Genomic DNA, 115,343 nt, shown 5'->3' on the forward strand with positions numbered 1-115,343 from the left:
ATTACAAATGCTTCTTTATCAATAATACCCAACGCATTCATATCATTAAGTTTTTTATAGTACTGCTTTGCATAGTCTTTATCCGCAAAGATTTCTGCTACGTTATCCTTAACTACTACTCCGCCATCATTAGGATGACCGATCAGATGCTGAGGAGCGTTAAACAATCCCCAGTTTCTCCAGTCTTTGTTATGAATCTCAAACCCAATTGTTGGTTGACCATCAATGGTTGGATTTTTCTCTTTATATTTCACGATAAGATCAAAATACTCGTCCAAAGTTTTAACCGTTGGATAACCGGCATCTTTAAGTACAGCTTTCTGAATCCAGAAAGCTGGGCCAGAGTAATAGGTTGTATTCATCTCACCATTGTACGCACCATAGTTTGGAAGTGTATAAATGTGTCCATCATTGGGATCCTTCATCATGTTCCAGTAAGCTGCGTAATGCGCTTTCAAATTCGGAGCGTGTTCTTCAATTAAGTCCTCGAGAGGAATAAATGCACCTGCTGCAGTCAGTTGGGTATTGGAACTCATCAGATCTGGATAATCCGAACCGGCAATCATAACGCCAAGCTTCTGTTTAAGGTCTCCAGCCAAGAATTCAAAATTGAATGATGCGCCTGTTTTTTCTTTGATCATCTTGTAAATTTTGTTATCTGGTGTGGGTTGCTGACCTGCTTCTCCAAGAAAGATACTAACTTCAAAAGGCTCTACCTTCTTGTCATCGGTTCCAGCTGCAGTTGCAGCTGTTGTTTCTGCCGGTTTGTTTTCCCCCTTAGCAGTATTACCGCTGTTATTTCCACCGCACCCTGCTAGAGCAAAACTTAGGGATAACACAGCAATCAGACTAAGTTTGAACTTTGATATTGACTTGCCCCCCATAAAGCACCTCCATATTTTGTTGGTGTAACCATATTGTAAGCCCTTACAAGTTAAATTATAGAGGTGATGATGCCATTGATAATACACCAGAACTAAAGGTGTACCCCCAAAAAGTTTAGGTATTCGTATGTTTAAATTCATTAGGGCTCATCTTCATCTTCTTTTCAAATTGTTTGAGAAACTGACTATAATTGGAATACCCTACTTTCTCGGCGATCTCACAGTTTTTCAGCTTATTGTGTTGAAGTAAACGCGCAGATTCCTTAATCCGGAGGTCATGCAGCTGCTCATTAAAATGAATGCCATTCTTCTTGATCAATAATTGTCCCAGATATACTGGATGCAGGAAGAATACCTCCGACAGCTTTTTAATTGTAAGATTTTCGTGATAATGCGCTTCAATATAGTTGTTGATTTCCTGTACAATCCCCTGTGATTTTTGGCTTTGTTCTTTTAGAAGAATATCAATACTCGCCTCACCACATGATAAAAGATTACGCATTAAATCGTTCAATTTCATCATCGAGTCCCGCATTTCGGGGATTGTTATTTGGGTTAACAAGGAGGATACCTGAACTTCACTAGCTTTCGAAGTAAACTCAACGATCTTATACATAATATGAATAACGATCTTCTTCACAACCTCTGGAGCGATGCGCATCTCACGAAAACTGCGAGAGGCCAAGCCCACAGCTTGTTTAAAGCCTTTTATGTCCAGTGTGTTAATGGGTCTCATTAAGTCATCCATCAGTTGAATTTGATCATAGTGATAGCTGAATTGACTATCTTTGGTTCCCTGATAGGTCAAGAATCCTGAATGATCCGAATTATAAAAATAATACATTAGCGCTTCTTTCGCCGTTCGGTAGCTATTCGCAATTTGAAGCAAAGAGCCCTCGCTATCCCCTACTGCAATATACATGGCTTGCTTAGGGTGTTCATTCAGCAAGGGAGCTACTGCATGATATATTACAGCACCCTCATCAGACTCCGAAGGATAGCCGTATACGATTCCAAAGCAATAAGCCTCCAGATCGATCAGAAACATCGATTCCGTATTCGTTAGGAGAGCTACTGCTTTCTCTCTGATTTCCGTATACATCGTCGGGTCTGTCTGCAGTAAACAAATATTCCAAAGGCTTTTGCCTTCCGATAGACGTGTAAGTACTGTAAAGTCTGACTTATCTTCTGCCTTCTCATTCAGAATGCTCTTAAGAAGAGAGACAACCTCCTCTGAGTTTGCCATTTGATTTAAGCTTCGCTTCTGAGTTTCCTGTTCTAATTCCCGATATATCTCCTTCAATTCTTCTGACGCCTCTTCTTCGAAAAGTGGTTTCATCAGATAATGGTTAATGCCATAACGTATAGCTGTCTTAGCATATTCAAACTCACTATAACCGCTTAGTATGGCAAACTTAATCGGTTTAGTCTCCTCTTGCTGCCAGGCGGAAACCATTTCCAGACCATTCATTAGCGGCATATTTACATCTGTAATGACAAGATCCGGCAGTAGCTGCTTTATTAACTGTAAGCCCTCTTTGCCATTACTGGAGGTTCCACATACTTCAAAGCCAAGCGCCTGCCAGTCTATCCATAGCTGCATCCCCTCAAGAGCACTAGGCTCATCATCGATCAACAATACTTTGTATTTCATAGGCTCCCTCACCTTCTAGCTATTTTTTCGTTCCAGGAGCTTTAGCGGAATGCCAAACGTGACAACAGTCCCTTCATTCGGGACACTGCTGATTTCAAAGCGAACCTGATCTTCATAATATAGCTCCAGTCTGCGATACACGTTGCGGATTCCGATATTCGTTCCTGAGGAGGCTTCTTCATTTTGAACATTAAATAAAATTTCTTTAAGCTGGCTTGGTTCGATCCCTTTACCGTTATCTGAAATTGTAACTTGCAAACGACTATCCTCGATTTCCGTCTTTACTTTAATGATACCGAGTCCTTCTATGGCCTGCAGACCATGCTTACAGGAGTTTTCTACTAAAGGCTGCATGCTTAGCTTTGGAATTTTATATTGCAGCGACTGCTCATCGATCTCAAATTGATAATCAAATTTATCTCTGAACCGGAATTTTTCTATTTTCAGATACATCTCAATGAACGTCATTTCTTCTTCCAATGTAACGAGATCTTCTTTCCAGCTAAGTAGTCTTCTGAGCAACTTGGATAAACTCTTAATGATGTCTGTAACGTCTGAATAATTATTTTTGGTACAGACCACTAAAATGGCATTTAAAGTATTGAAGAGAAAATGGGGATTCATCTGACTTTGCAAAAAATTCAGTTCAGCCCTTACTCTTTCCATCTCCAGATTATTCTTTTGAATCTCTAGTTTGTATACATCGTTAATTAGAGAATTAATTTTAGTGGTCATTCTATTAAAGTTATGAATCAAGTCACCAATCTCATCTTGTCCTTCATCGATTTGAATAAGATCGAATTTCTCATTCGTTACTTTCTGCATATGCCTAGACAAACGTTTCACCCGATAATTGTAGGATCTTAACATCACATATAGAAAGGCGGTTGTGAGCAAGGTGACAATGGACGCCAAAATACCCGCATAAATTCGAATCTCCAGAATGGCCTGAGCAATACGCTCCCCCTGCGTAACCCCTATAATTCGCCAGCTTTTTATATAACTAGCCCCGCCAACGGGTACAATATGTATGTCTTCCTTGCGCTCATCATCCTGAAGCTCGAATACAGGATAAGGATCCTTCGTACCTCTCTGATACCCGCTCTGAGCAGACATAATGATTTCATCCTGTCCGTTAACCAGGTAAAGACTCAAATAATCCTTTTCTCTAATTATAATGTCATATATTTTACTGATATCCAGGTCAATTCTAAGCAGCTTCTCATAGGTATTCAGTGAGCTGTATACATCCATTCGTTCAATTACACTTAAATACGGGGCATTAGAAGCCACATTAGGCGCTGAGCTCATTTGATAAGCAGCAAGAAACATATGTTTATTCGCAGCACTGAACTGCTTATACCACTCACTCTCCCTTACCTTGTCCGTGATGACCTGATAGTTACTCCCGGAAACAATAGAGTCATTATTCGTAAATACAGTAATTCGTTCAAGCTGATTGTTAACTGGCATATAACTGTTCATCCGATCTCGAAGCTGTTCGTCGAAGGTGTCATAAAATTCAATCATGTTCCCATACCTCCGCTCTAGCAATTCATACAGATTCTTATCGGAGGACAGCGTATAGCTAACTGCTACTCCACCCTCAATGAAATCCTGAATATCCTTTCTGGCCCTCTCTAAAGAGATTTCTAAGTTTTGCTGTTCTCTGGATTTGATCAAATCGGAAATCCGATCCAAAAAAACAAGGTTGATAATAATGATAGGGAGAAGCACACCAATAATATAAATGAGGGAAAATTTATAGTTCAGTGGAATGTCATTGACTACTTTTCGAAATCTGAATTTTTTTCTCTCCATACGAAACACCTTGCTTCCCCTAGAGCTATTGGTTTTTATTTTCATTTTTATAGACGGATGGGACTACCCCTACAATCAGCTTGAACTTGTCTATAAAATAGTCTGTATTTGAAAATCCCACCTGCACCGCAATATCCGATATTTTCAGCTGCGTTCGCTTAAGCAGACTTTTGGCTTCCTCAATCCTTTTGGCATTTAAATATTCACTAAAGCCCTGACCCGTTTGTTTCCTGAAAAGCTGTCCCAAATAGGTAGAATTGATATGAAATTGCCGCGCTAAATCCTGAAGCTTCAATTTATTCCGAAATTCACGATCCACATACTGAATCACCTTGTAAATCGTATTTTGTTCATTCTGCTGCTCTAATTCAGATAAATAGGCCGTCGCCAGCATACATAGACTTTGAACATAGCGGCTTAATGCAAAATAATCATTTAACTCCCCTAAATTTCCATATTCTTGCTGAATCTTTATCATCATCGTATCTGGAGTACCATTCATTTGGGCTATAAGTGTACAAATTGTAAGCTCCAAATGAGCCACTTGGGCTTGCACGATTTCAATCGTCAATAGATTCTCTACGAAAAAAGCAAACGTTTCTTTTACACATGGCTGTATCTGTTCTATATCGTTTGCCAGAACCTTATCCAGCAGCAGTTTGAAGTGATCCTCATGGTGTTCATTCTTCTTTAGAGCCCTAAGCTCACAATAATGAAAAACCCCCTTCTTCTGCTGATGTGTCTTGCGTTTCCATACATCAAGCGCCTGCATATAGATTTCTCGAATCGAACACACGCCTACCCCCCTAGTACTAATCGCCAGGAGTACCGGCTCATGTGATTGTTCAGCGAAATCCGAACGAATCTGGTTGACGATAGCGTCCAGACTCTCATTCCCAATAGAAGCAGACTCAAGAATGATCCCTGTTCTTCCCGATCGATCTTGAAAGAAATGTATACTTTCCTGAGGAAAGTAATCGACGGTTCGTGGAAGAAATGGATTCAAAGATGTGGCTGGTTCGAGAAGAATACACATTAATTCTGCATTCGCTTGAAGCTTCAACGTGCTCTGGGTTAGAAGCTCTAAATTTTCGTTGCACTCACCTTGAATTAGACGGTTGATAATATTGTTTACGATAAAAAATTGCTTCTTATCAAGCTCCTCGTTGGAAGCGATTTCATTTTGAATCATAGGCGTAATCCTGCTTAATAAGGACTCTATTTCATCATCATCAATAGGTTTTAATAAATAGTCATTCACTCGTTGCTGCAATGCCGTACGTGCATATTTAAAGTCATCATACCCAGTCAATACCACAAATTTCGGAGGCTTTGTCATCACTTCATTCAATTTTGCGATAAGCTCGAGACCGTTAATAACCGGCATATTAATGTCCGTTAGGACCAATTCCGGTTTATATTCTTGTATAAGTCTCAATGCTTCTGAGCCATTATGGGCTTCCGCGCACACTTCAAAGCCATATTTTTCCCAGTTAATCATCGTTCTCAGCCCTTCAAGCACCCAGGGCTCATCATCCACGATCAGAACCTTCAGCATGATGTTCACTCCAATCTCCTAAGATAAGGCTCGCTTTCTTATGAAAATATATATTATGCTAACACAATTGGATATTGTTGTGAATTCATAATTTTTCCTTCTTTTGCTTAAAACAGTACTTTTAAATCTGGCAAAAGCATAAAAAAACGACGTATCCAGACTTTCAGACACATCGAGTTCAGTATGTTTTTAGTTAATAAGCTACCTTCGAACTAAGGCTGTTCTCGTGATTGATTAACCATTCTTTTCTTGCAATGCCGCCGCCATAGCCCCCTAATTCACCATTACTATTGAACACGCGATGACACGGAACCAAGATCGATAATTGATTCGCTCCATTAGCTCTGGCTACAGCTCGACAAGCCGAAGGTTCGTTTATGTTCTCTGCAAGCTCCTTGTAAGAGACCGTCTGGCCTACAGGAATTCTTCGAAGTTCATTCCATACCTTTTGCTGAAAATCAGAACCTAAATAACGAATCGGTGATTTAAACACCGTAAGTTCCCCTTCGAAATAAAGAGTTAATTCCTCTTCAATTTGCTCTAGCACCGGTACTTTTTCAGGCAAAATAGTTGCATTCAAGCGAGTACGTAATTTCTTAATTTCGTTCTCAAGTCCCTTTCGATCCACAAATTCCAGCAGTAAAAGGCACTCTTCCTCTGCGATCGCAAGCATAGACCCTAATATCGTTTCTATCCAGGTACAGTAGAGCACTTTAATCTGCTTAGAGTGATTCGGGACCGTTCCCATCGTTCTTGAAAAAGCATCCCTAAACCCATTACTCGAATCATACCCGCTGTCCAGTTGTACGTTTATGATAGAATCCCCATTCCTGATGTGCTTGAATGCCAGCCCTAAACGTCTAGAACGTGCATATTCAATAAAGGTCATTCCGAATTGCTTCTTAAATTGTCTGCGTGCAGTATTTGCACTAATCGACAGCTCATCAAAATCTTTATCTGTCCATTTCCTTTCCGGATTACGCTCTATAGCTTCAACAAGAAGCTTTACTTCTGAGGACATTTTCGTGGGATTGGACAAAGGCTGGCATCTTTTACACGGTCGATATGAAGCTAACAAGGCTTCTTTGGCTGTTGCGAAAAACTCACAGTTTTCTTTATATGGCTTTTTAGCCGGACAAGTTGGCCTGCACAAGATGCCTGTTGTTTTTACGCCGACAAAAAATACACCTTCATAATTGGAGTTTTTTTCGACTAACATCTCATAATATTTATCGATTTGCTGTTTATTCGTGATCATAGTGTCGTTAGCTCATTTCTAAATAATGTGCGGGTGGCTGCAGAATGGACCGGGTATCGTCTTGAAGATGATGCAGTGCTTGAAAGTAACTATATGGACCATAGCTAATTCTTTTTACGCCAAGCTCCTGCAATTCAGCATTTGAAATCATACCATCCATCACCATAGCATTTACAGGCAGTGGCGACTGCTGCACAAAATATTCAATCAAGTTTCGATCGGTGAGTCCTGGTATAAAAATTCCATCCGCTCCAGCAGCAGCGTAAGCACAGGTACGCTCAATTGCTTCATTCACTAAATCCAAAGAATGCTTCCCATTTTTGAAAAAGAGATCGGTTCTGGCGTTAATAAACACCTTCTTCTGAAGTTTGGCTGCCACTTGCTGTATAGTTCGAATACGATGAATTTGTTCCTCGATTGCCCATAATTCATCGTCCGGATGATTCACCTTTTGATCCTCAAAATTAATCCCACAGATGTCTAGCTGGAATAATTGTTCTATGTTATTGGCTAAGGACTCTTCATTTACAGCATACCCACCTTCAATATCTACCGTCAATGGCACAGATACATGTTCTGCTATTCTCGTAACAGCCCACAGTAGCTGCTCAAATGAGAGCTGTTCACCATCCGAATACCCCCATGAATCCGCCATAGCGAAGCTGCTTGTGGCTATAGCCTTTGAACCGGCTTTTTCTATCGCTTTAGCCGAAGCTACATCCCAGCAGTTATATAGCATTAGCGGATCTTTTTGATCGTGCAAAGACTTAAAATAGTCATAGTCATTTCTGTTCATCAGTGGTCATCTCCATTAAATAGAATAGCACCACTATATAATAGACAATGATTCGCCATACCAGAAAAATTAACACCAATCTTTTTTCGCAAAAAAAACACCGATTGATGATCTCTTCCTATAAGGACCTGATCATACCATCGATGTTAGTATACAGTTTAAAGTTCTACCTTACGGAGTGATGGTTTGGAGGAAGGTTTAGGTGACTTTTTCCCTGTTCGCATCGGTATGATTTGTGGTGCAGCAATTCCGATCAGAACAACGAAAATTCCAACCCAGCGAAGTAGGGATACTTCTTCTTGCAGGACTAACACGGAGGCTACAACAGCTGCCGGCAACTCCGCCGCACCAAGAATCGTTCCCAGACCTGATCCCAGTTTCGGAACACCAATAGAAAAGAAAAGCACAGGAATAACTATACCAAGCAACCCTAAAGGAAGACCATACTTCCAAAGTCCATCTGTAAGTGCTCCGTCATAAATAAAGGAAGGGGAAAAAACAACCATAATAATAATCATTGCACTTGTAGTCATATACAAGCTTTTATTCACAGCAGGTACCTGAGTAGCTACTCTTCCACTAACAAAAATATAAAAGGCAAACGACACCGCAGACATCAAACCGAAAACAATACCACTCGTAGTCATTTCGCCTACACTAGGTTCTAGAATCCCCCCAGCTAATATGGTTCCTATCAGAAGGATAACCATTGAAATTATTTTCTCTCGACTAGGCCATTTTCTATCTACAACAGCCTCCAGAATCACACCAATCCAAGTAAATTGGAATAAGAGAACGATCGCAATCGAAGCAGGTAATTGTTCAACGGCAAACCCATAGAAAATACCTGTCATACTAATGGTAATCCCCGCGCCTAATAACGAAGCACCTACCTTTAATCCGAGTTTTTTTCGGGAAAATAAAACAACTAACAAGAGCAGCATGCACCATCCAAAAAAGTATTGCGACCCGACCAGTTGCTGCATTCTAAATCCATCGTTCATTCCAAGCTTGACGATCGTAGACAGCGATCCATAACTACATGCTCCTATAAATACTAGTAAAGCATATTTGAGTAACTTCATATTCATCGTAATCTTCTTTCCTTTCTGTTGAACCGTCCTATTGAACCGTCCAAATCACATAATAAAGCCCCTTGTCATCGAAATGACAAGGGGCGACTGAAACCAAAGAATACATCTTTGACAAAATTCCGCCACTCCATCCACTGGATAGAGTTTGGTTTATTAACTTATAACAATACGAATTATAATATGATAAATCACACAGGGTGTCAACTTGAAATGTTTACAATAACTTTATTTCGGTTATATTTCAAACTCTTCTGTTGAATTTGAAAGACCACCATTCTGTACACCACTATTATTGGCTACAGCAAGAACATACACCTTATATTTGACACCTTTAACAATTGAATCTCCGTTTACATCCCTTGTCGCAGTGAATATTGAAGGATTCGTCCCGTTAGGGGTTACAGACGTATAATACGAAGATCTCACCTCAATAGCATCCGCAGAACCAAACCCTTGTTTGGAAGGAACCACCAATACTCGATATTCTGAAATATTGGACTCATTGGCTGATTTTACGAAACTAATCAGGATTCTCCCATTCTCCTCTTTATACGTTACATTGGTTACAGAGCTCACTGGGCTCTTAGTCGTAGACAACGTAATAACCGATGACTCCCAGGACAAAGCATTTGGACCGGCATAATTCCCACTACCGACAGATAACACATACACTTTATAGCTGGTTCCATCCTTTATCAAATTGCCTCGTACGTCTCTGGCTGAGGATTCTAATACTTGACTGGTACTGTTACCTGATGTACTTACCGAAGTGTAGTTAGAACTGGATACATTATTCGCTTCGGATAGGCTAAAGCTGCTGTAATAGGACGTAGGCACCACCATAATCCGGTATTGGCTAATGTACGTTTCATCTGTGGCATGGCTAAACGACACCTTTAAATCCCGTCCATCACCATAGTCATTTACATCGCTGACACTCAAGTTTGTAACGGCTTTTACGCTAGAATCATTCAACAAAGTAATGACCGATGAAGCGGAGGAGAGCACATTCGAATCCCAATAAATCCCGCTTCCGATGGATAACACATATACTCTATAGCTAGTTCCATTCTTTATCGAAGCTCCGAGAACGTCTCTAGTTGACGAATTCAATACTTGACTGGTAGAAGATCCAGATGTACTCACCGATGTATAGTTGCTACTTGATACATTATTCGCTTCAGCTAAACTAAAGCTGCTGTAATAGGATGTGGGTACTACCATAATCCGATACTGGCTAATATAGGTTTCGTCCGTCGGATGAGTGAAGGACACTCTCAAATCTCGGCCATCACCATAGTCGTTAACGTCACTGACACTCAAGTTTGAGACGATACTCACACTAGAATCATTCAACAACGTAATGACCGATGAAGATGACGAAAGCACATTGCCAGTATTACTGCTTCCAATAGATAAAATATATACTTTATAGTTGACTCCATTCTTTATCAAAGCTCCACGTACATCTCTGGTTGATGAAGTCAATACTTGATTGGTTGTAGTACCTGTTGTACTCACTGCTGTATAGTAGGCACTGGATATATTATTGGCTTCAGCTAAACTAAAGCTACTGTAATATGACGTCGGAACTACCAGGATACGATACTGGCTAATATAGGTTTCGTCCGTCGCATGAGTAAATGATACCCTCAAATCTCGGCCATCATTATAGTTGTTAACGTCGCTAACACTTAAGTTAGAAACCCCTATGTTGGACAGCGTAATTGCAGATGAAACAGAAGACAACACATTATTTGCTGCATTACTGCTATCAATTGCCATGACAAACACTCTGTAGCTCACGCCAGTTTTAACAAGAGCTCCGTCCACATCTCTGGCTCCTGAAGATAAAATTTGCGTGATATTATTACCGGTCTTGCTGACTAACGTGTAATTAGCACTGGTCACATTATTTGCTGTAGCTAAATTAAAATTCGAATAATTAGTAGCTTTGACAACAAATATCCGATAAGAACTTACCTTCGACTCATCTGACAGCTTATTGAAGCTTACCGATAAATCTCTTCCATCCCCATAATCGCTTATATCATTTACTTGTACATTATTTATTGCCGCTACAGTCTTATTCACTAGAGTCATAGTGGAGGATCCACTAGAAAGTGCACTGGCATTACTTCCTTTGCCAACCGTCAAGACATAAGCCACATACGCTTGATTACTCTTAATTGAATCACCATCAACAGTCCTCGAAGCAGAAGTCAATTGAATCGAAGGATTAGTACCTGTTGGTAATACCGTAGAATAATTGTAAGAGGTTATCGTTTGTGCGGACGACAAGTTGAGAATATTCCCTGATTTCACAATCAAAACACGGTAATGATCCACTAGTGACTCATTTGCCGCTCGAGTGAAACTAACCTGAAGATCACGACCATCACCGAAATCACTCACATCCTGCGCTACTACGTTGGATACTGGGCCTGCATTTCCAACGTTAGAGGCTGAAGTTGTTATAGTTACAACTTGCGTCTTGGGGTTCCATCCTACTTCATGGCCCAGTGCTTCACTGACGAACCTTGTTGGGACCATCGTTCTCCCCTTCAGATTCAAACCAGGCACGTCTAGAGTTACAGCCTTATTGTTAATGGTGGCGGTCTTTGAGCCAATCTTTAACATAATCGTTGTATCATCTTTAGTTGCAGTTACAGTTTGTGCTTTTTGATTCCACTTGATGGTGGCATTAAAGGCTTCAAAAATAGCCCGCAGCGGCACCATCGTCCGTCCATTCACCATCACCGGTGCTTGATCTGTAGACAATCGAACCCCATCAATAATAATACTGATCGGAGTAGCAGCCTTTACAGAGGATTGAAACATCATCGGAAAGACTACTAAAACTACTAAAATTGAAATCCATAACTTCTTCACAGATCCACCCTCCTGGAATGACGAATACATTTTTTACCTACTCATCTGACGCTTCTAAGTATATAAAAGTTTCATGATTTATAGGTTACAAAAAAATAATCTAAACTTCAATCAAACCTTGATAAAAGAAGAGCTAAGCACCCGGAGAAAAAAAAGGAGAAAGAGTGGTATTACCACTCTCTCTCCTTACGTTTATCGAATCATCATATTCTGTAGCGTCCCAAGGGTATTACACTTTTCTAGCCTGAGATCGGTACATCAAGAACAAGAAATACGGAGCTCCGATCAACATAATAATAAGGCCTGATGGGATTTCTTTCGGTGCCATTATGGTTCTTCCCAGCGTATCCGCAATCACGAGCATCAATCCGCCAAGTAATCCTGACAGAACAATAGATCGTCTCGTGTGATGCCCAATCATCATCCGTACCGCATGCGGCGCCATAAGTCCGAGAAACCCAATGGTTCCTACACTTGCAACGGCTCCTGCTGCAAGCATCACACCGATAATCATCGCCCAAAGCCGAGTTCCGCGAACGGGTAAGCCCAGACCTGTTGAACTCTCATCGCCAAATGCTAGTAAATCGAATCTACGTCCCAAATAATAAGCAAAAGGAACGAGTACTATCAGGAAGATAAACAAGCTATTAAATTGATTCCAGCTTCGCCCGTAAGTCGAACCCGTTAACCAAATTAAGGAGCTGCTGCTCCATAAACTGCCCTTGACGATCATGACCTGTATTCCCGCAGAGGCAATTGCTGATACTGCAATTCCAAGCAGGATAAGGACAGATGGATTCAAGGCTCTACGCCATGCCATAACAAACACAAAGGCTGCAGCCAAAGCACCACCCGCAATTGCTGCAATAGGGACTGCTAATACCGTCAATGCCGGAAAAGCGACCATTACGGTTAACGCCCCCAATCCAGCACCCGAGGTCACACCAATAATGGAGGCGTCAGCCAGCGGATTTCGGACAGCGCTTTGAATCAAGACACCGCTAATGGCAAGCGCGATACCGCCTCCAGCCGCAACGAGTGTACGCGGAAGCCGTAAATTCAGCAGGACGGAATAAGATCCATCTCCGCTGTGGATAAGACTGCTCAGTAGCTCGCTAATCGGTATTCTCGTTCCCCCAAGTGACAAACTCACAAGGATAACCGCAACGAGCAGTACGGTCATGGTTATCACCGCCGGAACAAAGCGCATCCGAAGCGCAGTTCCACCTATATTCATAGATGACTGACCTGAGCCTGAACCCGATATATTTTTCATCTTGGTGAGCACCAGCCATATGAGCCAAGGCGCTCCAATAATCGCCATAACCGCCCCAACTGGCATCTCCCCTACACTGCTACGAACCATACGCGCAAGCGTATCCGCTGCCGTAATGAGCAGTGCTCCCCACAGCGCACTTGCAGGAATGAGCAGGTGATGCTTTCGAATACCGCTAAGCCGAACCAGATGAGGAGCCACCAGACCGACAAATCCGATCGGACCGACCACGCTGACCACGACCGCAGCCAACAATACAGATAAACCTAGACCTAACCCCCGTGCCAATCCAACACGTTGCCCGAGTGAACGAGCAGTGGACTCATCAAGCTCCAACGCGTCAAACTGCCTACCTGCGAGCATAGCTGCTATTAGCAATGGAATAACAAAAGGCCAGGCATACTTAACACCGTCCCAATCTAGCTGAATCAGTGAGCCGGAGCCCCATAAAAATAGGTTTTGCGTTTCGTTCTTGTTAAAAATATGTAGGGCCGATGTAAACGCGCCGAGAACCATAGACACGATCATACCTGACAAAGCTAATCGGACAGGTGTGGCCCCCTTACCACCACTCAACAAATAGGCAGCCAGTGCAGCAAACAGCCCCCCTGCTACTGCAAGCAAAAATGGGAATTCATGCTGCAAAGCTGGAAAAGTAACCATACCTAGGACAACCATAAAATAAGCTCCAGCATTAATCCCCAATGTATCTGAGGAAGCAAGCGGATTCTTCGTTATCGTTTGCAATAATGCTCCAGCCGCAGCTAGAGCGGCCCCAGCCAGTAGGCCAATCACCGTACGCGGCATCCGGATATCCCATAGCAGATTATGTTCCATCACATCCTGGCGATTTAGCAATCCCTTCAATACCGTAGCTGCAGGAATTTTGGCTTCCCCGAAGCCTAGGCTTAGAATGGACAGAACAAAGAGGACGGCAAGGCCGCCCCCAAATATTCCAATGATTCGCCAAGTCATTCCGCTTGAGGCTTCTTTGCTGCTCTTCCCGTTCATAAAAGCACTCATTTCGTTAATGTATTTATAACTTCATCCACGATAACTTTAGAGGATATCGGACCGCCGAACACCCAAGTAGTACTGCTCAATCCGAAGGTACGATTTTCTTTCACAAAGTTAAGGCCATTCCACACGGAATTATCCTTCAGCTCTTTCGTGAAAATATTATCATCCTTCTGGACGATATACATCAGGTTAGTATCCTGAACAGCCGGCAATGCTTCAACCGTTGATGTAGTGAATCCGTAAGCTTCGAATTTTTCGGGTTTCCAGTCGTTCTTCAAACCAATCCGTTCCAATGTTTGTACAGCAAGTGAGTTATCTGTAAAAAGACGCAATGTTGCCGCATTCTGATAGCTGTAAGCTTGCGTCAGCACGTAATTCAAGCCTTCTTTACCTGCTTCAGCCAGCTTTGCCTTCGCTTCCGCATAATGTGCATCCAGGTCAGCAAGAACCTTATCGCCTTCCGCGGTTTTACCTACAGCCGCTGCAATTGTTTTGAAAGTATCTTCCATCAACGTATACTGATTGCCTTGTCCTTCTTCCGGATACAGACCGAAAATCAGTGTTGGAGCGATGCCTTTTAATTGATCATAAATTCCTTCGTGTCCGCCCGTATTCGCAATAATCAAATCTGGCTTTAATGAAGCAATGGTCTCTAGATCTGGCTCGTCACGTGAACCAACATCCGTTACGCTTGCATCGAGTGGCACTTCAGAAGTTACATATAACTTGTAGTTTTCGTTATCGGCATTCCCCACCGGCTGCATTCCGAGCGCAATAATATCTTCCGTAAATGTCCACTCCAGAACTACAACCTTTTGCGCAGGCTTATCCAGCTTAACCTCGCCTTTAGAATCTTTTAATACGATCGGACCGCTTGTAGATTCACTACTTGCGTTTTCAGAAGCTGGTTTGTCATTTGCTCCCGTGTTTGATGTTGAATTATTCTTTTGGTTAGTACCACAGCCCGATACTACCAATATGATAGCAATAACCATAAATAAACTAATTAACCTTTTGTGCATTCTCTTTATCCCCCTGTATATAACGCTCGAAGTTATATTCTATGATAATTGTTATCATTCTATTGATAATGATTATCATAGATAACATAATAGTTATCTTATACGTGATTCCACCGAAAGTCAAAGTTAAAATTTAATATAGCTGGACTTTTTTCTAAAAAAAATCCTAATAAATCAAGGGCTTCCTTGATCATTAGGATGTTTGCTACTCCATTTTTTGGTTTGTAATTCTTTCAATGTGTATGGTGAGATACAGCATTTCATCATTTGTTAATTCACGATTGTATGTTTTATCAATATAGATTTTTATTTTTTCAACGCTGGCGAAAGCTTCTTTGTATTGCTCCTTCACTAAATTAAATAAGCCATTCTCATTATCCGGCGGTGGAGTGCCGTTGATGAGACGTTGGGCAAAAAATTTCAAGTGAGTGATAAACCGATAATAAGCGAGGGACTCCTCATCATACTCTAGTCTAAAATGATGCTTCACTATATTTAAGATGTCATTCATAATCTTCGTAATATTGACCATATTCGGCATCTCTTCATTCAGTTCAGCATTCACCAGATGGAGAGCAATATGTCCAGCCTCATCCTCGGGAAGCATAATGCCAAACTTTGAATGAATAATTTGAAGTGCAGCTTTCCCAACCTCATATTCTTCCTTATAGAACTTTTTGATCTCCCATAGCATGGCGTTTTTAATCTTCATCCCTTTTGAGAATCGCTCTAACGCAAAGCTGATATGATCGGTCAGACTGATGTAGATACTATCATCCAGCATTTTACCTAGTTGCAGCTTGGCGAAATTGATGATCTCTTCTGAAAGCTCCATATGCTCTATTGGAATCTCAGAAAGCAGTGTTTTTAGCTTATCTGAAAGCTTTTGATTGCTTAAAGTGAAGATCTTTTCAATTTTGTCTTCTTCTAGATAGTCCCCTTGTTTTTTCTTAAAGGCAAGTCCTCTTCCCATGACTACCAGTTCAAAATTAAGATCATCTATGACAGTAACAACATTGTTGTTTAACACTTTTTCGATCCGCATATGGCAACCCCTTGCACCAAAAATTAAAAAAGGCAAAACCAAAAGTAACCATTAAAAAATGGCTAAACTTCGGGTTTTGCCTGCACGACCAGTAACAATCCACAATTATTAATTAATAAAAATCATACCATGGACTTATTTAATCGACAAGCATCTAGCAATCCTTTCCATTATGCGCAGCTAGCTATATTTTTATTATGTTTTTCATAAAAAATCGACCTCTCAGCATCCATACTAAGAGATCGATTTCGTTTTAATTCTTATGACCTACCACTAAATCAAACTACTACCGTCAACAAATCTTCGCCCGGTGTGATCGCTGCTTTTTTAGTGCCAATGACGTCACTATAGTTAGCTGTATTGGTGATAATGATCGGCGTTGTGCTTTGATAGCCTTCATTTTTTATTTGTTCGAGATCAAATTCAATCAGTAGGTCACCCTGCTTAACCGTTGCTCCTTCTTCCACTTTCACATCAAAGTATTTCCCTTTTAACTTCACAGTTTCTATACCGATATGGATTAGAACTTCAACGCCATCATCCGATACGACTGCAATACAATGACCTGTTCTAAAAATGGTGGATACAACCCCGCTTACTGGGGAGTACAGCTTACCTTCTGAAGGTTCAATTGCCATCCCCTTACCCATTGCTTCAGAAGCAAATGCAGCATCATCTACGGAGGACAAAGGGATTACGTTACCGGCAAGAGGGCTTACAACAGTTGTACTTTTCACAGCGTGTGGGAGAATATTCTCGCTCTTTTCAGTATTCATATTCGTCTTTTCTTCTACACCATTCGATGTTTCTTCCACAGCATTCGCTTTCTTTTTGTCTTCAAAACCAAAGAACATCGTAATCACCGTAGCCAATATAATCGTCCCAAGAGCTATGATCGCTTGAATAGCCAAAGGTGAGAATGCAGGAAGACTTAATACGCTCACAAATGCGAATACTTCCATTTTTACACCAGCAAGACCTGACATCGCTCCACCTAGACCACCGGCAATAGATACATAAATAAAAGTCCGTTTGTAACGTGTCAACAATCCGTAAATAATAGGTTCAGTTACGCCTGAGAGCGCGCCAGGTAAAAAGGTACTTCCGGCCAATGTTTTCAACTTTTTGTCTTTTGTTTTCAAGAAAATCCCTAAGGCTACACCAAGTTGGGCGAAAATAGCCATACCTGCCATTGCATAGATCGGATCTCCACCCTTAGCAATGTTTTCAAGAATAATCGGAACGAGTCCCCAGTGCAAACCGAGCACGGTCAGGTACGTCCAGGAAATCCCCACAATTGCACCCGTAATAATACCACTCTTACTACTGAGGAACACAATAGCGTCTCCGATTAAGTTCCCTACATTTACTCCAAACGGTCCGAAAACCAAAATGGTCAAAGGAACAATCAACATCAAACATAACATAGGTACCAGGAACAATTGTAAATCCTTGTGTATAAACTTTCTTAGTTGCTTATCTAATAAAGCATATATACAGATGGCGATGAAAATCGGAAAAACGCTCGATGAATAATCCGACATTACTAAAGGAATACCTAGAAAATGTGGAGATTCAACACTGGCTAATCCCGTAATATTAGGTTCGAGTAAAGCCGCACCGATAGCGCCCCCTACATAAGCATTTACACCAAGTCTAATCGATAACGTAATGCCTAGGAAAATTGGCAGAAAGTAAAACACAGCATTACTAGCGCCGGCTAATACTTTGTAAGTCTCTCCATCTGCCGCTAAAACATTTAACGAAGTCAGTACAGTTAATAGCGCTTTCAACATACCCGCACCCGCTAAGGCACCAATTAAAGGCGAGAAGCTTCTAGAAATCACATCAAAAATCAAGGTTCCTATAGGTTTCTTAACCGTATTATCGCCAGAATTACTATTAGGAGATATGGATTTGCTTATCTCTTTATAAACATCAGCAACATGGGTACCCACAATGACTTGGAATTGTCCCCCTTTGCTAACTGCACCAATAATCCCTTCCATTTTATCCAGCTTTTCTTTATCAACTTTCTGTTCATCATTAAGCGTGAATCTTAGTCGAGTAGCACAGTGAATTACGTTGTTAATATTTTTCTCTCCACCGACAGATTGAATGATGTCTTTACCCAGCTGTTCATAACTCATTATCCTACACCCCTTTGGTAACAGATATATTAATCAATCGAGAAGGAATGAACGCAAAAAAACCTAAATCACATTCATGCACGAGAGAGAAATCTCCCGTAAACATAAATGAAACTTAGGTTTTGCCTGCTATGCAGTAGCAATCCTGATATCCGATTAATTGTTACTTACAAATTAACATGTTCAATTCATGATGTCAACCGGCATACTAGAACAGGTTCTGCCCGTTGGATTCAATCACTTCTTTGTACCAGTGGAAGGACTTTTTCCGGAATCTCTCAAGAGTGCCCGAGCCATCGTCATGACGGTCCACATAAATGAAGCCATAACGTTTCTTTAGTTCGGCGCTCGTTGCGCTAACCAAGTCGATGCAGCCCCAGCTTGTATAGCCCATGACTTCCACTCCATCGGCAATAGCCTCCGCGACCTGAACCAGATGATCTCGTAAATAATTGATCCGATAGTCGTCGTTTATTACCTTTTCGCCGTTCCCATCTAATACCAGCTGATCGACAGCGCCAAGACCATTTTCCACGATAAACAGCGGTTTCTGATATCGGTCGTAGAACATATTCATAACATAACGCAAGCCTTGCGGGTCGATCTGCCAGCCCCATTCGCTCGCTTCCAGATACGGATTAGGCACCCCACCCAGCAGGTTCCCTTCTCCTCTGATCTGTTTCTCTGGATCAGCCGTTTCACAAGTGCTCATATAGTAACTGAACGATATGAAATCCACCGTATGCTTCAGAATCTCTTCGTCCCCTGGCTCAAAATGAATGTGAATCCCATTTTCTTTGAAGAACCGCTTCATATAGCCGGGGTAATACCCTCTAGCATGAACATCCGCAAAGAACATATTTTTGTGATCACTTTGCATCGCCTTGATCAAATCGTCCGGATGCGGAGTGAGCGGATAAATCGGCATGCTAAGCACCATACACCCGATTTGGAAGTCTGGATTAATCTCATGTCCGATCTTCACAGCCAGAGCACTTGCTACGAACTCATGATGAATAGCTTGATACAGATCCTGCTTACTCAATTTCTCTAACGGCGTATTGATCCCGCCACTCATAAATGGGAACTCAAGAATGGAGTTAATCTCGTTAAAGGTCAGCCAATATTTAACCTTGTTCTTGTAACGATTATATATCGTTCTCACATAGCGCTCATAAAAATCCACCATCTTACGGTTAACCCATCCATCATATTCTCTTGCCAAATGCAGCGGAGTTTCATAATGGGAGATAGTCACCAGTGGCTCGATGCCGTATTTATGACACTCATCGAATAGGTCGTCGTAAAACTGCAGACCTTTTTCATTGGGCTCCAGCTCGTCCCCTTTCGGAAAAATCCGGGACCAGGCAATAGACGTCCGAAACACTTTAAAGCCCATTTCCGCGAACAGCTTAATATCTTCTTTATATCGGTGATAGAAATCGATTCCCACCAGCTTCATATTATCGTCGGTAGGAACCTCTGTAGGCGCAGACTTAATCCCCTTCGGCATAACATCTTGGGTGGACCATCCTTTACCATCCTCCTGATACGCCCCTTCAAGCTGATTGGCTGCTACAGCACCGCCCCATAAGAATCCTTTTGGAAATTGCAATTCCATATTTTTTCCCGCCTTTGCTATTGTGATAGTATAGGATTACTGCTCTAATTCGAATCCTAAACCTTGGAACGCGTTACATGTCAAGTACTAATCATGTGAAGGAGAACAAACCGATGTCCACTCTTGACGAAATCGCTAAGCTGTCGGGCTTTTCCAAAGCCACGGTGTCCCGCGTCCTAAACGAATCGCCCCATGTTAGTAAAGAGACTCGTGAGAAAATTCTCGCCATCATGAAGGAGACGGACTATGTCCCTAACCGCAATGCCATTTCTTTATCCAAAGGTCAAACGCAGCAAATCGGCATGATCACCATGGACCTAAACGAGCTTATTCTGAGCTTTATGAACAGCTTCGTCGAAATCTCCGATCATTATGGTTATCAGACGATTATTTATACTACCGGCGGGGATAAGCAGAAGGAGCTTCAGGCCTTTGAGGATCTCAAAATGAAACGAGTCGACGCCCTGCTCATCCTGACCTCCGTCAACGCACAGAATGTTATCTCTTCCTACTGCAAATACGGGCCAATCGTATCCTGGCAGCGTATGGACCATCCTGAAATACCGTCCGTTGCCATGAACCAGTATGATGGATATGCACTTGCTCTGGAGCATCTGATAGAGCGAGGTTATAAGCGCATCGCTAATGCTTTCGGCCGTCCTAGCAGCATCAATACCCACAGCAGACGCCTGGCCTATGAGCAAATCATGACCAAATATAATCTGCCCGTTATGGAGAAATGGTATTACTCTACGATTTACAGTATCCACGACGGAGAGCAGTTGCTGCGCTCCCTTATGGATGAAACAGACCGGCCAGATGCGATTCTGTGCTCCAATGATTTGGTGGCAGCGGGTATTCTCAACGAAGCACGCAGGCACAAATTGGACGTACCCGGGGATCTCGCCATCGTTGGTTTTGATAATTCAGAGCTGTCGCGAACTCTTGGAATCACGACCATTCTGAATCCGATTGCGGGACAAGCGGAGAATGCTTTTCTTCTGTTGGCTCCAGCGCTGCTTGGTAGGGACATGGAGCTGCAGCCGCTGTCGTTTCAACTAATTCAACGGGAGACAACTAGTTTGCCCAACCGCTAAGGATTTTGTCTTTAGCACTTTTATCAATTAGAATTATGGGAACAAGCGGTCAAAACCAGAACCTATTGGAGTGAAACCATGATTAAGATCCTCGTTGTGGAAGACGATAAGCATGTCAGAAAGTTGATGAACGCTGTCCTGAAACGGGAAGGTTATGAAGTGTTAACAGCCGAGAATGGAATCCAGGCACTGGAAGTTCTTGAAATCCAGCATATTGATCTAATTATTCTCGATATCATGATGCCGGGGATGGATGGTTATGAATTTGCCGAGGAGCTAAGGAATGCGAACAATATGATCCCGATCCTCATGGCCACGGCCAAACAGCTTCCAGAAGATAAGAAAAAAGGCTTTCGCCTCGGAACCGACGATTATATGACCAAACCTGTAGATACAGAAGAAATGCTGTTGAGAATACAAGCCCTTCTGCGCCGCTCGCAGATTGTAAGCGCCCGTAAGCTTGTAGTCGGTAAAATTATTCTTGATTTCGATACGTTAACAGTAACTCGAGACAATGAAAAACAGACACTTCCCCAGAAGGAATTCCATCTCCTTTATAAGCTTTTATCCTATCCGGAGCGCATTTTCACTCGAATCCAGCTGATGGACGAAATCTGGGGGATGGACAGCGAGACTACGGACACTACGGTTAATGTACATATCAACCGCTTGCGGAAACGGTTTGAAAACTATCCGGAATTCGAACTTGTGTCCGTCCGCGGTCTCGGATACAAGGCGGTGAGAAAATGATCAAAAAGCTAAGCAGCAAAATCAGTCTGCCAATCTACTTCTCGCTTGCTGTATTCATTATTTTCCTCATTACAGTGTTAATCACCGGAATTCTGACCTACTTGTCCTTGGCCTTCGGCCTACTTGATGAGCGGATTCTTCAGGACAAAAAAATTCTCACCTTGATTATATTGATTGCCTGCATTATTATCGGCACCGTCACATCAGTAATTACCAGTCGCAGAATGCTGAAATCAATCCGCACATTTATTGATGCTATTGACCAACTGGCCGGAGGCGATTTCTCCATGCGGCTGCAGCTCAAGCACCCTCCGGAGTTCAAGATTCTTTCCGAGAATATTAACCGGATGGCCGAGGAACTGGGTGGCATTGAAATTCTGCGAACAGACTTTGTAAACAATTTCTCCCATGAATTCCGTACTCCGATTGTGTCGATTAAAGGGTTCGCTGAAATCCTGAAGGATGACGAGCTGAGTAAGGATGAACGGAATGAATATCTGGATATTGTTATCGAGGAATCTACCCGTCTGGCTACACTGGCCTCCAATGTATTGAACCTCTCCAAAGTGGAAGCACAGGCCATATTAACCGACCGGCAGCCCTTCAATGTCGGAGAACAAATTCGCCAATGTGTCCTGCTACTTCATACTAAACTTACGAAAAAGCATATTTCCTTCAAAGCAAACGTACAGGACTATATGGTACCTGGGAATAAAGAGATGCTGAACCAGGTCTGGCTGAATTTATTGGACAATGCGATTAAATTCACTCCCGAGCACGGCGAAATCGAAGTTACTATGAGGCAGTTGAAAGATCAGGTTGAAATTACGTTCCGTGATAATGGAGCAGGCATCAGTCCAAGTGCACTTCCCAAGGTCTTCGACAAGTTCTATCAGCAAGATACCTCTCACTCTACTGCCGGTAATGGCCTGGGGCTTACGATTGTCCGAAAAATCATTGAGCTGCACGGCGGAACCGTCACCTGCGACAGTGCTCCAATGCAAGGAACCACTTTTACCGTGCTGCTCCCCGATTTTAAAAAGGTAAATAAAGAATTGGGGGTTACCAGTAAATGAGTGTACAATTCAAAAAACTGAGCGGCTTTAACCGGGGAATTCTCCTTGAATTATTGACAGATGCGTATTCATTTGATCGCAGATATGAACAAAGCTCTATTTCTGATTGGCAGGATTTTGACAACTTTTTCTTTGACCATTTACAAATTGCAGATAAATATGCTTTTATCACAACTGTAAATGATGAACCCATCGGATTTGTGGTGTGGGACCCGAGAAACATGCCTGAGTATGCAGAAATTGGGCATAATTGCATTGCTTCAAAACATAAAGGCAATGGCTATGGTAAAATCCAGCTTCAAGAGGCAATTAATAGAATCGCCCAGAATGATGTAACAAAAATTATTGTAACCACGAATGACGATTTAACCCCTGCTCAACGGATGTATGAAAGTGTTGGATTCACAATGTATCAAAAAAGGAAAAGTGAAACTGGCGCAGACTTTATTAAAGAATTCATAGATTATGTGTATTTTTTATAAAATGCTAATGTGTTCACGTATATCTGCTCAAACAGAAGAGACCACCCCAAGCAGTCATTCTATGGCTTAAGGGACGGTCTCTTCTTTCTTTTCATAGCAAAAGTTAACTTTCAGTTTATCATTCTCCGTTAAGATCATAGCAACGATAATGCAAAGGAGTCATTCTTATGTTGAAATTACTCAAGAATCTGGAACCCAAAGAATGGTTCTTATTCTGTATCAGTCTCATGTTCATTATCGCTCAAGTCTGGCTGGATTTAGAACTGCCTGACTACATGAGTGATATTACCCGGCTGATCCAGACACCAGGGAGCGAAATGAATGAAATCCTTGTCGCAGGCGGTTGGATGCTGCTCTGTGCTCTTGGCAGTCTGGCGACCTCGGTTGTTGTAGCGGGCATTGCTGCAAGAATAGCAGCCGATTTGTCTGCAAGATTGCGTTCCAAATTGTTCGATAAGGTACAATCCTTTTCGATGGAGGAGATCAGTAACTTCTCAACAGCCAGTCTAATTACCCGTTCCACGAATGACATCACGCAAGTACAAATGCTGATTGTGATCGGCTTACAGCTACTTGTGAAAGCACCCATCCTCGCAGTGTGGGCGATACTCAAGATTTCGGGTAAAAGCTGGGAGTGGACTCTTACGACAGGTGCCGCGGTGGCATTGCTAGTGGTTATTGTCGCAGTCTGTATCGTGCTCGTCCTGCCTAAATTTAAAAAGCTGCAGCTGCTTACAGATAATCTGAATCGTGTATCCAGAGAGAATCTTAACGGTCTTCGTGTCATCCGGGCATATAATGCCGAGGAATATCAAGAACAGAAGTTCGCTGTAGCTAACAACGAGCTTACCAGCACCAACCTATTTGCCAACAATGTAATGACCCTATTGATGCCGAGTATTACTTTGATTATGAGTGGACTCAGTCTCTCCATCTATTGGGTGGGTGCAGTGCTCATTCAAGCAGCCGAGGGTACTGCCAAGATGGGCTTGTTCTCAGATATGATCGTATTCTCATCTTATGCCATGCAAGTGGTTATGGCCTTTATGATGCTGATTATGATCTTTATTCTACTGCCCCGTGCTCAAGTATCGGCTAAGCGTATCAATGAAGTGCTAGAAACAGTACCTAGCTTGAAGAATGGATCAGTAACTCAATTCCCTGTGAAGCGAGAAGATGAAATTGAATTCAGGGGGGTTAGCTTCAAATATCCAGATGCAGAGGAATATGTGTTGGAGAACATCAGCTTCACGGCGAAGCAGGGGGAGACGGTTGCTTTTATCGGATCTACAGGCTGCGGGAAAAGTACACTTGTTAACCTCATTCCCCGTTTCTATGATGCTACAGAAGGCGAAGTGCTGGTAAATGGTATCAATGTCAGAGAATACGACCAGAAAGCGCTGCGGAATAAAATGGGCTATGTCTCTCAGAAGGCTGTTCTATTTGGTGGAACAGTGTCCTCCAATATTGCATTTGGTGAGAACGGATCCGGTCAGGTCCTCAGTTCAGATATTGTAGATGCGGTGTACACTTCCCAATCCTCTGAATTTGTAGAAAAGCTAGAGGGGAACTATGATGCCCATATCGCCCAAGGCGGTACGAATCTGTCTGGCGGGCAAAAACAGCGGCTGTCGATTGCCAGAGCGATTGCCCGGCGTCCAGAAATATTAATCTTTGACGATTCTTTCTCCGCGCTTGACTATAAGACTGACCGCAAACTGCGCAGTGAGCTTAAGAAAGACGCGCATGATTCAACGATGCTGATCGTTGCACAGCGTATTGGTACGATTAAAGATGCCGACAAGATCATTGTGCTGGAAGCCGGACGAATCGCAGGTATGGGAACCCATGACGAACTAATGCAGTCCTGCGACGTCTATCAGGAAATTGCTTATTCTCAGCTTACGAAGGAGGAGCTTGCATAATGAAAACCAAAAATAAAGGCCAGAATACATGGAGCAAGCTGCTCCGCTACTGCCGTAAATATGTTCCGGTTATTGTGATTGCGCTAATCTGCGCGGCAGCTGGAACGGTGCTCACGTTATTCGGCCCGGACAAACTCTCCGAGATCACCGACAAAATTACAGCTGGTCTTGCCGGCAGCATCGATATGGACGGCATTACTACCATTGGCATTACCCTCGTCATAATTTACGGCGTCGGTGCGTTGTTGTCACTCTCGCAAGGCTTGATCATGTCGATTATTACCCAGAAGGTCTCGAAGAAATTAAGAACTGATCTGGCTCATAAAATGAACAAACTTCCAATCTCCTACTATAATAAATCGGCCACAGGTGATATTTTATCCCGGGTAACGAATGATGTAGATACCATCGGGCAATCGATGAATCAGAGTATTGGTAATGTCGTAACCGCCTTAGCTATGTTCGTCGGTTCGGTCGTCATGATGCTGAAGACCAATGTAATTATGACCCTTACCGCTATCGTGGCAACGATCATCGGCTTTGGCCTTATGGTGGTCATTATGAAGAAATCGCAGAAATATTTTGCTAGCCAGCAGGAGTATTTAGGTAAAATCAACGGTCATGTCGAAGAAGTGTACACAGGACATAATGTAGTTAAAGCGTATAATGGCGAAGCGCAGATGCGCACTACCTTCCAGGAATTAAATCAGGGACTGAAGAACAGCGCCTTCAAAGCACAATTCCTCTCTGGGCTGATGCCACCCCTGATGGGCTTTATTGGTAATCTTGGATTCGTTGCCGTCTGTATCGTTGGAGGTGTACTCGCCATGAACGGTACGATTTCATTTGGGGTTATCGTCGCCTTCATTATGTATGTACGTTACTTTACCCAGCCGTTGTCTCAGATTGCCCAGGCCGCGCAGAGCCTGCAAGCTGCATCTGCAGCTGGCGGACGCGTGTTCGAATTTCTGGAGGCTGAGGAAATGGAAGACGAGAGTCACAAAGAGAACACACTGCCAACTGCTAAAGGTAAAGTGAAATTTGACCAAGTACAATTTGCGTATGAGACTTCAGAAAAACTGATTATCAATAACTTCTCGACAGATGTAAAACCTGGGCAAAAAGTGGCGATCGTTGGTCCTACCGGCGCAGGCAAAACTACGTTGGTCAATCTGCTCATCCGGTTCAACGAATTAACGGGTGGAGAAATCTACATCGATGATATGCCGATCAGCAGCCTTACGAGAGAGAACATTCATGATCTGTTCTGTATGGTCCTGCAGGATACCTGGCTGTTTGAGGGTACCATCAAAGAGAACCTGATTTACAATCAGCAGAACATTACAGACGAGAAGCTTATAGAGGCTTGCAAGTCCGTTGGCCTGCACCGCTTCATTAAATCCTTAAGTGACGGATACAACACCGTACTGAACGATAAAGTTAATCTGTCCGCCGGACAAAAGCAGCAGCTGACCATCGCTCGCGCGATGCTGAAAGATGCGCCGATGCTCATTCTTGATGAAGCTACAAGCTCAGTGGATACCCGTACAGAGCTGCTGATTCAGCAGGCAATGGATAAGCTTATGGAAGGCAGAACCTCTTTCGTTATCGCACACCGGCTCTCAACGATTAAGAATGCTGATGTGATTCTGGTCCTGAAGGACGGCGATATCCTGGAAAGCGGCAGCCACGCAGAATTGCTGGCTCAGAACGGATTCTATGCAGAGCTCTACAATAGCCAGTTTGAGCAGGCTTCTTAAAAACGACAAAAAAACTGCAACTCAATCATGAGCTTGCAGTTTTTTTATCGTCTGTTCCTTTTTTATAAGCAGCTTATGCCTCTCGCTGTCTCATTCCCTCAAACAGCAAAATCGTCGCCGCCATCGCCGCATTTAGTGATTCAGCGCGGCCTGCCATCGGGATGATGATACTCTTGTCCACGAGTCGCGCAGTTTCCGGCGAAATGCCTTTGCCCTCACTGCCAATCAGCAACCACTGACTGCCGTGAAAATCATGCTGATAGCACGATTCTTCTCCCTGCAGCGAAGTACTTACCAGCAACGCCCCGCGTTCCCGGGCCTGTGGCAAAATCTCACTTAAATCTCCCTCCACCACCGGGAGATGAAACATCGAGCCCATCGTGGAACGAATGGTCTTCGGATTGTAGAGGTCGGCACAGCCTTGGCCGAGGATCACTCCGTCTGCTCCCGCTGCATCCGCGCTGCGGATGATGGTGCCGACATTACCGGGGTCCTGGACACCGTCCAGGACAACTACCAGGCTGTCCTTCTTCGCTAGGATAGCCTCTACCGCCTGCTGTTCCTTCCGCACGATGGCGAACACCGGCTGCGGTGTATTAGTGCTGCTGCATTTCGAGATGATCGCCGCTGTTACGCCGATCACATCCATGCCCTGAACGGACTGAAGAAGCCCCTTCAGTTCAGCGGGCATTCCCTTGTCCAGGTCATAAGCAAGGCATTCCACATCTGCTTCAGCCAGCAGCGCTTCCTGTACCAGATGAACGCCTTCTACGATATATTTACGAGCCTTGTCACGGTGCTTTTTTTCTTGCAGCCCGGCCCACTCTTTAACCCGCGTATTTTGCGGAGACATGATTTCCATAAAGTCTTCCTTTCTTATGCCTTGCCAGTTATTCTTGCTCTTATCTCTTTGCTCTTTATCTTTATTCTTCTTCACTTCTCCCCCCTATAAACCTGATGATTACGTTATGGAGAGGAAATTTGGAACTGTAGGAGCGTAGCGCTCGCCTTTGTCTCGGGATTTTATCCGCAGCAAGCGGTTCAAATCAAAAAATCTGGAGACAACAGCGACCGGAAGTCCAACTTTCCTCGGAATAACGTACTCTATCAGGACACTCACCTACTGATACGCGATCTCCAGCTTCGTCAGGTTATCTTTATGCCCAACGATTACAAGGATATCCCCATCGATCAAGCGATCCTCTGCGCGAGGGGAGATGTTCATCTCTTCACCTTGGCGAATAGCCATTACGTTACATCCATATTTTGCACGGATATCGAGCTCTTGTAGATTTTTCCCGATCATCGATCCGGATACCTTCATGTCCAAAATACTATAGTCAGGCGACAGCTCGATATAATCTAATATATTAGGCGAAGCCAAATGATGCGCAACCCGCATTCCCATATCCCGTTCAGGATAAATCACCTTGTCTGCACCGATTTTCCCTAATACTTTGCCGTGCAGCTCACTTTTTGCTTTTGCGATAATTGCTGGTACACCAAGGTCCTTCAGGATTAAAGTTGTAAGAATGCTTGCTTGGATGTCCTCTCCAATAGCCACAACCACCACATCAAAATTGCGAATACCAAGTGCGCGCAGCGCTTCTTCATCCGTTGAATCTGCAGATACGGCGTGTGTTACTATATTTGAAATCTCCTGTGTCCGCTGCTCGTCCGCATCAATCGCAAGTACGTCAAACCCCATACCGCTGAGTGCTCTCGCAACACTGGATCCGAAACGCCCCATGCCAATGATGGCATATTGTTTTTTGGCCATGTCTTATGTACCTCCCGTAGCATTTCTATATCTAAAACAGTATAGCATACACAAACAAAAACTTGAATTTCCAGCACCTATACAGGGTACATTAAAACGAAGTGAATATCACTATATTTCAAAAAGGAGGTACTTTATGTCGGTTACTATTGACTTACGCCAGGCGATTATTCATAAAGTGCATGGTCAATCTGAAGAAGATTTGCGGCATATGATCGAAGGCTCGGTAGACGGACCGGAAGCAGCACTCCCGGGACTTGGCGCCGTGTTTGAAATGATATGGAAGGACTTAGACACCGCTAAGCAAGACAATTTGGTTTCTATGCTGCATGATCACCTGGAGACGATTACTCCCGGGAATATCACGTCATAGGTAGCCGCAACTAGTCAAAAACCTCCGCTTTCCCATTGTGCAGTTGCACGCTGAAGGCGGAGGTTTTTATTAACAATCAGAAAGTTGTAGCTTCCTTACTATAGCAATGCTTTTGGAGCCATCTCTAGGAACGTAGCTGTCGGGTTCTTATCCATCGCTGTCCGCATAGCATATTCATTCTCGAACAATACGACAAAATTGCCCTTCTTATCTGTAACGAGCGTAGAGTTAATACGGAACTTACTCGCATCCGGTTTAGCCTCATCTACGATCCAACGCGCGAACTGGTATGGCATACGCTGCAACTGAACATCCACACCATATTCACCCTTCATGCGGTACTCGAACACTTCAAACTGCAGTTGTCCAACTACACCGAGCAGAATATCGTCAAAGTTAACCGTACGGAATACTTGAATCATACCCTCTTCAGTCAGCTGATCGACACCCTTTTGGAACTGCTTCGATTTCAAAGCATTTTTAATACTCACTTTAGCAAAAATCTCTGGTGAGAATGTTGGCAGCTCATCGAATTCCAAATCTCCGGCCTGACTCAGTGTATCTCCAATTCTAAAAATACCTGGATCAAACAACCCGATAATATCTCCCGGATAAGCTTCCTCTACGATATCACGGTCTTGCGCTAAGAATTGTTGCGGCTGGGCCAGCTTAATGTCCTTACCCGCACGTACATGCTTCACGCTCATACCTCGTTCGAACTTCCCGGACACAATACGTAGAAAAGCAATCCGGTCACGGTGAGCCGGGTTCATATTGGCTTGGATTTTGAACACATAGCCAGTAAACTTCTCGTTCATTGGTTCTACCAAACCTGTAGTACTACGGCGTGGTTCAGGCTTCGGTGCCAGATCCAAGAAATTATCGAGGAAAGTCTGTACGCCGAAATTGTTGATTGCACTACCAAAGAACACAGGTGTGAGTTCACCACTTAGTACTTTTTCATAGTCAAAAGCATCGCCTGCTACATCCAGCAGCTCTAGATCCTGACACAGTTGATCATGCAGATATTCCCCAGCCATTTCACGAATGATTGGATCACGATATCCGTCAACCTTTTGCACCTTGATTACGGAGTGATCGTCACCTTGGAACAGCTCCACCTGATTCTTCATCCGGTCATATACGCCGCATAGCTCACGTCCACTACCAATCGGCCAGTTCATAGGCACAGAGCGAATACCCAGTACCTGCTCCAGCTCTTCCATTAGATCAAACGGACTGCGTCCTTCACGGTCCAGCTTATTGATAAAAGTAAAAATCGGAATCCCACGTTTAGCACATACCTGAAACAGCTTGGTCGTTTGGGTTTCCACACCTTTTGCCACGTCGATAAGCATGACCGCACTATCCGCTGCTGTTAGTGTACGGTAGGTGTCCTCACTAAAGTCTTGGTGACCCGGTGTATCCAAAATATTCACGCGGTGATTCAAATAATCAAACTGCATCACAGAGGAAGTAACAGAAATCCCCCGTTGCTTTTCAATTTCCATCCAGTCACTCGTTGCATGCTTGTTCGCCTTACGGGCCTTAACCGTTCCCGCCAGACGGATAGCACCACCGAATAACAGTAGTTTTTCCGTTAAAGTTGTTTTACCCGCATCCGGGTGGGAAATGATCGCAAAGGTTCTGCGTCTGTCCACTTCCTTTTGCAGCTTCTGATCTATTGCTTTGTTCATTACACATATCCCTTCATATATAAAATTCCTGCTTCTGCTTCAATTACACTGGGGTTATCTTCAAATCGGTGCTCTGCTCATCGTTCATACCCCTTCATTTCTGAATGAATAGCTATCTTAGGTCTAGCTCCAGTCCGCTTCAAGTGAAAGCATCCTCTAAAGTATATCAAAATCCGGCAGACATTATCTACTAAAAAGCTTTTGCAGCAAAATATCTCCCAAATCAAGTCTATATTATGTTCACCAGTTCCCATAGTTCAAGAAGAAAAACGCCTGACTGCGTCCTTATTGCACTTATTCCCTAATAACAAGCCCATTCACGGGTGATTCAGGGCAGATAACAGCGCTAGCTCGTTTACGTTACCGGAGGCACACTATATTCGGTTTTTCGCATACATTTGGCTCGTTTACGTTACTGGCGGCACATTGTATTCGGTTTTTCGCATACATTTGGCTCGATTACGTTACTGGCGGCACATTGTATTCGGTTTTTCGCATACAATCGGCTCGTTTACGTTACCGGCGGCACATTATATTCGGTTTTTCGCATACAATCGGCTCGTTTACGTTACCGGCGGCACATTATATTCGGTTTTTCGCATACATTCGGCTCGTTTACGTTACTGGCGGCACATTGTATTAGGTTTTTCGCATACAATCGGCTCGTTTACGTTACTGGCGGCACATTGTATTCGGTTTTTCGCATACATTTGGCTCGTTTACGTTACTGGCGGCACATTATATTCGGTTTTCCGCATACATTCGGCTCGTTTACGTTACTGACGGCATATTGTATTAGATTTTTCGCATACATTCGGCTCGTTTACGTTACTGGCGGCACATTGTATTCGGTTTTTCGCATACATTTGTCCGTAAGCTCGACTAAAACATGTATTTCGGAGGATAAGGTCCGTTCGGTCGTCCCAAAGAGGTGTGTGTTAATTGAAGACAGGGCTCCCCATGGCCCCCCGTTGAATATAGGCCCCTCCCTTGATTTCGTTTCACATTTCTCCGCAGTCTCTTATAGTAAAATAGTTGTATTTCCTACACTTATAAGAAGTATTAGCATTTCCAATCGCCTTTAGTTGTATTTGATGCAATTAAAAATTCAATGTGCTAGCTATTCGGCCTTATGCGGAGAAAATAGTTGCAGAGAATACACTTAAAAGACTAATTTCCACCCAATATGTGATTTTAATTGTACAAAGTGCAGTTATTTAAAAATGCTCCTGTCGCCCGAGCGGCATTTGGAGCCAGAGTGGCCTTGGGGGCTGAGTGTTCTCTAATCTCAGCATTACAAAAAATCTCCCTGCATCCTCTGCAGGGAGATAGCATTAACGCAAAGTTTAGTTATTCTTCAGCCATACTACATTATCTTCTTCCTGACCATTAACCGGCCACCAATGGAAGCCATCCTGAGCAAGCAATTGATCCGCTTCAACCGGACCCCAAGTGCCAGCAGGATAAGCAGATAGATCACTCGACTCTTCTTTCCAAGCCTTCGCAATACGATCCACGAACGACCATGCCGACGATACCTCATCCCAACGAGTGAAATAAGTGGAATCTCCACGTGCCGCGTCATGCAGCAAGCGCTCGTAAGCTTCCGGGGAATTGATTCCAACCAAGCAGCTCTGACAGAAGTCCATAGCTAGTGGTTGAATTTCAGACTCGGAACCCGGCTTCTTGGCATTAATCTTTACATAAATGCCTTCCATAGGGTTCACACGGATAACAAGCAGGTTAGGCTCCAGCGTATGCTTTTGTCCCAAATAAACATTGGTTGGCATTCCCTTGAACTCAACTACCACTTCCGTTGTCTTCACCGGTAGACGTTTACCTGTACGAATATAGAAAGGAACTCCAGCCCAGCGGAAGTTATCTACAAACACACGGGCAGCAAAATACGTCTCAGTACTCGATTCAGGATCAACCTTATCTTCCTGACGATAAGCAGGAAGGGTCTTTCCATTATGCAAGCCTTGAATATACTGTGCTCTCACGACGTTCTCACGAACTTCGTCAGATGTACCATAAGGACGAAGTGAACGAAGTACCTTCACCTTCTCGTCACGAATATCTTCTGCAAGCAGACGGCTTGGTGGTTCCATTGCGATCATAGTCAGCAGTTGCAATATATGATTCTGGCCCATATCCCGTAACGCTCCAGCATGGTCATAATAACCACCACGCTCTTCAACACCTACGGTTTCGCCAAGTGTAATTTGAATATTGGCAATATGCTTATTATTCCAAAGCGGCTCGAAAAAAGCATTTGCAAAACGAATGACTTCAATATTTTGAACCATTTCTTTACCAAGATAATGATCGATCCGGTAGATCTCCTCTTCCTTGAACACCTCACGGATCTGCTCGTTCAGCTGCTCAGCTGATTCCAGATTATATCCAAAAGGCTTCTCGATGACGAGACGATTCCAACCTGTGCTATCCAGCATGCCGCCAGCCTTAAGGTTGAACGAGACACTGCCGAATAATTCAGGTGCCAGCGCAAGATAGAACATCCGATTGCCCGGAATTCTGAACTTCTCTTCAAGAGCTTCTGTTTGAGCTCTTAATTCCCGGAAGCCATCAATATCGTTGATGTCCAGAGATTTGTATTCAAAATGCTGTACAAACTCATTCCATTCATTCTCTTCTCCCGCTTTATAACGGCAGAATTCAAGGATGGATTCCTTCACATCACTTCTAAATTCTTCCTGAGTACGCGGGCGCCGCGCCACGCCAATTACCGCAAAATCATGTGCCAGCTTACCTTCACGGTACAAGCTGTAAATCGCCGGGAAAAGCTTACGCCGGGCTAAATCTCCGGTTGCCCCAAAGATAAAAAAGACAGCACCGGGTGTGTGCAGTGCATCAAGGGTTTGATTTTCAGCCATGGCTCCTCATCTTTCTGTATGTAATATAGTTTATTGACATTCTCAGCGTCGAGAAAACGACGTTATGTCATTTTAGCATATTCCTAAAAAGGATGCTATCAGATTACTGACAAATACTCTCGGGATTTCGCAAATTTCAATTAAAATTTCTTATTACTAATTATACTTCACCTTATAAAACTATCTATATTGACGAAGTGTTTGTCACTTTATCCATTAATATAAGTGAATCGTTTTGTTTCTCAAGCTGTGCAGACAAACGCCTATACCAATTAGTTACTTTCATTCAGGAATATTCTGCAAATCATTCGGGAACGTTAAAGAAAAATAACTCGAAAGTCGAGCGCCCTTAATGACTGACCAAACACAGATCTCATTCACTACTGTAGATCAAAACGCCGATTTCATCGAAGCAGCCTTGTTCTATTCAAATGATCTCAAAAAAAGAAGAATATCCTTTAACGGAACTGAAGGAATTCTCTTTTATCTAGAGTCCATGGCAGACATGGAACTGGTTGAGCAGAATGTGATTGCTCCTTTTCACAATAGCAAAAACAAAGAGCTTTCCAAACTATTTACAACGCTCAGCTTCGGTGTGGAAACAGAACTAAATAAAGGCATTCAGGGACTTATTAACGGAGGCTGCCTCTACTTTGTTGAAGGAATATCTGAATTTTATATCCTCTCTACTCCTGCCAAACACGAACGAACTATAACCGAACCTCTGAATGAAGCAGTTATTCGGGGGCCGCATAACGGTTTTATTGAAGATATGACGGTTAACTTATACCTGATCCGTAAACAAATCACCACTCCAAACCTTACTGTTCGCTACTTCACCCTTGGGAAAATCGCTCCCAAAAAGGTAGCTTTAATCTATATGGAGAACCTTGCCAAACCTGAATTAGTAAAAAAAGTAGAATCTAGAATAAAAAAAATCACTCTTGATTCGGTGCTCTCCACCGGATTTATTCAGGAATTAACGGAGGATAATTCCTACTCTATATTTCCACAACATATCAATACTGAGCGCCCAGACCATACCTCCTTCTACTTGCTGAAAGGATACGTCACAATCCTGCTGGATGGAGATCCCACAGCTCTGATTGTACCTGCCAGCTTCTTCACCTTCTATCAGACGCCGGATGATTATAGCAATCGATGGCTGATTGCTTCCTTTGTCCGTTTTATCCGTCTGATTGGTTTTGTAACAGCATTCCAACTGCCCGCGCTCTATATTGCCACCGTTTCTTTTCACTCCAGTGTCCTTCCCTTGCAATTGTTTTTTACGATTCAAGGTTCACTGACCCGGATCCCATTTCCTCCGTTGGTTGAAGCAATGCTGCTTGAACTCATATTCGAATTGCTTCGGGAGGCAGGGCTCCGTCTGCCCAGCCGTGTAGGTCAAACCATTGGGATTGTAGGCGGTTTGGTCATCGGGGATGCCATTGTTAAAGCTGGATTGGTCTCTTACACAATGATCATCGTTGTTGCATTGACTGCCATATCATCCTTTCTCATCCCTTCCAACGAGATGAGCTCCGCGATCCGATTTATGCGGTTTCCACTTATGGTTGCGGCCTCTTTGTTCGGATATATTGGGATATCATTTGGGTTGACACTTATTTTTGTACATTTGTGTAAGCTTGAATCTTTTGGACAACCTTACCTTACACCGCTAAGCCCGATAAATATTCAAGGCTTGAAAGACACCTTTTTGCGCCTTCCGATATGGTCCATCCGCAAGAATACAAGCAAATCAGGGGCAGAAGAAGAATAATCATTTAATCTGAACTGACAGGAGTTATAAGAATGACTCAAAAAGAAAAAATGATAACGAGGGGGCAACTTTTCTGCTTTATGATTCAAGCTCAAATCGGGGTTGGCATTCTGTCTCTTCCCTTCAAGCTTAACGAAGCGGCCAAGGGTGGAGGAGCGCTCTCTGTTTTGATTGCGGGCATCATTACCCAACTTGTTATCATTCTTCTATGGGTTCTGCTGAAAAATTCCCCCGGACTCAACTTATTTTCTATATGTTTAAAGCTCGGAGGTCCAATTATCGGTAGAATACTTATAATCGCTTACATCAGTTACTTTGTTCTGCTTGGCTCCAATATTATGTTCAGTGCGGTAGAGGTGCTGCAGAGGTGGATTCTGCAATCCACACCAAGATGGGCTATATTAACCCTCTTTTCGATCATGACTCTCTATTTGGCAAGGGAAAAGCTTACAGTGTTGGCCAGATTCTATACATTGGCAACAGTTCTTTTTGTCCCGCTTATACTATTTGTCAGCTATGGTTTAACTCAAGCTCATTTTGAATTTATGCTCCCCCTTTTGGAGAACGGATTCTGGAATGTCGTGAAGGGAGCACAGGAATCAACTAAATCTATGTATGGTTTCGAAATGATGATGATCGTCTATCCGCTTTCCGAAGGTACAAATAAACAAAAATTAATGACCATTAGTCTAGCCAGCGGGTTCGTAACCCTGCTCTATGTCTTTGTGGTCTCTACCTGTCTAATGGTATTTAACTCCGAGCAAATCAAAATCATGCCCGAACCCGTCATCTACTTAGTAAAATCTCTTAACTTTTATATCGTGGACCGTGCAGATATCCTATTTCTGCCGATTTGGGCCATCACGCTTGTTTGTTCTATTGTTAGCTACTGTTACGCAGCATCCATTGGACTCAGTGTTTTATTTAGTCGAAAAAGCCATAAACATTTTGCCCCGTTTGTAAAAATCATTACTTTTATGATCGCACTTGCACCTGTAACTCCTGCTGATGTACATCTTTTTGATACAGCCGCTAACTATGCGACCTATGTGTTTATTGCCGGATTATCGATGGTATTGCTGATGATTTCCCTATTTATGAAGAGAAAGCCAGGTGGTCTTGCATGAAGTTTGACATGAAATTCAAGTCGCATTTACTTTTAATTGCCCTTGTTTCCATCTGTCTCACTGGATGTTGGGACCGGGAATATTTGAAAGACCTGCATCTGGCTTATTGTGCAGCAATTGATTATACAGAGAACGGAGAGATCAAAGAAACCATCGAATTAATCATCCCCCCCGATATTGAGCAGAAAGCTACCAAGAATGAAATCCATTCGAGTTTCGGACCGACTGTGCGCAATGCGAGCAATCAATTGCGAAATAAAGTTAGGGGAAACATTAGATTTATTAAATATGGTTTTGAGCTTATGGGAAGGACTACGGCTGAGCGTGGCCTGTACCCTATTCTGGATGTGAATTACAGGGATCCAAGCAATCCAACATCCAACGTTCGGCTAATTATTACGGAAGGAGAAGCTGCCCAAATTCTTGAGCAAAAAAAGGTTGGGGAATTAAAGATCGGGGAATTCATTAAGCAAAAGATCGATAGTCTGGAAGAAATGAGTATTTTTCCAAAAGAAACGGCAGATACCGTGTTCCGTTCCCTGATGGATCCAGGGCATGACTTTGCTCTTCCATATCTAGGTAGAGATGAGGGCGATATAATCACGAAAGGGGTGGCTCTCTTTCATGACCAGAATTACAGCGGAATGTTGAACCCCGATCAGTCAATCATGATGGTTCTGCTGATGGGACAACAGGGGAAAAATGCCCGCTTCACTAAGAAACTTGATTTGGGACATTCCGATGATATTCGGAATTTCATTACTATTAATGTGGGTTCAAAAAAATTAAAGCGGCAATTCAAGGTATCCGTTTCTGCTGATGAAAGCATTGATGTGAATTTGGGCTTAGAGCTGCAAGCCGTCGTAGAAGAGTTTACGGATGTACTCGACGAAAAAGAACTTAAAAAAGTCAATCAAGATCTTTCGGATTTGCTTACAAAGGAAGCCAAGACAGTTGTTAATGAAATCCAAAAGGCAAACTGTGACATCTTTGGTGTAGGAAGAAAACTTATTGCTTATCATCACAATATCTGGAGCAACAAAAATTGGTCTGAGGATTACCGGAAAGTAAAATTCCATACCAAGGTTGATGTTAAAATTGTAAGTACGGGCATTCTACAATAGATCCTTGATTGGTCTTTTTCAATATTCTATTGTTATTAATGGTAATCCAATCGTAACGCGGCTGCTGCCCTCTTTTGCATCCTGATGAATAGCTGTCTGTAGAACTACCTCGTGGTTTCCGCTGATTACGGAATGTAACAATGCTGATGTACTATAAGTATGGCTGGCTGTTGTTTCGTCTTCGTAGCTTTCCTGTACTTTAAGATCGGGCAGCTGTGCGTACATATTCTGCTCCGTTAACAGTAGAGCCTTCTGAGGGTGCTCCTGCTCCTTCGCAGCCCCCTGAAGCGAGGTATTCCATTCCGCTGTGATGCCGATCTTCTGTAGTTTCGCGCCAGCTTCTTCTGCTTCAGCTTGCAGATCCGGAGTATTTAACAAATCAGGTGTCTCCAGGGTTACAATCACATAACTACGTCCGTTTCCCAGCTCACTCCAGAACATGGTGGTTTGCAAACCGGCTTTGTCGGCAGCCGAACGGTAAGTAAGATGTTCCCCCCCGTCTTCCCGGCTAGTTTCTCCCAACCCAAGATCATCGGATAGGTTAGTTGCAGTGACACCAGCCTCTAGACCATCACCATTGAATTCTCCCTGCCATTTTAAAACTAATCGAAGAGGGGAGCCGGGTACTGTAACACTTTTACCAAGGGAGGTCAGGAGAGGAAGTGACTTCTTCAATTGGGCGATCTGGCTGATCTCTTTTTCACCTTCGCCCCGAAAACCTGCCAAAAGTAACGCAGTACAGCATAGAATCAATACCAGCAACATTCCTTTAATACCACTTTTTCGGCCTGCACCGTGTCTCTTCCCCTTACTTTCTTCCACATACCCCACAATCCAACACCCTCTCAATCCGGTCTATTAATCTACTAAACAGGATGTCCGCTTTACAAGATTTTATACGGAGACAAGTATTTTCATATACTCGTGCACACAAAAAAACCAGCCCTTCTTACTCTGGCCAGTTCTTGTACTCACACCAATTGGGATATCCAATTATTCAGCTAGTCCATTTTTATATGCATAAATTGCTGCTTGGGTCCGGTCTTCCACACCCAGCTTCGCGAGAATATTCGTTACATGAAATTTCACAGTCTTGATCCCAATAATTAGTTGGTCCGCGATATCCTGATTCGATTTACCTTGCGCCAGCAGGCGTAATACTTCCATCTCGCGCTCCGTAAGCTCTTTATAAGCAGGGGATTCACCCTTTGCATTGTTTCGAAAACGATTCATCATTTTAGAGGCGACCTGTGACTCCAGTACAGACTGGCCTCTTGCCGCAGCGCGTATGGCATCTGCCACTTCACTAGCTCGTGAGGTCTTTAGTAGATAACTGAACGCACCTGCTTCAATCACCGGATACATTTTTTCATCATCCAGATAGCTTGTCAACACAATAACTTTGATTTCGGGATACTGCTTCATTAAGTGTTTGGTCGTTTCAATCCCATCCATCCCATCCATTACGAGATCCATCAGGACTACATCCGGATTGTACTCTTGTGCCAGGCGGATACCTTCCTCACCACTTCCAGCTTCCCCTACGACTTCAATTCCGTCTTCAGTACCTAGAACAGCAGCTAGTCCGATCCGTACCATTTCATGATCATCTACAAGCAATACCTTAATGGCTTCCTCCATCTCCATGGTCACTCTTTCCTCCTATTATTCATTGACTAACGGAACGGTAATTTCAATCCGCATTCCTTTACCCGGAGCGGTAATAAACTGAATGGAACCTCCGATTTCATTCATCCGCTCCTGCATATTCGACAAACCGTAGGAAGTTTGTTTACTATCATCCAATTCAAAACCAATCCCATCATCACGGAGCGTCAAACGAACCGTATCTCCTCGCCGATGCAGCCTGATTTCCATCTTTTCTGCTTTCGCATGACGAAGCGTATTGGAGATTGCCTCCTGCACAATACGGAATAAGTGATTCTCTACCCCTTTTAGCAATTGTACATCAGGGTCCATCTCGAACACGATTTCAATCGGAACCTTAACCTTAAGTTCCTTGATCAACTCCTGCAGCCCCTGCTCTAATCCCTTACCTTCCAAATAAACAGGTCTTAAATGAAGCAATAGTGCTCTCATCTCTGATTGGGCTACAGCAGACATTTCTTCGATAAGTGCAATTTGCCGTTGCGCCTTGTCAAAATCCTTCTCCAGCGTCCGGCCTACAGCCGTGGCGGTCATAGAGATCGCGAACAACTGCTGTGAGACTGCATCATGCAATTCACGCGCAAGCCGCTGGCGCTCTTCCATAATAGCAGATACTCGTGCTTGCTCCGCGAGCTTCGCGTTATTTGTAGACAATCGCTGCAGTGTTGTCACTTGGTTTTCCCATTTTCCACTAATTCGGCCTAATTGTTCTCCGAGCCTTCCCAGCTCATCGTCACCCAAGTCAGGCATAGATAGCGTTAAGTTTCCCTTCTCCCACAATACGAGAGTTTCTCTCAGGCGTTCCAACTTTCGCTTTACTCGGAAGCTCTGATAGAAACCAAAGCCAACCCCGAACCCCATGGGCAGCAGAATTAGAGTAAATGCCGTGCGTAATCCAATCATCCAGCTTTCAAAAGGCTTTAAATAGCCATATGTATACATGGTGTACAATATCACAAGCAGCATGACAAAAGAGAACAGAGCCCCCTCACCCATACTGCGTGACATCATATTTTTGTTCTTTTTATCCATACGGGGACCCTCCCTTCTGTATCAAACTAATCAGGATAATCGCACATCCAAATCTCCCATCAAATAAGACACACTAAACTTTACCTTATATTCACTGCTCTCATAGTTAGGGGACTTCCAATTCAGACGGTTTAGCATACCAGTATCGCGCCCATTACCGAATTCAATCGATCCAAAAAGCACAAAGGCTTCTATTTCCACACCATAATCATCTGACAATTGAATGTCCATATCACCAAAGATTCCTTGAAACAGCATAACCGTTTCCTTTTGCTCCGCCATAGCCAGTGAAAGATCAAGATCGGCCTCTCCAAGGATATGCCATGAGCTGAGGCTATGCATCACCCAGGGTGAGCGATCCCAGTCAAATCTAGACGAAAAGTTTTGCTTCTGCATAAACCCTTCCTTACGCTGAACTCTTTTGGATTTAGTAAAAAACATCCCCAATGAAATCAAACAAATCCCCAGCACGAGCACTAAATGATCCAGCAAAAGTAATATAGCGCCAATCCCGAGCAGCTTATAACCCTGCTTCACTTTTCCTGACGTCGTGCGGTAGACCCCTAGGAACAGGAATAGAAGCGCGACAATGGAGAAAAAGCCGAGCCATCTACCAAAAATCATCATGCAGCCAACACCGATCAGTCCGATGGCAATCAAACGGTTTCGTTTATCCATTTCGCACCTCCTAAAAGTTTTGCGTAGCAAAACTAACTTCGTAAGCAAAACTACAACCATCAATATATTATAGCCAGCCGCTACAAAAGCCATATCGGTATGGAGATCCATACCGTATGGCTTCTTCTTGTCCAGCATATCATATCTACTTAAGTTTTAGGAACAGGATTTATTCTTCTTTTTTGTTTAAAGAAGGAGCAGCCGGTGTATCATTCAGCTTGCTTCTCAGTGCAGCCAGTTGCTCATCCACTTTCAGTTGCTTCTCAACATCGACTGGTTTAGTGTAGGCAGCGGATGGGCTGTAAGGTGCACGCATTACATCTGCTTCTGCTTCAAGCTGCATAATCTTCTCTTCCATCCGGTGGAATCCGAGTGACGCACTGCCACTTTCGATGGAATGTACGCTGCTGATTTGCGTCATTTGTTTCTTCGCTTTAGCCATTTGAGCACGGGATACGAGCTCGTTACGCTTGTTGCGCAACTTGTAGAATTCATCCTTCATATCATGCAGCTGCCCAACCAATTCCTTCGCTTGCACTTCAGCTTGAGCATGAAGATCGCTGTATTCCGCTTGTTTTTGATCGAAGTAGATTTTTTCTTCCAACAGCTTGCGAGTCACTTCTTCTTGGCCGTTTTTCAGTGCCAATTCAGCTTGTGCTCCACGTTGTGCGGACATTTTTGCTGCTTCTTCCACGCGTTGTTTCATGCGGCGTTCGTTCGCCATTTGCTTGGCAACTGTAACTTCTGCTTCGTGGATTTCAGCCTCCATATCGCGCAGATATTGGTTAAGCATTACGATTGGGTCCTCTACCTTATCCAACAAGTCATTTACCGACGCCTTAGTCATATCTTTAATTCTTTGAAATACTCCCATGATTTACAATTCCCCTTTCTCATATTTAGACAGTTTTTGTTTGAGTTCTTCTACTTCTTTTTGCAAAGCCTTCTTCTCGATATCCTTCATCATCGCATCCAAACCGGAATCCGGAGCTGAATATGCGTTGTTCTTCTCAAAATTAGGATTGTAGTTAGGTTGGCGTCCATAAGGTCCATGTCCGCCATTAGCATGCGGTCCGTGTCCATGTTCCGGTCTACCTGAGTAAGGACCATCGAATGGGCCACCCGGTGCACCAGGGCCTGGTCCGAAAGGATTATAATGCGTAGGCTCCTTCGGAATGACCAGCGCTGCAATGAAGTACACTGGAATCACGGCACCTCCTGTAAACGGAATGCTGACCAGTAACAGAATCCGGAATAGCGTGGAATCAATACCGAGTGTCTCAGATAATCCACCTGCAAGACCCGTCATCACTTTATCTCTAGTTGAACGATATAATCGACTCATAGCGCTACTCCTTTCCACCATTGTTCAGTTTCTCCTTTAAGCGAGCCATTTCTCTTTCGAGTACGGTTGCTACAGTCTCACCTGCTTGCACCGCATATTCCTGTCCCATGCGACGCACATCGCGCAAGCTCTTCGCTTCTAATTCCCAATCTGACATCCGATCTTCCAGACGTCCGAACATTTTGGGAACATCACCGCCGTTACCATAAGCACTTGCTCTTTGGTTCATACGTTGCTGTAGTCTCAGCGACTCCATCCGTGCCGCGTAATACTGACGTTTGCTGTACACTGTCTGATACTCTATTTTCAGCTCATTCAGCTGTCCTTCAAGTTCAAACAAGGATTGCTTACTTTGTTCAAGTAGCCCGCTGTACTGCTCCAACTTTTCCTCGTGAATGATCTTTTCTTGCAAAGCCAGCTTTGCCAGATGATCTTCGCCCGCTTTTAATGCGAGTAACGCCTGTTCCTCACGTTTATTTCTCATGGCAGTCGCTTGATTCACTTGCTGCTGCAATTGCTTCGTATGTGAAGCGTATTGCTGATACAGTCTTTCAGCTTCACTGATTTCCTCGCGAGTTGAATGTAGAAATTGATCAATTAGCTTCACAGGATCTTGACTTTGCTCTAGACGTTCATTTAGATTAGCTACTGTAATATCCCTCATGCGACGAAAAACACTCATAATCTCCTGCTCCCTCCCTGCTTCTTGTTTAAGTACAATTCTTCTTAATAAGTACCATTTCTTCTACCCTTTAAAGCTGACACTCCCCATACGATCAACGCCACACCTAGCAGTGGTCCGATGATCCAGGAAAGCTTCGCGATCAAGGTCATGACACCAATGAACATTAGTACCCAACCGATAACCTTGCGTCCACTCTTAATCCCATAGTACCCGAGAACAACCAGCAATACTGGGAACAGTAGTCTGAAAATACCGTGAATCAGAGGAAGCGCTAAACCGAGTAGCATTACCGCACCAATCACAATCAGCACAACCGCCAATCCGTTTCCTTGTCTTCTTTGCATTATTTTCTCACCGCCTTTCGTTGTCCTTAACCTTATAGCCTTATTCTAGAGCAATTCGCAGACTTTCAAAACAGACCAACGACGGTTTTTGGTACTGGACCTTAGTCGAGGTAGCTGTGCGACTGCAGACCACTATAGGGCTAGCAAAGCACTTTTCCTCCATGAAATAGCGACTTTAATGAGAAAAACCCCCAATTTAGGGGGCTAAGCTTCGAGTACATTCAGAATCAGCGTAACGGCAAAAATATAGAAAAAACACTGCCTTTACTTAACTCCGATCTCACTTTTATATATCCACCCTGCTCGGTCACAATTTTACGGGCTAAATAAAGGCCTATACCAACACCTTCTGTTCCATTACAACCCGCTCCTCGGTAAAATCGTTTGAAAATGTCATTCATCTCAGCGACAGGAATTCCTATTCCACCATCAGCAATATCAATCCTTGCAAAAAGATCATATCTGCGAATCGTAATTCTAACACTGCAGGACCCGAGCGTATATTTCAGAGCATTATCGATGATGTTATAGATAGCTTCTCCCGTCCACTTGGGATCATGTTGCAGCGTAATCTCCTGATCCATTTCCAGTAAGATCTCTATATTCTTTTGCTCGGCTGCTGGAAATGCCTGTTTGATCGCTGACAGCACAGTATTCTCAAGTTTATGCTTCTCCGCAGCATGAAGCTCTATAATACCGGATTCGAGCCGTGATAACTTGATCAGATTCTCCATAAGCCAAGACAGCTTCTCAATCTGACTACCCATATGGCGAGTAAATTCACTGCGTGTTTCAGCGGGGAGCCCTTCATCCATAAGAAGACTGTTATACATCCCTAAATTGGCTAAAGGGGTCTTCAGTTGATGAGAGATATCAGAGATCAATGTTTTGACTTCATGACTCTCTTCACGGTAGCGCTGCTTCTGCGAAGACAACAGCTCAGATAATTGAATAACCTGATGCTGTAATTTAGAGAGGAGTGTATCCTCCTGCACCGGGAACATCTGAGTCATTTGTCCATTGATAAGATCTTGAATCAATCCCGACAATGAAGATAGCGTGTTTAGCATTTCTTTACGAAGCGCGAGCACAAAACTTATAAACAGCAGAGCCATCACGCTAATAAACACCACGCATCCAATAACTACATACTTCTCAGGCTTATAATAGATAAGCATAGATACAAACAACACAACGACTACTGACAAAAGGGTGAACGAGCTCCAAATAATTTTTCTAAAAGGGTTCTTCATCCTTACTCTCCCCATGTGTAGCCAATACCGAATACAGTTTTAATGTATTGACAATCTTTAGGGTCATCCTCAATTTTGGCCCGTAACCTACGAATATTTACGCTTAGCGTATTCTCATCCACGAAATTACCTTCTATATCCCATAGCTTCTCCAGCATTAACCTCCGAGTTAGAACCTGACCGCTATTCTCGGTTAAGATAGCAAGGAGACGATGCTCATTGGTGGTTAGTTTTATCTCTTGTCCATATTTGTAAACCTTCATTTTGGCTGAGTTAATTGTAATATCCTTGTATTGAAACAGCTCTGAGCCACCATCAGTGCCTGTTCGTCGAAGAACAGCCTTAACACGCTGCAAAAGTACGACCATGCTAAATGGCTTCGCAATATAATCATCAGCTCCTAGCCCAAATCCAGCTACCATATCCTGCTCAGTATCGTTGGCAGTTAGAAATATAACCGGAATGGAACTCGTTCGCCGAATTTCCTGGCACAGTGCAAGACCACTCCCATCTGGGAGGTTAATGTCCAAAAGGACCAGACTGATGGTCTGATCCTGAATTCTAGAAGCCGCCTCCTGAAAAGAATAGGCCTGAATAATATTATAGTTTTCTTTTGCAAGCATGAACTTCAGCCCCTCGTTTAAGAGACGGTCATCCTCTACAATTAGAATGGTTGTCATTAAACTCACCTCTATACTTATCATTGTAACAAGCAGAGGAAGGCTACGCTGTTAATTAATTAGCTCTATTCCATTTGCCGCAGACGCTCCACAATGCTGTCCTTTTTGATTTGCTTATAAGCAATAAGCGGAACACTCAGGCAAACCGCAAAAACGAGTACAATCGCAATAGAAAGCGGAAGGGTTGGAAAGCTAAATACTGCATAAGTAGCCTCTTGGCTGAACAGGCTATAAGCACCGTAACTGATTAATGTGCCTATTGTTGAGATTAGCAGTGTCGATATGATCGCATAACCTGCCCCTTCAAACAGCAACAGCTTTCTCATCTGCTTAGAGGTCATCCCGATGCTCTCCATCACTGCGAACTCCAGCTTCCGAGCTACAACCCCTGTATACATAATATTAACGTAATTCAAAATTCCAATCAGCGCTAGAATGAGCGCAATGCCGCCACCCATAATGTAAAAGGTTAGCTTAGCCGATTCCATGAACTTTTCCATATACAGCTTCGACTCCAGCTTCAGCTCTCCATCTCCGCCGATGAGTCCTTCCAATTGATCGGTAATCGGCTTCCAGTCTTTTGGGTCTGCATTAATATATACTTTACTTATAAGTGGGTCATTCATGAGTTTCTCCATAGCAGTATGGCTAATGTATACATTCGGAGCTACAAAGTGTGACGACCCTAGAGAGCTGAAATCAGCAAGCCCTCCAATTTCGAAAGATTGTGCTGCATCGCTGTTTATAGGACTAATTTGAAAGTTATCTCCAATCTTAATACCAGCGAGACTAAAATTGTCCAGCAAGGCAATCTCACCCTTTTCAAAACGTTCCTTATCCACAGTGATTCCTAATTTTTCTTCCATCTTCTTAACCTGATCTGAATCTACCCCAATAACATGGGTCATTGAGAACATGCTTTGAGGCTCAGCCAATTGATCATCGGTAGGGCGATCTGTGTGATATGATTTTGCGAATTCATCCACATACTTACTGAAGACCTCAGGATCATACTTGATCTGACCTATCCCACTATAAGCTTTAAAGACCTCTTTTACTCCCTTTATATCCTGAATTTCCTTGATCATATCCGCTGTAATCTTGGCTTTCTCTTCCCCCTCAAATCCAAAGGACATCGTTTGATTGGACAGCGTGAAATCGTTATCCATGTATTCAGCAATAAAATGATCTGTACTCATACTAAGCACAAGTGTATTGATCACCAGAAAAGTTGTCAGTCCCAGAAATAAAGAGAGAAACACAACCATCGCCCGTTTTTTCACTCTAAAAATATTACGCCAAGCCAGTCGGTGCAGCTTAGATCCGCCAGTTCCCCGCTTCGTCTTAGCTTTAACCATCGTCCCTGTATATCTCACCGCTTCTATTGGAGAAACTTTGCCAGCGATAGAGGCAGGTTTGATAGCGCTAAACATGGTGGTCATCCAAGCAAATAACGCAGCTCCAATAAAGATTAACGGGTGAAAAGAAATCACCACGCCCGTATCCAAATCCATTGTACTCATAGCCAGCGGCACCATTACGAAGGAAGTCACAGCTCCTGCGGCAAGTCCCAGTGGGATAGCGATAAGTGCTAACCGTGAAGCCTGTGCCCTAACTATTTTTTTAATCTGCCGTTGTGTAGTTCCTAGCGTTCTAAGCAGACCGTAGAACCTGGTATCCCGTGAGACAGAAATATAAAGCACATTATAAATCAATAAATATCCGCTCAACATAACAAATAATATAATTCCAGCGTAACCAATCAAAGTTGCTGTTCTATCCGAAGAGGTAGACGATTGGTTAGAGACAGGTTCAAGCTTTTGATTTTTTCCCAAAGGAATATCCTGTTGCAAACGTGAGATAAGTACATCCGTATTTTTCTCATTAAAAAGAATAGTGGCATTTTTGGGATTCTTAAGATCTACGCCATGAGCTGTAGCAAAAGCCCCCGATACCAGCATAGCTCCAGAATTTCCGGTACGGACATGACTGTAATCGGTAAACCATCCACTTAGTACGAAATTGCTACTTTGCTGAGATTTCACCCCATCGCGGGTAACAGAGTAAGTTAACGGCAAGCTCATACCAATCTGTGGATCATCCATCCCCATTGACTGTAATATCCATAAAGGAACGGCGATTTCATTTTCCTTATCTGGATAAGTTCCCTTTAGACCATCGATCACTGGTTTACGCATCTCTGTCCATTCTGTAGAGTCATACCAGAGCAGAGCTAAATTAAGATCTCCTATTTCTGGCGTATTGATCACATTACCTACTCTGGACTGGAGTCCGATGGTCTTAATATAGGAGAGTTCCTTTAACTTGTTCATTTGTTGTTCTGACGGGGAGGTTAAGTAGACATCCGCCATGGTTCCGTTTATTTTCAATTGCTGCATTTCGAAGGTCTTATAGTTACTCAGTCCAATACTAAAAAAAGAAGTGATGAGCCAGGTAGTAAGCACGATGGCGAGAATCACAAAACGATTTCGGGTCCGATTGGCTTTCAGGCTTCTGCTCGTCAGCTTTTTAACAACGGGCTTATTACTGTTTGGAAACATCATCACAATGCCCCTCCAGTAATTTTACCGTCCTCTATCCGGATAGTCCGGTCTGCAAGCTGAGCAATCTCTTCATTATGAGTAATCATTAGAATCGTCTGATTAAACTGTCTGCTTGTTACTTTGAGTAAACCAATGACCTCCTGGCTAGTGATGCTGTCCAAGTTCCCTGTAGGTTCATCTGCTAGGATAATGGAAGGTTTTGCTGCCAAGGCCCGTGCGATGGCTACCCTTTGCTGCTGACCGCCTGAAAGCTGACCAGGGAGGTTGTCCAATTTTTGCGAAAGACCTAACGTATTCACAATATGATCCACGAAATCCTTGTCTATTTTGTTTCCATCCAGCTCTATGGGCAACACAATATTCTCGTATACATTAAGAATCGGCACTAGATTATAGTTCTGAAACACAAATCCGATCTTTCTTCTTCTAAATACCGTCAACTCATCATCCTTCATCCCAAAAATATTTTTACCATCTATGATCACCTGACCCTCTGTCGCCCGATCAAGCCCGCCTAGCATATGTAAGAGCGTTGATTTGCCACTTCCTGAAGTCCCGACAATCGCTATAAATTCACCGTTGTGTACCTCTACATTAATACCATCCAGTGCCTTGACCAGGTTAGTCCCCTTACCGTAATGTTTTGTGAGATTAATTGCGCTGAGTACAGACATATTTCCCATCTCCATTCCGCTTTGTTATTCTACAACCCATTATATAGAGCAGTTCTTACATTCTAGTGACACACTAAAATATCCCCACAAAGTGGGGACTCCCAATACATACTTGCTGATATGTAAAAAAAAGACTTGCCCATAATGGACAAGTCTCTATAAATTGCTGACCTAGCTGTTTAAGCTTATTTAAAAGCAGGCAACGCAATATCCGCATAGTTATCTTCAAGGAATTTCTTCACTTCTGGTCCGCTAATCCGTTTAGCTAGCTTCTGGATCGCATCAGAGTCCTTGTTGTCTTCACGCGCAACCAAGGTGATCGTGAATTCAGAATCCGCGCCTTCAGTAATCAGTGCATCTTTCTTTGGTGTCAATCCAAGCGGGCTGGCATAAGCCGGAGTCATTGCCACTAGATCTCCATCATCCAGCATACGGGCCAACATCAATAGATCTACTTCCTCAAACTTAAAGTTTTTTGGATTCTCAGTAATGTCTGCTTGTGTAGCCTTGATACCTACACCTTCTTTTAGCTTAATCAAATCAGCTGCAGCGAACATTTGTAAAGAACGGCCGATATTTGAAGGGTCATTAGCCATTACTAGTGTTGCGCCTTCCGGCAGGTCCGCAACATTCTTGTAACGTTTCGAGTATCCACCGTAAATAGCGTCATAGACAGGCTGTACCTCTACTAGATTGGAGCCTTTGCTTTCATTAAATTGCTTCATATAAGGAACATGTTGGAAAAAGTTAGCGTCTACCTCTTTATTCGCCAAAGCCTCATTAGGCTGCACATTGTCAGACAGCACAACGATTTCAAGATCAATGCCATCTTCCTTCAGAAGTGGCTTCACAATATCCAGAATTTCCGTCATTGGTGGAATCAATGTAGCAATCTTTAATTTCGTTAGCTCATCGCTACCTTTTGCAGAATTGTTCTCGGCTGCTTTATTAGAGCCACAACCCGCTACGACCAATACCATTAACATAAGCACAACTATCATTGATTTTTTCATTACTACAACTAACCCCCAGTTTATATGTTTAACCATTTTGTATTACAAAATTTGATGTACGGGTTGAACGATTAACGCTTATCTAACAGCCGTGAGATCGTACCTCCTGTGAATTGAACCAACTGAACCAATACAATCATCACAACAATCGCATAGATCATCACTTCAGTCTCAAAACGCTGATATCCGTAACGGATCGCAAAATCACCAACCCCGCCCCCTCCAACAACCCCCATTACGGTCGAGTAAGAGATAAAACTAATGGTGGAGGTAGTAAGTCCGAGCACTAGACCCGAACGAGCCTCTACATACAGAAACTTAAAGATCAACCCCAGCTTCGAGGCTCCCATAGACAACGCCGCTTCTATGACTCCTTTAGGAACCTCCAGCAAAGACTGCTCCACCAGACGAGAGTAATAAGCAATGGCAACAATGGATAACGGAACCGTGGCAGCCATTGTTCCAATCGCAGTTCCGACGAGGAAACGAGTGACCGGAATGAGTGCAACCACAAGCAGCAGGAATGGAAATGAACGGATAATATTTACGATGCTGTTGAGTACCAGTGACAATGTTTTGTTCTCATAGAGCTGCCCTTTTCGGCAAAAAAACAATAACGTCCCAAGCGGAAGCCCCAGCAGCAGTGCGGCACCAACAGAAATACCGACCATTATAAAAGTTTCTCCGATCGATTCCCACATTTGTGCCTGATATTGAAGTACACTATCAAACATGCGTTTCCCCCGCTTTACCCAGAATTTGATCCCGGTAAGAGCCAGTACGGACTGCAGCAGGCCGGAAATCACCATCTTGGCGTGAGAATGAATCTACGATTCGACCATTTTCCATCACCGATACGTGAGTGCATATGCTTTTGACAACATCCATCTCATGCGTAACAATCACTACCGTAACCCCAAGGCCCCCATTAATATGCTTCAGGACATCTAGAATATCCGCAGTTGTTCCTGGATCTAGTGAGGATGTTGGTTCGTCACATAGCAATAGTCCTGGACTGTTTGAAAGCGCCCGGGCGATCGCCACACGTTGTCGCTGTCCTCCACTTAGCTGTGCGGGATATTGCTCTGCCTTATCAGCCAATCCGACAAAATCGAGACATTCCTTCACCCGCTTCAACCGTTCACGCTTCGGCACCCCGGCCAGTTCCAGAGGGATCGAAATGTTGCGGCTTACCGTGACGTTATTGACCAGATTAAATTGCTGAAAAATCATCCCAATCTTTTCCCTAGCTTTCCGTAGCTGTTTACTCGGCATTTCGGTTAAATTATGCCCTTCTACGGTAACTGTCCCTTGATCCGGCTTTTCCAGCAGATTAATCAATCGTAGCAGCGTGGATTTCCCTGCCCCGCTTTCACCAATAATCCCGTGAATCGATCCCTTCTTCACATCAAGCGATACATCATCTACCGCCTGATATGTGCCGTCCTTCAGCTTGAATCCTTTACTCACCCGACTCAGCGATAGGATTGCAAACTCCCCCTTCCTTTCCGTTTATTCTGAAACCTTCTAAGCCAAGGTTTGTACTATAATTATTTAAAAACTGTTTTACTAAAAATCTCTTTAAATAATAAGGCATTTTATGTTCTGTGTCATCATTTTTATTTTAGTAATATATCAGATTAAAAGAATTAAAGAATAAAAGCCCATTAAATCGGACTATTTTTGCGTGCTTATCTCCCAATAAATGACTGAGCTTAATCCCTCTTCAAATCAGGATTCTCCTGTTACCTAACTCCTAAACCCGCTGTTACATCTATTTCAAGAACTAGATCGCCACGAAAAAAAGGATGTCTAAGCTCGATAGCTTAAGACATCCTTTCATTCTTTTCGTAATCCTTGTTCTAAGACTTTTCGGCAAGCTCTCCTCGAATCTTCAAGAAGACCTGATAGCTGCGCTCTGCGCATTCCGAAATCGCTATCGGATGAAACCCGGGTAGATCCGCATATAGCGTATCATGGAGCGATTCAACCCACGAAGCCGGCAACACATTTGCTCCAAGCTTCGCTCCCATAATAGAACCCACTGTAGCACCATTACAGTCTGTATCCATTCCTCCGTAAACGGATGTAACGACCACTTTTTCAAAATCATTCCCGCCATAGACCAGCGAAGCAGCTACAAGAGCAGCATTATTATTGGTGTGCACCGCATCATAGTGACTGAATGTATCCCAAATCTTACTTACCAGCTCCCGCTCACTTTTGGCCTTCTGCGCAATATCTATACCTCGTAGAACGTCATTTGCCAGACGACTAGTACTAGGGATCTCACTAAGACCAATTTCAAGAATACGCTCGTTATCTTTTTCAGCAAAAGCTGCCGAAATCATCGCCGCATTAAACATCTCGCCATAGATCCCGTTCTTCACATGTGAAAAAGAAGCATCACGCCAGCCTAGCTCCGCCGCAAGCTCAGGATGGCCTGCTGCACCATACGCCAGTCCGTCTGCGCGTATAGCCGCACCGATCCACTCCCGGTATGGATTTAAGTGCATCCGCACTCTTTCCTGCCGCGCCAACCAATCCGCAGGCTTCTCACCATGCAGATGAGACGTTTCCTGCGCAAAATTCATATACGACTGTGTCTCTGCCGTACATACCTGGGCGTATGTCAGATGTTTATGCCAGAGCTTCCCGATATCCCAAGAATCCCAGTTCAGCCCCTTTTGCTCCAGCAGCATAAGGCCTAGAACCGTGTAACGAATATCATCATCGCTCTCCATAAACTTAATAGTCTCGCTGGTACTCGCATACGTCCAATCACTTAAACCAAGACCATATTCTGCCTCTGCCCGTGAATGCCCAGGGGTATATCCAGTAATTGGCCATGCATCGGCACCACGGAACCACAGCTCAATATTCTCCCAACCCGGACGTCCATCTTTACCGTAGAGGTAGTCCCAATACTCCAATGGTTTGCCAAGTGCGCAACCGACGCTTCTACCTAGCCAAGCTCCGTAGAACTTATCTCTCCATTCTGCTTCGCTCCAGTCAGCCTCAAGCTTACGTGGACCTTCTGGACGAAGACGACGAATCTCCTCCAGTGAAGACGGCTCTTCATAAGGAAAGTCCTCAGTAACCGTGAGCTCCATCAACTCGTTGTATACTTGCATCAGCTTAATCTCATCGGCACCTGCAGCGGCTAGTTTATCCGCGAAGCCTTCAATCTTGCAGCCTTCTTCTCCACGCTGAACCAATTCAAACTGAACCGTCTCCTGAAGTCTCTCCCATCCTGCCATAGGTTAGTTCCCTTCAGCCGCAAGCAGCTCTTGATCTAGCTTTTCCAGTGAATCAAAAATCAACTTCATAAATGCTTCCCGGTCTACTCCCACCAGGACTTCTACATTCGCTGGGCGATCCGTCTTCTTTCGTTTGTCTGCAACCGTCATTCCCCGCGTCAGCTTACTTTCTGTCTCTACCGTTACATATAGATGCTCGGATTCAAACAGTTCTGGGTGCAAGAGCCAAGCTACGGCGCATGGATCATGCAGTGCACTACCGACATAGCCCATTTTCTTTCCGAAGATCGAATAGAAATCTAACAGCTCTCCGACCATAGTGGACACTGGCCCACGCTCTTTCAATGCTACGATCTCATCTTCGAAAATGGCAGCCTTATCGGTCACATCCAGACCACTCATCGTAATCGGAATACCCGATTCAAACACGATACGAGCAGCTTCAGGATCTACATAGATGTTAAACTCCGCAGTAGAGGTTACATTTCCATAAGAAATTCCTCCGCCCATCAGTGAAATCTTTTCAATTCTTTCCTTAATCTCTGGATAAGCAGTGATTAGCAGGGCGATATTTGTTAAAGGAGCCATCGGTACGAGCGTAATCTTCTCCTCCGAAGAACGGATAATATTCAGCATGAATTCCACAGCGCCTTCTTCTACAGGCCGGAATTTACTTGGTGGCAATAGTGGGCCGTCCATGCCTGATTCACCATGCGCTTCCTCCCCTGTAACAAGCTTGCCGAACAGCGGACCCGCAGCCCCTTTGGCTACAGGAATATCAGCATTCACAAAGCTGATCACTTTAAGTGCGTTTTCTGTGATTTTATCGAGGATCTGGTTTCCACCAACCGTTGTAATCCCGCGCAGATCCAGCTTCTCCGAATTTGCTATTGCAAGCAGGATAGCGATTGCGTCATCATGTCCTGGATCGCAGTCAATAATAATAGGTGTTCGCATAGTCATTCACTCCTTAGTTGTATAAATCCTCGTTACTCCTATCGCTATTTCACTAGCGGGCTCTTTAGCTTTTTGTTCTTCTTCCGTGTCTCAGATACGGCATAGATCACTAGTCCAATTACCGTTGCTACATAAGGAAGCGTCCCGATCAGTTCTGCAGGAATCTTCAGGACCTGTAACGCATTCGACAAGGCGTCTGCCGTACCAAATAATAGAGAGGTCAGCGCCGTGCCCACAGTCGTACTTCTCCCCATAGACTCTGCAGCAATCGCAATCCAGCCCCGACCAGCGATCATATCGCGAGTGAACAGTGAAAGGTAACCCATCGACATGTAAGCTCCACCCAAACCAGCGAAAAATCCACTAAGCAGCAAAGCCATATACTGTATTTTCACAACACTTACTCCCACAGATTGAGCCGCATGTGGATTTTCACCCACTGAACGAATGCGCAGACCAAGTGGTGTACGGTTTAAGAGATAGTAGACAACAAACACAGCAATGATAGATACATACGTCAAAATGTGATGTCCTGATAGAATAGGCCCCAGCACTGGAATGTCCTTCAGTAAAGGAATCTCTACACTAGGTAGCACTTTACTCGCCAGAGAAGTAGAAGAACCCTTGTCTCCACTCAGCAGATAAAGAATAAACACGGTTCCTCCCGAAGCGAACATATTAATAGCTACACCGCCGAGAATGATATGTGTTTTAAATTTCAGTGTGAAAAAAGCTAATATTCCAGCGATCAGTGTTCCGGACATCACAGCCCCAAGTAAACCTACCCACGCACTATGCGTGTAGCTGCTTACAATGACACCGGCTAACGCCGCGACAAGCATGATGCCTTCCATACCAATGTTGATGATGCCAGCCCTATTAGAGATTAACGCTCCCAATGCGGCGAATAGAATCGGTGTCGTCACTCGAAGAACAGAAAACGCAAAGTCAGTCGTAAAAATTACATCAAACAAGCTGTTCACGCTTCCTTCGCCTCCTTCAAGAGCATCCGATTTTTCCAGAACTTCAGAAATTGTTCAGCCGAAATCAGAAGAATGATAATCGCCTGTATAATAGAAATCATCTCTGAAGGTACATCCGATAGACGTGCCATCATGTCGGCTCCGATCCGGATATATGCAAGGAACAATGCAGCGCCGATTACGGATAGCGGATTATTCTTGGCTAACATCGCTACAAGAGCACCATCTAAGCCATAACCTGGTAACGATGTCCATTGGAATCGATTGTACATCCCTAGCACTTCTACGGAACCACCCATTCCCGCGATAAAACCAGCAATCAAGTGAACCAGTATAATAACCTTCGCGGTCTTCATGCCTGAATAACGTGCAAAGTTCCGGTTGATGCCTGTCATTCGCAGCTCATATCCCCATTTAGTCTTGTATAGGAATAAATGCGCTGCAATAATAAGCACGATAACGATAATAAGTCCGGTATGAATACGGGTGCCAGGTACCATTTTACTCAGCAGTGCCGTTTTCTCGAATTTGTAGGATACATTGGCAAATGCTTTTGCATCACGTAAGTGATAGTTCAGTAGATATAAACCTACTCCAAACAAAATATTATTGAACATCAGGGATGTAACGAGCTCATTAGCATTCCATTTGGCTTTGAGGATCCCGGGTATTGCCGAGAGCAACGCACCAACAATAGAACCCGCAGCAATAGCTACGATCGGATGAAGCCACCCGTCCAGCGTTAAATGAATAGCCAACACGGAAGTTACAACACCGGAGAAATAGAAAATCCCTTCAGCTCCCAAATTGAACATATTTGCCCGGAACAACAAGGAAACTGCTAGCCCAGTGAACATGAGCGGAATGGCCATCTCAATCACATTACCGATATGACCTTTACTGGATAGCGGCTCAAATAGGAATATCCCAATCGTCTTCACCGGCTGATTGCTGACCAATGAGATGATCAGAAAAGCAATAGCGAGTGCAATTACGATTACTGCCGATGTTCGAATGTATTCAAAATATTTTACTTTAAACATGATTTACGGCCCTCCTGATTTGCTCCTCGTCCTGTCGATGAATCCCTAGCATATAAAGCCCTAATTCTTCTTCACTAACCTTGGAAGGCTCCTCGAAAAAGGCAACAATCTTTCCTTCATACATCACTAGTAGACTATCGCTGATCTCCAAGATCTCATTTAAGTCTGCTGACACTAGCAAAATAGCGCAATCGTCTGAGCGCAGCTCCAACAGCTTTTGATGTATGAACTGCGCCGCGCCTATATCCACGCCCCGTGTCGGCTGCTCTGCAATAAGCAGTTGCGGTTCTGTAGAACACTCTCTAGCTACGACAACCTTCTGCATGTTACCACCTGATAACATACCTATTGGCTGAGAAGGTCCCGAACAGCGGACTTTAAATTCTTCTACAAGTGATACTGCAAGCTTGGCAATTCGTGATCCATTTAAAAAGGGACCTTTATTCATAGCTTTTGTACGATACTGAGTGGACAGCAGATTATCCGCTATGCTCGCATCACTGGCTATCCCTTGATGCATCCTATCCTCTGGGATATAGGAAACGCCTAGCTTACGAATATCTAAAATATCCGATTCACGAATATCTTTTCCCTTCACTAGCACAGAGCCTTGGCTTGAGACCCCTCTTAGGCTACCCGTAAGAGCCTCAATGAGCTGTGTCTGCCCATTCCCTTCTACACCAGCAATCCCGATAATTTGTCCCCCGCGTACTGCAAAGTTGATATCTGTTAGCAACGCTTTGCCGTGTGCATCATTTACACCTAAGCCCTGCACAGTGAGTACTGGCTCCCCAATAGACAGAATCTCCTTGTCATATTTCAACACGACGTCTCTGCCCACCATAAGGCGTGAGATTTCTTGCTCCGTGACATCCTTCGTTTGGAAGACACCTTCACTACGTCCACTACGCATGATCGTAATTCTGTCACAGATCGCTTTAACTTCTTTCAACTTGTGTGAAATAAAAACAATCGTATGACCCTGCTCTCTTAATTGCTTAAGCTCCCGGAACAATTCCTCTGTTTCCTGTGGGGTCAACACTGCGGTCGGCTCATCCAGAACGAGGATTTTTGCACCACGCAGCAGCGCCTTCAGAATTTCAACCTTTTGCTTCATACCAACCGTGAGATCCTCCACTTTTGCTTTTGGATCCACTGCCAGATTGTATTTTTTCGCAGTCTCTTCGGTCATGCGTACAGCTTCTGCATAATTGATGCCAACGCCCTTACGAGGTTCCATGCCCAGCACCATGTTCTCTGCTACCGTAAAAGAAGGGACCAGCATAAAATGCTGGTGAACCATACCAATCCCTCTATCAATGGCATCCTGAGCAGATTGCAGCTTCACTTTTTCACCCTTGATAAAGATTTCACCTTCACTAGGCTCTTCCATGCCGAACATGATCTTCATTAAAGTTGATTTACCAGCGCCGTTCTCGCCTGCAATCGCATGAATTTCTCCCTCACGTAAAGAAAAATGCACGTCTTTATTTGCAACGACACCATTGGGATACACCTTGGTAATTCCCCGCATTTCCAGCAGAGCTTTGTTCATAGGTCTCAACGCCTTTCGACTTGGAGGTCTGCAAAAATATACAGCTGGAATTCTTCTAAAGAAGAATCTCCAACTGTAGGTTTATCACTTTATAGCTACACTTAAGGCTTAACTGCGTTACGAATGGCTTCTACTTCAGAGGTTTCCATTCCCATCGCGTTATCTACTGTAATTTCTTTATTGATCAGATTTTGCTTCACTTCTTCAACTTTAGCCTGAAGATCGGCAGGGAAGATATTTTTATAGATCTCATTCTCTGCAATGCCTACACCATCATCTACAAAGCTCAACACATCACGTTTACCCATCTCAAGTGTACCGTCTTGTAATCTCTTCACGGCACCCAGAATAGCACTATCAATCTTTTTAATAGAAGAAGTAACGATCAAGTTTGCTTTTTCGCTATCTGTATCGTTAAGCAACATCGCCTGATCGGAGTCTACGCCGATAGCATATTTCTTCTTCTCCTTAGCTGCGTCAAAGATCCCAAGACCTGTACCCCCAGCCACGTTAAAAATAACATCCACACCGGAGTTATATTGAATCAGCGAAAGCTCCTTGCCCTTAGCCGGGTTAACGAAATCGCCAGCATATGATACAGCGACCTTCACATCAGGATCAACATATTGAGCGCCCTGAATGTAGCCTACCAAGAAAGCGTTAATTCCTGGAATATCCATGCCGCCTACAAAACCGATCACATTCTCAGGATTAGCATTTTCCATATCCGATTGTGTAGCTAGCGCCGCTACAGCACCTGCTAGAAAAGATACTTCATTTGTTGCATAAGACATGTTGTACATATTCTCTGGTGCTTCATCTATATCGGTATCATAGTTAATGAACTTTTTGTCAGGATATAATTCAGCCGTTGCATTAAACATCTCTGTAATTTCTGATCCGCCAGAAATAATAACATCCCAGTCCTCAGCGGCGATATCGTTAAACGTAGGCTCCCATTTCGTTTTATCGACACCCATTTCTACAACTTTTGTTTCTGCACCCAGTTCATCCTTAACCTTTTGCAAACCGCTATTCGCAGAGTCAAAGAAAGATTTATCTCCAAGCGTTCCTGGAATCAGAAGTACTACTTTGAGTTTATCCCCTGAACCTGTTTCTCCACCTTCAGCTGCGTTAGATCCTGCATTCGCGGAAGATCCATTACTCGACGTATTATTTCCACAGGCTGTGACCATTACCATTACTACTAGTAACAACAAAGAAAGAACTTTCTTTTTCATTTTTCTATTCCCCCTATTTATAGTTGGTTAGTAATTTGAGAGGTTCTCCTTCTTAGTCCGTTGTATATTTCACGATTTAGATGGAAACTCTCATTTTTCATGTAACATTGTCAAAATTTTAATGATTTTAACGAATACACTCAAAAAAAGAGATAAAATTATAATTTTTACGAATAATCCGACTAATTCCCGAACGAGATGGCCAGTCAGGTTGCTAATCTTCGGATTTCTTGATACGATCATATCAAATATTAATGAAAATAATTATATGATTTCGGTCATATTTTTGTACGATTCGGCTAAAACATAATTATTGGAGGGTCATCATGGATCGTGTTCTATATATTGTAAATGCAGCACATGAGGTTAATACCTATATTCCACCACACCAGCATGAATGTTATGAACTAGTCTATTATTTAAACGGCTTAGGAACTACCAATGTAGGTTCGCGAAGTTATCATTTTCGTTCTTCTTCATTCGCGCTGATACCACCCAATCATAAACATGATGAGAATCATCGCGAGGATGCTACTATACTATTTGTAGGCTTCCATTCAAATCACCCAAATATGGAGAATTTGCAAGGCGTATATGAAGATGATAAAGACCATACTGTTCTACAGATCTTGCTTCGAATGAAAGCAGAGTTTACGCGCAAACAAGATGGATTCTCTGAACTATTGAACCTGCAAATGAGCGAAATCACTGTTCATCTGATACGGCTTCTTAGTGCCTCTGGGTTTCAATCACCAACGGAAGACAGAGTCCAATATGTTCTAAACTATATGAATGAGCATTACCGCCATAAGCTATCGGTCGCAACACTTTCAGAGATGTCTGGATACAGCTATGATCGTTTCCGCCATTTATTTAAAGAACGATTCGGTTCTTCACCTCTGCGCTATCTACTATTGAAACGTCTGGATTATGCAAAGTCTCTCTTGCAACATACCCAAATGCATATCTCTGAAGTATCAGCTGCTGCTGGGTTTGTGAATGACGCCCAATTCTGCAATATGTTTAAACGTGAAATTGGTCTCACCCCACGAGCATTCCGACTAAGCAGTCAATAAAACAAAACTCCACACAAAAAGGCCGTTGATTAGAGACGCCTCTAATTCAACGGCTTAAGAATAAAAAGCTCAAAGACAAAGAAAAAAGGTTTGTAAAGTTGCTTATACAAGCGACTTTACAAACCTTTTTGATATACCGGCGAGAGGACTCGAACCTCCACGGTTTCCCTCTCGATTTTGAGTCGAGCGCGTCTGCCATTCCGCCACGCCGGCACATATGAAATTAATGGAGGCGCCACCCAGATTTGAACTGGGGATAAAGCTTTTGCAGAGCTTTGCCTTACCACTTGGCTATGGCGCCATATGAAAACTTTGGAGCGGACGACGGGAATCGAACCCGCGACCCTCGCCTTGGCAAGGCGATGCTCTACCGCTGAGCCACGTCCGCATAAAATGGCTGGGGATATAGGATTTGAACCTATGCATGACGGAGTCAAAGTCCGTTGCCTTACCGCTTGGCTAATCCCCAATAACATTTTAAAATAAAAGGGGCGACTGATGGGTCTCGAACCCACGAATGCCGGAACCACAATCCGGTGCGTTAACCACTTCGCCACAATCGCCATATTAAACTAATATTGTTGCTGTTCTTCTTAAAGTAAATGGGGCGACCGATGGGACTTGAACCCACGAATGCCGGATCCACAAACCGGTGCGTTAACCCCTTCGCCACGACCGCCATATTAAACTTTAGAGAAAGACTTTAGATAAAGATTGGCAGGGGCAGCAGGAATTGAACCCACACCAACGGTTTTGGAGACCGTTGTTCTACCTTTAAACTATGCCCCTAAAAAAAATGGTGGGGGATGATGGATTCGAACCACCGAACACGTACGTGAGCAGATTTACAGTCTGATGCGTTTGGCCACTTCGCTAATCCCCCAAAGATGGTGCCGGCGAGAGGACTTGAACCCCCAACCTACTGATTACAAGTCAGTTGCTCTACCAATTGAGCTACACCGGCATATTAAGTTGTATACTATATGGTGGCTCGAGACGGATTCGAACCGCCGACACGAGGATTTTCAGTCCTCTGCTCTACCGACTGAGCTATCGAGCCAAGGTAAAAATGGCGGAACCGACGAGATTCGAACTCGCGATCTCCTGCGTGACAGGCAGGCATGTTAGGCCAACTACACCACGGTTCCAAAAGATATAATTTCTTAATGAAAATTGGTTGCGGGGGCAGGATTTGAACCTGCGGCCTTCGGGTTATGAGCCCGACGAGCTACCGGGCTGCTCCACCCCGCGTCGTTCTTAAATGAATATGGTGGAGGCTGAGGGGATCGAACCCCCGACCCTCTGCTTGTAAGGCAGATGCTCTCCCAGCTGAGCTAAGCCTCCATAAACAACAATTGTTATTGTACCAAAGTCCACTATGTAAAATCAAGTGAAAATTTGGTGACCCGTATGGGATTCGAACCCATGTTACCTCCGTGAAAGGGAGGTGTCTTAACCCCTTGACCAACGGGCCATACTAAGTAAAATTTGTGGCGGAGAGAGAGGGATTCGAACCCTCGAGACGCTTGTGGCGCCTACACGATTTCCAATCGTGCTCCTTCGGCCAAACTCGGACACCTCTCCATATGGCTCCCCGAACAGGACTCGAACCTGTGACAACTCGATTAACAGTCGAGTGCTCTACCAACTGAGCTATCAGGGAATATTCATACCAGGCTTGATGCCTGAAAACTGAATCCGAATTGAATTTGCGTCTTAAGTGTAGGATAAGCCCTCGACCGATTAGTATTGGTCAGCTCCATGCATTACTGCACTTCCACCTCCAACCTATCTACCTCGTCGTCTTCAAGGGGTCTTACTAATTGGGAAATCTCATCTTGAGGGGGGCTTCACGCTTAGATGCTTTCAGCGCTTATCCCGTCCGTACGTAGCTACCCAGCCATGCTTCTGGCGAAACAACTGGTGCACCAGCGGTACGTCCATCCCGGTCCTCTCGTACTAAGGACAGCTCCTCTCAAATTTCCTGCGCCCACGACAGATAGGGACCGAACTGTCTCACGACGTTCTGAACCCAGCTCGCGTACCGCTTTAATGGGCGAACAGCCCAACCCTTGGGACCTACTTCAGCCCCAGGATGCGATGAGCCGACATCGAGGTGCCAAACCTCCCCGTCGATGTGGACTCTTGGGGGAGATAAGCCTGTTATCCCCAGGGTAGCTTTTATCCGTTGAGCGATGGCCCTTCCATGCGGTACCACCGGATCACTAAGTCCGACTTTCGTCCCTGCTCGACTTGTAGGTCTCGCAGTCAAGCTCCCTTATGCCTTTGCACTCTTCGAATGATTTCCAACCATTCTGAGGGAACCTTGGAACGCCTCCGTTACTCTTTAGGAGGCGACCGCCCCAGTCAAACTGCCCGCCTGACACGGTCCCCGTACCCGATTAGGGTACTAGGTTAGAACCTAGATACGATCAGGGTGGTATCCCAACGGCGCCTCCACCGAAGCTTGCGCTCCGATTTCTACGGCTCCCACCTATCCTGTACAGATCGTACCCAAATTCAATATCAAGCTGCAGTAAAGCTCCATGGGGTCTTTCCGTCTTGTCGCGGGTAACCTGCATCTTCACAGGTATTAAAATTTCACCGGATCTCTCGTTGAGACAGCGCCCAAGTCGTTACGCCATTCGTGCGGGTCAGAATTTACCTGACAAGGAATTTCGCTACCTTAGGACCGTTATAGTTACGGCCGCCGTTTACTGGGGCTTCGGTTCATAGCTTCGGGTTACCCCTAACCACTCCCCTTAACCTTCCAGCACCGGGCAGGCGTCAGCCCGTATACTTCGCCTTGCGGCTTCGCACAGACCTGTGTTTTTGCTAAACAGTCGCTTGGGCCTTTTCACTGCGGCCCCCTCGTGCTATTCACACTACCGGGGCACCCCTTCTCCCGAAGTTACGGGGTCATTTTGCCGAGTTCCTTAACGAGAGTTCTTCCGCGCGCCTTAGAATTCTCTTCTCGCCTACCTGTGTCGGTTTGCGGTACGGGCACCTTCTCCTGGCTAGAGGCTTTTCTTGGCAGTGTGAGATCATGACCTTCGCTACTACAATTTTCGCTCCCCATCACAGCCCAGCCTTAACGATGTGCGGATTTGCCTACACATCAGCCTCACTGCTTAGACGGACATATCCATCAGTCCGCGTCACTACCCTCCTGCGTCACCCCATCGCTCATAGCGGATTACGGTGGTACAGTAATTTCAAACTGTTGTCCTTCGACTACGCCTTTCGGCCTCGCCTTAGGTCCCGACTTACCCTGAGCGGACGAGCCTTCCTCAGGAAACCTTGGGCTTTCGGCGGATCAGATTCTCACTGATCTTTTCGTTACTCATACCGGCATTCTCACTTGTATGCTGTCCAGCGCTCCTTACGGTACACCTTCAACCCACATACAACGCTCCCCTACCCCAGATACATACGTATCTAGCCATAGCTTCGGTGGTGTGTTTAGCCCCGTTACATTTTCGGCGCAGAGTCACTCGACCAGTGAGCTATTACGCACTCTTTCAATGGTGGCTGCTTCTAAGCCAACATCCTGGTTGTCTGTGCAACTCCACATCCTTTCCCACTTAACACACACTTGGGGACCTTAGCTGATGGTCTGGGCTGTTTCCCTTTTGACAATGGATCTTAGCACTCACTGTCTGACTCCCGGCAATAAGTATATGGCATTCGGAGTTTGACTGAGCTTGGTAATCCTTGCGGACCCCGCACCCAATCAGTGCTCTACCTCCACTACTCTTATACCGAGGCTAGCCCTAAAGCTATTTCGGGGAGAACCAGCTATCTCCGAGTTCGATTGGAATTTCTCCGCTACCCCCACCTCATCCCCGCATTTTTCAACATGCGTGGGTTCGGGCCTCCAGTGCGTGTTACCGCACCTTCACCCTGGACAGGGGTAGATCACACGGTTTCGGGTCTACGTCCACATACTCAATCGCCCTATTCAGACTCGCTTTCGCTGCGGCTCCGTCTTCTCGACTTAACCTTGCATGTTAAACGTAACTCGCCGGTTCATTCTACAAAAGGCACGCCATCACCCATTAATAGGGCTCTGACTTTTTGTAAGCACACGGTTTCAGGTTCTATTTCACTCCCCTTCCGGGGTGCTTTTCACCTTTCCCTCACGGTACTGTTTCACTATCGGTCGCCAGGTAGTATTTAGCCTTAGCAGATGGTCCTGCTGGATTCATACGGGGTTTCACGTGCCCCGCACTACTCGGGATCCGTCTCGGAGAGAACACAGTTTAGGTTACAGGGCTTTTACCTCTATCGCGGGCCTTTCCAGACCTCTTCACCTACCATATTCCTTTGTAACTCCATGTGAGACGTCCCACAACCCCTAAGAGCAAGCTCTTAGGTTTAGGCTGTTCCGCGTTCGCTCGCCGCTACTGACGGAATCACTATTGTTTTCTCTTCCTCAGGGTACTTAGATGTTTCAGTTCCCCTGGTCTGCCTCTACATCTCCTATGTGTTCAGAGATGAGTAACTGCGAATTACCACAGCTGGGTTTCCCCATTCGGACACCCCCGGATCAAAGCTTGCTTACAGCTCCCCGAGGCAGTTTCGTTGTTCGCCACGTCCTTCGTCGGCTCCTGGCGCCTAGGCATCCTCCGTGTGCTCTTATTAGCTTAACCTTGATTTTTCCTAAGAAAAATCTCACTAATAACATTTACTTGTTTGCACAAGTTGCTAAAAGATGTTCTAAAACGCAAATTCGTTTCGGTATCCAGTTTTCAAGGATCAAGTCTTATTTGAGAGCTTAAACTCTCAAAACTGAGCAACGAGTGAGTTGTGGAAGCTTAGCTTCCGATTTGAATGTCTTCATTGCAGAAGACGATTCTCCATAGAAAGGAGGTGATCCAGCCGCACCTTCCGATACGGCTACCTTGTTACGACTTCACCCCAATCATCTACCCCACCTTCGGCGGCTGGCTCCCTTGCGGGTTACCCCACCGACTTCGGGTGTTGTAAACTCTCGTGGTGTGACGGGCGGTGTGTACAAGACCCGGGAACGTATTCACCGCGGCATGCTGATCCGCGATTACTAGCAATTCCGACTTCATGCAGGCGAGTTGCAGCCTGCAATCCGAACTGAGACCGGCTTTGATGGGATTGGCTTCACCTCGCGGCTTCGCTTCCCGTTGTACCGGCCATTGTAGTACGTGTGTAGCCCAGGTCATAAGGGGCATGATGATTTGACGTCATCCCCACCTTCCTCCGGTTTGTCACCGGCAGTCACTCTAGAGTGCCCAACATTACTTGCTGGCAACTAAAGTTAAGGGTTGCGCTCGTTGCGGGACTTAACCCAACATCTCACGACACGAGCTGACGACAACCATGCACCACCTGTCTCCTCTGTCCCGAAGGCCGCCACTATCTCTAGTGGATTCAGAGGGATGTCAAGACCTGGTAAGGTTCTTCGCGTTGCTTCGAATTAAACCACATACTCCACTGCTTGTGCGGGTCCCCGTCAATTCCTTTGAGTTTCAGTCTTGCGACCGTACTCCCCAGGCGGAGTGCTTACTGTGTTAACTTCGGCACCAAGGGTATCGAAACCCCTAACACCTAGCACTCATCGTTTACGGCGTGGACTACCAGGGTATCTAATCCTGTTTGCTCCCCACGCTTTCGCGCCTCAGCGTCAGTTACAGCCCAGAAAGTCGCCTTCGCCACTGGTGTTCCTCCACATATCTACGCATTTCACCGCTACACGTGGAATTCCACTTTCCTCTTCTGTACTCAAGTCACCCAGTTTCCAGTGCGACCTCAGGTTGAGCCCAAGGTTTAAACACCAGACTTAAATGACCGCCTGCGCGCGCTTTACGCCCAATAATTCCGGACAACGCTTGCCCCCTACGTATTACCGCGGCTGCTGGCACGTAGTTAGCCGGGGCTTTCTTCTCAGGTACCGTCACTCCGATAGCAGTTACTCTACCGGACGTTCTTCCCTGGCAACAGAGCTTTACGATCCGAAAACCTTCATCACTCACGCGGCGTTGCTCCGTCAGACTTTCGTCCATTGCGGAAGATTCCCTACTGCTGCCTCCCGTAGGAGTCTGGGCCGTGTCTCAGTCCCAGTGTGGCCGTTCACCCTCTCAGGTCGGCTACGCATCGTCGCCTTGGTGGGCCGTTACCCCACCAACTAGCTAATGCGCCGCAGGCCCATCCCTCAGTGACAGATTGCTCCGTCTTTCATTCTTTCTTCAGGAGAAAAAAGAAATTATCCGGTATTAGCTACCGTTTCCGGTAGTTATCCCAGTCTAAGGGGCAGGTTGCCTACGTGTTACTCACCCGTCCGCCGCTAAATCATTTTGAAAGCAAGCTTTCAAAATGATTCCGCTCGACTTGCATGTATTAGGCACGCCGCCAGCGTTCGTCCTGAGCCAGGATCAAACTCTCCAATTAGTATTGAAAAGAGCGATATGCTCATTTTGAAACATCTGACGAGAAAATTAATTCTCTAATTTTGGATTTCACTTTCGTGATTTCCTACTCACTCGTTGTTCAGTTTTCAAAGATCAATCTGTTTATTTCGTCGTTGTGTTGTTCAGCAGCGACCTTCATAATATATCACATCGTCCTCGTTTTAGTCAACCTTTTTTTTAATTTCTTTTTTCGGTTGTCTTTCGAATGTTTTCGAAAGCACATCTCTGTGTCAGAGGGACGAGTTATAATTTAACACATGAACTAGGAAAGAGTCAACCATAAATTTATTAGAATAAATATGAGCGCATCATAATAGCGAGCAAACAAAAAAGAGAGTGCTCAGCCTCTCCCTATCCCTACTTATTTTATCTATAGATTACCGGCAAATCCTGCATCTAATTTCTTCTTTATAAGGTATATCGGATCGCATGCCCCTCTCCCCCATGACCGTCAGCCCATAAAGTAATCTCACGGATTAGCGAACGAGAAACAAGCTTTCGTAAAACTAGGGGCAACTCAGCCTCTAATTGACACAGGCCAGAATGCTGTAGTAATTCTTTTATACTCCATGCTTCCTTACGACTATTCAGAATATTGAAAAGCAATGCACAACAATCCGTCATTTTGGACATGATCCCAAATTCACAGGCTAGAAGAACAAGCTCTACTCTTTGCTCTAAGGTCTCCGTGCTGATGGTTAGTTCCTCATATAGTTTATGGACCGAAGTGTTCATACTTTTAACCTGCTCCCAAACAGCCGGCTCTGGAAATGAACCAGACTCACTCACTTCTATTCTTGCCCAATGATATAGAGCCATCAATACACAGTTATACGCATCCATAATGTAGCCAGCTTCTATATATCGTTTAGATTTCACATACAAATGCAAGAATCGCGCAAACTCCATGAACTCAACTCGTTCCTTAAGAGGCCCTTCAAATTGTAAAATCTCCCGGCGCATATCCCCTAGTATTCCTTTGGGATCCCAGATCACTTCCCCAATCATCAAACTAGTAAGGAGCTCGTTATTATCTCCCGCCATGACAGCCCGCTCCAAAGCGGAAAGGCCAATATGGACTGACTGGGTCCGTGTGTCACCGGCAATGGTGTGGCGAACAATATGTTCTAAATCCTGTTCCTCATGTAAAACTAACACAACCATATCAAAATCGTGAAGTAGCGCGCTTTGAAAAGGAGTACTCCCTTTCTGCCGCAAAGCGACAGCTCCTAAAACATTTTCTTCAAACGTTTCTCCACTCAACAAAGTTACATTGGATAATTCCATGCTTCCCTCCATTAAATTTGGCGAATTTGCGTCCAGTCAGTTATAATTCAGTTATAATTATTATTCTACATATGAAAGACAGTTCCTTCTGGACAACCCAACTATATTTAGTTAGGAGCAAACACTCATGAAGTTTAAAACGGCTAAGATCAACGCTTTTCGCACATGGGGATTACTGCTCACAATGCTCGGAATGGGACTTATGGTTTTGGGTACAGCAGGCATCGTATTCTGGGGATCGACTGGGAAAGTATTCGCTGGAATCGGACTTGTAATCGGTTTAATTTCCATGATGGCAAGTCTTGCGATCTATTTCTGGGCTGGCATGCTCTCAACGAGTGCAGTTCAGCTAGAGTGCCCTGAGTGTCACAAGCTGACCAAGATGCTCGGTAAAACAGACCGCTGTATGTTCTGCCACACTATTCTTACTATGGATCCGGCCGAGGCCACTATTACTGCAGATCAGCTTGAGCATCAGCAACTAAACCACTAAACACACCTTACAGAGGCTCATTACTAACTAGTTAAAATGCACTCAAATATTTGCTAATACAACAAAGAGGCCCCCGATATGGGAGCCTCTTTGTTTGTTATAAATGAAATTATGATTACTTATGAATCTCTTGTAATGCTTCCCATGCTGATGGATTGCTAAAACTGCGATTCCATGATCCGATGCCTCCAAGCCCCATGGACTTAGCAAGCTCAACTCTTGATTTTAAGCTCACCTTATCTTCTATCCATATTTTCTTAAGAGCTCCATCTTCCTTGTACTCTACGTAATTCTGCCCAGCAGCCTTATCAAATGTAGGAGTTAGCTTCTTCTCTTTGATAATTTTTTCAACGGCATTCATACTTACGGATTTGGAGCTTACCTTTGTCTTGCCATCTACTTGAGCCTCAGTCCAGATGCGGGTGTACAATGGGATCCCCAAAATCACCTTCTCAGGCGGTACATTGTCTTCCTCTATGATCCGGCTTATTGAATTCTCTACCCAAGGTAAGGAGGCAACAGAGCCCGCGATAGGGCTAGCTGCCCAATGTTCATCATAAGCCATCACGATTAGATAATCGACTAATGTCCCAAGAGCCTTACGATCAAGAAATGCTGACCACATCTCGCTATTAGATTTAGGTGTCACGTCTATGGAGACGATTAGATTCTTAGCCTGAGCCATCGGTTTTAGCTCTCTCATAAATTGAGTGACATTCTCTCCGTCTTTCGTATACACATTCTCAAAATCGATATTAATTCCATCCAAATTGTATAAATCCGAATATTCTAAGATTTGTACGATTGCATTCATCCGTTTCTCATAGCTGGACAATGCCTCAGTAGTCATGTCTGGATCGAAGCTATTGCTAAGCAACCCCCATACCTCTAACCCGCGCCCATGCGCCCACTGCACATACGCACTGTCGGCCTGACTGCGCACATTGCCATCGCCATCTATAATACTAAACCAGGTTGGGCTAGCCACGTTAACGCCTGGTAGCTCACCGAAGGTTTCTGGGTTAGGTTTGCGTTGGTAAACAGCCTCCCAATACAAATTCACTGACTTCCCTTTCCAGTTACGTTCAGCGCGTGTTGGCGTGGATTTTTTCGGTTCCACTGTCTTTTGACCATCCCGAACAATGTCACTTGCCTTGGCATAACCTGCATAACCGCTGCTTAATTGTACAAACAGCCAGTCCTTATTTTCTTCATTCCAAATATTCACGACTGCCCCAGGAGACATATCCGCAACTATAGGTGCGTGGATGGATGCCTCATTTCGTAGAGCTACAGCCTTGTCGCCTTTTTCACCTTTAACTTTTCCTAGCGAGACAGACTCTCCTGCCGTCATTAGTAGTATTGCTCCGGTATTTGTATCCTCCTGTATTTCAAACCCATATAGATCTTCTAATACATCCGCAGGAAGGTAGGTCACTTTCTCCTTTACTTCAGGTGCTAACCGCAGTTGCAGCGGACGATTGTTCAGACTAGCATCAGTCTTATCCTCCTGCATGTAAAGAAGCTCACTATCCGTTGATAAGATGACCGATTTCGTCTTCTCTTCATAACGAATGGAAGGATCCACATACTCTTGCAACAATGGTAATGGTAATAGCATGCTATCCCCAGTCCCCGAGGCAGAATAACCTGTATGCTCTCCTTTTACAAAGATGGGATGCGCTTGAGCTTTCCAATCTACATCTATGTGCTGACGATTTGGCAATACATAAAACACTACCCAATATGCTGCTGCTACAATGATTAAAAGTCCAAATAACCGCCTAAAAAAACCTCCGCGCTTTTTGACGCGCCTCTGTCCCAGTCTTCTGTCCAAAATATATCCTCCAGATAATAATATGATTTTTAATAGAGTCTAACATTACGATTATAACATCCACTTGGTTTCGTATAACCAGTAGAAAATAGTCATTTATCCTACAAATTGTTATATTCAAGAAGAAATGACGTTGTCGTTCTTATATTTGTAAAAAAATAAAAACGTGAGTCCTCCGCTTTCGGATTTCGCACGTTTAGTGATAACTTGGTAGATCGCCTTGATACCGTTCTATTCTAGTCTTAATGCTGCTTCTCTCTACAACTTTTGCAAAATCCATGCAGCTCCATACGCAATCCTGTAATCTTAAAGCCTGTAGCTTGCTCAGCATGCAGCTCTACATCCCTAAGCGAAGGATAACTGAAATCCTCAATCTTACCGCATTTCTGACATATAACATGATAATGATCAGACACATTGGCATCAAAACGGCTGGAGCTATCCCCATAGGTCAACTCACGAACCATGCCAGCTTCCATAAACATCTTGAGATTATTATATACGGTTGCCACGCTCATGCTCGGAAATTTAGGCTCTAATGCCCGATATATATCGTCAGCTGTAGGATGATTCATTGCTTCCATCAAATACGTAAGAATCGCATGACGCTGGGGCGTTATACGGACACCTGTTGTTTTTAATTGTTCCAATGCATGTTGTACGCCACTCCCCATGACTGTCACCGCCTTTTAAATTTAAAAATAAAAGAAATATTTCTTATAATTGTAAGACTGGGTTTTCAATCTTGTCAACGAAGTCGATACATTATATTCATTATTATATAAGAAAAATTACTTTTTTCAATAACCTCTCACATTTAAGTTGCTGTTTCCCTCAACCTGAATCTTGAACTCACCTGTGCCCACTTCACCAGATATCTTCTTTTTATCAATGGTTAAGGTAGGTAAATCTGAAATAATATCGCCATATCCACTTGAGCCATTCAACTTATAGTTCCCTAACTGCGGCAAATGCAATTGAATATCGCCAACTGCACTATAAATGTCCCAGTCTCCTCCGACTTCATGTGAACGAACATCAATGATGCCATTCAAGGATTCTGCATGCAGCTTCGATCTGGCTCCATCAATCTCTAAATTACCATTTTTGCTAGAAATATCGATCTCGGCTTCATTCCCGGTTGCACCGATATTGCCAACTGCCGTTGATAATTTCAAGGCTCCTGTGACATTCCAAGCATTCATATTGCCACCGCTCGTTGATAAATCAACGCTGCCCTGGACGGATCTCGCACGCACAGCTCCATTCAGTGTTTTCCCTTTCACATTACCAAAGATACGATGAAGAATAAGTTCTCCATTCCCCGTTTCCAGCGAAATATCTTCGATCGCTTCTATGTTCTGCAGGGTGATCCCACCATTCATAGTGCGAACATCGAGATTAAACCGGCGGTCTTCCGGCAAAGAAATGTCCAAATCCATCCGCGGCTGACGCTTACCTGATTCTCCGTACGCCTTGCTGTTTGAAGTGATTTTTATAGTTGGTCCTTCAACAACATCCACAAAGGACTGTTCCGAAATGGCCTCAGCCATCGGACCTTCCAATTGATCTACCCAAACTGTAGTAGTAATTTGAATATTATCTACGGGAGCCCGATGCAATAAAATATCCCCATTAATACCATCAACGGATATTTTGGCTGTATTTAACTTCACTGGAACAATAAGCGGAGCCTTCTGAAATTTACTTCCCTTCGCCTCGCCATAGTCGACTGCAGCTGCAGTAAGATTGAGACTCACATTTTTCCACAGATATAAGTAATGTTCTTGTTCGGCAACGATAAACACACTCGCAGCAAGCAATATAGCAGATAAAAGGCCGCGTAAATCCAATCTGATTCTTGTTCCCTTTTGTACAGAGCCTGAACGACCAGAGAAGAAATACATGAACAGGAACTCAATCCCCCATAACACTGGGATGACCGGCCACCACTTCAAGAGTAAAAGCATATAATCCGACCCGTCTCTCCAATCCAGAAACAACGGGATGGCCATAGCAATAAGCAAGACCGATGCCGTATATCTTCCTACACGCCGGTTATGAGACTCATTTTTCTTGCGCGAAACGATTCCTCTGACAATTTCTCTCGCTCCTACATATATACCACCACATAATAAAACTGCAGACACGGCCACTTCGGAGTAATGCTCAATAAAAAATTGCAGCCATGCTGGCTTTTGGCGAAACAGAATGAGAAGCGCTCCCCCTAAAAGAAGTAGAAATCCAAAGGATACACCAGGTTCACTGACGATACTACGACGCTTAGGAGGTGAAGTTATTTTTGCCACAGAATCATCAAGCTCTTGATCTTCAGGGTAACGGAGAATCTTGTCTGCTGATTGCAGTACATCATACACATTATAGAAATATATCGCCGGAATAATTAGTGCAAGTAAAATAAGCAACGGAACATTAATCTGCATTCCAATGGATGAGAAATAAATTAAAGCTGAGATATCCAATAGTATCAAGAAGATAAAGGTAATTCCTTTGCGGAGAAGCCCAAAGTATAAGTGCCCAGTTCCTGGGATGAGAGCTGCCAATAGTCCAGCGATAAATTTGCGTTTGCGGCGGCGCCGTTTTGGACGTGGAGGGATTATCTTCTTCTGAATCTCACTCTCCGTAGTCTCAAGATCGGCTGAACCCCGCTGCTCTTCCTGCGCTGAGAGTATTGCAGAATCATTTGTCATATCTCGGCTCCTCCTTTCGTAAACATGGGTCTGTGTATATGCTTCTTCAAAGTGAACCACTCCGATAAAAATCAATCAATTCCACACCGGGAGCAACTTCCTGCGATCCCATCGGTACAAAACCATGCTTGCTGTACAAAGAAACGGCAGGCAGGTTTAGCTTCCCCGTAGATACGATGTATTGCTCCATCCCTGAAAAATGTTCAAATACATATTCCAAGAGATTGCTTGCAATACCTCTGCGGAAAAAGTCCGGTCCCACCATCATCCGCGTAATCGTGAGTTTGCCCGGGGATTCTTCTTCTATAGCAATAGCACCCATCAGTTCTTCATCTTCATCAAAGCAGCCGTAAAAATCCTCTTTAGAGTGGCTGAGCATCTCTCTCGTCTCCATAAGCGGCGGGATCTCACGAAACCCTATTAACTCCGCTTCTAGCCGGTAGGCCTTATGCTGGAGGCTCCATAGTTCATTAACGGTACTATCATCCTGGAGGTTTAGCTTAATAATTGTATTCATCCCTGTTAGTCCCCTTATATGCCGCTAAGGGCCTGCCGTTGCCGACAAGCCCTTAGCTTATTACATAAGTATATTACCCCAAGTATAAACAACGTTATCGACTACTAAAGACGATAATCGTTTTAATTGCTCAATACCTCGATCAGAAGTTTATTCGCAAGACCTGGATTTGCCTTACCTTTACTTTCTTTCATAACTTGTCCTACGAGGAAACCGATGGCTTTCTGTTTACCTGCTTTATAATCTTCCACTGATTGTGGATTGGCAGCTACGACAGCTTCCACAATTCCTTTAATGGCACCTTCATCGCTGATTTGTACCAGACCTTTTTCCTCAACGATTGCAGCAGGCAATTTACCGCTCTCTAGCATTTCTTTAAATACCGTTTTAGCGATCTTGTTGCTGATAGTTCCACCTGCAATGAGGCCGATCATTTCCCCGAGCCCTTGCGGTGTAATTTTGACCTGAGACAAGTCCAGGTTATTACTGTTCAAATAAGCAAGCAACTCACCCATGATCCAGTTAGCTACAGCCTTGGCATCCTGCGTATAAGTAAGGCATCCTTCGAAAAAGTCCGCTAGCGGTTTAGAGGAAGTGATCACGCCAGCATCATAAGCTGTAAGACCCAGTTCTTCACTGTAGCGAGCTTGTCTTGCATCCGGTAGTTCCGGGATCGTCGAACGAATGGATTCTTTCCAGGCATCGTCAATATGCAGCACGATCAGATCTGGATCTGGGAAATAACGATAATCGTGCGCTTCTTCTTTTCCACGCATAGATAAAGTTTTCCCTTGGGCTTCATCCCAGCGGCGAGTCTCTTGTACAACTACTCCACCATCATCCAGGATCTCAGCCTGACGATATTGTTCATACTCCAGTCCACGCAGCACACCGCGGAAGGAGTTCATGTTCTTAAGCTCTGCTCTAATGCCGAATTCCTCTTGTCCTTCTGGACGTAGACTGATGTTCGCATCACAGCGCATCGATCCCTCTTCCATCTTGACATCGGATACGTCGCAGTATTGCATAATGGCACGGATTTTCTCCAGATAAGCACGAGCTTCCTCTGGCGAGCGCAAGTCTGGCTCAGATACGATTTCGATAAGCGGTGTTCCCACCCGGTTGAAATCGACGAGCGATGCAAAACCGCCATCTACGTGCGTTAGCTTACCCGCATCCTCTTCCAAATGAAGACGAGTAATACCAATCCGTTTCGTTTCTCCATTCACTTCAATGTCGATCCAGCCGTTCAAACCGATAGGTTGATCGAACTGCGAAATCTGATAAGCTTTCGGTGAATCCGGGTAAAAATAGTTCTTGCGGTCGAATTTACTAACATCACCAATGGTACAATTTAGCGCCATCGCTGCTTTCATAGCGTAATCTACCGCTTGTTTGTTAAGAACTGGCAATACGCCGGGGTGACCCAGGCAGACAGGACAGGTATGTGTGTTAGGCGGAGCTCCAAATTCAGTGGAGCATCCGCAAAAGATTTTGGAGTTGGTATGAAGTTCTACGTGAACCTCTAAGCCGATGACCGTTTCGTATTTAGACATAAGTAATCCCATTCCCTCCTTTACTACAGCTGTGGACGCTGCTTGTGATGATCAGTATTTTGTTCAAACGCGTGAGCAACACGCAGAATCGTACTCTCGTCAAATTCTTTACCGATAATTTGCAAACCTACTGGCATGCCTTCCGCAAAGCCACAAGGAACGCTAACGGCAGGAATACCTGCCAAGCTCACAGGAATCGTGAGAATATCGTTCAGATACATGGTCAGCGGATCCTCCGTCTGTGAACCTAATTTGAATGCTGTCGTAGGCGCTGTTGGCCCGATGACCACATCATATTTTTTAAAGATGTCATCAAAGTCCTGTTTAATCAAAGTACGCACCTTTTGTGCTTTTAAATAGTATGCATCGTAATACCCGGAGCTGAGTGCATAAGTACCCAACATAATACGACGTTTGACCTCAGGGCCAAAGCCGCGACTGCGGGAATTAAGATATAGATCAAGCAATCCTCCGCCTTCATCTACACGTGCACCATAACGCACACCGTCAAAACGCGCGAGGTTAGATGAAGCTTCCGAAGAGGACAGCAAATAATAAGCTGCTACTGCGTATTCCGTATGTGGTAATGAAACTTCCTCCCAGACAGCACCCATTCCTTCCAGCACCTTAAGTGCGGACAAGACTGTCTCACGCACAGAAGCATCGACACCTGCTCCTAAGTATTCCTTAGGTACAGCAATGCGAAGTCCGGAAACATCACCAGTCAGAGAACTCAAATAATCAGGAATTTCTACTTTAGCTGAAGTAGAGTCCTGGGCATCATAACCAGCAATCGCTTGAAGCACATATGCAGAATCCTCTACATTACGTGTTAATGGTCCAATCTGATCGAGTGAGGAAGCAAAGGCTACCAGTCCATAACGTGATACAAGACCATAAGTAGGTTTGAGACCTACAACACCACAATAGGAAGCAGGCTGGCGGATGGAACCCCCAGTATCCGAACCTAGTGAGAAGAATACTTCGCCAGCAGCTACTGCAGCAGCAGATCCGCCACTGGAACCGCCGGGCACACGCTCTAAATCCCAAGGATTGCGTACAGGACCAAAGCTTGAATTCTCATTAGATCCACCCATTGCGAATTCATCCATATTCAATTTACCGATCGTTACAGCATCTGCCTGCTGCAGTTTAGAAGCCACAGTAGCGTTATAAATCGGCTGGAAATCTTTCAAAAATTGGCTGGCACAGGTCGTGCGTAGTCCCTTAGTTACAATATTATCCTTAATTCCGGCAGGAAGACCAAACAGCAATCCACGTGCTGCTCCAGATGCCAGTTTGTCGTCCAAAGCGCGTGCGGTGCTACGAGCGCCCTCCTCGTTCAAGGTCAAAAATGCATTTACTTTCTTATCCCGCTCAGCGATAATCGCCAGCGATTCTTCAGTCAGTTCACTGACCGATACTTCTTTAGCAGTTAACATGCGATGTACTTCAGGCAATCGATTTTGAAACAGGCTCAAGATTCTTCCCCCTTTCTAATTATGTAGTTATTCCAAAACAGCTGGAACCTTGAAATGTCCGTCTTCATCATCCGGCGCGTTAAGAAGTGCTTCCTCTTGCGTTAGGCTTTCCTTCACAACATCATCACGCATCACATTACTGACCTGCAGTACATGCGTGGTCGGCTTCACATTCTCCGTATCTAGCTCATTCAACTTCTCAGCATATTGTAAAATAGCATTCATTTGTTCTGTAAAGGTTGCCTCTTCTTCCGGGCTCAATTGCAGACGAGCCAGCTTGGCCACATGCTGCACATCTTTAACGGTAATGCTCATAAGATAAATCCCTCCTGTTTAAAGGGCTAAAGCGCCCGGATAACGTTTTTAATTATATTGTAGAAGCTTGGACAATTCAATGATGGGGTTATAACAAAAAAGCCGGCTTTCGCCGGCCTTCCTTAAATCCAAGCTCTAAGATTCACTTGTTTGATGAAATCTGCTTGGGACATGCTTTCGGTTGACGTTGTTTCCGTCTCTTCTGTATCCATATCTTCACCGTTCATCAAATGATGGAACAGCTTCTCATTGTACGTGGACAAAGCATAATCAATTAACGCTTCATGCGTTGCTCTTTCAGCCTCAGCTACTAATAAATGTTCTTCCGCCTCAATGTCTTCAGCCGGAACATAAAAGTTCCTGTTGGCTTCCGGTACACGTATAACATAGTCAAACGCATTATCGGGATTGCGGTCGTAAGCAATTAGGTAGCCGTATTCCCCGATAGGAAGACTCTGCTCAAAAGCGTCCGCAACAATGACAATCTTTTCTCCTAAACGCAGCATCGCCCTACCTCCTGACCCCAAAATCTATCATGATTTTGCTTGTTTCAACAGTCTACTAAAAAAAGATAGAACTGTCTAGCGGCAGTCCAGACGATCCTGAAAATTCTACCAAGCAATAACGCCTTCGGCCTCCCCTAAGGACGATATGCGTTTATGCGAGAAATAGAAGGAAAATGTATAGTGTGAAACTTATACTTTCTTATATTTTTAAATATACTATATTCGATACAGTACAGCTTAATAATCAATCGGGAAAGTTATTCTTCCTTGTCAAAAGCGAAGCCCCAACAAGGCAAATTATGATCAATACACCGGCAGAAAGATATGGACCTGCTCTAAAGCCCTCTCCAGCTGTAAGAATTCCTGCTGACAGTCCGGAAAGTCCTGCGGGTGTCCAGTCAAACCATGTAGGCAATAAGCTTAAGCCTAATGACAATCCAGCCATTAACGCCAGTGCTAAAAAAGCAGCTACTGGCGGTCTTAAAAAGGCACTAAACAACAACGTAGCCGAGACAACACATAATAACCACAAACCATATACTCCTGAAGCTGCGATAGCATCGCCCCACGGTACTGAACCAATTAGCTGCTCCGTGTAATAAGCTGCACCCGCTGCACCCAATCCAAGCGCAACAACAAGCAGGGTCAGTTGAGCTGTCCATTTAGCGATCACTATTGCTGCGGGAGAAACAGGTCTTACTAGAATTAACTCCATAGTTCCGCTATAGCGTTCTCCAGCTAAAGTATTCATCGAGCCTAGCGCCAATACCAGCATTCCAATTGTTCCATACTGTCCCAGTGCTTGCGCCATCACAACTGCGGCATGCGGTATTTCATACCCTTCCAGCAGACCTGGGGGCACATCCCCGGAGGCTTTTAATATTTCCGGCAAATAATAAATAGTTAAAGGCTGCATAATGCCTAAAATGATGAACACGACAGGTATCCAGATTAGCTTATAACTGCGAGCCATCTCGAGCATTTCTTTTCGATAAAGGACCCAGGTGCTGCTCATACGCCCACCACCTTCATAAATAAATCCTCTAATGTGGAAGAGCCTGCTTCAAATTGCAGCAATGGAATTTCGAGCTGCGCTGCTTCTTGCAAAATCGTCTGGCGGGCCTTTTCTACATCATGCACATTAAATACCGCATGATCTCCAAACAACTCCGAATCCAGTACAAACGGCTTGGAGGCAAGAGATTCCAGCCACTGAATGGCTTCTTTGTGCTTCTCGGTACGTAAACGAATAACAGGAAGGCTGTATTGTGAACGAAGCTGCGACAGAGACCCCTGCTCAGCAATGCGTCCATGATTCATTAAAATAATATCATCACAAATCTCTTCCGCGTCATGCAGCACATGCGTGGAGAAAACTACCGTTGTCTCTTCACGTATTTCTCGTAGCAATTCCATCACTTCCCTGCGGCCGATCGGATCAAGTGCAGATACGGGCTCATCCAGTAAAAGCAGTCGAGGGCGATGCACAAGTGCCTGTGCGAGACCCAACCGCTGCTTCATCCCCCCGGAATATCCACCAATCTTGCGGCGTGCATCGTCTTTGAGGCCTACACGTATAAGCGATTCCAAAGCGCTGCTTGTTGCTTCTTTAGCTCCCATTCCACTAAGCTTTGCAGCAAACACAACATATTCCTGTCCAGTCATCCAACCGTAAAAGGCTGGAGATTGCGGTACATATCCTAGTCCTCTGCGATATTCTGCTCCAGGACGGCTCCCCTCAAACGAAATCATTCCAGAGGTAGGTTCTAGAAGACCCGCCAGCATACGTAGTGTGGTCGTCTTGCCTGCACCATTGGGTCCTAGTAAAGCGACACATCTCCCTTTTTCAATATCAAAGCTTATATCATGTACGGAAATATGCGCCCCATAGCTTTTGCGCAAATTCGTAACTTGAAGAAGTGACATTAGACATCTTTCCTTCCTATCGTGAAATAAGCTACGCTGCCTAATATATTTCCGAAAATAATGATTATAATCCACATCCATTTTGGACCGCGTACTCTATCTGCTTTGGCTAAAGAAATCAAACCGATAATAGCCAGTAAAGCCTGCAAAATGATCAACGGCATAATTAATCCCCAATTTACATCTTCCATGAAGTACCACTCCTTTTGTGTAATGAAAGGAACGAGCTCATATCCTGGACCTTCACATCTTCTTTCTCCTACGTCTTTCCGGTAGAATGACAACAAGTAAATAGACCAAAGCGGGTGAAGGAACTGTAGTTATAGCCCATAGACCCCAGAACCAGGCTTTTCTTCCGCGTCGTCTTGCGTCCCTGAATAGCAATGTCCCTTGCAGCATTAATGCTATCGCTATGCAAAACCATAACCATAGAGGCACATCCTGCAGCTCATTCATTCTTGCGCACCTTCTCTGTTCCTCCTGATCCTCGCTATTCCTAGAGCACTGAGTCCCGCAATAGGAATAATCGCTTGAATAATCCAATAGATCATCGGTGCAGAACCGAGAATGGATAGAAATACGCTGATCAGGATCAACGATATGCCCCAGAATAACAGCAGCTCTTTACGTTCCATGCTCTTTCTATGCACAGAGGCATCAACCATTAACCTCTCCAGTTCCTGTAATGAAGGTGGTGTGATGTCATTATATTGTGCATCTAACCGGTCAAGCTCATCTGAAAGCTTATGCAAATACAACTCAGGCTCCTTATCTTTATCCTTCTCCATCCTCATTCAGCTCCTTTCGTAGTTGGTTAAGTCCAAGGGATACACGCGACTTGACTGTACCTGAAGGAACTCGCAGGATTTCGCCAATTTCGTCATAACTATAGCCATAGTAATGCTTCAGTAGCACAGCCACTCTTTGCGCAGAAGGTAATTTGGAGAGGGAATCCAGCACTTCACTCCACTCTTCCCCCCTGCTCTCAAATCGCCAACGAATCGAACGGATCCCCTGTTCCTGTTGCTCCCGCTGTTTCCATTCCGCTTCACGCTTCCAGCGCCGCTTGCGATCAATAAATATTCTGGTGGCAATTGTGATTAACCAAGAGGAAAAGGAAGAAGTTCCGTTATAGGTGTTGATCTTCTCCATACATCTGACCATGGTGTCCTGTACAAGATCCTCTGCCAGCAACGGGTCCATGGTCACCTTGATTAAATATTTGAATAAAAAAGTATAGTGTTCTCGCAGCAGTGAAGACAGTGCTGAAGTATCTCCCTGCTGTGCCCGTCTGATTCTCTCCAGCGACTGATCGCTCATCTGCCCCTCCATTCAAGATTTCGTTTCTATTTGTAGTACGAATATGTATTATGAATCGTTCATTCCACTCCATAATTATTTTTTGAGATCCCACAACTTACGCCGCCAGGGCTGAATTATCCCTTTCCTTGCCGGAAAATGCCAAAAAAGAGGCGTTCTTCTGAGCTCGCCTCCTGAAACCACTGGTACTCCCCCGTAAACCCCACAGGCCTCCTGAAGCAAGCCCTTACGAAGTTCCTTATCTTCAAATTGTATGTCTCTACGTTCTATGGATGAACAAAAGCCACCCTTTCCTGAACACTCCGAAAAAAAACGGCAATTACTGCTGCAAAAATGGTTCCATTTCTCCTTGGAGTCATACCAACCGTAGTCCAGCGGGTAGTATATATTCTTCTCCATTCTACTTCCCTCCATGCTTTTAAGCCTATATGAAGACAAAAAAAAGAACGCAAACCGGGATTAATTCCGCAGTCTGCGTGCTTCGCGAGGTTAATGTTACATTTAATTAACCTCATTCTAGTCCTTTTGTAGTCTTTTGTCTATTAAAACTTCCTCGGTTTTTGTCGGTTCTACTAGAACCAACGTCTATTGAGGAACATAAGGGTTTCGAATCTTTTCAAATCCAATGGTTGTCCGTGGACCATGTCCTGGATAAACCTTCACTTCGTCATCCATTTTGTATAGCTTGCCACGAATAGAATCGAACAGATCCCGTTCCCTACCACCAGGTAAATCTGTGCGCCCAACTCCCATTTTAAAGAGTACATCTCCGGAGAATAGATCATTTCCACAAAGGAAACTTACACTGCCTGGAGAGTGACCAGGTGTATGGTACACACGGAAGGTGTGTCCAATGAATTGCAGAACTTGCCCTTCTGCCAGATCATATTCCGCAGGATCTGTAGCTAGAGGAGGTGACACCTCCGACCACATTAGTGAACCGTTCAGCTTGGGGCTACTTAGCCATTCACTTTCAAGTGGATGTAAATAAACAGGACATTTCTTAGCTTTACGAATTTCGTCTACACCGCCCATATGATCAAAATGTGCATGTGTTAACAAAATAGCTTCGATTTCCATTCCTTCGATACTCCGCACTAATGCAGCAGGATTCATACCAGGATCTACGATGATACCCTTCGCAGGATCCGCACCTGTCAGTAAGTAGGCATTCGTTTGAAGCGGACCCAGATTAAATGAACGTATATTAAGCATCGGTCTAGAATCCGGAAATCAGACTACGCAGTTCTTTTGCGATAACTGCCTGATATTCCGTTCCTTCCCCATAGGCTTGCCCCATGGCCTTACGTGCTTCTGCGATTTTGCTGTCGTAATCAGCGGCCTCACGGTCAGGATTCTCACGTTTGAACTCTCTCATTATACGCTGCACATGCTCTGGTCTAGGACCCCAATGTCCGAGCACATATCCTCCAGTGTCTGCAAAAATCACGACTGGGACAGATCTGCCACCCATGGTCAAGAAATCATCCATAAGCTCCGGATTCTCTTCCAAAATAAATACCTCTGTCTTCATTCCCGCCGTCTCCAGAATACGGAATACAGCAGGAACATTGCGTACTACGTCTCCACACCAATCCGCTGCTAGGATAAGTACCCGCAAATCGTCGCGATGGTTCAGACTTTCGAAATATTCCTTATCGCTCTCATCTTCCCAATTAAACTTCTCATACCAGGATTCAAAAGCCTGTTGATTCTTCGTCATACTTTCTACGAATTGGCGCGGTGTTAGGCCTTTTCCAAACTTTTGAGCTACATTCTGCTTCATTTTGTAGTCCCCTTTTTCTTGGATTTGTACCATTTAAACACAAAGTAAATGATGATCAGAGCGATCGCTACAAGTATAATTTCGTTGGTATACTTAGCTGCTACTTTGTCAATATCTTCCCATTTATTCCCCAAGGTCATACCCAGATATACAAACAAAGCACTCCATGGAATAACAGCAAGCGTAGTCAACAAAGTGAACTTACCTAAAGGCATTTTCGATATCCCAGCTGGAACGGAAATGGCATGACGAACAACCGGAATAAAACGTGCTGTAAAGATTACGCCAGTCCCGTACTTATTGAACCACTCTTCCGAATGGTCAATATGCTTCTTTTGAATGAAAATATATTTCCCGTATTTCTCCAAAACAGGTCTGCCACCATAACGGCCAATCCAATACACAAAAATCTGTGCAATGACTCCGCCGATCGTACCGAATAATACGGCGCCAAAAAAATTAATATCTCCACTCCATACTAAAAAGCCACCGAAAGCCAGTACAATTTCACTCGGAATAACTTCAATCATAAGTCCGATCATAATCCCAAAATAACCAAGACTCTGAATCCATTCAAACAATGTTGAGATCAGATCAGAAATAACATGCAACCGTACTCCTCCTCCCTTTTCCGCAGAATATGGCTATGTATCTAGCATAAACATCTTTGGCGTCTATATAAAGACGCTTAGCGTTTAAGCGAGAAATATAAGAACATAAAGTATAGATGCTAAACTTATACTTTCTTATATTTTTAAAAGCTCTGCCGCTCTGCTCTATTTTCCAGTTTCTCTTAGCCTATTCTAGCACAAGCAACCTTATCACATCTACTTACAGCGCGAGGCCATTACCCTATATAGACCCTCTCTTAAAAAGAGTTAGAACGACCTGTATAACCAGAAAAGGTGTACACTTCCAGCATGAAGATGGAAATGGACACCTGTTTGTCTAAAATGTAAAAGCTATTTAATAAGCGGTCCATCCGGCATCCGCCGTTATTACCGTTCCATTCACGAAGCTCGCAGCTTCTGAAGCCAGGAATAAAGCTATCGATGCGATCTCGCTGCTTTCCCCTGTTCGCGGCATGGACGCCATACCATCTCCTGCCTTTTGACTACCAAAAGTACTCGGATTAGACAAATCAATATTCGTCTTTACCCCACCTGGTGCTATAGCATTACAGCGAATTCCAAGCTTCGAGTACTGATACCCTACATTTTTAGTCATACCGATGACAGCGTGCTTGGAGACAGTATAGGCCACTCCTGCACGTGATCCCTCTAAGCCGCCGATCGATGCTACATTGATGATACATCCACCTTCTTGTGCCATGAAAATCGGTAGGACCTTACGAATGGCTCTCATGGGTCCGGTGACGTTCACTGCAATTACGTTCTCCCATAAGTCGTCTGTGATTTCATGAGCCGGGGTCATTTTATCCATGATCCCCGCATTATTAACGAGAATATGAAGTCCACCAAATTGTGTACTTGCGGCATCAATCATTCGCTGAGTATCCTCTTCCTTCGAAACGTCTGCCTTTACAGGATACACCACCCCGTTGCCATGACCTTGTTCTGCCTTCTTGGCCACCGCTTCAACATCCCCCAGATGGATGTCCGCAGCAATAACCTTAGCCCCTTGCTGGGCAAAAAGAAGAGCAATTGCTTCCCCAATCCCAGAACCCGCACCTGTAACAACTGCAACCTTATTCGTCAGCATCATATATCCTCTCCTCTGCTTCTATGTTTCGAACCATTCATCGAATACTTGCCCACAGTTAGTATTAGCAAGGGCATAGCCGCAAACGGCGGTAAATCCAAAGATTCGGTGACAATTTCTTTCTTAATCAAAATCAGGAGAATACGCATTGACAGATAAGAATAAGAATGGTTATTATATATTTAGACAGTTACCTAAATATCGAAATGGTGGGTGGAATATGAATGAGTCTTTCAAAGCACTAGCTGATCCTACCCGTCGCCAAATCATTCGGTTACTAAGGGAAAAGGACCGAACCGCAGGTGAAATTGCTGATTTTTTCAACATGTCAAAGCCAAGCATTTCTCACCATCTGAATGCACTGAAGCATGCCGATCTCGTACAGGATGAACGAAAAGGTCAATTCATTATGTATTCATTAAATACGACGGTTCTCGAAGAGGTTCTTGGCTGGTTGCTCGAGCTAACAGGTACGGGAAAGCAATCGGAGACGGAAAGCAAATCACGTGACGGAAAACAAAGCCGTCAGAATATGCATTCTGAGAAGGAGGATGATTGAAGATGAAGGATTTTAAATGGAGATGGCAAGATACACTGATTGTAATATTAGGTTTAGCATCATTAGCTTATGCTTTAATCAATTATGGCAAGCTGCCACAGGAGCTGCCCGCGCAGTGGGGAATTACAGGTAAAGTCAACCGGTATTGGGATAAAAATATAGCTATTTTTATGTTCGGAATCCTGGGCATTGTGCTTCCGCTGATCATGCAGTTCACACGTAGCATTGATCCTAAACGGGAAAATTATAAGAAGTTCGAAAATGCCTATGCTATGAGCAGACTCGCTATTGGGGTGCTTTTTAATCTCATGCTCGTGCTCACGGTTGCTTACGGTCTGGGTAAAGAGATTAATGTGGGTAAAATTGCTATAGGAGCCCTAGGAGTGATGTTTATTGCGCTCGGCAACTACATGCCACAGGTAAAAGATAATTATTTGTTCGGTGTTCGCACAGCATGGACGCTCTCTAGCCCAGAGGTGTGGCGAAAAACACATCGTCTCTCCGGAAGAATGTGGATGATCGGCGGATTGCTTATTTTTGGGGGAGCCTTTTTGAGCGGCACCTTGTCTCAGACCCTTATTATTACGGCTCTTGTACTTGTTATTCTCGTTCCTGTTCTGTACTCTTGGATCATTTCACGTCAGTTAAAATCGTGAAGCCAATACACTAAGCCGTCGACTCAGGTCGTCGGCTTGTTCTGTTATTTGGAACTTCCGGTCATTATGCTGCTCACCTTTACTTGCCTCGTATTCTGCCAACACTCTATACTCCCGCAGAAGCTCGTTCCCTGAGGCAATACAGCTTATGGCCTCCATTCGATTCCCTTCCGCTAACTTCTTCCGGCCCATCATAAGCATGCCTTCAATCCCTTTGACCCACTTAACAGAGTTGTATTTATCGAGCTTAATACTTCGGCGTATCCAATATAATGCAGCTCCCGGATCATCACTGTACATCCATCGTCTAGCCATTTCCCAGTTTAAACTTGCATTCTCCGGAGAATATTGCAAACTCTGCTGGAGTATACTCACGCTTTGTTCACCCGTAAGTAGCCTGGATAATGCTACAGCTGTTTTAGGAGACTGGGGATTCCACGCTAGTGATTGCTCTAGCAAATCTACCTTCACCGAGGGATCAACCGTCTGAACTGCTTGCCGGTAGTACCTCTCTCCTTGTGTGGCGTGAAGGGACAATACAGATAGCATGAGACAAAGGCAGCAGGCGACAGTGATGAATAGTCGGCGGGAATATGGGGGTGACATACTCGCGAATGCAGGGATAGGGGCGCTGAGGTTCGCGGATGCGAAATGAGTGGTGAACAAACTTATGGACGTAAAGCGGGTATTCGCAGATTGATGTTTGTGCTCATATTCAGACAGGGCAAGTGCTGGCAGCCAAAAAAGCAGCAGCCAGATTAATCCGTAGCTCCAGTCAAAATCGACTGCGCTATGCATAACGATAACCAAAAATGGCGGCAGTAGACGCGGCGATCTCTGAGCCAGCAGCCAGCCTGCTGCTAGCAGCATAAGCAGTATGGCTGCCAGGCCAACAAATCCTAGGTTCAACAGGATGTCGAGATAACCGCTATGCACTTGGCTGCCAACATAAGGGCGAGATTGGGCGGCGAGGTATGAACTCCGCCAAGTCTCGCCCCCGCGCCCCAGCCAAGGTGCCTCTACCGTCAGCCGCCAGGCGTCGCGGTAGAACAGACCACGCGCGGATACCGTCGATGACGGTCCGGTGATCCGCTCGCGCACGTGCAGGAGGACGACAGTGCCCGCCGCCGTCCAACCTGCTGCCGCCAATGCCAGCATGGCGGCTCGGGCAATGCCCGCCGCGCTGCGCTGGCGGCGGCACAGCCATAGGCCGGCTAGCAACGCGCCGGCCCAAAGCCCGGCCAGCAACAGCAGGCCGGGCAAAGGCTCTACCGCCAACCCGGCACGGGCCAGTTGGCGGTAGAGCAGCGCCGCGGCGACCACGGGCGCGGCACCAGCGGCAAGAAGCGGCGCGATGAGCTGCCGCTTCCAGAGCAAGACGGCGGCGCAGGCGCAAGCCGCCGTCAGCCACGCGCCGCGCGACTCGCTGAGGAGCAGCGCGGCGGCGTACGGGAACAGCGGCAGCAAGCGCAGCAGCACGGCGGCCGTGCTGCGCGGTTCTCGCCGTTCCAATCTATCGCATCCATCCACACTCTTCTGAGGTCTTTCATAATAAGCAGCGACAGCAAACAGCCGCTCCAGTAGAAAAACAGCCATCACAGCACCAAAGGCATTAGGATATTCCATCACCCCTGCTAATCTGGCACCTGTAATGCTTACTTCCGATGAATTGCTGTAAGCTATAGCGAAAGGTAACTCTACCACCCCGCACACTGCCAGCAAAGCACTTATGCTTAAGAATATGCCCAAAATAGACCATGCAGCAATGATAAGCTGACGCCCCACCCGATTCAACGCGCAAAAACAAACCAAAAATGCAAAGCTAGCATACAAGCCCCACCGTAATATTTCATTCATTGTTCCCTCTGCCGAAAGAGGATCTCTTAGCCTATGAATCAGATAGAGTGATAGAACTATTAAAGGTGCAGTCAACATTATTTTCAAAGCTCTACGTACTCCACTTGCTCCCCCTGCGCTACTTCTCCACTTGCCTACTCCAATGTACAAATAAAGCAAAGCCGCAGAACACATCACAAACCATAGGGTCAGAAAGAGGTACATCTCCTCTGTAAAAAAAAATCCACGCAGCAAACAAGCTCCTACTCCGGCTGCGATGACTAAGGCTGCACTAAAATATACGATTATTGAATCCAGACTCCGCTCTCTGTTAACGCTCCCCATTTAGATACCCCTATATTCGTTAAGTTATCTCTATCCTTTCCACATTTCCCCTTCGCAAAACTAGAATGCAAAAAGGACGATACCTCTCCACGAAGGAGCTGTACCGTCCCAATTCTCATCAAAAAAGTTATATAGTTGCAAAAAGTACAACTAACCTCTGATATTCGCTACTGTATCCTAATGTAATTGCATAATGTACAACTATTTTTCGAAAAATCCCGCCGGATGGGGAAAATTGCTCGTGCTACCCCTCCACCGAACTTTCACTCGAAAGCAGGTCAGCACATACGCGCTCAAGGTAAGGTTTCGCCCCTATAAAATCACGGAATGCGGTGTATTCACGCCATTTGACGGAGTTATCACCACCCGAGCTTTTAACGGCGCGGATTAAAATATTCTTCGGTGTATTCTCCAGGTCGATAAATTCCAGCAGCTGGCTGCTATAACCCATCATATCGAGCAATTTGGCACGGATAGCATCCGTAGCCAAGGCAGAGAAACGCTCCTTAAGTATCCCATGTGAAAGCATCGGACTCATTACTTCATTCTCAATCTGCGCGAACAATTCATGCTGACAGCAAGGCACAGACAAAATGACGGAGGCGCCCCAACGTACTGCTTTTTCGAGTGCAGCATCTGTAGCTGTGTCACAAGCATGAAGCGTTATAACCATATCTACCTGATCCAGCTCATCGTACTCGGCAATGTCACCCACAAGGAACTTCAGGTGATCATAACCGATTTTCGCAGCAAGCTCATTACAATGCTCAATTACATCCGCTTTCAAATCAAGTCCAATAATATTAAGCTCCCGCTTCTTGCGGACGGTCAGATAGTGATAAAGAGCAAAGGTCAAATACGATTTACCACATCCAAAATCAACAATCGTTAATGGCCGTCCCGTTGGCAGATCGGCAAGCACATCCTCAACCATCTCCAAAAAACGGTTGATCTGCCGGAACTTATCGTATCGCTTGGCCAGCACTTTTCCTTCTCTGTTCATTATGCCAAGCTCCACAAGAAATGGCACAGGTTCTCCATCCTCCAGCACATAACGCTTGCGGCGGTTGTGTGCCAGATCCGGCTCTTCTTTTTTACTGGGAGACTTGGTAAGGATGGATACTTTGAATTTCTTGCTAATCAGCACCTGATAATCCGCTTCCACCGTGCATAACAAGCCTTGGCGATATGATTCTCTAAATAAAAGAGTCATGTCCTCCGCTGCTAATTCTGCCGGTACGTTGCGATGTTCAACCTTTGTACCAATATAGGACGCAAACTGATAATGCAACTTACCTTTTAGTTCGACAGGTTTAATCTGTACCTTCGTACAGGTCTCCCCTTTGTTACGTACTTGGCTTAAGGTAGCCATAATCAAGGTACGGTCATTAATCAGTTGTTCAATAAGAGCTTTTAAAGATTCCACAACGCACATCTCACTTTCGGGATTAAAAATGGAGAATCATTGTCTCCTAACCATCATCGTTCCATTATATCACGGCTCTACAAGAGTTATCCTATCAGGGCTTCACATGCAGCTCTCCACTAACAATAGTTATTGCTCGGCCAGACATCTTAATCTGATCTTTGCTTACCTCAAGTTGAAGTAAGCCTCCTCGTTCGGAAGCTTGATAAGCGGTCAACTGCGTACGGTTAAGCCGACTAGCCCAGAAAGGTGCTAGCGCAGTATGCGCTGAGCCTGTGACCGGATCCTCATTTACCCCCATCTTCGGTGCAAAGAACCGTGACACACAATCAATGCCTTCGATGGAGCTTTCTGCAGTAACCGCAAAGGCTCGCTCTTCAAGCCGGGATAAAGCCCCGAAGTCTGGGCTAAGTTCGCGAACTAGGGATTCCTGATCGAGCCGTACAAGTACATTGTCAGCATAGAGCATAGTTTCTACCACATTTTCTTCTGTAATACCAAGCGCTTCTATAAGAGCCGGAATTGTAGGAGAAGACTTAAGCTCATAAGGCGGGAAGTACAGTGAGATGAGGTCATCCGCACGAGAAGCTCTAAGCAACCCACTGCGTGTATAAAATCTAGCTTCCACCTCTGGATCCAGCAATCCCACCTCCCATAATATATGTGCACTCGCTAGAGTAGCATGGCCACATAAATTAACCTCAACCTTGGGCGTGAACCAGCGCAGACGATATCCATCATTCTCCGGCCAGAGAAATGCCGTCTCTGACAAGTTCATTTCTGCTGCTGTCTTAAGCATAAATGCCTCGTCGACTGGATGCTTCAGCAAGCATACTGCTGCCGGGTTTCCTGAATATGCTTTTCCTGCAAAGGCATCGATAATAAATAAAGGGGTATTCATTAGGCTTCCGACTCCCTCCGAACTTCTGTGATCCGGCGCCACTCTTTCCATCCTTGTTCCACTTCATGGATAGGAAGCGAGCCTTGTTCCAATTCTTCCGGTGATTTAAGCAGCAGCCGTCTGTACAATTCATCACCTTCCAGTGAGACATCTTCCCCCTGCTCCCATAGTCGATACAGACTGTCCTCCGCTTTACTATAATGTCCGATTGACTCCATATAATCTAGAAGCAGCCGTTCCGTCTTGGCTGGAAGACGATACGCTTTGACTTCCTCCAGAAGTTCATTAATATCCTCTGTCATCTGCAACATTTCTCGATCAGCGCCGTGCAAATCTGCGTACAAATATAAATGCAGTGCTCTCATACTTCTGAATAGTGCCGCGTCATGATCGCCATTTGCAGCATAAATGCTGCCCTCTTCCTTAAGCAGCTTAGCTACACCTTGAAGCTTATCTGACTCCAATACAACGTTAAACCGGAACATATCTATAATATCTTCTACAGATAGTGAATTTAAAAGACGTGAGTTCAGCGGAAAATGTCGGTTCAATAGCTCATCAATTTCCCATAAGGCTTCCGTTGTCTTCCGCTCTTGCTTCAGCGTTAGAACCTTGGCAACCATCGCCGTCATATCTTCGATCATTCGGACAATATAGTCTCTTCGGAACATGAACTTCCCCCTTTTCCATACTGTAACTGTGAAGCTTTTGTATCTAGGTATTATATGTGTTTTATTCATTTATCTTAAACCATTGCACTACGCTATGCCACTAAAGCAATTACGGGAAAAATAATGACTAGAATCCTTCTACTTATTGACATGAAATGCCGTTCCACATTGGCGGCGTAACAACCATAGCTATCTTTGCCGGATTGGGAATCCGTAAGTTTCAATAGTCTCCTAAAAAAGAGGCAGCCCACGCCAGTTACTTTGACGCGGAGCTGCCTCTTTTTGAATTATTATTTCAGCGATCACGAATGGCTGTTAATACTAACCGTAGCTTGGGTGAATTCCTTGATAACCTCAGCTAACCGTTCAGGAGCTTCAAAGAGGCTCATGTGGCCCGCTCCAGAAATCGTAGCTTGCGTTATATTTGGTTTATCCGAAGTAAAGGTTCGCTCCGCAGGAATCAGTTCATCCTGCTCGCCAGCAACAAGTAGTACCGGCAACGTGGTAGCTGTGATCACATCACGCCGATCCGGACGCTCGCGCATCGCCAGCGCAGCTCCCGCTGCTCCTTGTGGAGGCGTTTTGTAACCAATTTCTTTAGCTCGCTCCAGCAGCTGCGGTGATGCAGAAGCGGTTGCTTTAGCAAAAATTCCTGGGACGAAGCTGTCCACAAAAGGAGTAATGCCTTCATTTTGAATCCTGCTGACACTTTTCAATCGATTCTCCCGAGCTTCTTCACTATCCGGATATGCAGTAGAATGGATTAATCCGAAGCCCTTCAATCGAGAGGCATACCGCTGCGCGAACGAAAGTGTAATATACCCACCAAGAGAATGTCCCAGCATGGTGCATTCAGAAATTTCTAGTGTATCTAACAAGCCCAGAACATCGTCTGCCATTTGTTCAATAGTATAGGGGCCTAGTGGAGCCTCTGAAGCTCCATGACCACGTAAATCGGGAGCAATCACTCGGTAGTCGCTGCTTAAGATGGGAATGATTTGTTCCCAGTATTCAGCACTTCCGCAAAAGCCATGCAGTAATACAATAACCTCGCCTTTCCCCTGATCACTGTAGCAAATATTGCTTCCGTCACAACGTACTCTTTCCATGGCTGCTTCCCTCTTTCCAAAATACTAAGATATATTAACTAATATCTATTATTAAGCAAAACAGCTCTCCTTGAAACCGGCATCCTATTCTTAACGCCCAATTCCAAACCCTTTTGCTGCTGCGGCGGCAATTTGTTCAGCCATAACCATAACTCTATGTAGTGGAGTCGTCTGCAGCGTCCGATAGGGCTTGGGACCGTTGATATCTACAATCGCCGCCAAGCTATAATGCCCCACTGCGGGAAGGCATACCCCCACCGATTGTGCTGGCTGAAGCGGCTCATTCGAAACGAAGTAATATCCAAGAGCTATTGGAGGTCCTAGGCAAGCATCCACAGCAATAATGATATGCTCAGATGGAATCTCAGCGACTCTGGCCACCAAATTATCTGCATCGCAAGGAGATGGCAACGTACCGATTACGTGCGGAAAGCCATATTCCAGAAGTTTGCTGCCTGTTAGTGGACCGAGAGCATCACCTGTAGATCGATCCGTTCCGATACACAGAAAGGTAACTTTCTTAGCTGAATGCAGCGCTGCAATTTCCATAAAAAAGGACACCAATCCTACATCGTCCATTTTGCTTCGTTTACCGCTTCCCTGTTCTCTAATTGCCAATACCTTTCCTCCCTTCGATGATATTTTTTTGATTTCATGCCTTTAATTTAACATGATTTCTGTGAGCCCGACAAAAAAATGGTGATCAAGCTCACAATCATGGTAAAATACATGAATCAGTGTACAGAAAGGATGTTAATAACCCTATGGATTTAACACAACCTAGTCAGGAAAATGTTGAATATATGATCGAGGCCATTAAGAACAAACTGAAGATGGCAAGTGCTGCTGCAATGCAAGCCTCCGCTTTTTCAGTAGATAAATATGAAGATATCTTCGATGTCTATGAGGTAGCCATGGGCAGCGATAGACTCAGTATTTCTCAGGTGGAAGCGCTCGTCTCCGAACTCGGCCGTCTACGTCAGAAATAATTGTTCTTCGTTTACAAAAGGAGCCCGTCGCTGCGAATCCGAGATGGATGCGCAGCGACGGGCTCCTTTTTAAGTTCCTATTTCATGAAATGAAGCTGAAATTCTGTATCTGCATGACCTACCCGTGTACCACCATCATTGTAGATCACACCTGAAAATGCATTACGCAGCTTTTCCAAAGTATTTTTCTGACTGTATCCAATCTGATTTAAAATCCCCTGTACAATAAGTCCCCACTCTTCTTCTGATCCATCCAGAATCTTGAAGGCAATACCCAGTCGCTCGCGGCGCAACCCGAAGCAATATACGCCTTTAAATCCACCCTTAGCAATAATATTTTCATCTTCCAAAAGGATTGAATCAAGGCGTCCAGACCCAGAAACCATCTCCGGATGAGCATTCATGGCCGCAGTGATTGTGGTGACCGCTCTGCGAGTTGCCTCGTCAGCAATTAAATCAGGATTGGCTAATTTCAAATACGCAGTCGCCAAGGCTGTCAAAGGCATGGCAAATACCGGCAGACCGCATCCATCCGTACCTAGACCAATACTGTCTGGTGCTACACCAGCCATATAAGCAATCGTATCTATAATTTCACGCTGAACCGTTTGCTCCGGCTGAGAGTATTCTTCAAGTGGTAGTCCTTTGAGCTTACTATATGATAAAATCCCCATGTGCTTGCCCGCACAGTTATGATAGAACTTTCTTTTGCCCGTGCCGCGAATGGCATTCTCTCTACTCGTATAATCCAGTGGATAGCTAGTGGCACATATCATTTGTTGCTCATCGATCCCAATCTTGGAGGAAATACTCTCTAGCGCGGCAACATGGTAGCTCTCTCCTCGGTGAGAAGCAGTCATTAGGGCAACCTCTGCGGGTGTAAAACCATAATGCTCCACGATTCCTCCACGAATGCCTGGGATAGCCTGAAGTGGCTTGGCCGCAGAACGGGTAAAGGATACAAACTCAGGATCACCTGCATAGCCCTTTACGTTCCCGTGTTCTCCTACGATTGCAATATGTCCGCTATGGACACATTCCAGCAAATCTGACCGATATTCTCTTACTAATACTGTTTCCATGGTAACTCTCCTCTTTTCTCTTTGCTGCTCTATAACTCACAAGGATTTATTAGGATTCTACATTTAATAAATGCTAGAAAATAACCCCGTGCTCCGGGGATTTTTTGTACATCACAAACTCCCTTAAGTGTTAGTTCCATGAGGAATTCTACTCCTATTTTCATCATTCTTCAATCCTCTCCACACCAAGAAGATTTTAGAAACCACACAAAAACAATTCCATCAGCAATAAATCCTGAATGACAGGAACATAAATGAAGCTTTTAAATTAAAAAACCACTCCCGCATCAGATTCTTGCTCTTCTGAAAAGGAAGTGGTTTTTATAGAATTCAGTACTGCTGTAGAGTGGGAGCGCAAATCGAACTAACCCTTACTTGCACCCGCGGTCAGACCGTCCACCAGGAATCGCTGAAGGAAAATGAACAGTAGCGTGACCGGGAGAGCAACCAGCACCGCTCCGGCGGCGAACAATGTGAATTCAGTCGAATTGCTTTGATTCACCATCCGGAAAAGCCCGACAGCGAGCGTTCTCGTCTCTTCCGTACGCAATACAAGGTCAGCGAATATGAAATCCACAAAGCAGCCATTAAATATCATAAGACTGGCATAGGTAAGCATCGGTTTGGACAGCGGGATCATTATAGAGAGAAAAACTTTCATATGACTCGCCCCATCCATCCGCGCAGCATCTTCCAGACTTTTAGGAATAGTATCAAAAAAACCTTTAGCCACAAACACATTGGTGATAATGGCGCCACTGCTGTATACAAGCACAAGTGCCCAATGGGAATTCAGTAGCCCAAGTGTGTTCAGCAGCACGTAAACTGCAATCATAGCCATGAATCCCGGAAACATTTGCAGAACTAGAAGCGCGGTCAGTGTCGTTTTTCTGCCCGTGAACCGATAGCGAGAGATGGCATACGAAGTCAACAGCAGCAGAAAAGTGCCAAGTAGCGTAGACAACGCTGCAACCTTTAGTGTATTCATGAACCAAATCAAATATTTAGTTTGCTCAAACAGTTCCTTGTAATGAATGAACGTGAAATTTTTAGGAATCAACGAGTCGCTGAACAAACTGTTTCCCGTCTTGAATGAAGACATAATAATCCAAAACGCTGGAAAAAGACTAATAAAACTGAGCACAATCAGTAGCAAATGGCTTCCAATCGTTTTAAACGCTTCTGTCAGTTTTGGCTTCATGCAATCATATCCTCCTCTTTGTAGGATCGCGTTCGGCGGTAGCTCCAGATGGAGAAGGTCGCGACCAGCAGGAAGATGACAATCCCGATTACGGAAGCAAAGCTGTATTGCGATTGGTTAAGCGCCAGTTTATAGAGCCAAGTCACCAGCAGATCCGTATGGCCCGCGTACTGGTAATCCGGATTAACCGGTTCTCCGTTGGTCATCAGGTAAATGACGTTAAAGCTATTAATGTTACCGGCAAACTGCATGATCAGGATTGGAGCAGTCGCGAACAGTACCATAGGCAGTGTAACCATGCGGAATTTGTAGAATGCCCCAGCACCGTCCACTTCAGCAGCTTCGTACATATCCCTTGGAATCGTTGTCAGTACCCCAAAGGCCAGAATCATGGTAACCGGAATTCCGATCCACATATTAGCCAGAATTACGGTGACCTTTGCCCAGAAAGGATTAGTCAGCCAGGCCACCCCCTCCAATCCCAAAGCTCTTACATAACTATTGATCGGTCCGAACTGATTATTGAACATATTACGCATGACGAGCAGAGAAATCATATTAGGAATAGCAAAGGGAACGATCAGCAGTGTACGCCAAAGCTTTTTCCACCGAACACGGGGCTGGTGAATAAGTACAGCGATGAGCACACCTCCAATGTAAGTCGTCGCAGTAGCAATAATCGCCCAGATCAGTGTCCAAGTCAGCACTCCGCCGAAGGTTGAACTCCATACATCCAAACTTAGCATTTTATTAAAATTACCGAACCCCACCCATTCTACTAGATGCGCAGGCGGTAAAATCGGGTCGGCATAGTTCGTAAACGCCAGTAGCACCGAAAAAACAAGCGGCAATATCGTCAGAAAAACCACTGCCACAAAAGGAATCGCTAGTACAAGATAGGCGAAGTTTCTACGCCCCATATGTCTGAGCGATTCACCGAATGAATGAATGGGCTCATTCCGGTCCCGCGCAGCTCCAACTAGAAAGGCATCCCTGATATTCAGTAAATGAAAAGCTGTATAAAACAGCAGCGCCAGCAATGACATCAGACCATTGATCATCATAAAAATGGAGTGATCGCCCTCCACCATCCGGGTTAATTTACCTACCTTGACCATACGGCTTGGAAATTCACCAAGTGTGATCAACCCCCGCAAATACCCCATTAGATCATGAGCAATAAAATAGATTCCAGCAGACCCCACCAGCAGGAATACTAATCCTTTCAGCCACTGTCGATTGAAGAACTGGCCCAGTCCCGGAATAATAGCCGAGAGTAGCGCTGCACCTGTTTTTTTGTGCATAGCTCAAATCACCTGTCCTTTACTTCGAATCCAGATCGGCCTGAATCGTTGATACAGTCTTATCGAGCGTCTGCTTAACATCAAGACCCGGATCGTTCCACAGGGATACAAATGCTGCCTTTAGCGGTCCCCAGACGGATTTGATTTCCGATAGAGAAGGCATCGGCACGGAGTGTTGGAACTGCTCGAAGAATCCACTTATAATCGGATCATCTTTGATTACCGGCGCTTCTCCGGCTTCAATGCTCGCAGGAATCGCACCCGTCATTTCAAAGTTCTTTAGCTGATTCTCCTTGCTGCTTGCAAAATGTGCGAACAAGCGGCTAGCGACCGGATATACCGTATAGGAATTGACATAATACGATTTAACACCGGAAAAAGAAATGCTGTCTTGACCATCAGGTCCCTTAGGAAGAGGCGCCACTCCAAGGTTAACATGATCCTTGAACATCGCTATGGACCAAGGCCCGTCGATGTTCATCGCCAGCTTGCCTTCCTGAAACAATTGAGTTTTAACGTCATAGGTGATATCTCCTGCATTCAATGGGAGAATTCCTTTTAAGCTCTGAAGAAAGGTAAATCCTTTGACGGTGCCTTCATTATTCAAGCCGATATCTTTGACATTCGTATTGTTGTCACCGTAAATGTATCCGCCGAAGCTGCCAATGAATGGATAGCTGTAATACCCGACGAATTCCCACATGATCGCAAATTTGTTCTCTTTCGGCTTATTGTACGTATTGGCAAAAGCGATCACATCATCCCAAGTTTTTGGAGCTTCGGATATCAGATCCTTGTTGTAGAACAGCGCATAGGTCTCCACCGATTTAGGATAGCCGTACAGGATACCGTCATAAGTCGATGCTTGAATAGCTGTCTCCACCATAGTTGATTTCGTTTCTTCCTCAAACACATCATTTGGCAAAAGCAATCCCGCTTTGACAGCCTGACCGATCTGATCATGCGGGAGAGTCAACACATCGGCGGCTAGTTTGGACGGGCCATCTGTCGCCAACCTTGTTCCCTGATCGCCGCCCGCCATTTCCTCAACCTTGACAGGAACGCCGTATTCTTTTTCGAAATCAGCGGCTAACTGCTTCATGTACTCAACCTGCTCCTTGGCTTCCCAGACCGTTAATTCGGCCCCAGCTTCCGGTTTCAGCTCCTCTTCGGCGGGATTCGTCTCATTTGTAGTTCCCCCCGGCTCGTTCACTGTGGAATTCGGGCTTGAATTCGGCTGAGCCGTAGAGTTCCCATTGCCTGAACCGCAAGCCGTAACCGTCAATGCCAACAGCAGACTTAGGGTCAAACTAAATGATACCGCTTGCATTTTCGATCGTTTACTCTTCTTCATTTGCTCATCTCCCCTTTATTCATAAGTGATCAGACCTAACACGCATAGAAAAAGAGCATGCAAAAAAGGTACAACCTCATTCGCACAAAGTGCCGAGGTTGTACCTTTTAGGTAACAGTGCCTTTAATTTGTTTGCGTATTAAGAAAAATCAAGTTCGTTCGCCCTCATTCTATAATACCCATAATTTGGATTGCAATCAGAGTATAGATCCAAATGGGGTTATTTAATAGCACTTTTCTTGTTTTTCCTTATATTTTCTCCTTTTTTCAACTACATACTAAATATTCCATATTGTGAATTCATGTGAAATAATCTCTTGCTTTAATCTTGAGGGGTATGATAAGATTCAGACAAAATTTAAAGGCAATGAAACCGCCAAGGGTTCAACCTCTGATTATCATGAGGTTGGCCCTTTTTTGCGTTTACAGGCCACGAAGGGATGGAAATTGATTATGATTCAACAAGAAGCCGTTTATCATCGCATGGGGCAGAATTGGTCATATGCCTACGATGAGTCTACACTGCATATTCGCATAAGAACTAAACGGGATAACGTGTCAAAGATTGATCTTTTTTGCGGAGATAAATACAGTTGGGACAAAACCCATGAGGTTATTCCCATGCAGCACATGGCTTCTGATAGCTTATTCGATTATTGGCAGGCTGCGGTCCGTCCTGTTTATCGCAGACTCACTTACTATTTTGCACTTTATAACAAAGATGAGGTCCTTTATTATTTGGAAAAAGGCTTCTTCTCAGAGCCTCCAGTCATAATATATGAGGGCTTATTCGACTTTCCTTTCTTGAACCGTGAAGATGTACACTCCCCTCCAGCATGGGTAAAGGATGCAGTATTTTATCAAATTTTTCCGGAGCGTTTCGCAAATGGCGATCCTACTAACGATCCGGCAGATGTGCTAGATTGGGGCGGTACACCGAGTCCCCGGAATTTCTTCGGAGGAGACTTGCAAGGTGTACTAGATCAATTGGATTATCTCTGTGAATTGGGCATTACCGCCATCTATTTCAATCCTCTGTTTGAGGCAACCACCAATCATAAATATGATATAAAGGATTATTTCTTGGTGGACCCTCATTTTGGAACCAACGCTTTGCTAAAAGAACTTGTTGACGCCTGTCATTCCAAAGGTATCCGCGTCATTCTAGACGGTGTCTTTAATCATTGCGGCCATACCTTTCCGCCATTTGTTGATCTGCTCACCAACGGGCGTTCTTCCCGTTATGCCGATTGGTTTCATGTGCGTGAGTGGCCACCACAAGTCATCGACGGCATTCCCACCTATGACACATTTGCATTCGAGCCTATCATGCCAAAATTCAACACTGAGAATCCTGAAGTCAGAGAGTATCTGTTGAACGTTGGTCGTTATTGGATTGAGGAAATCGGTGTAGACGGTTGGCGGCTTGATGTCGCGAATGAAGTCTCTCATACGTTCTGGCGACAATTCCGTAATACGATCAAAAGCATTAATCCAGAAGCCTATCTTGTAGGCGAAATTATGCATGACTCCTTGCCGTGGCTACTTGGCGATCAATTTGATGCCGTTATGAATTACCCACTAACCAACATTCAGATTAATTTCTTCGCTCACGGACAAATTAATGCTTCACAATTTTCTCTATCGATTGCTACTATGCTAGCGAATTACCCGCAGCAAATTACAGAGGCCAATTTTAATCTATTAGACAGCCATGACACAACTCGTTTCCTGACCCTTTGCGGTGGTGACATCCGGAGATTAAAACTGGCCGTTTTGTTCCAAATGACCTTTCAGGGAGCACCATGTATTTACTATGGCGATGAAATCGGTATGGAAGGTGAATATGACCCAGATAATCGTAAATGTATGGAGTGGGACATCCAGAAACAGAACAGGGAACTGTTTGAATACTATCGCTGGACGATCGGTCTTCGTAATTCGCATACTGCGTTCCGTAGTAGCGGCTTTAAATCGCTGGAGATCCCGGACCACCCAAGACTGCTTGTATATGAACGGTGGGACGAACATAACCGCTTCTTAATCGTGCTCAACAATGAAGAGGTGCTAGTCGACGCCACCATTCCTGTACCCGGGATGGATGCTATATGGGTAAACCTAGAGACGCAGAAGCGAACAGAAAAATTCACATCATTACTACATCTGAATCTGCCCGAATTCGGCTATGCGGTATTCCAAGCTGTTAATAAATAGTCCATAACAAGAGCCCCTCGCCATCTACGCCTTGCTCATCAATTGTTTCAGCCTATACGCCAAAGTTTAAATACGAAGTAAGATAACTTATAAGGAGTGATTGGTGATGAGTAACGTAGAACATAAAGTAGAGCATGAAGTAGAAAACGGAAGCAACTTTTTCAAAGGTATCTTTATTGGTAGCTTAATAGGTGCTGCAGCAGCCCTATTATTTGCACCAAAGCCTGGTCGTGAAATGCGCAGTGATCTGTCCGATAAACTTACGCTTGCTACTGACAAAACTAAAGAAGTTGCTGGTGTCGTAACTGACAAGACCAAAGCCATTGCCACAACGGTAGGTGAAAAAGCAACCGATCTGGCTAGTACAGTTTCAGTCAAAGCTTCTGATATCTACACTACTGTCAGTGACAGCAAGCAGCAAATTGCCGCTACCCTTCAAGAAGCAGGCAGCAAAATTGGTGACACTGTAAGTGAAGCTTCAAATAATGTAGCCTCTGATGTTAAAGACGCTTCTAAAGAAGTGGCTGACGAAGCCAAAGCATCCTCTAAAGAAGTCGCCGATGAGGCTAAAGATGCGAAAGAGGATGTTAAATCCTCCTATAAATCCAGTTACTAATCTGCGGCATAATACAGCTATCATTTCATTCGACAACAGCCAGCTGTCCGCAGCTGGCTGTTGTTTAGTTATACCCTATATAAAGTTTCATCTGATTGAATAGATCCTTAATGAATGCCCGATCGGGCTACAGAAAGCAGGGGTGCTCCATGGGAGAATCAAATAGCCAAACAAAAGCATATGAAATTGATGAACATCCTTTCGAATTACGGCATGAGGTCAAACGCTTAAACAATCGTCTGGATAAGATTGCTGACTCACTAGAAAAATCAGAATTTAAGGACATCCTTGATAACTACTCAGATCCCAAAAAAAGAATTATCACAAACTTGATGGCCGGTATATCCCGAGGTCTCGGCCTATCTCTCGGAACGTTCGTAGTCCTTGGTGTTCTGGGCTACATTCTTAGTCTATTTCTTGATGTTCCCGTGATCGGTGAGTACCTTGGCGAGATCAAAAAATACATTGATGCGAACAGCTAACAAGTGGGCTATTTATCGCCCATCTATCACCGCTCCCCCTTACCCCGCTTGTCCGGCTAATCCTTCAAGGTTAGCCGGACAAGCGGGGTAAGGGCGTTGTGGAACACAAATAAAGGACATGCTATTCTCCAGGCACGGAGAGAGGCATGTCCTTATCGTCGAACAGTAGAATTCAAATCCAGGTAATGTATATTACACATAAAGGAGCTCAATAGGATGAGTTGGCCATAATCTGCTTTAACTTCTCAGTGGCCCGCTTCTGTATCCGTGAAACACTCATCTGTGAAACCCCCAGCTTCTGAGCAATTGCCCGCTGGGATTGACCATCTTGGAAGGCTAGCAGCAACACTTGCTGCTCTTGCTCCTTCAATTGTCCTAGTGCTTGCTGCAGATCCATTCGTTTCTCTACAGTCTCGTAATCGTTCGCATCAGAGCTGATAAGCTCCCCTAGCGTAGCTCCAGTCTCCTCTTGAGAAAGCGGTGAATCTAGAGATACGTAATGGTAACATTCTCTGCCTGCCAGTACTTCTACAGTTTCTTCAACAGACAGATCAAGATAATGAGCGATCTCATCGACCGCAGGAGAACGCTCAAGCTTCACTGTAAGTTCATCAATCGCGTGTTGAACAAGCGCTCCTTTTTCTTTAATCCGTCTAGGAACCTGTATGTACCAAGATTTATCACGCAAATAATTCTTCATATGTCCAATCATGCTTTTCATCGCATAGGGCTCAAAAGGGATTCCGAGACTGATATCATATTGCTGCAGTAACCGGATGAGCGCCATTTGCCCGACCTGATATAAATCCTCATACAAGTCGGGGCGATTACGGGAAATCTTCCCAGCAGCCATTTTCACCATAGGCTCATATTTCTGTATCAGCAACGTCGCCTGATCGTTATCCTTGGTCTGCTGATACTCCCAAATTTGGGTGACTGCTTCATTCATGGACTCGGGGGGAGTCACTTTGTCACTCATACTTTCTCCTCGCTAAAATTAAGGTGCTTCTTCAAAGTTACCACCGTCCCTTTTCCGGCTTCACTTACGACACTAACGTCATCCATCAACGCTTGCATTAAGTAGAACCCTAACCCGCCAACCTGAACGTCACTTAACTCCTTATCATGCAGTGTCATACGTTCATTAGACTTGTCCAAGCCGTCAAAGCTCTCCCCTTCGTCTTTGACTGTAATGGATAAGGAGCTTTCCTCTACCTCAAAAATAACATCTACTACTCCGTCTTTTTGGCCATAAGCATATAATACTGAATTGTTACACGCCTCTGACACTGCCACTTTCATGTCTTCTATATCCTCATAGGTGAAACCCATTTTCGAGGCAATGCCGTATAAATTCAACCTAACAATATCCACATACTCTGCGCTAGCAGGCAACTGAAGAATTACTTTTTGCACATCATCACTCATTCTTTGTTCTATCCTTTCCTAGTGGGAATTCTCTTGGGAGGCAAAAAACTTGGAAATACCAGTCATGTCAAACAACTTCTGAATTTGTGGAGGAACATCCTCAACCATAAACTTAACGTCCATTCCTTGTCTTGATTTCAGGATCGAAAGTAGAATACCAATCCCTGTGCTATCGATGTATTTTAATTCTTTTAGATTAATAACTAAATCTAGTTTGGTGTCTCCCACAAGTGGCTCCATAACCAGGCGGAAATCGGAAGCAACTGATAAATCAAGTTCACCACTCAGGAAAACTGTGCATACATTCCCTTTGGTTTCTGTCTTAGCATGGAACTTGTTACTTTTATGCGTATTCATTAGACGATCTCTCCTGAACAAATATTTTCTATATTAATAACCTTAATGATATACCTTTGAATCAGATAACGTTAAAAAAACGGATTGGTAAATACTAGATTACGCTTGGAAAATAGATATATCAGGTTCTACTAATACATTGTCGTTGCTAGAATATCGAGAAATAATTTGTTTTATACTACTCATCTTCAGCGGTTTGCTGATGTAATCATCCATTCCAGAGGCCTTACAGCGATTCTGAATTCCTTCCATGACGTTCGCCGTCATTGCAATGATAACGGTCTTCTCGGCAGCAGGACCACCCTCTCGACGAATTTGAGCGGTCGCCTCCAAGCCATCCATCACTGGCATTTGAAGGTCCATAAAGATAAAATCATAAGGATGTTTAATCGCCATCTCCACAGCCTGTTGACCATCTTCAGCCATATCGGCCGCATAGCCCAGCTTATCCAGCATGCTGACCATTAGACGCTGATTAATCGGATGGTCATCCACAACAAGGATTCTACTTCTTCCCTCTTGATTGGAAACAGGATGTGTGGATTCCTCTTCTTGATATCCACCTATCAAATCTTCTCCTGGCATAGATACCTGAATCGTAAAGATAAAAGTGGCTCCTTTTTGCTCCATCGATTCTACCCGAATTTCTCCGCCCATCATTCCGACAAGAGATTTACATATAGCTAGTCCCAGACCTGTTCCCCCATATTTCCGTGTCATGGAAGAATCAAGCTGCGAGAAGGGCTCAAATAGTCGGTCACATTTCTCCGGAGAAATACCAATCCCCGTATCCATAATTGTGAACTCAACTTCCATTTTATGATCCGCAACGCTCTTGATCGAGGCGACTAGATAGACCCCACCTTGATTTGTGAATTTAACTGCGTTAGCGATCAGATTAATTAAAACTTGGCGTAAACGAGCCATATCCCCATATAAAAGTCGAGGCAATTTCTGATCAATAAAATAAGCGAGCTCCAGGTTCTTCTTTCCTGCTTCTATCGAGAAGAGGCTGAACACCTCTTGAATACAATTTCGGAGTTCAAATAAGTGCTCTTCAACTTCCATTTTTCCAGATTCCATTTTAGTAAAATCAAGAATGTCGTTAATTACCGTAATCAACGTGTCCGCACTTTTCCGAATGATCTCCGAATATTCCTTTTGCTCAGAAGTAAGATCCGTCTCCATTAATAGATCGATCATGCCAACTACGCCGTTCATAGGTGTACGAATTTCATGACTCATCATGGCTAGAAATTCCGACTTTGCTTTCGAGGCAATCTCCGCCTCTTCTTTTGCCTTGATAAGCTCACTATTAATGATTTCCAGTTCTTTCGTCTTTTGCTGCAGCAGCATGGTTTGAGTCTGATGCTTCTTGCTCGTGATGTACATTTCGACAAAGCCTTGTATCTTAGAGTTCAAAATTTGTGGAATGAAAGGCTTGACCATATAATCAATAGCCCCTGCCGAATAGCCCGCGAATAAATGCTCCGCTTCTTTGCTATTGGCAGAGATAAAAATAATCGGAATTTCCTTCGTTTTCTCTCTGGCCTTGATCAATTTGGCAGTTTCAATTCCATCCATACCCGGCATCTGTACATCTAGTACAATGACAGCAAAATCATACCTTAACAAACAGCGCAACGCTTCTTCACCGGAGGTAGCTTTAATTAGCTCGTAATGCTGGCTCTCAAGCACTGCCTCCAGCGCCAGCAAATTTTCAGGACGGTCGTCTACTAGTAGTATATGAATTGGTTCTTGAAACCCCATAGGACCACCCTCCTACATGCGTTATTTTATGTTACGGTATATTTTCTCCACTCTGTCTAAAGATTCATAGCAATCGCTATATTTCGTAAAGTGAATGGACTCCTTAGAGCCCAGAACAAGGATTCCAAAGCGACTTAGACTTTCATGAAACAACCCGTGAACATGATCACGAAGCTCATCATTGAAATAGATCATTACATTCCGGCAGAGAATAACATTAAATTCATTAAATGAAGTGTCAGTAGCTAAATTATGCTCAGCAAAAATAATATTTTTGCGTAAATAAGGTTGTAAAATAACTGAGTTATACTTCGCAGTATAGTATTCGGAAAATGCCCGGGTACCTCCTGCCTCCAAATAATTCTTTGTGTATTGCTTCATTCTGCTAATATCATAAACGCCTTCCTTAGCCTGCTGTAAAGAACGCTCATTCATATCTGTGGCATAAATTCGAGCCTTATCGTAAAGCCCTTCTTCATGAAGCAGGATGGCCATAGAATAAACTTCCTCCCCAGTGGAACATCCGGCATGCCAGATACGAATATAGGGATAGGTTCTTAACAAAGGAACTACCTTCTGGCGAAAAGTTAGAAATAATCCCGGATCCCTGAACATTTCAGTCACAGGAATAGAGAGACTGTAGACAAATCGTTCAAAACAAGCCCGATCATGCAGAACCTTCTCTTGCAGCGCGGATATGGTGAGTACATTCTCCGCATGAACATGATGCCAGATGCGCCGTTTTAATGAAGGCAACGCATAATTCCGGAAATCATAGCCATATAAACGGTGTACCCCATCAAGAAGCAGCTCAATCTCAATTTGCTCCAGTTCGTCACTTCCCGCCAGAACGGGTTGCTCCTCATATCCGTGTTCTATTGCTTTCATTGTTATCCCGACTCCCTTATCAACACGCCGTACTTTTGAAGAATGGCTTTTTGTTAGTTCTTTTAAAGTATTACCCCAATATTAAGGTTACGAATACAGCCAAACTCGCATTAAAGATAGAAGTTGACCTGTTGCAATTGGCTTCTTCATATAGTCAGAGGCTCCAGCTTCAATACATTTGGCACGATCCTCTTTCATAGCTTTGGCGGTCAGCGCAATAATAGGCAGTTTCTGATACTGTGGCATCTCGCGAATCCGGCGCATAGCCTCATATCCGTCCATTTCTGGCATCATCATATCCATTAGCACAAGATCAAAATCTTCTTGCTCTACCAGCATTTCCAGCGCTTCGCGTCCATTCTCCGCAAACTTCACTTCCATATGATACTCTTCGAGTACGCTGGAGAGCGCAAAGACATTGCGAATATCATCATCGACGAGCAGTATTTTCTTTCCTTCAAACAATTCTTCTTTATTATGAAGCTTCTGCAGAATCTTACGTTTATCTTCCGGAAGATTTGCTTCTACCCGGTGCAAGAACAATGTTGTCTCATCCAACAACCGCTCTGGAGAACGTACATCCTTGATAATGATTGATTCCGCATATTTACGCAGCTGCGTCTCTTCTTTGCCATCCAAATCCTTACCCGTATAAATAATAATAGGCAGATCATTTAATTCCTCATCATCACGAATCTGATCCAGCAGATCGAAGCCTGTCATATCCTCAAGCATCAAATCTAGAACCATACAATCATATCTCTGCTTCCGCAGCTCATTCAGTGCTTCCCCGCCAGTTGAAACTGCGGTTATGGCCACATCGTCGTGACCGATCAACTCCATGATAGAACGACGTTGAATCTCATCATCCTCTACAATCAGCAAGTACTTCAACGTACTGGAGGTGTAGTTCTCGATTTGCGAGAAAGCCCGTTCTAGCGCCTCTCTAGAAGAAGGTTTTCTTAAATAAGCCATTGCCCCCATCATAAGCCCCTGCTTCACTTCATCATTTACAGAGATGACATGGACAGGGATATGGCGAGTCTGTGATGCACTCTTTAGTTCTCTAAGGATGGTCCAGCCATCCATAACCGGCAGCTGAATATCAAGAATAATCGCATCTGGTAAATAAGTCTTCGCCATCTGCAATCCGGTATCCCCTTGGAGGGCTACCAGTCCTTTGAAGTTGCGGCCATGAGCCATATCCAGCAGTATTTTTGCGAAGCTCTCATCATCTTCAATAATAAGTAAAACCTTATCATTTGCAGTTAATTGATCACGATCATCATCGATCACCAATTGTGGGATAGGTGCATGAGCCTGCGTTGGTACAAGGGTTGGAAGTATATCTCCAATATACCCCTCGAAGGTTGCATCTTCTCTAGAAGCAGCAGCTTCTATTACTGCAGGTTGCTGCTTAATATAATTCCCTACAACTGGCAAATACATAGTAAAGGTACTACCTTGGCCCTCACGGGATTCCAGTACAATAGCTCCACCCATTAAACGTGCTAACTCACGGCTAATGGACAAACCTAAGCCTGTCCCCCCAAATTTACGGCTGGTAGTTCCATCCACCTGTTGGAAGGCTTCGAACACAATATCAGTTTTGTCTGCCGGAATACCAATTCCGCTATCCTTTACAGCAATAGCAATATATTCAACTTCACCTGGCAGATCTAGCGGAATAAGATTGTCATCTGCTTGGCTAACCGAGAACTCAATAAATCCTTCCATCGTAAATTTAAAGGCATTAGAAAGCAGATTTCTTAGCACCTGCTTCAACCGATGACCATCGGCAATGACACTATCTGGCAGCGGCTCATTAAAGGTAATTTTTAAAGAAAGTCCCTTTTTGAGCGCTTGCGGAGCAAAATTCTGCTTCACAAAGCTCTTCAGCTCCGTTAATTTAATTTCTTCTTGGTTCAGTTCCATTTTGCCAGCATCAACCTTGGATAAGTCCAAAATCTCATCAATCATCTTAAGCAAGTCTGCACCTGACATATAAATCGTATGTGCAAATTCAACCTGTTTCTCTGACAAGTTGCCATCCTTATTCTCCGTGAGTAGCTGCGACAGAATCAAGAGACTGTTGAGCGGAGTTCGCAATTCATGAGACATATTCGCCAAGAACTCTGATTTATATTTACTAGTAACAGATAATTGCTTGGCCTGTTTCTCTAATTGAATTTTTGCATGCTCAATTTCATCTTTCTTCTCTTCAACCTCCTGCACTTGTTCCTCTAAAGCGCGGGTCTTGGCAATAAGTTCCGTATTATAATGCTCCAGTTCTTCCTGCTGACGCTGGAGCAGTTCTTCCGAACGTTTAAGCGCATCCGTCTGCTCTTCCAAGTTCTCATTGGAACGACGCAATTCCTCTTGCTGAGTCTGTAGTTCCTCCGACTGACACTGCAGCTCTTCCGTAAGAGCTTGTGAATCACGCAACAATTTCTCCACGATCAAACGACGGCTAATATTATTAAAAATAATACTTAAATTATTAGCGAGTTGTTGCAGCAAATCATTTTTCAAACTGCTAAAAGGTTGGAATGAAGCAAATTCTACTACGCCTAGCAGTTCGTCTTCAAAAATAAGCGGATGGATAGAAATATATCCAGGTTGCGCATCCACGAATCCGGACTTAACGGATGAATAGTCTTCAGGAGCCTTCTCCAGTCTGATCGGGTGCATATCGAGCGCACTTTGTCCTACAAGCCCTTCTCCAATCACAAACCCGTCCTTAGGTTTCTTATCATTATCTACTGCATAATATCCACTGCTTCGTAAAAAGTCAGGACGATTGGCATCTTTTAAATATACAGCTCCGAACTGTGCTCCCAGCACAGGGGTAAACTCATTGATGAAGGTCTGTGAGACCTGATCCAAGGAGCTAACACCTCGCAATAGTTCCGTCACCCGAGCAACATTCGCATTCAGCCAGGATTGGTCATTCTGCGCTTGCGCATAGGCCTGTTCCATTTGCTGCTTCTGTTCAAGATCTAAAGCCATCTTCTTAAAGACAAGAGCAACCTCACCAATTTCATCTTTAGTAGTAACCTTTATACGCCGTATGGCCCTCACTCTACCGTTGCCAAAGCTGGTAATCATCATCGAAACGACATTAAGCCCCCGAGTGATGCTTGGGATGATCCATAAAACCACTCCAAGTCCGAGAAGTAAGCCCATAATCATCATTAGAACTACCATCTGAGTCGAACTTTTATAAGCTTCGTTGGCCTTCGTACTCTCTTCATTCATAATAAAAGCATTATAATCAGAGAGACTGTTCAGAGCGTTTAACACGGCATTCTGAATCGCTTGTCCCTCTGTGTTGGAATACGTGCTAGCATTCTGAAAATAACCAGCCGATAGCAGTTTCAATACCTTTTCCTGATAATTTAAATAAGTGGTGTACGCATCATCTATTTGACCAACCATTTGCATTTCTTCAGCGCTAGTCATCGATGCTTTTATTTTCTCGTAGTGCTCATTCGCTTTAGTAATCTTTTTATTAATCTCATTCTTTTGAGATTCTACCGATGATGCATCTGCACTTAACATGGTCGTGGTCAATATTCGCGCCATATCATTGACTTCTCCACGCATCCCCGAAGAAGACCGCCCCTTCATATATCTATCCTGATACCCTTCCAGTTGGTTATTCATATAATTTAAGCGGTCGTATCCTATCATCGTAAGTGCAAGCATAATCGCTAACATGGCACTGAAGCCAATTAAGAGTTTAGCCTTTATCTTCATTCTCTATCTGTTCCCTTCTTCAGTGAGATCCACACAATACACTTATCATCATCACGCTCTTTAGGAACCTCAACATTGAAAAAAGCAGCTCGAATAGCTTCTTCGTTCCACTCATGTTCAACATTTAAATGTTGAATCATAAATTTCAGCTGCTCTTCTTGTTCGCCCTCAACCAGCTCCAATAGACCATCTGTATAAAGAACTAGATGCCCTTCATCTTCATAGGTTAAGCTCTGTGGCTGAATATCAATCCGTTCAAACAGACCTACCGGGTGACAGTTACTTTCCAGCATGACTGGAGTCTTAGCCACACCTTCAAAAAATAGCGCAGGTGGATGCCCGGCGTTGACGTAGTCAATACGTTTCATACGGGTATCTATCACAAGATAAATGGTCGTAAAGTAATATTGGATCAGCTTTTTCTCAATATAGAGCTGATTAAACCTTCGATTGAGCTCCTGAATTACCTTTTCCGGCTCTACATACGTAGTTACCGTGTCCTTTAACACAGAAGCAAGAAACATACAAAAAAGAGATGACGATATTCCGTGTCCCATAATGTCCAGCAGGATCACGCCATATCGGCCATCACCAAGGGGGTACCACGCGTATAAATCACCGGCAAGCTCAGAGGATGGCTGATAGATGGCATTGACCTCAAAATCCTCTTCCTGAAGAGGCAAGCTCAACACAGCATTCTGAACAAGTGCGGCCAGTCTCAATTCTTCTTGAATTCGCTGATCTCGTTCCTTATGCCAATCTTTCTCTCGCTTCAACCGCAGCGCGAGTCGAATTCTGGCCATCAGCTCCACTTTGTTAATGGGTTTCGTAACATAATCTACTGCACCTGCATCCAGTGCTTCTGCCAGCTTCTTGGAATCTCCAACAGCTGTAACCATTATTATTGGAATATCCTTTAGGTGTTCGTATTGCTGTACAACACGACATGCCTCGATTCCATCCATTTCAGGCATCATCATATCCAGTAAAATCAGATCGATATCTGACATCCGAGGACGTCCATCTTCACTCACAGAACCGATACCCAACCGTGTAAGCATCTCTTTTGCAGAGGATGCGGTTACGAAATTTCGGTAATCTTCTTTTTTCAGGATTTCACGGATAATGATAACATTAGTCGGATTGTCATCTACGATTAAGATTCTCATCATCTTCACCTCACACGAATAGTATTACGAATGTAAAAATCTGCGACTCATTACCTATATCATACGCTATTTAAATGTGTTATTTCTATTTTTAATATATGTAAATATAGTAATAGGTTCATTTACGCATTCAGCAAAGTAACCTCCCGAACCACTACATCTAGTGGTTCGGGAGGTTACTCTATGGTAAAGACAGCCTCTGTTTATTAACCAAAATGATCAAAAGTGAAACATATTAAGAAGAAATACTATCAAATAAATCAATACCTTCAAATTCACCTGCCAAATTTCGATATATTTTGAGCGCATTGTTTCCTCTCATATATACATCACCATCTTCGGCAATAAAATACGGTTTACCCAAGGTCGATTGCACATTATCCTTCATGGGATCAATTCCCACCCCATTTACCTGTAGACCAAACTGCTGTGCTTGAGAAGGTGAGACATGCACATACAGTACAAACCCCTCACCAACACCCACTGTTACATCTGCGTATTGGTACTCCTCTGTCCCTTGCAATGGATCATTTGTTACCGCCAGCGGATTGCCCTTGGCCAGAAGCAATTCTTCCTTCGTAGCATATAAAGCAACACCTTGCAGTGAATCAAACTGATTTATAGCAGGGCTTGTTTCTGAGGAATGTTCAAATGTAAGAACTGTCTTAGGCTGATCACTAAAAGTCGAGATAGGCGTCAACTGTGGAGACGCATCAAAGTATGGGGAAAGTAGACTAAACAAGAGTATGATAATGTTCATGTTGTTATCCCACCTTTCTTATCTGCAGCCGCCATTTACAGAGGACTTGCTGCCTTAACTTTAATGACGGAATTTTTTCCAAAGAGTTGCAGCTACATCTACACTTTTTAACACAGTAGCTATTTTCCCCGGTGCTTTCTCGTTATTAACAGCATCATAGGAGTTTACCGTACGTTCCTCAGCAGGAGTCAGCGGAGCTTCTTTTATGGATATCCCCTTACGCTTCTCTCTCAGTTCATGTGATTTACGATATCTTTCAATCACAGTTACTGAAACTTGCTTAACGGTTAAGGTTAACTCATTCATAACTTCTCCCAAATTCTTCACAGAATCTATGACAGGATCAATCTTCTGAATTTTATTCTGTACATCAGCGGTAATTTCATTTGCATGTCTGACTGTAGTCTTCACTTCATAAGTCAGTTCATCCATCGTCTTCTGCACTTCCACCAAGGTCTGGCTTACTTTGTCGAGGGATTGCTTCGCTGACTGCAAAGTCTTAATTAGAAAGAAAACAAGTATTGCGAATGCGATAGCAACGAGAGCTACACTAAGTTCAATGATCATATTCATAACCCCTTCCAAATCTCATAAATAGTGGCTAATCAGCCTTGTATACTGCATAGTTACCCCTACTACCATATGCCGAAACAATCTGTCGAGCGTTGTCAAAATTCCCTGCTCCCCTTTGTTTCAGAATCAAAGTTCCCGTTTATACAATGACTACAAATCAAAAAAAGGATAGGTGATATGTAATGTTAAAATGGTCCGCAATTCTGCTAGTTGTAGCTGTAATCGCTGGTATCTTTGGTTTCTTCAATCTTGTAGCAGCCGCTGCTGGTCTTGCAAAGATACTATTCTTCGTATTCTTGGTTCTGTTTGTTGTTTCCCTCTTCACGGGACGCAGAGGTAGATCGATGTAGCCTCCTCCCATATCTATCCATATATCTTATTCATCATGCAGAAAGTATAGGTCATTCCCACACAGATGTCACTTGAGAAAATAAGAAAAAGTTTTGAAGTTAGATCATAATGAGGAGGAACTTAACATGAAAAAATTCGCCAGCATTACACTTGCCTTGGGACTTATGGCTTCAATAGCAGCTACAGCATCAGCCGCTGAGGTAACAGGGACAACTACAGATTCTACGCCCGGAACTGGAAGCACTTACACAACATCTTTTGAAACGATCATTACCCCATCGGATATTACTCCAGCCACACCACAAATTGTTCTAACCGAAAAAACAGCTTTCCACTTTTCAGTTGGCAGTATGATTCCTGCAGGCTGGCTTAGCGCTCAAACGCTTGATACCACAGGTGAAGTGATTACGGATACTTGGGGCAATGAATGGAGAGAAATCTACACTTGGCTAGGAAAAGCGTGGGTAAAGGTTCCTGTTGCTGCCAATGTAATTATGTAATTAGTACAGAAAAGATGATAACAAGCATAAACGCCTTCGGCGTCCCTATAAGGACGGCAAGTGTTTAAGCGAGAAATATAAGGATAATTTATAGAACGGAACATATAAATTCTTATATTTACAAAAAGCTACCCCCTCAGTAGATCATTCTACTGAGGGGGTAGCTTTTGCGCTTACGCCGCCTTTGTTCACCCGTCACAAACATGCGATGCTGCCGCTTCTGTATACCTATATAATTATCGGATGACCGATCCCCCGAAGAGGAAACGATTCGTCCAAGAAGCGCTTAATTTATCTACTTTCACCCCGCCTGAAGCTACGGAATACGTATGGAGAACTTGTCCATCTCCTAGATACATAGCAACATGCGATATTCTTGCCTTAGATTTGTCGATCCCTTCATACGCTGAAGCGGAGTTCCCTTTATAATCCATAAAGAACATTAGATCGCCGCGTTTCAAACCGGAAGTAGACGTAACTACCGTACTATTCGATTTCACCCAATCTCCCTGTTGACGGGAATCAGCAGGCAGTTTCAAATTCACAGCATCCATGAAAATTTGCCGGATAAAATCAGAACAATCGAAGGTGCTTGTATCATATCTGCTGGAACCAAACTCATAAGGTGTACCCAGATAGCCCATACCTGCTGAGATTACGCTCTCGATTTGGGCAGAAGCCCCAGGTGTAGAAATAGGTGGTACTGGTGCTGGCGGCGTTGGTGTCGGCGTTACCGTCCCAGTCCCCCCATTATTAGCGAACGAAGTATATTGATCACTTGAACTTATATATCCAATGCTACCATCAGAGGTTTGAATTTGATACCAGGAGCTGTTCGGCTGTGCCAGAAGCTGTACTTGTTCCCCCTTCTTCAGAAGTCTCAGTACTTTTCCGCTTGTAGAAGGCACAGTTCGAAGATTCACTCCGTACTTTATGGTTCCCGTTTGTGCTGTTGGTGTACCTACTGAAGATGAATTTACGCTGATATACTTATCATCTGTACTAGTATAGCCTACGGAACCATCCGCTGCTTTCACCTGATACCAATAGCTATTCGGTTGTGCCACAATCTGCACTTGATCTCCTTTTTGCAAATACTTCACTACTTCTCCATTTGTAGAAGGTGTACTGCGAAGGCGAACACTTGCCTCGATGACCGCTGTTTGACCGGCTGCTGCTGCCATAACTGAATTTGATGGACTTGAGGCTGCTGCTGCATTTCCAGGAGCAGATACTCCTAAACCTGCAACAATTGCAGCTGAAACCAATAAGGATGCTGTTAATTGCTTATGTGATTTAATCATACGTTCCCCCAATACCATGATGAGATTTCAACAAAGGTGTGAACTACATTCCTTTATGCCCTCATTATAGGCTTGCCCGGGATTTGGAACATGCTCCAAATTGCACATATAATCATGCCACTTTATGGTAAAATACAGGACTAAAGTCTTGAATCCTCCTTAAATATGTTTGTTTTTTCCTTAAAATAGAATTTTTTTAAATTTAATCTTTAGGTTCCACATGCACCTGTACATTCATAATATTGTGTAGCTTGCTCATTCTCTCTTCAATGGAGTCACTGATCCTATGACCTTCCACCACTGTAATATTCGCGTCTACCTCCACTACAACATCCACGTGTACATGATTCCCATGAACACGTGCCTTCACATCTTTAATCCCCTCTACTCCCGGTGTTCGAGCAATCGTACTACGTAGATCCATCAATCTATCTTCATCAAAGCCATCCGTAAGCCGGTAGGTCGAGTCACGAAAAATATCCCATGCCGTCTTAGAGATAATCAGTCCGACAACTACTGCCGCCGCAGAATCAATCCATGGCAGTCCGAACTGAGCACCTACAATCCCAACAGCAGCACCTATACTAACCATAGCATCGGAAAAATTATCTTTCGCCGCTGCCATGAGTGCACTACTATTTATCTGCTTAGCCAGCCTTTTGTTGTATATGTATACTCCCATCATTGCTACTGCACACACTAGAGCCACACCAGCAGACCATAGCTGCGGGGTTTCCTTTGCACGATCGAAAAAGGACCGCACCGCCTCCACAATCACTTGAATACCTACTACCGCCATAATAAAAGAAGCCAACAATGCAGCTACTGTCTCTGCCCGAAAATGTCCATAAGCATGGTCAGAGTCAGGTGGCTTCCGCGAAATCTTTAGACCAACCAACACGGCTGCAGATGCTACGATGTCAGTTAAATTATTGACTCCGTCCGCGACCAATGCACTAGAGGCGAATAGATAACCGCTAACCAGCTTGAATGTCGATAAAATGAGGTAAGCCGCTATGCTAACCCAAGCGCCACGCTCGCCTTTACGTATATCTTCGTAAATATCAACCATTTTGGCTATCTCCTCGTTTTCTGTTTTGTTAGAAAAGAATTCTTTCAATTATTCTTGCCCTTGTAGCAGCATTTAAAAACAATTAGAATAAAGTGAAGGACTTGCTTCAAAGGAGGTTATCATAATGAGCGAAAACAATGAAAAAGGAAAAATCAATTTAGCTGAAGCTATCCGGCAAAAGCTGGAGCAGAAGAAACAACAATCTTCCTCCAAACCTGGATCAACTTTTCAGGCCGGATCCGCTAAACCACTAAAAAGTCAGAATAACAAAAAGCCTAACAACCAACGCCGTCGTACCGGCGGATCCTAGTACTATTTTATAAACATAAAAGGCTGCGCATCCCTCAGGGACAACGCAGCCTTTTATGCGTTCGTCTGCCTTAAAGGATGGGCTAGAACTCATCAAATTCATAACTGATTCTCTTTATTGTACAATTAGACAACTGAAAACATGCGCTTTGGGAAACCTCAAGTGATAAGGATTCCTGTCTTGTAAGCCCAGCGTATACTCCCCGTAGAATTCTACTTGTTAATCCATGTGTAACCGCAATGACCCGCGGAGTGGAGGACAAGCTATCCAGCCAGTCTGTGACACGCTCCTGAACCGCTTCATAGCTCTCTCCATCTGGTGAACGAAAATACCAATCATACATACTCGTATCTTCAAGACTATTTGGCCAGCCCTGCTCAATTTCCTTGAGCGTTAGCCCTGACCAAGAACCAACGGAAACTTCACTTAACCTAGAATCCGTTTCTA

The 115,343-nt window shown here is 44.3% G+C and carries 101 protein-coding genes, 16 tRNA genes and 2 rRNA genes (2 of these 119 cut by a window edge); 21 read left to right on the forward strand and 98 right to left on the reverse strand.

Annotated features, from left to right (window positions below; all coding sequences use genetic code 11):
- The 13 genes from H70737_RS25125 to H70737_RS25185 form a co-directional block, all read right to left on the reverse strand.
- Positions 1-884 carry the 5' portion of a type 2 periplasmic-binding domain-containing protein gene (locus H70737_RS25125; RefSeq protein WP_042191712.1) on the reverse strand. The gene continues 820 nt to the left of window position 1, outside the view, so the window shows 884 of its 1,704 coding nt (coding positions 1-884); it begins with the start codon at positions 882-884; its stop codon lies off the left edge, out of view.
- Between the two features lie 115 nt (positions 885-999).
- Positions 1,000-2,538 (reverse strand): response regulator transcription factor, encoded by a 1,539-nt coding sequence (locus H70737_RS25130; protein WP_042191714.1) that lies wholly within the window; start codon positions 2,536-2,538, stop codon positions 1,000-1,002.
- A 15-nt stretch (positions 2,539-2,553) separates the two neighbouring features.
- Complete coding sequence (locus tag H70737_RS25135; protein WP_042194513.1) at positions 2,554-4,359, reverse strand: sensor histidine kinase; 1,806 nt, start codon at positions 4,357-4,359, stop codon at positions 2,554-2,556.
- Positions 4,360-4,384: 25 nt separating this feature from the next.
- Complete coding sequence (locus tag H70737_RS25140; RefSeq protein WP_042191715.1) at positions 4,385-5,917, reverse strand: response regulator transcription factor; 1,533 nt, start codon at positions 5,915-5,917, stop codon at positions 4,385-4,387.
- 193 nt (positions 5,918-6,110) lie between these two features.
- On the reverse strand, positions 6,111-7,175 hold the full coding sequence (locus H70737_RS25145; protein WP_042191717.1) for a bifunctional transcriptional activator/DNA repair enzyme AdaA: 1,065 nt from the start codon (positions 7,173-7,175) through the stop codon (positions 6,111-6,113).
- 7 nt (positions 7,176-7,182) lie between these two features.
- Positions 7,183-7,971, reverse strand: coding sequence for an isocitrate lyase/PEP mutase family protein (locus tag H70737_RS25150; protein ID WP_042191720.1), 789 nt, complete (start codon positions 7,969-7,971; stop codon positions 7,183-7,185).
- Between the two features lie 158 nt (positions 7,972-8,129).
- Positions 8,130-9,056 (reverse strand): EamA family transporter, encoded by a 927-nt coding sequence (locus H70737_RS25155; RefSeq protein WP_042194515.1) that lies wholly within the window; start codon positions 9,054-9,056, stop codon positions 8,130-8,132.
- Positions 9,057-9,299: 243 nt separating this feature from the next.
- A complete protein-coding gene (locus tag H70737_RS25160; protein WP_052404419.1) occupies positions 9,300-11,957 on the reverse strand; it encodes a copper amine oxidase N-terminal domain-containing protein in 2,658 nt (885 codons plus the stop codon).
- Positions 11,958-12,186: 229 nt separating this feature from the next.
- On the reverse strand, positions 12,187-14,244 hold the full coding sequence (locus H70737_RS25165; RefSeq protein WP_042191723.1) for an iron ABC transporter permease: 2,058 nt from the start codon (positions 14,242-14,244) through the stop codon (positions 12,187-12,189).
- 8 nt (positions 14,245-14,252) lie between these two features.
- A complete protein-coding gene (locus tag H70737_RS25170) occupies positions 14,253-15,275 on the reverse strand; it encodes an ABC transporter substrate-binding protein (RefSeq protein ID WP_042191724.1) in 1,023 nt (340 codons plus the stop codon).
- A gap of 205 nt (positions 15,276-15,480) precedes the next feature.
- Complete coding sequence (gene licT, locus H70737_RS25175) at positions 15,481-16,320, reverse strand: BglG family transcription antiterminator LicT (protein ID WP_042191726.1); 840 nt, start codon at positions 16,318-16,320, stop codon at positions 15,481-15,483.
- A 278-nt stretch (positions 16,321-16,598) separates the two neighbouring features.
- Positions 16,599-18,470 carry a beta-glucoside-specific PTS transporter subunit IIABC gene (locus H70737_RS25180; RefSeq protein WP_042191728.1) on the reverse strand — a complete coding sequence of 624 codons (1,872 nt, stop codon included), beginning with the start codon at positions 18,468-18,470 and terminating at the stop codon, positions 16,599-16,601.
- 208 nt (positions 18,471-18,678) lie between these two features.
- Positions 18,679-20,091, reverse strand: coding sequence for a glycoside hydrolase family 1 protein (locus H70737_RS25185; RefSeq protein WP_042191730.1), 1,413 nt, complete (start codon positions 20,089-20,091; stop codon positions 18,679-18,681).
- A 113-nt stretch (positions 20,092-20,204) separates the two neighbouring features.
- On the opposite strand from H70737_RS25185, the gene H70737_RS25190 reads away from it, so the two are divergent.
- The 6 genes from H70737_RS25190 to H70737_RS25215 all read left to right on the forward strand — a co-directional run bounded on the left by H70737_RS25190 (position 20,205) and on the right by H70737_RS25215 (position 27,181).
- Entirely contained in the window at positions 20,205-21,188 is a 984-nt protein-coding gene (locus H70737_RS25190) for a LacI family DNA-binding transcriptional regulator (RefSeq protein WP_042191732.1), read from the forward strand.
- A 78-nt stretch (positions 21,189-21,266) separates the two neighbouring features.
- Positions 21,267-21,938, forward strand: a complete 672-nt coding sequence (locus H70737_RS25195; protein WP_042191734.1) for a response regulator transcription factor — start codon at positions 21,267-21,269, stop codon at positions 21,936-21,938.
- Positions 21,935-23,014 (forward strand): HAMP domain-containing sensor histidine kinase, encoded by a 1,080-nt coding sequence (locus H70737_RS25200; RefSeq protein ID WP_042191736.1) that lies wholly within the window; start codon positions 21,935-21,937, stop codon positions 23,012-23,014. Before H70737_RS25195 ends, H70737_RS25200 begins: the two co-directional genes overlap by 4 nt.
- Positions 23,011-23,496: a GNAT family N-acetyltransferase gene (locus H70737_RS25205; protein ID WP_042191738.1), complete on the forward strand. Its 486-nt coding sequence runs from the start codon at positions 23,011-23,013 to the stop codon at positions 23,494-23,496. The genes H70737_RS25200 and H70737_RS25205 overlap by 4 nt, the downstream gene beginning before the upstream one ends.
- Before the next feature lie 167 nt (positions 23,497-23,663).
- Positions 23,664-25,421: an ABC transporter ATP-binding protein gene (locus H70737_RS25210; protein WP_042191741.1), complete on the forward strand. Its 1,758-nt coding sequence runs from the start codon at positions 23,664-23,666 to the stop codon at positions 25,419-25,421.
- Complete coding sequence (locus tag H70737_RS25215; RefSeq protein WP_042191743.1) at positions 25,421-27,181, forward strand: ABC transporter ATP-binding protein; 1,761 nt, start codon at positions 25,421-25,423, stop codon at positions 27,179-27,181. Before H70737_RS25210 ends, H70737_RS25215 begins: the two co-directional genes overlap by 1 nt.
- 73 nt (positions 27,182-27,254) lie before the next feature.
- On the opposite strand, the gene H70737_RS25220 is transcribed toward H70737_RS25215, so the two are convergent.
- Both H70737_RS25220 and H70737_RS25225 read right to left on the reverse strand, forming a co-directional pair.
- Positions 27,255-28,043, reverse strand: coding sequence for a TrmH family RNA methyltransferase (locus tag H70737_RS25220; protein ID WP_042194519.1), 789 nt, complete (start codon positions 28,041-28,043; stop codon positions 27,255-27,257).
- 258 nt (positions 28,044-28,301) lie between these two features.
- Positions 28,302-28,961 carry a potassium channel family protein gene (locus H70737_RS25225; protein ID WP_042191745.1) on the reverse strand — a complete coding sequence of 220 codons (660 nt, stop codon included), beginning with the start codon at positions 28,959-28,961 and terminating at the stop codon, positions 28,302-28,304.
- Positions 28,962-29,097: 136 nt separating this feature from the next.
- Here H70737_RS25225 and H70737_RS25230 point away from each other — a divergent pair, with 136 nt between their 5' ends.
- A complete protein-coding gene (locus H70737_RS25230) occupies positions 29,098-29,334 on the forward strand; it encodes a small acid-soluble spore protein SspI (RefSeq protein WP_042191747.1) in 237 nt (78 codons plus the stop codon).
- Positions 29,335-29,432: 98 nt separating this feature from the next.
- On the opposite strand, the gene H70737_RS25235 is transcribed toward H70737_RS25230, so the two are convergent.
- The gene (locus H70737_RS25235; RefSeq protein WP_042191749.1) at positions 29,433-31,031 is read right to left on the reverse strand and encodes a peptide chain release factor 3; all 1,599 of its coding nucleotides are present in this window, start codon (positions 31,029-31,031) and stop codon (positions 29,433-29,435) included.
- Between the two features lie 1,346 nt (positions 31,032-32,377).
- On the reverse strand, positions 32,378-33,928 hold the full coding sequence (zwf, locus tag H70737_RS25240; protein WP_042191750.1) for a glucose-6-phosphate dehydrogenase: 1,551 nt from the start codon (positions 33,926-33,928) through the stop codon (positions 32,378-32,380).
- A gap of 352 nt (positions 33,929-34,280) precedes the next feature.
- Between zwf and H70737_RS25245 the strand changes: the two genes are divergently transcribed.
- The 3 genes from H70737_RS25245 to H70737_RS25255 are packed head-to-tail and all read left to right on the forward strand — an operon-like array spanning position 34,281 to position 37,959.
- Complete coding sequence (locus tag H70737_RS25245; protein ID WP_042191753.1) at positions 34,281-35,708, forward strand: spore germination protein; 1,428 nt, start codon at positions 34,281-34,283, stop codon at positions 35,706-35,708.
- Between the two features lie 32 nt (positions 35,709-35,740).
- A complete protein-coding gene (locus H70737_RS25250) occupies positions 35,741-36,835 on the forward strand; it encodes a GerAB/ArcD/ProY family transporter (RefSeq protein WP_042191755.1) in 1,095 nt (364 codons plus the stop codon).
- Entirely contained in the window at positions 36,832-37,959 is a 1,128-nt protein-coding gene (locus H70737_RS25255) for a Ger(x)C family spore germination protein (RefSeq protein ID WP_052404420.1), read from the forward strand. Before H70737_RS25250 ends, H70737_RS25255 begins: the two co-directional genes overlap by 4 nt.
- An 18-nt stretch (positions 37,960-37,977) precedes the next feature.
- Here the strand turns inward: H70737_RS25255 and H70737_RS25260 are convergent, their stop codons facing one another.
- From H70737_RS25260 to H70737_RS25360, 21 genes are all read right to left on the reverse strand, one after another.
- Positions 37,978-38,790 carry a YwmB family TATA-box binding protein gene (locus H70737_RS25260; protein WP_042191759.1) on the reverse strand — a complete coding sequence of 271 codons (813 nt, stop codon included), beginning with the start codon at positions 38,788-38,790 and terminating at the stop codon, positions 37,978-37,980.
- A gap of 162 nt (positions 38,791-38,952) precedes the next feature.
- On the reverse strand, positions 38,953-39,606 hold the full coding sequence (locus H70737_RS25265) for a response regulator (protein WP_179085807.1): 654 nt from the start codon (positions 39,604-39,606) through the stop codon (positions 38,953-38,955).
- Positions 39,607-39,624: 18 nt separating this feature from the next.
- The gene (locus tag H70737_RS25270; protein WP_042191761.1) at positions 39,625-40,659 is read right to left on the reverse strand and encodes a sensor histidine kinase; all 1,035 of its coding nucleotides are present in this window, start codon (positions 40,657-40,659) and stop codon (positions 39,625-39,627) included.
- A gap of 30 nt (positions 40,660-40,689) precedes the next feature.
- Complete coding sequence (gene liaF / locus H70737_RS25275; RefSeq protein ID WP_042191763.1) at positions 40,690-41,337, reverse strand: cell wall-active antibiotics response protein LiaF; 648 nt, start codon at positions 41,335-41,337, stop codon at positions 40,690-40,692.
- 169 nt (positions 41,338-41,506) lie between these two features.
- Positions 41,507-42,211, reverse strand: coding sequence for a PspA/IM30 family protein (locus H70737_RS25280; RefSeq protein ID WP_042191765.1), 705 nt, complete (start codon positions 42,209-42,211; stop codon positions 41,507-41,509).
- A gap of 3 nt (positions 42,212-42,214) precedes the next feature.
- Positions 42,215-42,682 (reverse strand): PspC domain-containing protein, encoded by a 468-nt coding sequence (locus tag H70737_RS25285; protein WP_042194525.1) that lies wholly within the window; start codon positions 42,680-42,682, stop codon positions 42,215-42,217.
- A gap of 4 nt (positions 42,683-42,686) precedes the next feature.
- Positions 42,687-43,364 carry a PspA/IM30 family protein gene (locus H70737_RS25290; RefSeq protein ID WP_042130994.1) on the reverse strand — a complete coding sequence of 226 codons (678 nt, stop codon included), beginning with the start codon at positions 43,362-43,364 and terminating at the stop codon, positions 42,687-42,689.
- A 44-nt stretch (positions 43,365-43,408) separates the two neighbouring features.
- Complete coding sequence (locus H70737_RS25295; protein WP_042191767.1) at positions 43,409-43,711, reverse strand: LiaF transmembrane domain-containing protein; 303 nt, start codon at positions 43,709-43,711, stop codon at positions 43,409-43,411.
- 227 nt (positions 43,712-43,938) lie between these two features.
- A complete protein-coding gene (locus H70737_RS25300; protein ID WP_042191769.1) occupies positions 43,939-44,964 on the reverse strand; it encodes a sensor histidine kinase in 1,026 nt (341 codons plus the stop codon).
- Positions 44,965-44,966: 2 nt separating this feature from the next.
- Positions 44,967-45,644, reverse strand: a complete 678-nt coding sequence (locus tag H70737_RS25305) for a response regulator transcription factor (protein ID WP_042191771.1) — start codon at positions 45,642-45,644, stop codon at positions 44,967-44,969.
- A 65-nt stretch (positions 45,645-45,709) separates the two neighbouring features.
- Positions 45,710-48,208 carry an ABC transporter permease gene (locus tag H70737_RS25310; RefSeq protein WP_042191773.1) on the reverse strand — a complete coding sequence of 833 codons (2,499 nt, stop codon included), beginning with the start codon at positions 48,206-48,208 and terminating at the stop codon, positions 45,710-45,712.
- Positions 48,208-48,882 carry an ABC transporter ATP-binding protein gene (locus H70737_RS25315; RefSeq protein ID WP_042191775.1) on the reverse strand — a complete coding sequence of 225 codons (675 nt, stop codon included), beginning with the start codon at positions 48,880-48,882 and terminating at the stop codon, positions 48,208-48,210. The genes H70737_RS25310 and H70737_RS25315 overlap by 1 nt, the downstream gene beginning before the upstream one ends.
- Positions 48,883-49,067: 185 nt before the next feature.
- A complete protein-coding gene (locus H70737_RS25320) occupies positions 49,068-49,895 on the reverse strand; it encodes a MetQ/NlpA family ABC transporter substrate-binding protein (RefSeq protein WP_042191777.1) in 828 nt (275 codons plus the stop codon).
- 71 nt (positions 49,896-49,966) lie between these two features.
- A complete protein-coding gene (locus H70737_RS25325; protein ID WP_042191779.1) occupies positions 49,967-50,629 on the reverse strand; it encodes a methionine ABC transporter permease in 663 nt (220 codons plus the stop codon).
- Complete coding sequence (locus tag H70737_RS25330) at positions 50,622-51,383, reverse strand: methionine ABC transporter ATP-binding protein (protein WP_081951211.1); 762 nt, start codon at positions 51,381-51,383, stop codon at positions 50,622-50,624. Before H70737_RS25330 ends, H70737_RS25325 begins: the two co-directional genes overlap by 8 nt.
- Positions 51,384-51,757: 374 nt before the next feature.
- Positions 51,758-53,155, reverse strand: a complete 1,398-nt coding sequence (locus H70737_RS25335) for an ADP-ribosylglycohydrolase family protein (protein ID WP_042191781.1) — start codon at positions 53,153-53,155, stop codon at positions 51,758-51,760.
- A gap of 3 nt (positions 53,156-53,158) precedes the next feature.
- The gene (locus tag H70737_RS25340) at positions 53,159-54,112 is read right to left on the reverse strand and encodes a nucleoside hydrolase (protein ID WP_042191783.1); all 954 of its coding nucleotides are present in this window, start codon (positions 54,110-54,112) and stop codon (positions 53,159-53,161) included.
- Between the two features lie 44 nt (positions 54,113-54,156).
- On the reverse strand, positions 54,157-55,095 hold the full coding sequence (locus H70737_RS25345; RefSeq protein ID WP_042191785.1) for an ABC transporter permease: 939 nt from the start codon (positions 55,093-55,095) through the stop codon (positions 54,157-54,159).
- A complete protein-coding gene (locus tag H70737_RS25350) occupies positions 55,092-56,138 on the reverse strand; it encodes an ABC transporter permease (RefSeq protein ID WP_042131006.1) in 1,047 nt (348 codons plus the stop codon). Before H70737_RS25350 ends, H70737_RS25345 begins: the two co-directional genes overlap by 4 nt.
- Positions 56,131-57,693, reverse strand: coding sequence for an ABC transporter ATP-binding protein (locus H70737_RS25355; RefSeq protein WP_042191787.1), 1,563 nt, complete (start codon positions 57,691-57,693; stop codon positions 56,131-56,133). The genes H70737_RS25350 and H70737_RS25355 overlap by 8 nt, the downstream gene beginning before the upstream one ends.
- 101 nt (positions 57,694-57,794) lie before the next feature.
- Entirely contained in the window at positions 57,795-58,934 is a 1,140-nt protein-coding gene (locus H70737_RS25360) for a BMP family ABC transporter substrate-binding protein (protein ID WP_042191789.1), read from the reverse strand.
- Positions 58,935-59,260: 326 nt separating this feature from the next.
- Between H70737_RS25360 and H70737_RS25365 the strand changes: the two genes are divergently transcribed.
- Positions 59,261-60,010, forward strand: coding sequence for an AraC family transcriptional regulator (locus tag H70737_RS25365; RefSeq protein WP_042191790.1), 750 nt, complete (start codon positions 59,261-59,263; stop codon positions 60,008-60,010).
- Between the two features lie 134 nt (positions 60,011-60,144).
- Here the strand turns inward: H70737_RS25365 and H70737_RS25370 are convergent.
- From H70737_RS25370 to H70737_RS25460, 19 genes are all read right to left on the reverse strand, one after another.
- Positions 60,145-60,223, reverse strand: a tRNA-Leu gene (locus tag H70737_RS25370).
- A 14-nt stretch (positions 60,224-60,237) separates the two neighbouring features.
- Positions 60,238-60,311 (reverse strand) — tRNA-Cys (locus tag H70737_RS25375).
- Between the two features lie 12 nt (positions 60,312-60,323).
- Positions 60,324-60,398, reverse strand: a tRNA-Gly gene (locus tag H70737_RS25380).
- A 6-nt stretch (positions 60,399-60,404) separates the two neighbouring features.
- A tRNA-Gln gene (locus H70737_RS25385) sits at positions 60,405-60,479 on the reverse strand.
- Between the two features lie 21 nt (positions 60,480-60,500).
- Positions 60,501-60,573, reverse strand: a tRNA-His gene (locus tag H70737_RS25390).
- A 40-nt stretch (positions 60,574-60,613) separates the two neighbouring features.
- Positions 60,614-60,689, reverse strand: a tRNA-His gene (locus H70737_RS25395).
- Positions 60,690-60,725: 36 nt separating this feature from the next.
- Positions 60,726-60,799, reverse strand: a tRNA-Trp gene (locus H70737_RS25400).
- A gap of 8 nt (positions 60,800-60,807) precedes the next feature.
- Positions 60,808-60,893, reverse strand: a tRNA-Tyr gene (locus H70737_RS25405).
- A gap of 5 nt (positions 60,894-60,898) precedes the next feature.
- A tRNA-Thr gene (locus H70737_RS25410) sits at positions 60,899-60,974 on the reverse strand.
- 20 nt (positions 60,975-60,994) lie between these two features.
- Positions 60,995-61,070 (reverse strand) — tRNA-Phe (locus H70737_RS25415).
- A gap of 10 nt (positions 61,071-61,080) precedes the next feature.
- A tRNA-Asp gene (locus H70737_RS25420) sits at positions 61,081-61,158 on the reverse strand.
- Positions 61,159-61,184: 26 nt separating this feature from the next.
- A tRNA-Met gene (locus tag H70737_RS25425) sits at positions 61,185-61,261 on the reverse strand.
- 17 nt (positions 61,262-61,278) lie between these two features.
- Positions 61,279-61,354: transfer RNA gene (locus tag H70737_RS25430), tRNA-Val, on the reverse strand.
- A gap of 55 nt (positions 61,355-61,409) precedes the next feature.
- Positions 61,410-61,484: transfer RNA gene (locus tag H70737_RS25435), tRNA-Glu, on the reverse strand.
- Between the two features lie 17 nt (positions 61,485-61,501).
- A tRNA-Ser gene (locus tag H70737_RS25440) sits at positions 61,502-61,594 on the reverse strand.
- 3 nt (positions 61,595-61,597) lie between these two features.
- A tRNA-Asn gene (locus tag H70737_RS25445) sits at positions 61,598-61,673 on the reverse strand.
- A gap of 60 nt (positions 61,674-61,733) precedes the next feature.
- Positions 61,734-64,662: ribosomal RNA gene (locus tag H70737_RS25450) — 23S ribosomal RNA — on the reverse strand.
- A gap of 213 nt (positions 64,663-64,875) precedes the next feature.
- Positions 64,876-66,433 (reverse strand): 16S ribosomal RNA (locus tag H70737_RS25455).
- Together the 16S and 23S rRNA genes with 16 tRNA genes alongside form the textbook arrangement of a ribosomal RNA operon.
- 428 nt (positions 66,434-66,861) lie before the next feature.
- Positions 66,862-67,740, reverse strand: a complete 879-nt coding sequence (locus H70737_RS25460; protein WP_042191792.1) for a nucleotidyltransferase-like protein — start codon at positions 67,738-67,740, stop codon at positions 66,862-66,864.
- Between the two features lie 127 nt (positions 67,741-67,867).
- Here H70737_RS25460 and H70737_RS25465 point away from each other — a divergent pair, with 127 nt between their 5' ends.
- A complete protein-coding gene (locus H70737_RS25465; protein ID WP_042191795.1) occupies positions 67,868-68,233 on the forward strand; it encodes a DUF2614 family zinc ribbon-containing protein in 366 nt (121 codons plus the stop codon).
- Positions 68,234-68,348: 115 nt separating this feature from the next.
- Here the strand turns inward: H70737_RS25465 and H70737_RS25470 are convergent, their stop codons facing one another.
- The 19 genes from H70737_RS25470 to H70737_RS25560 all read right to left on the reverse strand — a co-directional run bounded on the left by H70737_RS25470 (position 68,349) and on the right by H70737_RS25560 (position 83,913).
- The gene (locus tag H70737_RS25470; protein WP_042191797.1) at positions 68,349-70,070 is read right to left on the reverse strand and encodes a glycosyl hydrolase family 18 protein; all 1,722 of its coding nucleotides are present in this window, start codon (positions 70,068-70,070) and stop codon (positions 68,349-68,351) included.
- A gap of 242 nt (positions 70,071-70,312) precedes the next feature.
- Complete coding sequence (locus tag H70737_RS25475; protein WP_042191799.1) at positions 70,313-70,744, reverse strand: Fur family transcriptional regulator; 432 nt, start codon at positions 70,742-70,744, stop codon at positions 70,313-70,315.
- A 126-nt stretch (positions 70,745-70,870) separates the two neighbouring features.
- Positions 70,871-72,781 carry a DUF4097 family beta strand repeat-containing protein gene (locus H70737_RS31390; RefSeq protein ID WP_231573346.1) on the reverse strand — a complete coding sequence of 637 codons (1,911 nt, stop codon included), beginning with the start codon at positions 72,779-72,781 and terminating at the stop codon, positions 70,871-70,873.
- Positions 72,782-72,827: 46 nt separating this feature from the next.
- Positions 72,828-73,298: a GNAT family N-acetyltransferase gene (locus H70737_RS25485; protein WP_042191801.1), complete on the reverse strand. Its 471-nt coding sequence runs from the start codon at positions 73,296-73,298 to the stop codon at positions 72,828-72,830.
- 122 nt (positions 73,299-73,420) lie between these two features.
- The gene (gene gatB / locus H70737_RS25490) at positions 73,421-74,866 is read right to left on the reverse strand and encodes an Asp-tRNA(Asn)/Glu-tRNA(Gln) amidotransferase subunit GatB (protein WP_042191804.1); all 1,446 of its coding nucleotides are present in this window, start codon (positions 74,864-74,866) and stop codon (positions 73,421-73,423) included.
- Positions 74,867-74,877: 11 nt separating this feature from the next.
- Positions 74,878-76,335, reverse strand: coding sequence for an Asp-tRNA(Asn)/Glu-tRNA(Gln) amidotransferase subunit GatA (gatA, locus tag H70737_RS25495; protein WP_042191806.1), 1,458 nt, complete (start codon positions 76,333-76,335; stop codon positions 74,878-74,880).
- A 27-nt stretch (positions 76,336-76,362) separates the two neighbouring features.
- Entirely contained in the window at positions 76,363-76,650 is a 288-nt protein-coding gene (gatC, locus tag H70737_RS25500) for an Asp-tRNA(Asn)/Glu-tRNA(Gln) amidotransferase subunit GatC (protein ID WP_042131015.1), read from the reverse strand.
- A 122-nt stretch (positions 76,651-76,772) separates the two neighbouring features.
- Entirely contained in the window at positions 76,773-77,156 is a 384-nt protein-coding gene (locus tag H70737_RS25505) for a hypothetical protein (protein WP_042131017.1), read from the reverse strand.
- 244 nt (positions 77,157-77,400) lie between these two features.
- The gene (locus H70737_RS25510; protein WP_042191810.1) at positions 77,401-78,171 is read right to left on the reverse strand and encodes an ABC transporter permease subunit; all 771 of its coding nucleotides are present in this window, start codon (positions 78,169-78,171) and stop codon (positions 77,401-77,403) included.
- Positions 78,168-79,082: an ABC transporter ATP-binding protein gene (locus tag H70737_RS25515; RefSeq protein WP_042191812.1), complete on the reverse strand. Its 915-nt coding sequence runs from the start codon at positions 79,080-79,082 to the stop codon at positions 78,168-78,170. The genes H70737_RS25510 and H70737_RS25515 overlap by 4 nt, the downstream gene beginning before the upstream one ends.
- Entirely contained in the window at positions 79,082-79,273 is a 192-nt protein-coding gene (locus H70737_RS25520) for a PLDc N-terminal domain-containing protein (RefSeq protein WP_042191814.1), read from the reverse strand. The genes H70737_RS25515 and H70737_RS25520 overlap by 1 nt, the downstream gene beginning before the upstream one ends.
- 52 nt (positions 79,274-79,325) lie before the next feature.
- On the reverse strand, positions 79,326-79,538 hold the full coding sequence (locus H70737_RS25525; RefSeq protein WP_042191816.1) for a hypothetical protein: 213 nt from the start codon (positions 79,536-79,538) through the stop codon (positions 79,326-79,328).
- On the reverse strand, positions 79,535-79,870 hold the full coding sequence (locus tag H70737_RS25530; protein ID WP_042191817.1) for a YxlC family protein: 336 nt from the start codon (positions 79,868-79,870) through the stop codon (positions 79,535-79,537). The genes H70737_RS25525 and H70737_RS25530 overlap by 4 nt, the downstream gene beginning before the upstream one ends.
- Positions 79,857-80,402: an RNA polymerase sigma factor SigY gene (gene sigY / locus H70737_RS25535; protein ID WP_042191818.1), complete on the reverse strand. Its 546-nt coding sequence runs from the start codon at positions 80,400-80,402 to the stop codon at positions 79,857-79,859. The genes H70737_RS25530 and sigY overlap by 14 nt, the downstream gene beginning before the upstream one ends.
- A 75-nt stretch (positions 80,403-80,477) precedes the next feature.
- On the reverse strand, positions 80,478-80,801 hold the full coding sequence (locus H70737_RS25540) for a hypothetical protein (RefSeq protein ID WP_042191819.1): 324 nt from the start codon (positions 80,799-80,801) through the stop codon (positions 80,478-80,480).
- Between the two features lie 186 nt (positions 80,802-80,987).
- Entirely contained in the window at positions 80,988-81,617 is a 630-nt protein-coding gene (locus H70737_RS25545) for an MBL fold metallo-hydrolase (RefSeq protein WP_042191821.1), read from the reverse strand.
- Between the two features lie 4 nt (positions 81,618-81,621).
- Positions 81,622-82,188, reverse strand: coding sequence for a thioredoxin family protein (locus tag H70737_RS25550; protein WP_042191823.1), 567 nt, complete (start codon positions 82,186-82,188; stop codon positions 81,622-81,624).
- On the reverse strand, positions 82,185-82,799 hold the full coding sequence (locus H70737_RS25555) for an undecaprenyl phosphate transporter UptA (protein ID WP_042191826.1): 615 nt from the start codon (positions 82,797-82,799) through the stop codon (positions 82,185-82,187). Before H70737_RS25555 ends, H70737_RS25550 begins: the two co-directional genes overlap by 4 nt.
- A gap of 355 nt (positions 82,800-83,154) precedes the next feature.
- Positions 83,155-83,913 carry an SDR family oxidoreductase gene (locus tag H70737_RS25560; protein WP_042191827.1) on the reverse strand — a complete coding sequence of 253 codons (759 nt, stop codon included), beginning with the start codon at positions 83,911-83,913 and terminating at the stop codon, positions 83,155-83,157.
- A gap of 217 nt (positions 83,914-84,130) precedes the next feature.
- Between H70737_RS25560 and H70737_RS25565 the strand changes: the two genes are divergently transcribed.
- Both H70737_RS25565 and H70737_RS25570 read left to right on the forward strand, forming a co-directional pair.
- Positions 84,131-84,469, forward strand: coding sequence for an autorepressor SdpR family transcription factor (locus H70737_RS25565; protein WP_042194532.1), 339 nt, complete (start codon positions 84,131-84,133; stop codon positions 84,467-84,469).
- A gap of 2 nt (positions 84,470-84,471) precedes the next feature.
- On the forward strand, positions 84,472-85,125 hold the full coding sequence (locus H70737_RS25570; protein ID WP_042191828.1) for an SdpI family protein: 654 nt from the start codon (positions 84,472-84,474) through the stop codon (positions 85,123-85,125).
- Here the strand turns inward: H70737_RS25570 and H70737_RS25575 are convergent.
- The 6 genes from H70737_RS25575 to yyaC all read right to left on the reverse strand — a co-directional run bounded on the left by H70737_RS25575 (position 85,114) and on the right by yyaC (position 92,031).
- Positions 85,114-87,306 (reverse strand): O-antigen ligase family protein, encoded by a 2,193-nt coding sequence (locus tag H70737_RS25575; protein WP_052404422.1) that lies wholly within the window; start codon positions 87,304-87,306, stop codon positions 85,114-85,116. The two genes, H70737_RS25570 and H70737_RS25575, sit on opposite strands and share 12 nt — an antisense overlap.
- 244 nt (positions 87,307-87,550) lie before the next feature.
- Positions 87,551-88,741, reverse strand: coding sequence for a class I SAM-dependent methyltransferase (locus H70737_RS25580; RefSeq protein ID WP_042191830.1), 1,191 nt, complete (start codon positions 88,739-88,741; stop codon positions 87,551-87,553).
- 85 nt (positions 88,742-88,826) lie between these two features.
- Positions 88,827-89,633: a PhzF family phenazine biosynthesis protein gene (locus H70737_RS25585; protein ID WP_042191832.1), complete on the reverse strand. Its 807-nt coding sequence runs from the start codon at positions 89,631-89,633 to the stop codon at positions 88,827-88,829.
- A complete protein-coding gene (locus H70737_RS25590; RefSeq protein ID WP_042191835.1) occupies positions 89,633-90,304 on the reverse strand; it encodes a DUF6483 family protein in 672 nt (223 codons plus the stop codon). Before H70737_RS25590 ends, H70737_RS25585 begins: the two co-directional genes overlap by 1 nt.
- Positions 90,305-90,606: 302 nt before the next feature.
- Positions 90,607-91,413 carry an alpha/beta fold hydrolase gene (locus H70737_RS25595; RefSeq protein WP_042191837.1) on the reverse strand — a complete coding sequence of 269 codons (807 nt, stop codon included), beginning with the start codon at positions 91,411-91,413 and terminating at the stop codon, positions 90,607-90,609.
- Positions 91,414-91,503: 90 nt separating this feature from the next.
- Positions 91,504-92,031: a spore protease YyaC gene (yyaC, locus tag H70737_RS25600; RefSeq protein WP_231573347.1), complete on the reverse strand. Its 528-nt coding sequence runs from the start codon at positions 92,029-92,031 to the stop codon at positions 91,504-91,506.
- Between the two features lie 146 nt (positions 92,032-92,177).
- Between yyaC and H70737_RS25605 the strand changes: the two genes are divergently transcribed.
- Complete coding sequence (locus H70737_RS25605) at positions 92,178-92,402, forward strand: DUF1128 domain-containing protein (RefSeq protein ID WP_042191840.1); 225 nt, start codon at positions 92,178-92,180, stop codon at positions 92,400-92,402.
- Between the two features lie 77 nt (positions 92,403-92,479).
- Here H70737_RS25605 and H70737_RS25610 read toward each other — a convergent pair whose 3' ends face one another.
- From H70737_RS25610 to H70737_RS25625, 4 genes are all read right to left on the reverse strand, one after another.
- The gene (locus H70737_RS25610) at positions 92,480-93,484 is read right to left on the reverse strand and encodes an asparaginase (RefSeq protein ID WP_042191842.1); all 1,005 of its coding nucleotides are present in this window, start codon (positions 93,482-93,484) and stop codon (positions 92,480-92,482) included.
- Between the two features lie 364 nt (positions 93,485-93,848).
- On the reverse strand, positions 93,849-94,685 hold the full coding sequence (locus tag H70737_RS25615) for a sugar ABC transporter permease (RefSeq protein ID WP_042131038.1): 837 nt from the start codon (positions 94,683-94,685) through the stop codon (positions 93,849-93,851).
- On the reverse strand, positions 94,682-95,989 hold the full coding sequence (locus H70737_RS25620; RefSeq protein WP_042191843.1) for a sugar ABC transporter permease: 1,308 nt from the start codon (positions 95,987-95,989) through the stop codon (positions 94,682-94,684). Before H70737_RS25620 ends, H70737_RS25615 begins: the two co-directional genes overlap by 4 nt.
- A 19-nt stretch (positions 95,990-96,008) precedes the next feature.
- Positions 96,009-97,343: a sugar ABC transporter substrate-binding protein gene (locus tag H70737_RS25625; protein ID WP_081951212.1), complete on the reverse strand. Its 1,335-nt coding sequence runs from the start codon at positions 97,341-97,343 to the stop codon at positions 96,009-96,011.
- A 453-nt stretch (positions 97,344-97,796) separates the two neighbouring features.
- Here H70737_RS25625 and H70737_RS25630 point away from each other — a divergent pair, with 453 nt between their 5' ends.
- From H70737_RS25630 to H70737_RS25640, 3 genes are all read left to right on the forward strand, one after another.
- Positions 97,797-99,557, forward strand: coding sequence for a glycoside hydrolase family 13 protein (locus H70737_RS25630; RefSeq protein WP_042194540.1), 1,761 nt, complete (start codon positions 97,797-97,799; stop codon positions 99,555-99,557).
- Positions 99,558-99,663: 106 nt separating this feature from the next.
- Positions 99,664-100,173, forward strand: coding sequence for a YtxH domain-containing protein (locus H70737_RS25635; protein WP_042191844.1), 510 nt, complete (start codon positions 99,664-99,666; stop codon positions 100,171-100,173).
- Between the two features lie 149 nt (positions 100,174-100,322).
- Entirely contained in the window at positions 100,323-100,655 is a 333-nt protein-coding gene (locus tag H70737_RS25640) for a DUF5665 domain-containing protein (RefSeq protein WP_042191847.1), read from the forward strand.
- 208 nt (positions 100,656-100,863) lie between these two features.
- Here H70737_RS25640 and H70737_RS25645 read toward each other — a convergent pair whose 3' ends face one another.
- The 9 genes from H70737_RS25645 to H70737_RS25685 all read right to left on the reverse strand — a co-directional run bounded on the left by H70737_RS25645 (position 100,864) and on the right by H70737_RS25685 (position 111,353).
- Positions 100,864-101,634 (reverse strand): sigma-70 family RNA polymerase sigma factor, encoded by a 771-nt coding sequence (locus tag H70737_RS25645; protein ID WP_042131042.1) that lies wholly within the window; start codon positions 101,632-101,634, stop codon positions 100,864-100,866.
- Positions 101,631-102,083 (reverse strand): anti-sigma B factor RsbW, encoded by a 453-nt coding sequence (gene rsbW / locus H70737_RS25650; protein ID WP_042191848.1) that lies wholly within the window; start codon positions 102,081-102,083, stop codon positions 101,631-101,633. Before rsbW ends, H70737_RS25645 begins: the two co-directional genes overlap by 4 nt.
- A gap of 18 nt (positions 102,084-102,101) precedes the next feature.
- Positions 102,102-102,440: an STAS domain-containing protein gene (locus tag H70737_RS25655; RefSeq protein ID WP_042131044.1), complete on the reverse strand. Its 339-nt coding sequence runs from the start codon at positions 102,438-102,440 to the stop codon at positions 102,102-102,104.
- A gap of 99 nt (positions 102,441-102,539) precedes the next feature.
- Positions 102,540-104,210: a response regulator gene (locus H70737_RS25660; protein ID WP_042191849.1), complete on the reverse strand. Its 1,671-nt coding sequence runs from the start codon at positions 104,208-104,210 to the stop codon at positions 102,540-102,542.
- Positions 104,211-104,231: 21 nt separating this feature from the next.
- On the reverse strand, positions 104,232-105,098 hold the full coding sequence (locus H70737_RS25665) for a CheR family methyltransferase (protein WP_042191852.1): 867 nt from the start codon (positions 105,096-105,098) through the stop codon (positions 104,232-104,234).
- An 87-nt stretch (positions 105,099-105,185) separates the two neighbouring features.
- The gene (locus H70737_RS25670; protein ID WP_042191854.1) at positions 105,186-108,857 is read right to left on the reverse strand and encodes a response regulator; all 3,672 of its coding nucleotides are present in this window, start codon (positions 108,855-108,857) and stop codon (positions 105,186-105,188) included.
- Complete coding sequence (locus H70737_RS25675) at positions 108,854-110,026, reverse strand: SpoIIE family protein phosphatase (protein ID WP_042191856.1); 1,173 nt, start codon at positions 110,024-110,026, stop codon at positions 108,854-108,856. The genes H70737_RS25670 and H70737_RS25675 overlap by 4 nt, the downstream gene beginning before the upstream one ends.
- Positions 110,027-110,261: 235 nt before the next feature.
- A complete protein-coding gene (locus H70737_RS25680; protein WP_052404423.1) occupies positions 110,262-110,786 on the reverse strand; it encodes a hypothetical protein in 525 nt (174 codons plus the stop codon).
- Positions 110,787-110,846: 60 nt separating this feature from the next.
- Positions 110,847-111,353: a DUF948 domain-containing protein gene (locus tag H70737_RS25685; RefSeq protein WP_042191859.1), complete on the reverse strand. Its 507-nt coding sequence runs from the start codon at positions 111,351-111,353 to the stop codon at positions 110,847-110,849.
- Between the two features lie 188 nt (positions 111,354-111,541).
- Between H70737_RS25685 and H70737_RS30505 the strand changes: the two genes are divergently transcribed.
- Together H70737_RS30505 and H70737_RS25695 are read left to right on the forward strand one after the other, a co-directional pair.
- Positions 111,542-111,709 carry a DUF1328 family protein gene (locus tag H70737_RS30505; RefSeq protein WP_042131050.1) on the forward strand — a complete coding sequence of 56 codons (168 nt, stop codon included), beginning with the start codon at positions 111,542-111,544 and terminating at the stop codon, positions 111,707-111,709.
- A 126-nt stretch (positions 111,710-111,835) separates the two neighbouring features.
- Positions 111,836-112,210 carry a hypothetical protein gene (locus tag H70737_RS25695; protein WP_042191861.1) on the forward strand — a complete coding sequence of 125 codons (375 nt, stop codon included), beginning with the start codon at positions 111,836-111,838 and terminating at the stop codon, positions 112,208-112,210.
- A 236-nt stretch (positions 112,211-112,446) separates the two neighbouring features.
- Here the strand turns inward: H70737_RS25695 and H70737_RS25700 are convergent, their stop codons facing one another.
- Positions 112,447-113,514 (reverse strand): C40 family peptidase, encoded by a 1,068-nt coding sequence (locus H70737_RS25700; protein WP_042191863.1) that lies wholly within the window; start codon positions 113,512-113,514, stop codon positions 112,447-112,449.
- Positions 113,515-113,716: 202 nt separating this feature from the next.
- On the reverse strand, positions 113,717-114,586 hold the full coding sequence (locus H70737_RS25705; protein ID WP_042191865.1) for a cation diffusion facilitator family transporter: 870 nt from the start codon (positions 114,584-114,586) through the stop codon (positions 113,717-113,719).
- Positions 114,587-114,710: 124 nt separating this feature from the next.
- Here H70737_RS25705 and H70737_RS25710 point away from each other — a divergent pair, with 124 nt between their 5' ends.
- Positions 114,711-114,896 (forward strand): hypothetical protein, encoded by a 186-nt coding sequence (locus tag H70737_RS25710; RefSeq protein ID WP_042191867.1) that lies wholly within the window; start codon positions 114,711-114,713, stop codon positions 114,894-114,896.
- A gap of 82 nt (positions 114,897-114,978) precedes the next feature.
- On the opposite strand, the gene H70737_RS25715 is transcribed toward H70737_RS25710, so the two are convergent.
- Positions 114,979-115,343 carry the 3' portion of a histidine phosphatase family protein gene (locus H70737_RS25715; protein ID WP_042191869.1) on the reverse strand. 244 nt of this gene lie beyond the right edge of the window, so the window shows 365 of its 609 coding nt (coding positions 245-609); the start codon falls outside the window, past its right edge — the gene reads right to left on this strand; the stop codon is at positions 114,979-114,981.

Origin of the sequence: Paenibacillus sp. FSL H7-0737 (assembly GCF_000758545.1) — a bacterium.
Classification (GTDB): domain Bacteria; phylum Bacillota; class Bacilli; order Paenibacillales; family Paenibacillaceae; genus Paenibacillus_AQ.

Bases quoted from the DNA above. Each gene is read 5' to 3' on its own strand.
- H70737_RS25130 (WP_042191714.1), bottom strand. From the start codon at position 2,538: ATGAAATACAAAGTATTGTTGATCGATGATGAGCCTAGTGCTCTTGAG.
- H70737_RS25135 (WP_042194513.1), bottom strand. From the start codon at position 4,359: ATGGAGAGAAAAAAATTCAGATTTCGAAAAGTAGTCAATGACATTCCA.
- H70737_RS25140 (WP_042191715.1), bottom strand. From the start codon at position 5,917: ATGCTGAAGGTTCTGATCGTGGATGATGAGCCCTGGGTGCTTGAAGGG.
- H70737_RS25145 (WP_042191717.1), bottom strand. From the start codon at position 7,175: ATGATCACGAATAAACAGCAAATCGATAAATATTATGAGATGTTAGTC.
- H70737_RS25150 (WP_042191720.1), bottom strand. From the start codon at position 7,971: ATGAACAGAAATGACTATGACTATTTTAAGTCTTTGCACGATCAAAAA.
- H70737_RS25155 (WP_042194515.1), bottom strand. From the start codon at position 9,056: ATGAAGTTACTCAAATATGCTTTACTAGTATTTATAGGAGCATGTAGT.
- H70737_RS25165 (WP_042191723.1), bottom strand. From the start codon at position 14,244: ATGAACGGGAAGAGCAGCAAAGAAGCCTCAAGCGGAATGACTTGGCGA.
- H70737_RS25170 (WP_042191724.1), bottom strand. From the start codon at position 15,275: ATGCACAAAAGGTTAATTAGTTTATTTATGGTTATTGCTATCATATTG.
- licT (WP_042191726.1), bottom strand. From the start codon at position 16,320: ATGCGGATCGAAAAAGTGTTAAACAACAATGTTGTTACTGTCATAGAT.
- H70737_RS25180 (WP_042191728.1), bottom strand. From the start codon at position 18,470: ATGAGTTATGAACAGCTGGGTAAAGACATCATTCAATCTGTCGGTGGA.
- H70737_RS25185 (WP_042191730.1), bottom strand. From the start codon at position 20,091: ATGGAATTGCAATTTCCAAAAGGATTCTTATGGGGCGGTGCTGTAGCA.
- H70737_RS25190 (WP_042191732.1), top strand. From the start codon at position 20,205: ATGTCCACTCTTGACGAAATCGCTAAGCTGTCGGGCTTTTCCAAAGCC.
- H70737_RS25195 (WP_042191734.1), top strand. From the start codon at position 21,267: ATGATTAAGATCCTCGTTGTGGAAGACGATAAGCATGTCAGAAAGTTG.
- H70737_RS25200 (WP_042191736.1), top strand. From the start codon at position 21,935: ATGATCAAAAAGCTAAGCAGCAAAATCAGTCTGCCAATCTACTTCTCG.
- H70737_RS25205 (WP_042191738.1), top strand. From the start codon at position 23,011: ATGAGTGTACAATTCAAAAAACTGAGCGGCTTTAACCGGGGAATTCTC.
- H70737_RS25210 (WP_042191741.1), top strand. From the start codon at position 23,664: ATGTTGAAATTACTCAAGAATCTGGAACCCAAAGAATGGTTCTTATTC.
- H70737_RS25215 (WP_042191743.1), top strand. From the start codon at position 25,421: ATGAAAACCAAAAATAAAGGCCAGAATACATGGAGCAAGCTGCTCCGC.
- H70737_RS25220 (WP_042194519.1), bottom strand. From the start codon at position 28,043: ATGGAAATCATGTCTCCGCAAAATACGCGGGTTAAAGAGTGGGCCGGG.
- H70737_RS25225 (WP_042191745.1), bottom strand. From the start codon at position 28,961: ATGGCCAAAAAACAATATGCCATCATTGGCATGGGGCGTTTCGGATCC.
- H70737_RS25230 (WP_042191747.1), top strand. From the start codon at position 29,098: ATGTCGGTTACTATTGACTTACGCCAGGCGATTATTCATAAAGTGCAT.
- H70737_RS25235 (WP_042191749.1), bottom strand. From the start codon at position 31,031: ATGAACAAAGCAATAGATCAGAAGCTGCAAAAGGAAGTGGACAGACGC.
- zwf (WP_042191750.1), bottom strand. From the start codon at position 33,928: ATGGCTGAAAATCAAACCCTTGATGCACTGCACACACCCGGTGCTGTC.
- H70737_RS25245 (WP_042191753.1), top strand. From the start codon at position 34,281: ATGACTGACCAAACACAGATCTCATTCACTACTGTAGATCAAAACGCC.
- H70737_RS25250 (WP_042191755.1), top strand. From the start codon at position 35,741: ATGACTCAAAAAGAAAAAATGATAACGAGGGGGCAACTTTTCTGCTTT.
- H70737_RS25255 (WP_052404420.1), top strand. From the start codon at position 36,832: ATGAAGTTTGACATGAAATTCAAGTCGCATTTACTTTTAATTGCCCTT.
- H70737_RS25265 (WP_179085807.1), bottom strand. From the start codon at position 39,606: ATGGAGATGGAGGAAGCCATTAAGGTATTGCTTGTAGATGATCATGAA.
- H70737_RS25270 (WP_042191761.1), bottom strand. From the start codon at position 40,659: ATGGATAAAAAGAACAAAAATATGATGTCACGCAGTATGGGTGAGGGG.
- liaF (WP_042191763.1), bottom strand. From the start codon at position 41,337: ATGGATAAACGAAACCGTTTGATTGCCATCGGACTGATCGGTGTTGGC.
- H70737_RS25280 (WP_042191765.1), bottom strand. From the start codon at position 42,211: ATGGGAGTATTTCAAAGAATTAAAGATATGACTAAGGCGTCGGTAAAT.
- H70737_RS25285 (WP_042194525.1), bottom strand. From the start codon at position 42,682: ATGAGTCGATTATATCGTTCAACTAGAGATAAAGTGATGACGGGTCTT.
- H70737_RS25290 (WP_042130994.1), bottom strand. From the start codon at position 43,364: ATGAGTGTTTTTCGTCGCATGAGGGATATTACAGTAGCTAATCTAAAT.
- H70737_RS25295 (WP_042191767.1), bottom strand. From the start codon at position 43,711: ATGCAAAGAAGACAAGGAAACGGATTGGCGGTTGTGCTGATTGTGATT.
- H70737_RS25300 (WP_042191769.1), bottom strand. From the start codon at position 44,964: ATGAAGAACCCTTTTAGAAAAATTATTTGGAGCTCGTTCACCCTTTTG.
- H70737_RS25305 (WP_042191771.1), bottom strand. From the start codon at position 45,644: ATGACAACCATTCTAATTGTAGAGGATGACCGTCTCTTAAACGAGGGG.
- H70737_RS25310 (WP_042191773.1), bottom strand. From the start codon at position 48,208: ATGATGTTTCCAAACAGTAATAAGCCCGTTGTTAAAAAGCTGACGAGC.
- H70737_RS25315 (WP_042191775.1), bottom strand. From the start codon at position 48,882: ATGTCTGTACTCAGCGCAATTAATCTCACAAAACATTACGGTAAGGGG.
- H70737_RS25320 (WP_042191777.1), bottom strand. From the start codon at position 49,895: ATGAAAAAATCAATGATAGTTGTGCTTATGTTAATGGTATTGGTCGTA.
- H70737_RS25325 (WP_042191779.1), bottom strand. From the start codon at position 50,629: ATGTTTGATAGTGTACTTCAATATCAGGCACAAATGTGGGAATCGATC.
- H70737_RS25335 (WP_042191781.1), bottom strand. From the start codon at position 53,155: ATGGCAGGATGGGAGAGACTTCAGGAGACGGTTCAGTTTGAATTGGTT.
- H70737_RS25340 (WP_042191783.1), bottom strand. From the start codon at position 54,112: ATGCGAACACCTATTATTATTGACTGCGATCCAGGACATGATGACGCA.
- H70737_RS25350 (WP_042131006.1), bottom strand. From the start codon at position 56,138: ATGTTTAAAGTAAAATATTTTGAATACATTCGAACATCGGCAGTAATC.
- H70737_RS25355 (WP_042191787.1), bottom strand. From the start codon at position 57,693: ATGAACAAAGCTCTGCTGGAAATGCGGGGAATTACCAAGGTGTATCCC.
- H70737_RS25360 (WP_042191789.1), bottom strand. From the start codon at position 58,934: ATGAAAAAGAAAGTTCTTTCTTTGTTGTTACTAGTAGTAATGGTAATG.
- H70737_RS25365 (WP_042191790.1), top strand. From the start codon at position 59,261: ATGGATCGTGTTCTATATATTGTAAATGCAGCACATGAGGTTAATACC.
- H70737_RS25460 (WP_042191792.1), bottom strand. From the start codon at position 67,740: ATGGAATTATCCAATGTAACTTTGTTGAGTGGAGAAACGTTTGAAGAA.
- H70737_RS25465 (WP_042191795.1), top strand. From the start codon at position 67,868: ATGAAGTTTAAAACGGCTAAGATCAACGCTTTTCGCACATGGGGATTA.
- H70737_RS25475 (WP_042191799.1), bottom strand. From the start codon at position 70,744: ATGGGGAGTGGCGTACAACATGCATTGGAACAATTAAAAACAACAGGT.
- H70737_RS31390 (WP_231573346.1), bottom strand. From the start codon at position 72,781: ATGACAAATGATTCTGCAATACTCTCAGCGCAGGAAGAGCAGCGGGGT.
- H70737_RS25485 (WP_042191801.1), bottom strand. From the start codon at position 73,298: ATGAATACAATTATTAAGCTAAACCTCCAGGATGATAGTACCGTTAAT.
- gatB (WP_042191804.1), bottom strand. From the start codon at position 74,866: ATGGGATTACTTATGTCTAAATACGAAACGGTCATCGGCTTAGAGGTT.
- gatC (WP_042131015.1), bottom strand. From the start codon at position 76,650: ATGAGCATTACCGTTAAAGATGTGCAGCATGTGGCCAAGCTGGCTCGT.
- H70737_RS25505 (WP_042131017.1), bottom strand. From the start codon at position 77,156: ATGCTGCGTTTAGGAGAAAAGATTGTCATTGTTGCGGACGCTTTTGAG.
- H70737_RS25510 (WP_042191810.1), bottom strand. From the start codon at position 78,171: ATGAGCAGCACCTGGGTCCTTTATCGAAAAGAAATGCTCGAGATGGCT.
- H70737_RS25515 (WP_042191812.1), bottom strand. From the start codon at position 79,082: ATGTCACTTCTTCAAGTTACGAATTTGCGCAAAAGCTATGGGGCGCAT.
- H70737_RS25520 (WP_042191814.1), bottom strand. From the start codon at position 79,273: ATGGAAGATGTAAATTGGGGATTAATTATGCCGTTGATCATTTTGCAG.
- H70737_RS25525 (WP_042191816.1), bottom strand. From the start codon at position 79,538: ATGAATGAGCTGCAGGATGTGCCTCTATGGTTATGGTTTTGCATAGCG.
- H70737_RS25530 (WP_042191817.1), bottom strand. From the start codon at position 79,870: ATGGAGAAGGATAAAGATAAGGAGCCTGAGTTGTATTTGCATAAGCTT.
- sigY (WP_042191818.1), bottom strand. From the start codon at position 80,402: ATGAGCGATCAGTCGCTGGAGAGAATCAGACGGGCACAGCAGGGAGAT.
- H70737_RS25540 (WP_042191819.1), bottom strand. From the start codon at position 80,801: ATGGAGAAGAATATATACTACCCGCTGGACTACGGTTGGTATGACTCC.
- H70737_RS25545 (WP_042191821.1), bottom strand. From the start codon at position 81,617: ATGCTTAATATACGTTCATTTAATCTGGGTCCGCTTCAAACGAATGCC.
- H70737_RS25550 (WP_042191823.1), bottom strand. From the start codon at position 82,188: ATGAAGCAGAATGTAGCTCAAAAGTTTGGAAAAGGCCTAACACCGCGC.
- H70737_RS25560 (WP_042191827.1), bottom strand. From the start codon at position 83,913: ATGATGCTGACGAATAAGGTTGCAGTTGTTACAGGTGCGGGTTCTGGG.
- H70737_RS25565 (WP_042194532.1), top strand. From the start codon at position 84,131: ATGAATGAGTCTTTCAAAGCACTAGCTGATCCTACCCGTCGCCAAATC.
- H70737_RS25570 (WP_042191828.1), top strand. From the start codon at position 84,472: ATGAAGGATTTTAAATGGAGATGGCAAGATACACTGATTGTAATATTA.
- H70737_RS25575 (WP_052404422.1), bottom strand. From the start codon at position 87,306: ATGGGGAGCGTTAACAGAGAGCGGAGTCTGGATTCAATAATCGTATAT.
- H70737_RS25580 (WP_042191830.1), bottom strand. From the start codon at position 88,741: ATGTGCGTTGTGGAATCTTTAAAAGCTCTTATTGAACAACTGATTAAT.
- H70737_RS25585 (WP_042191832.1), bottom strand. From the start codon at position 89,633: ATGAATACCCCTTTATTTATTATCGATGCCTTTGCAGGAAAAGCATAT.
- H70737_RS25590 (WP_042191835.1), bottom strand. From the start codon at position 90,304: ATGTTCCGAAGAGACTATATTGTCCGAATGATCGAAGATATGACGGCG.
- H70737_RS25595 (WP_042191837.1), bottom strand. From the start codon at position 91,413: ATGGAAAGAGTACGTTGTGACGGAAGCAATATTTGCTACAGTGATCAG.
- H70737_RS25605 (WP_042191840.1), top strand. From the start codon at position 92,178: ATGGATTTAACACAACCTAGTCAGGAAAATGTTGAATATATGATCGAG.
- H70737_RS25610 (WP_042191842.1), bottom strand. From the start codon at position 93,484: ATGGAAACAGTATTAGTAAGAGAATATCGGTCAGATTTGCTGGAATGT.
- H70737_RS25615 (WP_042131038.1), bottom strand. From the start codon at position 94,685: ATGAAGCCAAAACTGACAGAAGCGTTTAAAACGATTGGAAGCCATTTG.
- H70737_RS25620 (WP_042191843.1), bottom strand. From the start codon at position 95,989: ATGCACAAAAAAACAGGTGCAGCGCTACTCTCGGCTATTATTCCGGGA.
- H70737_RS25625 (WP_081951212.1), bottom strand. From the start codon at position 97,343: ATGAAGAAGAGTAAACGATCGAAAATGCAAGCGGTATCATTTAGTTTG.
- H70737_RS25630 (WP_042194540.1), top strand. From the start codon at position 97,797: ATGATTCAACAAGAAGCCGTTTATCATCGCATGGGGCAGAATTGGTCA.
- H70737_RS25635 (WP_042191844.1), top strand. From the start codon at position 99,664: ATGAGTAACGTAGAACATAAAGTAGAGCATGAAGTAGAAAACGGAAGC.
- H70737_RS25640 (WP_042191847.1), top strand. From the start codon at position 100,323: ATGGGAGAATCAAATAGCCAAACAAAAGCATATGAAATTGATGAACAT.
- H70737_RS25645 (WP_042131042.1), bottom strand. From the start codon at position 101,634: ATGAGTGACAAAGTGACTCCCCCCGAGTCCATGAATGAAGCAGTCACC.
- rsbW (WP_042191848.1), bottom strand. From the start codon at position 102,083: ATGAGTGATGATGTGCAAAAAGTAATTCTTCAGTTGCCTGCTAGCGCA.
- H70737_RS25655 (WP_042131044.1), bottom strand. From the start codon at position 102,440: ATGAATACGCATAAAAGTAACAAGTTCCATGCTAAGACAGAAACCAAA.
- H70737_RS25660 (WP_042191849.1), bottom strand. From the start codon at position 104,210: ATGGGGTTTCAAGAACCAATTCATATACTACTAGTAGACGACCGTCCT.
- H70737_RS25665 (WP_042191852.1), bottom strand. From the start codon at position 105,098: ATGAAAGCAATAGAACACGGATATGAGGAGCAACCCGTTCTGGCGGGA.
- H70737_RS25670 (WP_042191854.1), bottom strand. From the start codon at position 108,857: ATGAAGATAAAGGCTAAACTCTTAATTGGCTTCAGTGCCATGTTAGCG.
- H70737_RS25675 (WP_042191856.1), bottom strand. From the start codon at position 110,026: ATGAGAATCTTAATCGTAGATGACAATCCGACTAATGTTATCATTATC.
- H70737_RS25680 (WP_052404423.1), bottom strand. From the start codon at position 110,786: ATGAACATTATCATACTCTTGTTTAGTCTACTTTCCCCATACTTTGAT.
- H70737_RS25685 (WP_042191859.1), bottom strand. From the start codon at position 111,353: ATGATCATTGAACTTAGTGTAGCTCTCGTTGCTATCGCATTCGCAATA.
- H70737_RS30505 (WP_042131050.1), top strand. From the start codon at position 111,542: ATGTTAAAATGGTCCGCAATTCTGCTAGTTGTAGCTGTAATCGCTGGT.
- H70737_RS25695 (WP_042191861.1), top strand. From the start codon at position 111,836: ATGAAAAAATTCGCCAGCATTACACTTGCCTTGGGACTTATGGCTTCA.
- H70737_RS25700 (WP_042191863.1), bottom strand. From the start codon at position 113,514: ATGATTAAATCACATAAGCAATTAACAGCATCCTTATTGGTTTCAGCT.
- H70737_RS25705 (WP_042191865.1), bottom strand. From the start codon at position 114,586: ATGGTTGATATTTACGAAGATATACGTAAAGGCGAGCGTGGCGCTTGG.
- H70737_RS25710 (WP_042191867.1), top strand. From the start codon at position 114,711: ATGAGCGAAAACAATGAAAAAGGAAAAATCAATTTAGCTGAAGCTATC.